The organism is Pollutibacter soli, from assembly GCA_029269725.1.
GTDB lineage: Bacteria > Bacteroidota > Bacteroidia > Chitinophagales > Chitinophagaceae > Pollutibacter > Pollutibacter soli.
Genome location: JARJHS010000014.1, coordinates 1 through 115,343 on the forward strand (window position 1 = coordinate 1; position 115,343 = coordinate 115,343).

Genomic DNA, 115,343 nt, shown 5'->3' on the forward strand with positions numbered 1-115,343 from the left:
ACATCATTTTCAAATCGTTTCCACACCACATTCTCTTCAAATCCAATACAGGCAACAATTTCAAAGAACTATTATCTTCAATAACGCAACGCTAATGGTTCGTTGTTAGTTGTTAGTTGTTAGTTGTTAGTTGTTCGTTGTTCGTTGTTCGTTGTTCGTTGTTCGTTGTTCGTTGTTCGTTGTTCGTTGTTCGTTGTTAGTTGTTAGTTGTTAGTAACAGCCAGTTAGTTGATAGTGATTCACAACAAACAATAATTTTGTGCAGGTGAAGTCAGGAGATTTGATGTCGGTCAAACATATGACCGCGACAAATGGACTCACTGAAAAAACTGGCGTGTACAATATCTCTCGATCCTAATCGCTTCATGCATAAAAACCGTTCGCCCCTTTGTATCATGTAAAATGAGTCTGAAGAAGGAAAAGACTGAGCAATGGCATCCGTAGATTCATCCATGGGGCGCAAGCCTCTTGTTCGAATTTCTACAACTTCCTGACGAACACTTCCTGCTTCGATAAGTCTTCTAACTACATTTCTTGTTGCAATAACATTTCTTTTTTCCATCAATGTTTACTTGATTCAGGTTTGATGATTTTTATCAGTTTAAATTCAAGCGCACTTTTGTCGTTCATAATATTTTGCGGATGAAGAAATAAAAAGTCGTTTGTCCCGGAAATCATGTTTCCCATTCCATGGATTATTTCAATAATATTGATTGAATCTCCAATGTCACATGTAAGAAGATTTTTATCAGTATAAAATCTGATGTCTGTTTTTGACTTATTTTTTTTAGGAATGAACCTATAGACAGAGTCCTGCTTTTCGATACAAATAATTTTTTCTGCATGAAACAAATCATTTGCCTGTACCTTTCCCTGGATTTCTCCGATATAAAGCGGATCGATACCTATGCACTGATTAAACTTGTTATAGCTCGTAGAAAAATAAATTCCAATCGGAGCCTTATTATTCTGTGTAAGTGAAAAAACAAGTAAAAAAAGTCTTTGCGTGTATCCCGTGCCCTCTAAAGATGTTCTAGTCGTCTTTTCCGAAAGATCGTTTACCATCAGGTAATTTGATACACCATTTTGCTCTACCGGGATTTCAGAAAATGATGCTTCAAACACATACACCTCACTGATCCCCTGAACAGCCGTACTACCTCCATCCAGTTTGCTAAGCCATTCATCATTTTTCCATAAGTCAGATGACAGATTTTTTTCGGGGCTGAAGTTCATATGAACACTACTGCAGCCTGAAAGTAAAATCAGGAATATTAATGATGTTAAAGGTTTAAAATCTGACATCTCTGATATTATTATAGGTTCCTCCTAAATACAGTCTGGTCGGGTCATTATTCGGGTGCAAAGAGTTTTTTATTCGGGTATGAATGATGTCCTGTAATCCCCAGAACTTTCCATTATCATCCACCATTGCGCCGGTAATACCAATGTTTAAACCTATGTTCCTGTCGAAATTCACGCGAAGATGATAACTGGCTGTATTATAATTCGGCGGACGTTGCCTCGTGCTATCAGGTTTTATCTCACCATCATACAATGGGACCTTTATGCCGACAAGATTGGATAATTCATATAGCAAAGGTTTATATCCGGTAAACTGATCGAAACCGAATTCAACGGCATTATAGTTTTCCTCAGTATGGAAAAACAAACAAATTCCGCCGGTCCAGTACCTGTCAAATTTGTCAGCCAGCGGAATCCAATCCCATGGCGGGCCTCCATCATTATAGTAGTTTAAAGAGAATTTGTCGACATTCAAATTGACAGATGCAACCATCTGATGTCGGTTGTGATTGTTCAGAATCAGGTTTGTACCAAGCAGGAAAGCACCTCGCCTGTTGATGGATAAATTATAAAAGTCTCCGTTTTGCACAGTCCGCATCAACTTCATATAAGGCAATTCACTTCCCCATAGAAATCCTGCACTGATACTATTTGTAAAATCAATTTGAAAATCTCTTACCAAAGGGTTCAGGCTGGCACCAACGGTTTTGTGATAAACCGAGACCGATCCGCCGTAGTTCGCTATCACATCACCCTTTATCGCAGAAGCATTAAATCCTACATACACTCTGAAGCCTGGAAAATTATTTGACTTGAAAAAACTGTATAAAAAAATCTGACAGCCAAAATTAAACTGACCTCTATACTGCCAGTTCTTCTCCTGTGCACCCAGCTTACTTACATGAATGGTTACAGTAATGATCAATAAAATCCGTAGTAAAATTTTACTTTGGCAACACATCAGAATGAGTAGAATGATCCGTGAATGACAACTAAATTAGATGAGTGAGAAATTGAAACCACCCGTGTTTTCACCTCATTTTCCCGGGAGTTTTGATACATTCCTGTTCAACCGGTTTTAAAGGGGGCATGAATAGAAAAGTTCTCTAAGCACAACTGGTAAGGTTTCGCCACACTTTAATTATGCTGCCGGCAACCCAAACAATAATCGCCGTCCCTCGCCAGTGGTCCGGATTTTGAGGTTATACTATGGCAAATCTATTCTGACGATTTTTTAAAATTAAGGTTATGAAAAATGTACAACCGAAAAGAAAAGAATCAAATCCTCAGTTTAATATGAATAAGCATCGTCCGGAAAATAAAGACGATCTCGATAGTCGCGAGGGTGAAGAACAGTTATTCAAAGGAGATGACACTACACACAATAAGAAGGAAAAGAAAAATTCCAAAACCAGTTATTCCAAATAGCTATTTTTGAATTTTTATCCGGAGATATCCATGATGTCTCCGGATTTTTTTGCCCTTTTCTAAAGAAAACGTAGGCAAACCGACTTTATAAATCGCAATATTGCGATATATTTGCAATAACCAAACCAGCTATATTCACGTTGCTGATATTACATGCAAAAAATGCAAAAAGGAATCATCATCCAACCTTTTATTTCGAAGCAGCGGGAAGAAATAATCAGCCTGTTGCGATCAGAAAAATTGCCAACAAATGATCTTGCGGACGAGCTGACCCATTTTTTTGTTGCGATGGAGGATGACCGGGTAGTCGGAACGATCGGCCTGGAACTTTATGACAACAATGGACTGCTCAGGTCCTTAATGGTGAAACAAGGATACAGAAATTACAACGTTGCTGGTTCATTGATTAATGAGCTGGAAATCCTGAGTAAAAATCTTCGTCTCGAGAAACTCTACCTGCTAACAGAAACAGCAGAGAATTATTTTTCAAAAAAAGGATATGTCCGAATAGAAAGAAAAGACGCACCTGCATCTTTACAAAAATCATCAGAGTTCAGTCATGCGTGTCCTTCAAGTGCAGCGCTAATGGTGAAATCGATTATATAGTTCGCTGATAAGAACATAAATCGTCTTACAAGACTATGAGAGCAAAGAAGATCCTTTTTATGGTATAGAGAACTCCAACCGCAGCCACGTGGCAGAAGCTTTTGCGAGGGGTCCGGGTCAGGTGTAAATGTCAATCCAAAAGCGATTGCTTCGATGGCTGAGCTTAGTTTCGATCTTACAAAACAATTGTCTGAAACTCTCCACGAGGTAAAAACCTTTGCTCCCCCTATTGCTGTGGTAATTATGGGTTGCGGTGATGCCTGTCCATGGATGCCTGCTAATGATCACGACATAACAGAAAATTTATTTCCGCTATCAATGTCGTGCATAACCCAACTTATGATTTACCCACAGATAATTGTTGGTTTTATTCCGAAGTATGAATAGTAATGCGGCTGAAGCTATCAATGAAAAAGGGAAAGCTGATCCAATCCCCAACGGCGCAATTGCTAAAAGAAAAACGATTGCAGCAATGCATCCGAGTTTCAGAATTCTTCCTTTTAATAACATGCTGATCGAGATCATCAACTGAGAGATGGCGATTGTACTGATCACAGCGGTGATATGCCTGCTGAACCAGCCAAGTATAAAATCGCTGTATAATTTTAAGAAACTCATTTCGGCATACTCCAGATAGACGTTGGGATCATTATGTGCAGTTCGCCAATTCACCCATCCTGCCCAGGCAAAAAGTAAAAAGAATAGAAATCTTGATATCCGCGGTGTCTTCCATGCTGTGAGAAGCAACACGATTGCAGCAAGATTTGACACAATGTATGCCATCATGTAGGCGAGATTTTCAAACCCTTTCATGGCGAGGGGAATTTAACAGTTTGCAATATTCACAACAGATAGCGAAGTACATCAGTATTATTACGCTATCGTAATCAAACTTAAAACGAAGAAAAAGCAGATGATATGACGACGATTAGCGGTAAAGATGATATTGATCAATCAGGATTAGGCATGCAATACTTTAATTCTCTGATCCTTGCATCGAAGTTCTGTTTCAGAACCGGCGTTATTGGCTGCTTTATTTTATCCGGGTAAAGATCGCAGTTGAGTAAGGTGGTATTGACAAGAATATCCTCATCGATAATATTTTGTATCCTGATAACAAAATTTGTCGAAACCTTCGAAAGTGAATGCCAGCAACAATGCCAAGAATCCAGACAATGCATTTCCTGAAGCGACGGGAGCTATTTCTTCTTTCGGTTAAGGCAATGAACTCGTTGCGCATCCTGCGTCAGGGCATTATTAAACTATTGCAATCGCAATATCAAAAACAAGACGCTATTGTCCCTAAGCAATCACCCAGCATACACAAACTGCAATTACACTTATTTTGAAACCCAAAATCTTTCTCAAAAAATGTTATTTATGCAGATATTAAACTTTAAACCATAACCGGAACAATTAGGACCAAATCGTTTTGCTCTAGTCGCAAATAAAAAATGGCCTCCTTATGATTGGAGAATGGATAGTCGGAGATCTCAAATTAATAGCACTCCCGCCACAAACTAAAAGGATCCAGACCAGTCTTGAATATAAGTCAAATTTTTTCCAAAACATGGGACGTTAATTCTCCTATATATATATGGTTGTTACTTTCAATTTTAGCATGATCTATTTTGTTGACAATGATCAGAGATATAATAGTAATTATAAACGGAATAAAAGCAAATAAAATTAGCCTTACCCCGGTCTTTCGATCAATATCATTATTGAAGATCGCACGCCTTATAATTGACACTGGGAGAAAAAAAATAATTAATAGAGTATAAGTAAAAATCAAAAACATTCCGCCAAACGAAAGACTATCCTGAATGAAATTTGTATGGTCATCAAGCGCTCCAATGAGAAAGCATATCCATGACCAGCCTAATATCAAAAAAGTTGTAGAAATTTGCGACGTAAAAGTAAAAAAACTAAAATTTGAGAATAATTTTCTTTGACTCTGATTTTTTGAAAAAAACTGGCTCAAAAAATGAACAAAAAATAAGGATGTACATGTAATGGTGAAAATTAAAATCTCCAATTCGAAATCTGATATAGCGTAGTATTTTCTACTTTCTTTTTGAATTAAAACTTCTTGTTCATTGAAATCGACCTGAGGAAGGGTTTTGACAATAAAATAAAAAATGAACAATGTTATGGCTAAAAAACGATATGGATGATGAGTCGGTTTAATTGTATGAGTATTTTTCTCTTTGCTGAAAATCAAATCGCACAAAGCATTCTTGTCAAATCGAAAAAATAATGTCATCACAAAAAAATAGTTTCTTATTTCCGAAACGACAAGATTGAAAGTTTTACTCATAAAAGAAAATTAACTACATTTCCTTTACTGCTTCCAGAATAAATCCATTCTTAAAACCAAAAATTATTTAAATATTTAAGAGCTTGAATTAAATTTATTTACTTTTATTTTTATTGACTAGCTACTTAAATTTAGATACCTACTACTTTCAATTGCTGAGTTATTAAATTTATTTACCTGACTTTTGATATAATCATCCAGTTTTTTAAGAATATTTTTTGTTTGTTCGTCTCTTACTGCGCGAACATAACGGTCATTCACAATATTCGGGTATTGGGAATTGTCCAAGATTTTATCTTTTGCAGTTCGGCTCCTATTTTTTTGGTAATAGTAATTAAGTGCTTTGTTGTAAGAATCAATCACATTAAAGCAAGTTGCTGAAAATTGATTAACTAGAATTTCAATTTCACTTAGTGACGAATCATGATTTGATTGCCGCACAGATTGTAATAAATCATTTCGATCAAGTTCATTGTTCACTCTATTTTTTCTAGTTTGAATGTTCTTAATAATCTGTGACACATCCTCTGCGGAAAAGGATCTAAACCTATAATTGAAGCTACTAAAATCCTCCATCAACATATCTAAAGTTTCATTGATGTGGCCAAGCGTATCACTTAACCGATGAAAAATACCAGCTAAACCATGAGCTGTTTGAATGGAGTCCAAAAGTGAATTCAAATTTTCTTTTTTTAACAAGTTTACCTTAGGTTTGGTGACATAAAAAAATTGATTTGCAGCTTGTATATGAGTTGGATCACTATACTGAAGATCTGTCAATTTGTATATTTGGCTGCTGGCTTCAGTTAGTATTTCAAGTTCGAAAAGGGACCGTTGCCTTATATTTTCCTCAGCTTGTTGCCGATAAAATAAATAGAAAGGTGCCACTAAAGAAAATAATCCTAAAAACTTCACAACATAGTCAGCAACTTCTTTTGGAGAAAATAAAGGAGAAACATGTTCACGAGTGATCTTTTTTAAAATCTCTTCATTGTTCACTATTTCGTATTCTCGCCTCGTTTCGCGCCATTTCATATTCAACTTTTTAATAAGTTAATTTATGGAATTGTATCAATTACTGCAAATAAAATCACATAGTGATGTTTATTATCCTTGAATGTTGATGAAAACTTTTTAAAGAATGAGGCTTGCTGATACGACCGGTAAAGACGAAATATTTCTCCCTTGCCAGGGGTCAAAATAAAAAGACGTTTGGGAGCAAGAATGAAAAGGAAAGATGATTACAACTAATTGCTAAGAAGCTTATAGTCTTTGGTAAGGGGTAGGCTTTTAAAATACCCTTTCCTGGTACTAGGAAGCATTTCTTAGTAATTCTTACCGATAGATTTTTTACAAACGTCAAGAATATCTTCAAACTAGTCTTATTGACTACACTGAAAATACTTTTTAATTTCTGACGACTGATTTTCTGTATGCGTAACAGAGTAGAAGAACTCTTACCTCATTCCAATTCTATACCGAGTCGCCTTTCATTGTCTTTCAGAATTATTTCGCCGTAAACGTTTTTCCGTCCGGCCCTACTCCGGTGATGGTAATACTTTTCCAGTTGGGAGGCAGGGTTGATTTAATTTGTACTATCCCTTTTGGTGTTATTTCCAAACCGCCGAAGCCCATCATCACACTTTGTAAGATGCCGCCTGCGCCTGTAGCGAAATAAGGGTTTGTTCCTCCCTTTGTTTCTGCAATTACCCTGAACGGCGGTTTTATGTTAGGCAGGTATGCATCTTTAAACCAATGCAAAGCTTTCTCTTTGTTGCCCAATCTTGCATGCAACAACGTGAAAATCGCCTGGGTCATTGCAGGAGTTCCTTCATCGGGCACACGGGTTTCATAATATTCAAGATCTTTTTTGGCCTGTGCGGGATCGTTTACTTCTTTCAATGGATAAGCCAGCAGGTTTACATCTGCCTGCTTGATGCCCTCGCCTTTGTACGAAGCATGCTCTCTCGTAACACCATTTTCCATTTTCAGTACCGGGATATTATTCGCAACATTCATCCAATCCGGATTCGCTGTAACATTCAACAGTTTCGCAGCTTCCGTTGCGAATTGAAGATTAGCCCTGGCAGCGGCATTGGTGAATGCATTATTATCGACGTTCTCGGCCCACTCATCCGCGGCGACAACATTTTTAATATCATATTTTCCAGGACCATTTCTCTCCACACGACTTGCCCAGAAATCGGCAGTTGCAGAAAGTATGGGCCAGCCTTTTTCACGCAGCCAGTTTTTATCCTGCGTTACACAATAGTAATTCCATGCGGCGATGGCTACACACGCTGTGATATGATGTTCGAAAGGTCCGCTCAAAGCCCATACCGGAGTTTCCTCTACACCTGTTTCAGCACTTTCCCAGGGGTACATAGCTCCTTTATATCCTTTGCTGAATGCATTTCGTTTCGCTGCTTCCAATCTTTGAAATCGGTACTCAATCATGCTTTTTGCTATTTCAGGATGCAATACCAGCACAGCCGGATACATCCATAATTCCGTATCCCAGAAGACATGCCCGTTGTAACCGAGTCCGCTTAATCCCATCGGTGATGGTGATAAGGCGGTCCCCTCTCTTGTGAATGAATACAGGTGATACATCATGCTGTGTACGTCCTGCTGACTTTGCGGATCACCCTCTATCTGAATATCGCTTTTCCATAAATCATTCCATGCCTTAGTATGAAAATTGATCAGGCGGTCCCTACCCTCCAGTTTTGCAAAAATGGTGGCTCTTTCTGCTTCGTTGAGCGGATCGTCATGGTGTGCGGATGTAATTGATGAACCTGCTATCGTAAAGCGATAAGTTTCGCCGGCTTTGATCTTCCGGCTGAACTTCATCAGGTGCATATTGTTGTCCCACATTTCGTGGATCACTCTTGGTTCATGACCATGCTCTTCACTGAATAAAAAAGTGTTGCTCGCGCACATCAGTAATTTCCCCGTAGGACTTTTTGCGGAGGAGGTCAATAAACTGATCACGACATGAGGTCTGTCAATTTCATTGTAATAGTTCTGTACATCCTTCAACGCATCCGGAGCTTCCATAGCACTTGCACCGGTGATAGTGATATCTTTTTTTGCCGTAATACTGATATCCATCAAGACCGTGTAAGGTAAATGACGCAAAGAATAATAGGTAGAAGTTACTGTTGATTTATCAGCATAATCAAACTGTGTGGTGAAACTGGCTTTCTGCATGTCCAGTTCCTGTTGCATGTTCGTGGCCGACTTATTGTCGATTCGTTTACCATCTATTTCAAGGTACATATTGAGCAGGTTGAAGCTTTTCAGAAAATTGCTCACCCTTCCCCTGCCGTACAGATCATATGCGCCCGCGAGTACAACTTCCTTTACTTTGAATGGCTCCGGCGAAGAAACAATGCCAATCATACCATTGGCAACGGTGATGCCGTAGTAGTCGTTCGGATCAATGCTGGAAGCTTTTATCTTCCAGGGATCCTGAGCGGAGAGAGAATACTGGATACAGAATAGCAGGAACAGACTGGATAGAAGTTTCATAAAATAGTTTTTGAGATAGGCAAATCGATATCATTGATACACTACGTTTTTGATCAACATCTACAATGGTTGTCAAATGGTGATCATCCTGTACATTAAAATAGGGAATGTTTTGATTCCGTGATAAATGTTCAATTGATCGCAGCATTCATTCCCGCATTGTCAGGCACTTCGTGATGCAAAGAGCATTTCTTTTTGTACCTGAACCCCAATCTTTCAAGTTGGATTCGCCTGGCAGTATTATGTGAAGGACAACATTATCAGTATGCGTTATTGAAGGCAAATTCTCTTTATTATTCAATAATAGAATGCTTAATTGAGCCGGTTCCTGCACGAGGCGGCGGTGTTGTTCCCCCGGGTCATATCGCGGGATAATCATCCTGTCGGGGTCTGTCGGAACTGTACAGGATGCTCAGGATTTCTTACTGCGGCGTTGTAATGTAGTAGTTATGATGATAAACAGTACTTTTAGGACTACCATTCCTGCTTCTACATTCGCAAACACATTTTATGTTCAAACCGGATAAAAGGGTTTCGTCAATACCTTGCCATACGCAAAGGATGGGTATGATGGATCTTTTTTTAAGGGTTTTCATTTGCGTGACTGTGGCTATATGCTTATGCATTCTGCCTGCTGAGGGCCAGGTCGATACAGGAGCAACATTAACGGAAATAGGTGCAGACACCACCTTGATAAAGCCCAAAAAGATGCGGAAAGTGATGGAGGATCTCGGTGAAAGGGCAAAAGGAAGAAATATCCAAAAATTTGCAGAAACCAGAAATGCCATACGCCAGTCAGATATTATTGATCAGATAAAACGGATAACCCTTCAGGCAAGTGACTTTGTAAAGACCAGTATCGATACCGCTGCCATATGGAAAGATTATTATAATACAGATTCACTATTTCAATTGGCAGGAGAAGGCATTTTCACGAACACTGAGGAAATACAGACACATAGGAATCTCACGATTTCTTATAAGATCATCAGCGTATTGCTGGCTAAATCAATACAACGAAAGGAGCAGGTTGATAATTACAGGAAACAACTCGCAGATTACAAATACAGGCTTGATTCACTAAGTGCTGATTCCACTCTGTATCAATTCCCTGCAGACTCCGCCACCTTTGCCGAATACCTCAACACACTTTTTCTCGCGGTAGCGGATGTTGCTCCTGCAGACAGTGCCATAATGAAATCTATTGAAAATGTGCATGGCCTGCAGATACAGTTAACATTGCAGGTGAATAGATTTAGCAAGGCGTTGGAACAAATCGATGCCGCCCGTGCAGCCCTTTCTTCCAACATTTCTCAACGCGAATATGTAAATATCTGGACACCTATCCCCTATTTACGACCATTGCCGGAAATCATATATTTCTCGAAACAAAAAAATCAGCTTGCTTTAAATTATTATGCGGAGCGTAACAAGGGTAAAATTATATTCACCGTACTGATGATTTTTTCGCTGAGTATTTTTCTTAGAAGTCTGAAGCGAAAACTCAAAGAAGAAAATGAACTAAAGAAAGATTTTACCGGCCAACTGGTTTTCAGACATCCTGTACATTCAGCTATTTTCATCGGGCTTAATCTCCTTCAATTCCTTTTTAAGGATCCACCGTTTGTATTTGCCATGATTTTCTGGATCATCTCTGCTTTTTGCCTTACTATAGTTTTCCGGGGATATATCACAAGACTGTGGACAGTGTTCTGGCTTACCATGACTTCTCTGTTTTTGCTCTCATGCGCGACCAATCTTATCCTCCAGGCGTCGCGTCAGGAAAGATGGTGGATGTTGTTGCTGGCGATCGTTGGAATAATTGTCGGAATTTATTCCCTGTTAAAAGGGAAGAGAAGCCAACTCAGGGAAAAAGGAATTATTTATTTTACGGGTTTTGTGATATTGCTGGAATTGTTTGCCGTTTTTTTCAATGTTATCGGACGGTATAATTTATCAAAAACGCTACTCACCAGTGGTTTTATAAACGTAATTATCGGTATTGAATTCCTCCGGACTGCCAGGTTAGTACATGAAATGATATTCGTGGCCTCAAAGTATTATGGCGAGTCAGAAAAAAAAGTATCTCTCATAGATATTGAAAGACGCCGATCCGGTTTACCCCCGGTATATTATGTAGTGGTGCTTACTGGTTGGTTCATTTTATTCGCGCGTAATTTTTACGCTTTCCGGTTACTAACGACCCCGCTTGAACGAATGTTGGTGGAAGAACATACCATTGCAAATTATAGCTTCACGCTCTCCAATGTTCTGGTATTTATAGTCATTATCGCGATTTCAACTTTACTCGCCCAGGTTATTTCATTTTTTACCGCTCCCAAACCTGGAACAATCCCTGACAAAAACAGTACCAAATCAAAAATGGGTAGCTGGATATTACTAGTCAGGATTGCCATTATCAGTGGTGGATTATTTTTAGCAGCAGCTGCAGCCGGCATTCCAATGGATCGGATCACACTTTTGTTAGGCGCACTGGGTGTGGGCATCGGCTTTGGCCTCCAGGAGCTTACGAGCAGCCTCATCAGCGGTATTATCATCGCATTTGAAAAGCCCGTAAACGTAGGGGATTTTGTAGAAGTCGATGCACAGTCAGGCATCATGAAATCAATCGGATTCAGAAGCAGCGTGATCACCAGCGAGGATGGCGCTAATGTCATTATACCAAATGCCACATTACTGAGCTCTAATCTCATTAACTGGACTATGAGTAATGAGAAAAGAAGGGTCGATGTGGATGTTCAGATGATGTTTGGTACTGACCTGACAAAAATTAAAACCATTTTACTTGAGCTTCTAGCATCCGATGCGCGTATCTTAAAACAACCTGCACCCGCGGTGGAATTGGTGGAATTTAAAAAAGACACTGTCAGTATCCGCGTTTATTTTTGGGTGGCAAAGGTATTGGAATGGGAATCCGTGCGTAGTGACCTGATCATGGAAATTGACCGCTTGTTTAGAGAGCATGCGTTCCCGATGCCATTGACACAGGGGTAATATCTCCGGATGCAATCATTTTGTACACTGCTCCGTCATCGACTTTGATTTTGTCGTCAAAAACAAAAATGCCTCACCTGCTGAAACGCTTTCTGCATGCTGGTACACGTTTTCACAGCACTGTGAGACAGGACCCGAACCCAATCCGGTATTTATCCTGAAATCAATTTCTTGCAAATAACTTTTAAATTGTATTATACCGGGACATTTTAATAAGGGTAGTAAATTTAACAGATGCAAAACGATTCGGTTGCTTATATAAAAATGAAAAAAGTCAGTATTAACGAAGTGCTTGATGCTGATGATGAACTGGCAATAGAAGAGCCACTGGAGATTAATGTACGATTTGAAAACAAAGGAATTCCGGTACAAAAATGTGTTTCCATTACGATGCGAACACCCGGTAATGATGAAGAATTAGGTGTTGGTTTCTTATTCACTGAGGGCATCATTCAAAAAAGAGAAGATGTTGCTGACGTAAGCAGCGCTCCGGTGGCAGGCAATAAAGTGCTCATCACTTTGAACAAAAATAAACAACCATTGCTTCAGAATGCTGAACGCAATTTCTATACTACTTCCAGTTGCGGGGTTTGCGGAAAGACGGGCATAGATGCCATCAGAACTACATCTGTCTATAAAAATGATACAGATGAAATTTGCTTACCGGCCGATTTATTTTACCATTTAAACGATGTATTAAGAAAAAAACAGGCCGTGTTTGAAAGTACCGGTGGCTTACATGCTTCTGCGTTATTTGATTTGCATGGAAATTTCACAATGCTTCGGGAAGATGTTGGCCGACACAATGCATTGGATAAAGTAATCGGCACTGCTTTTTTAAATGACCAGTTGCCGTTGAACAATTCAATTTTATTATTGAGTGGAAGAGCAAGTTTTGAATTGGTGCAAAAAGCAACAATGGCAGGAATAAAAATAATTGCTGCCATCGGGGCACCATCCAGCTTAGCAGTTCAGCTGGCAGAAGAGACAGGTATAACGTTGATCGGTTTTTTACGCAATCAGCGATTCAACATTTACTCGGGCGAACAAAGGATCAGGTTATAGCTGGTTCGAAATAAATCGATAGCATAAATGACCACTTTATGAAACTACGCATCAAAGGAAATTCAATACGTCTTCGATTGTCAAAACCAGAGGTTGAAAAGCTCGCGGTGGCCAACTATCTCGAAGAGCGTACCCCATTTGGCAACAATAGTTTTCGTTACGCTTTACAGACTACAGATGCTGCTGAAATTTCTGCTGATTTTGATGGCAGCAAAATCACTGTGTTCATCCCTGAAATCTTTATTAAAGACTGGGCGGTAAATGATGTGGTGGGGTTTAATGCAGCAATGCATGTTAGTGATACAGAATCTATATTCATTTTAGTAGAAAAAGATTTTAAATGCCTTGATGAAGCAACTGAAGACCAGTCGAACAACTATGAAAACCCGAATAAAACCTGCTGATCATGAACGATGGATCAAAACAGCCTGGTGCAGAAAATCCTGAATTATTTACCGGGTTGAAACGAAGTAAAATCAGGAAAGCAGCTGCCGGTGTGGGTGCCGTTATGTACGCCGGTAAAATGATTTTCAAAGAAGCGGGCTTTTTTCGTGGACTGAAAGCGTTGTTTCATTTAAATAAAAAGAGCGGGTATATCTGTCCGGGCTGTGCATGGCCCGACCCTGACGATGAGCGATCAGCAATAGCGGAGTATTGTGAAAATGGCGCAAAGGCTGTAGCTGAAGAAACGACTACAAAAAAATTAACTGCATCATTTTTTGCGGAAAATGCAGTAAAAGATTTAGCCCTGCTCAGCGATTATGAGATCGGCAAAAAGGGTCGCATAGCACAACCAATGTATTTGTCAAAAGATAGCACTCACTATAAAGCTATTTCCTGGAAAGATGCCTTTAAGAAAATCGGCGTTGCGTTAAATAATTTGTCATCACCGGATGAAGCTATTTTTTATACATCGGGACGTACGAGCAACGAAGCAGCTTTTTTATACCAGCTTTTTGTAAGGGAGTTTGGAACGAATAATTTACCCGACTGCAGCAATATGTGCCACGAGAGCAGTGGCGTTGCATTAACAGAATCCTTAGGTGTTGGTAAAGGATCAGTAAAGCTGGACGACTTTAATGAAGCAGAAGTAATTATAATCATAGGACAAAATCCGGGCACCAATCATCCCCGAATGCTGATTGCATTGCAAAAAGCAAAAGCGAATGGCGCTACGATCATCTCCATCAATCCCCTTCCTGAAACTGGTTTAATGGGCTTCAGTAACCCTAAGCAGGTTAAAGGATTATTAGGTATCAGTTCGCCATTGACAGATGTTTTTTTACAGGCAAAAATAAATGGCGACATGCCTTTGTTGCAGGCGATAGAAAAACTATTACTGGAAGAAGAGGAAAAAAATCCGGGCTCAGTCTTTGACCGCGATTTTATTGAGCAAAAAACAGATGGCTTTGATGATTTTAAAAAGCATTTGCAGCAGTTGAACATGGATGATCTGGTGAGATCTTCGGGTATTGACCTGGCGCAATTAAAAGAAACGGCGGAAATATTAAAAGATAAAAAGAAAATTATTGCCTGCTGGGCGATGGGCCTTACCCAGCATAGAAATGCTGTTGACACGATAAAGGAAATAGTGAACCTGTTATTATTGAAAGGGAGCATTGGTAAACCAGGTGCCGGCACATGCCCGGTCCGGGGGCATAGTAATGTACAGGGAGATCGTACCATGGGAATCAATGAACGGCCATCAAAAACTTTTTTGAAATCAATAGAAGATCAGTTCCATTTTACTCCACCTCAGCACGAAGGTTATGATGTGGTGAAAAGCATCAACGCTATGCATGAAGGGAAAGCGAAAATATTCTTTGCACTAGGTGGCAATTTTCTTTCTGCGACACCTGACACCAATTATACAGCCGAAGCATTGCGAAAATGCAAACTGACTGTTCATGTTTCCACCAAACTGAATCGAAGCCATTTGATCCATGGCGAAGAAGCATTGATTTTACCCTGTCTTAGCCGCAGTGATAAAGACATTATCAATGGAGTGGAACAATTTGTTTCCTGCGAAAACTCAATGAGTGTGGTGCAATCGTCCAAAGGAGTTCTGAAGCCAGTATCCAGCCAGTTGCTTAGCGAACCTGTGATCGTGTGCAGACTGGCTAAAGCAACTTTAGGTAACCGCAGTAAGTTGAACTGGGATAAATATGAACAACACTACGATGCAATAAGAGATGACATCGAACGCACCATTGCAGGTTTTGAAAACTACAATAAACGTATCAGAGTTGCCGGAGGTTTTTATCTGCCCAATGGTAACCGCGATGGAAATTTCGACACAGCTTTCACAAAAGCACACTTTAATATAGCAACATTTGCAGCGTTTCCAATGAAAGAAGACGAGCTGATGATGATGACCATCAGGAGCCACGATCAGTTCAATACAACCATCTATGGACTAAACGATCGCTACCGTGGTATTTTTAATGAACGACGGGTGGTATTTATGAATCAGCACGACATGAACAGCCGCGGTATAAAAGATGGTGACGTTGTAGACCTGTTTAATAATTATGACGGGATAGCAAGGGAGGCACATAAATTTATAGCAGTTGCATATCCGATTCCTCGTGGTTGCGCAGCCACTTATTTTCCCGAAGCAAATGTACTGGTACCTGTTTCCAGTGTTGCTTATAAAAGCAATACCCCGACTTCAAAACAGGTAGCTGTAATAGTAAAAAAACATACGGATAAAAATAAAGTTGATATCAATAGCAAGGTGCAGACAGAAAGTTGAACCAGTATAAGTCTGACTGCAGTTGCAGGAAAGGCTTTGGAAATTTAGTAATTCTAAACTTTATGTTGCCTGTATTTTTCCGGTCTTTGTCCGGTCAGCATTTCAAGTTCCGATAATACTGATTCAATTTTCAGGCAGATATCCTTTGTTTGTAAAAAACGCGTGCCGTCGCGAATTACATCACTCAGGAGCTGTCGTAAGTCCGCCAATTCTTTGTTTAGTTCAACAACTTTATCATCCGGCATATTGCCACATTAATACTGTTCGGTTTAATATTTTAACACAACAGGAAATTCAAATCCTCACTTCAGCTTTTTTACCAGCTATAAAAAGATGATATGGCTGATTGTGAACATATACTGATTTCCCGGTAAAGCGATTTGGAAAACACCTGATTCAACGAACACCGAATAACGATGAACCTGCCTTTGCCGGCAGGCGAATAACGATCACCAATGCCCGCCAACGGCTCACACTTTATCAGCAATCCCTAAATAAATAATGCGCAGAAATATTGGTCTCCAAAACTGAAATGAAAACTCTTCTTAAAAGACTTTTCTGAACGAGACGATCTTTTTCAGGTCGAAATTTTATAAATCAGTAAAAGTTCTATTCGTACCCCGGCAATTTAGAAAGTGACTGTGAATACTAACACAAGGACCACATTTCTTCGATACAATTGCTCGTTGAAAGGCGATAATTGGTATTCTGAAGTTACCTATTTCCCCGGACCCCCAGTGATTTAGTTTTTGACCAACCGCTTTTCATATCCAACGGCTATGAATGCTAATCATTGGTTTTGCTCTCTTTTAATAATACCCATCGCATGTTATCCTTTTAAAAATGCAATCCGGGGATATGTTCTTTAACCTCGCATGGTTAGTCTCAGTTTTCCCGGCTCGTAAAGAATTCCCATGAATTGGGATTTACAAAATGTGGTTAATGCGAAGAATGACCAACGTCATATGAATATCTGATAGTTCTTTAGTATGAAAGCTGAATTTCGACGTACTTATGCATGTTGAAGATTTAAGCGACAAAGCTTATAGTATTATAAAGTGCAACTTAAATAAATGAAAGCGCTGTTTATAAGTTTGTGTCTCGCGGTTTTACACACCTGTTTACCAGCCCAGGTAAACAGATGGACCGGAGCTGTCGACAATCGTTTCTGGGATTCACCGGGTAACTGGTCTTTGGGCAAGGTACCTGAAGAAGCTCATGATGTTGTATTTGACAATGCATCAGTAGCGCTTGATATTTCAGAGATACCGGGAGATACCGTCAGGATCAACAGTCTTTCTTTCACCAACAGCAGCTCGGTTCTATTTGTATTCGGCGCTGATTTCCTGCTGGGAAAGGAAAGCGATTCAACAGCATTTTATCTCGATCGGACCTCCTACCTGGATTTTACAGGCAAGAGCATTTCTTTTAAAAACCCTCATGTAAAATCTTCGATTGATGGATTTTGTCGTTTGACAAGAAGATACAGTAGCTTTTGTCGATACAATGCCCGGAATTCAATTACCACTATCAGGGGATCAATTTCTGATGATGTAGACACTTACGCAGGTGACGGTAACTATCAATCGTTTATTTCAACAAAAGAAGAACTGCGTTTTCTTGAAGGAGCGAGTTACAGTGGTTTCGTGGGACTGGCCGTTCCTTTAGCCACCTGGGATTCAGGAAGTATTTGCAGCATTACTGCGATTAATGATAATATCCGCAACCTCGATCAGGATTTCTGGGATTTTGGATTGTATTTTCACCAGGATATGCCTGATGACACCGGTCGTATGAACTCGAATATCAATGTAAGACACAACTTCCGCGTAGGAACACCCATTATTTTTTCCGATACCACTTCATTAATCACCATCAATACGGGCAATCTTCTTATTTCAGGACCCGAATCCGCGGTGGGTGTGAGAGGGCCGGGCGATCTCCGGATAAATGTGCTACATGACTACAGCGGTGATCTGGTGCTTAAAGCAGGGCCGGGAAAAGCAAATCTTTTTATTGGAGGAAATTATGTGGCTGGTGCATTAACCGTTGTTACTGTACCGGAAGATTCAGCTATGGTATCTGTTTCAGGAAATCTGTTTGCAGACAAGCCGATTGTTTTCTCGGCTGCGTCAAATGCCGTGGGTGTTATAAAGGTGAAAGGAAATGTTTATCTGGGTTCGGGATTATTGAAAGAGGAAGGACCAGGGAGCAGCAGAGGCATTTTAGAATTTGAAGGAACAAATCCGCAGATGCTGAAATCGTTTAAGCAGCAATACCTGGACTCTGTAGATGTAATCGTTAGGAAGGGTTCCATCCTGCAGTTTGATTCGTCTGCGCACGAAACGGGAGGATCTGGAAAATTTATAGTGGAACCCGGAGCGACACTTGGTATCAGGCATCCTGAAGGCATCAGTAATGCTGCACTAACCGGCGCGATTCATACGTCGGGTATCAGAAGTTTTGCGAAGGATGCCAATTATATTTTTAATGGAAACACCAATCAGAAAACCGGCGATGGCTTTAAAGGTGCCTCCGTTTTAACAGCCGGCATTGACAATGGTAACTCACTTACGTTAACAAACGACAGCATTATTGTTCTTGATACTTTGAAACTGGTAAAAGGCGGCCTGGATGGAAAACAAAAAACAATTTTTGTAAAAAGAAACTGGACCGGTAACACAAAAACTTCAGCAGTGACTATGCCAGCCGTAATCTTTGATGGCGATAGCCCTGGTAGCATCAGTGGATCAGATTCAGCAGTTTTCAACCGTCTCACTGTAAACAAAAATGCTGCCCAGGTGCTCTTATTGACAGAGTGCCATGTGTCGGATAGTTTGGTAATCGGTTCGGTTTTAAAACTGGGCAACCATCATCTTACACTTGCGGACAGCGCCGATATACTCGCATACCACGGAAAAAATTTCGGATCATCTGCAATGATCATTGCCGATAGTACCGGTGAATTGCGTAGAGGATTTAGTTACACAAAAATGTGTTCATCCTGTTTGTTTCCTGTTGGAAGTGAGCAACCTCCCGAATATTCTCCGGTAACATTGGGTTTTGTGAAGCTGACAGCCGGCAATGGATCGATCGGAGTGAGTCTTCGGGGGAGAAAACATCCTCAGAATACCAATCAGACTTCTTATCTGAAAAGATACTGGATACTACATCAGGAAGGACTGGCTGATTTTTTAGTAAATGCGTCCTTCTGCTATACCGATGCGGACGTTACGGGAAATGAAAATGATATCAGGCTTGCCAGATGGGATAGTATATCGCTTTGGACTGTTTATAATAATTCGGTTAAGCCTAACGATAATCTTCTTAAAAAAGATTCGCTGACTTCTTTATCGGACTTTACCGGGATGGCAGAAGCCCATTCAACCCCTTTCGGTTTTAAGTCAGTTAAGGTCAGTATTGATGGAGGAAGTATTGTGCTTGTGGATTTTGAAGTGGTGAATGATGAAGCTGCTTCAAAATATATTATCGAACGATCGCCGGGTAACCAGAATTACATCTCTCTCGCTCAGATCATTCCTTCAGATACAACAGTATATCAATTTACAGATTCAGCTCCTTTACCAGGAACCAATAGTTATCGTGTCAAAGCTGTTTTGAAAAACGGTGATGCTGTTTTAAGTTCCGTTTCGACGATTGATGTATTCCAGGTCAATGGTAAACGTAACATCAACATTTATCCTAATCCGATAAGATCGAATACCGTAAAGTTTACTCTGCAAAATGTTGTTCCCGGGAAATATAAATTAGTTATTTATGGTACTAAAGGGGACGGCGTATATCATAAAGAACTCGAAGTTTTGCCGGGTATATCCGCGCAGGAAATTATTCTTAAATCGTCATTGCCAGCTGGTTTGTATCAAATGGTTCTCCAAAGCGAAAAGAATATTTATGTAGCATCCTTCATAAAGTAACTGCTGTTTGGTGGCTTCAGCAACTGCAGCACCGGCCATCGTACGAAAAATATCATATCCGGGATCCGATAGTGCGCGAAATCAGTCTGAAGCCTGATTCCCGTCATTCCCAGCTATACACGGATAGATTTAATTGCAGGAACAACAATGGACAGAACCCTGTCTGGAATAGCACAAAACATACAGCTATGTTAGGTACAATGACACAGGATCGCATGAAAACGATTCTCGCAAGCCAGGTGCTGGGAAGGCTTGGCTGCGTAGATGGAGGAAAACCCTACATCATTCCGGTGACATATATGTTTGATGGAAAATATATTTACGGTCAGACAAACGAAGGGAAAAAATTATCAGTGCTGAGAAAAAATCCGCATGTATGTTTCGAAGTTGATCTGATGTTAAACATGCGAAACTGGGAAAGTGTGATTGTGTATGGAACATTTGAAGAGCTGAAGGGTGTTTACGCATCCGAAGCCAGAGACTTGCTTTTTGACCGGGTTTATCCCCTCATGGCGAGTACAACAATACATCCTCACGAACATGAAGTAACAACCGTTGTCGATGTTAGTTCAGGAGCGAAATATGTCATGTACAGGATAAAAATCGAAAAAATGACAGGGCGTTTCGAGCGTTGAGAAATTCCGGCACATGAGTATACCTTTAATGATGCGTGCAATGGTTCTCGAAAAAAAAAGCCATTCATTAACGCTGAAACAAATCCCCGTTCCATCTCCTGGTACCGGACAAATTCTGATAAAGGTGAAAGTTTGCGGCGTTTGCCGTACAGACTTACATATCGTTGATGGTGAGCTACCCGATCCGAAACTGCCATTGGTGCCAGGGCATGAAGTTATCGGACAAGTAGTTACCCTCGGGCCAGGCTGTGCAATCTTTTCAGAAGGCGACGTCGTGGGTGTTGCATGGCTTGGATATACATGCAATTCCTGCGAATTCTGTTTACACGGATCGGAGAATCTTTGCGATAAAGCCCTGTTTACCGGCTACACGCTGGATGGAGGTTTTGCTGAATACATTTTGGCAAACGAAGGTTATTGTTATCCGATCCCCACAGGTTATGCAAATGCAGCGGGTGCTCCTTTGATGTGTGCAGGCCTGATTGGATATAGAAGTTATCAAATGATATCTTCATTTTCAGAGACTATTGGTTTTTATGGCTTCGGGGCTGCCGCTCATATTCTCGTGCAGATTGCCGTTGCACAAAAGAAAAAAGTTTTTGCGTTTACCAGGGAAGGTGATAGAAATGCGCAGTCATTTGCACTTGAATCGGGAGCCGTATGGTGCCATGGATCTGAAACCCAGGCACCAGAAAAACTGGATGCCGCTTTGATTTTTGCACCTGCCGGAAATCTTGTGCCAAAGGCATTAACGGATATCAGGAAAGGAGGAACAGTGGTTTGTGGAGGAATACATATGTCTGATATTCCTTCGTTTCCTTATCGGCTCCTATGGGGTGAAAAGACGCTCAGGTCTGTCGCGAATCTGACCAGAAAAGATGGTATCGGATTTTTTGAAACAATAGATTCGATTCCTGTACAAACGGAAACAAAAATCTTCCCGCTGGAGATGGCAAATAGTGCGCTTGAACAATTGCGGTCGGGGGGAATAAGAGGCGCTGCAGTTCTGGAAATCGGATAACTGCAGCCTCATGATATCCCGGAGTTTTACCGGCTTTTGAAAATCAATTTTACAATCCAGAGTCATATTTTCCGAAAATGCCTTTTGAATTTAAATTCCCTTACAATATCGATGGTCAGTATAGCCGGCGTGTAGCTTACTTCAGCATGGAATTCGCCGTGCATCAATGCCTGAAGGTGTATGCAGGTGGTCTTGGATTTCTTGCCGGTTCTCACATGAGAAGTGCCTATGAGCTTAAGCAAAATATTGTCGGTGTCGGAATTTTATGGAAATATGGTTATTATGACCAGATCCGGAATGCGGACGGCAGAATGAATGTTTTGTTTCAGGAAAAGATATATGGCTTTCTCGAAAAAACAGATTTGCGATTTGCTATCCAGGTTTCCGGAAAAAATGTAGTAGTGACAGCCTATTATCTGCCCCCGGAAATTTTCCACACGGCACCCATCTTTTTTTTAAGTACTGATCTTCCGGAAAATGATTACCTCGCACAAACGATTTGTCATAAGCTGTATGATTCAAATCCCGAAACGCGTATCGCAGCGGATATTCTATTGGGCGATGGGGGTGCAACACTTTTGGAAAAACTCCGGTGGTATCCGGACATCTATCATCTTAATGAATCGCATGGTTTGCCACTTGCGCTTCACCTGCTGAAAAAAACTAAAAATATAAATGACGTAAAACAAAAGCTACGCTTTACAAATCATACACCGGAAGCTGGTGGAAACCCACAAACAAACATTTTTCTATTGGAAAGAATGGGGTTTTTCTGTGGAATCCCGTTGAGTGATATTTTTGCGATCACTTCGATAAGTTCCGATACACTTAATCATACTTTACTCGCATTGCAGATGTCAGGAAAAGCAAATGCAGTTTCTAATATGCATTTGCAGACACTCCGGGAGATGTGGAAAGATGCAAAACAGATTTGCGAAATTATTTCTATAACGAATGCTCAAAGTTTTTCCTATTGGGCAGATAAGGAAATGTATACTGCAATGGAAAATGATGATGACAAAGCATTGTCCGACCTAAAGAAAAAAGCAAAAAAAAATCTTTTTGAAGAAGTTGCTGATCAGAATGGAGAGATTTACAGTGAAGACATTCTTACAATTGTATTCGCGAAAAGATTCGGCAATTATAAACGACCGGGGTTGCTTTTACAGAATCCGGAAAGGTTCCGGAAGTTGGTGACGAACCCGAACCAACCAGTACAAATCATCTGGGCCGGCAAACCTTATCCGATGGATTATGATGCAATTGCATTGTTTGATCGGATCGTTAATGTTTGTAAAACCTATTCAAACTGTTCGACTCTTGTGGGTTATGAACTGAAATTGTCCAGACTTCTGAAACAAGGTGCTGATATCTGGCTGAATGTTCCGAGATTAACCCATGAAGCTTCAGGCACCAGTGGAATGACGGCAGCCATGAATGGCGCCATTAATCTTTCAACGAATGATGGATGGTACCCGGAATTTGTATTACACGGCATCAACGGATTTGTTTTGCCGGATACTGATCCGAAACTCCCTGCTCATCAACTGGATGAAACAGATGCTGACTCACTTTATGACGCCCTGGAAAATACGCTCATCCCCATGTATTACAATGCGCCTGATCAATGGATATCAGTAATGAAAAAAAGCATGAAGGATGTTTCTGTCAGATTTGATTCACACCGCATGGCTGATGCGTATTATCAACTGATGTATGTACCCGTTCAGGTTTAGATATCAAATTCAATCCCTTTCCCATCCGATGCTGGATAACCTTGTCCTTTAAATATCTCTCCTGCTCTGATTTCAATCAGCTGATCGGCTGACGAAAGTGCTTGCTTCCAACAGTAGTCCGGTTTTATTTTAGTAGTAACATTTATTCAACCAAAAAATAATATACTATGTCATCAAGCACACTTGCAAGGTTGTCCGACAGGATGCCATCGTTATTCAACGATTTTTTTAAGCCATGGAATGAATTGTATGACAATGATTCCTTTTTCGGACCACTGTCAAAAATTCCCGCTGTAAACATTACAGAACATAAGCACGAATACCTCGTTGCCCTGGCGGCACCAGGAATGAAAAAAGAAGATTTCAAAATCGATATGGATGGGAATATTCTCACCATCAGCTCAGAAAAAGAAGAGACTAAAGAAGAAAAAGAGAAAAAATTTACCCGCAAAGAATACAATTACTCTTCCTTCAGCAGAAGTTTCACAGTTCCGGAAGAAATCATTCGTGAGAAAATTGAAGCCAGATACGAGAACGGGATTCTCAATATATCACTTCCCCGAAAAGATGAACCAAAAAAAGCAGCCAGTAAGCAAATTTCAGTGAAATAGAACTACTGGTCTGTCGACACGGAGTCCAACCCAATTCGCAGGGATTACCTGATCTAAAAATCCGGGTGGTTCAGCCCCGGTACTATGTTGCCGGGGCTTTTTAATGGAAGAATATTTATTGTTTCTAAACAAACCTGAAGAGCCATAAGGTGAATACAAGGTAAATGAGTTAAAGAACATCCTAAAGAACATCCCTTGAAAATCGTAAAATGAAAATCAGCTATGAGCAGATAATTTCCGGGATCATTGCCTGCGAAAGTGAAGTTCAGGCGATGACCGAGGAAAATATAAATAACAAGCTCCTGCTTTCGGCTCTGCTATCAAAAAATATGAATAAAAATAACCTGAACATTGCAGAGGAATTTCAAAATAATTTCATCAGTAATGATGAACTGATCAAAGACTTAAAAACTGATATTACGACATTAACACGGAATACACAGTCGAATCCAGGAAACATCATTGAAAATATTGAAAGACTTGAGCAAATAAAACAAAGAATCAGGATCCTTCAGTTTGATTGCTGGCAGCTGAAGTACAAATTTAAAAATTATTTATCGGGCTATGCAAAATGATGCCAGGCATTTGTTGTTATATCTTTTTTTCCTTTTCAAGTCATTGGACCTTCATCCACAAATCAAACCAGATGAGATACGCCATTACTTTCAGGAAAGACAATCAAATGCTGAACTTTTAGAGATCTCCGGCATTGAAAAGTTCTACTCTTTACTTGATTTCCGGTTCGCATGGATAAATGGTGATAGCAGTCGTTCCTCTCTTGATACTATCTTCCGGCTAATTAAGCGATGTGATGAAGCCGGACTTGATCCCGCTGACTATCAACCCGGCTTTCTTGAAAATTTAATTCAGAAAAGAAACACCCTGCTCTCGAGATATGATTCTGTTTCGGCAGAAATACGTTTGACACAAATTATTTTACAATTCTGCTGTGATCTCGCATTTGGTAATTGTGCTCCGGAATTTCGATTCAATTCCCTGAAATATCAGGCAGACATATTTTTTCCTGCCGCAACATTGTCTCATTGCCTGTCGGCAAAGGTATTGTATAAACTAAAGGCACTGCTAACGCCTCCGGTTGCTGAGATTTTGATAATTGAGGAGCAGATTCAAAAACTGAATGCAATCATTTCATCACCTTTTTTTCATGAAGTAAAGATAATTTCCAGCCGACCAGATACAAGCAATACTGCGTTGATTCAAAAACTCTATCAATTGGGTGTTGTTAACATAATGCACGATTCTGTTTTGTCAGGAAGTTTAGCACAACCGATAAAAACAGCCCAACATAAGTTCAATATTCCGGCGGACGGCATCTTAACATCAATAACGTTAAAGGAATTTAATATTCCAATCCATATCAGGCTGCAACAGCTGAAACTATCTGTAAATTATTATCGCTGGCTTTACCAGATCATCAGAAGTCAATCTGTGATTTTAGTCAACATTCCAGCATGCAATATGAAAGTATATAACGAAGATTCGCTTATAATGGAAATGCGAATGGTCGTTGGTAAAAAATCTACACCTACACCAACTTTAACTTCAAGGATAAAAAATGTTGTTCTTTATCCGTACTGGCATGTTCCACGCAAAATAGTTGTCAATGAACTTTTACCATCATTCAAAAGCAATCCTGCTGCTGTAGAAGCGGGCAATTTTCAAATACTTGATTTATCAGGTAATATCATTAACCCGTCAGGTATAAACTGGAGTAAGGTTAATGCAGATCATTTCCCATATATAGTCCGACAAAGCACAGGTTGCGAAAACGCACTTGGATTGCTGAAGCTTGAATTTTATAATCCTTTCGGTGTGTATTTACATGATACTCCTTTGAAATCGGCATTCATGCTGCGTAGAAGATTTTTCAGTCATGGTTGTATGAGAATGGAAATGCCGAAAGAACTGGGACGGCTTATATTGAAAAATCATGTGGAGGCCATTGATTCACTGGATCAGAAAGGATGTGTCAGAAATCAAGCCCCGATAATCATACCAGCTGATGATGAGATGGCAGTTGTCGTTTGGTATAATCCCGTCGGAATTGATGCAAAAGGAAGATTAATTTTTTTTGAAGATGTCTACCAAAAATTCTCGTGGGGGAAATATCGCGAAGCAGGAAACGCTTATATAATAACCAGGTCTTAGTTAGCCAGGTTTTCCAATTTCTTTTTATTGATTATGCGTATGATTCCGTTTTCAGAATCAATCAGTTTTTCATTCTTGAAATCTGAAAGTGTTCGGATAAGTGATTCGGTAGCGGTTCCTGCAACTGTAGCCAGACTTTCACGACTAATATCTATATCAAAAATTTCATCTTTTCTGTCCTGGTATTTTGACTGTATCATCAACAGGGCGTCTGCCACCTTTCTTCGCAACGAGTTATAAGCCAGTTTTAAAAGATGTTCCTCTTTTTCAGAGATATTTCGTGCCAGTAATTGGATAAATTTTCTTGCCACGTCCGGATTCTTGTCTATCAATTCATCAAAATCTTCTTTTGGAATAATGGCAAGTTCACATTCGTCAAGGGCTTCCGCAGTCTCCTTGTATAAAGAATTTTCGAGAAGTGCCAGATGCCCAACAAAATCGCCCGCATTATATAAGTCAACTACCAGTTCTTTCCCATCATCGTTTGTCTTGTAAGTCCTGACTTTACCTTTTACAAGATAGTAAAGTCTGTTTGGGTGATTACCTTCAGTATAGATGATCTGTTTTCTTTTGTACCGATTCAAATTTCTGCCTTCGACCAAATCTTCCAGTTTTTTCTTGCCCGAATTTGTATTCAATAAAGTTTGCATTCCTTCCAGGCCCTGGGTTAATTCTGTTTTTAATGCGTCTAACTTCTTCAGGCGACGATCAACAGCGTTCAGTAATTCTGTACCATCGAATGGTTTTGCCAGATAGTCATCAGCTCCCAGGTCCATACCTTTTCTGAAGTCCGATCTTTCCGTTCTTGCTGTCACGAAAATAAAAGGAATATTTTTTGTGGACTCATTACGCTGCAAGGCATGCAGAACGCCATATCCGTCCAGTTCAGGCATCATGATATCGCAGATGATCAAATCCGGAATAATTTCCAAAGCCTTCACTACGCCGATTTTACCATTCTCGGCCACCGCAACCTTATAATTTGAAAGCTCAAGAATTTCTGCAGTGTTACTCCTGATGTCTTCATTGTCTTCTATGACAAGGATCTTTTTCATACCAGATGCTCTTTATTAAATGTAATGGTGAATTCAGTCCCATAATCAAGTTCACTTCTGCATTTAACGGTGCCGTTCATTAATTCAGCATATTTGGCAACGAGGTGCAGTCCAAGCCCGGTACCCTGGATATTTGCAACATTTGTTCCACGAAAAAACCGCTCAGTTAAATGTTGCTGATCATTTTTTGAAATACCGATGCCGTTATCTTTAACTGATATGGTTACTGCCGATGTATTTGTCTCTATATTGATATTGATCACACCATCATCCGGCGAAAATTTGCTTGCATTTGAAATTAAATTCAAAATGATATGTTTCAGCAATGAAGCATCCATTTCTACCATTGGTGCTCCGGCATGTACCAGGTTGATCGTCTGCTGTTGTTTGAGGTTGTTTCTGATCTCTTCAATAGTAGTTAGCGCAAACTGATGGATATCGAATGCTGAATTCTTTACAACAATTTTTCCTTCTTCGATTTTCCCGACACAGAGAAAATCATTGAGAATATCAGTAAGCATATTTACCGATGATATAATACGCTTCAGGTGTTTTTCTCTTTTGAAGCGCTGTTCACCAGTGTTATATTGTTCGAGCAGATAAGCAGAGGACAAAATGGTACTTAATGGAGTGCGGAATTCATGCGACGCCATGGAAACAAATCGTGACTTCAGCTCTCCCAGTTCTTTTTCTTTTTCAAGTAACCTCGACAATTCATCTTTTGATTTTTCAAGTTGAGTAATAGCAGTTTTCAACTGTGCGGTTCTTTGGTCAACAGTTTCTTCAAGATCATCGTTTAGCTTTTTGATTTCCAACTCGGATTTTTTTCTTATAGAAATGTCGCTGACAAAAGCAATAATGTTATGGTTTCCATTCCGTTTATAACTGCTCAGACTAACCTCAACCGGAAATTCAGTTCCATTTTTTTTAATAGCATACAGATCTATTCCTACGCCCATCGGACGGCTCTTCGGATTGCGCGCATACTGAGTACGATGGATGACATGATTCGAATGAAATCTGGATGGAATAAGCAATTCGATATTTGCACCGACAAGCTCATTTTTTTTATACTTAAAAAGAGATTCGGCAAACTTATTTACTGCTACAATTTTCCCCTGATCATTTGCTTCAATTATTCCCATACTCGCATGTTCCAAAATAGCCCGATACCTTTTTCTGTCCTGCGAAATTTTTAATTCCGTTTCTTTTATACTATCGATCGGATCTAAAATAAAAAGTAAAAAAGTCTTCCGCTTACTTACAAAAGCCCGAATTGTCAGGTCAACCCAGAAACTTTTTCCTGTTAACGAAATGAATTCGGTCTGTTCTCTGTAAACTCCATGACCTTCTGCTTCGCCTACGCGGAAAAGTAACTCATTATTGCCTAGCGGCGGTTTACGACGAAGCGCAAAATCAGTAATTGAAAGCTTCGACCGGCTGTCGATGCCGAACATACTGCACAACGACGCATTACAAAAAATAACTTCTCCGCTGCTTTTCTCAATAATTGCGGCGCCCTCTTTGATTCCATTGGAAAGCGCAACCAGTAAATCGCTTCCCGGGATGCTTATATCGTGTAGCTTATCGCGCATGCCTGTCTTACAGGTATAGTGCGCTTAATCTACGATTCAAGCATTAATTTCTTCCTATTTTACTGTAATATTTAAGTCATTAGCTTCGACCAGAAGGATGTCTTTTATGATTGAGGGTAAGACATCCTATAAAAAAAATATATTAAGTAGGCGCCAATTCATTTGTGTAAGAAATCTTAGAGATTTGTTCAACATTTGCAAATTCATTTCCAGCCGCTTTATTTATATTGGCAATTCCTTTCAACAAAGAGTCAGGGGTAAAAGAAATACTGTCAATCCCCTGACTGACAAGAAAGGATGCGAATTCAGGCAGATCACTGGGCGCCTGGCCGCATAATCCGATCTTTGAACCGGCTGCTTTCGCCTTGGAAATTACTGAGGAAATCATTTCTTTCACAGCTTCATTTTCTTCGCTGAACAAGTCATTGATTATGGAAGAATCACGATCAACACCCAGTATTAACTGTGTAAGATCATTCGAGCCGATGGAAAAGCCATCAAAAACTTCGGCAAATTTTTCAGCAAGGATGGCATTACTTGGAATTTCCGCCATCACGTACACCTCAAGGTTATTCCGCCCGCGCTCCAATCCGGAATTTTTCATTACTGCAATTACTTTTTTTCCTTCTTCTACAGTCCTGCAGAATGGTATCATCACTTTTACATTGCTCAATCCCATTTCGTCCCTCACCCTTTTGATAGCTTCGCATTCCAGCCTGAACCCTTCGCGATAAAGATCATTATAATACCGGGAGGCGCCGCGAAAACCGAGCATGGGATTTTCTTCTTTGGGTTCAAAATCTCTTCCACCAATCAGCATCGCGTACTCATTTGTTTTGAAATCACTCATTCTGACAATTACATCCTTTGGATAAAATGCAGCGCCGATGGTCGCTATACCCTCTGATAATTTCTCTATGAAATACATGGATTTATTTACATGCCCCGATGTAATGTTGTTTATCTCATTAACCACGTTCAGATCTTTTATCTGGTCAAACTTTACAAGCGCCATCGGATGAATTTTCACAGCATGTGTAATGATAAATTCCATACGGAGCAGCCCGACTCCATCATTCGGATAAAAGGAAAGGCGGAAAGCCTGGTCAGGATCAGCGATAATGAACATGGCCTTTGTTTTTTCCGACTTTCTGATAAGGCTGAGATCCACGGTTTCTTCTCTGAACTTTAATTCTCCCTCATACACATAACCCGTTTTACCTTCTCCGCAGGAAACGGTAATGATTTGGCCATCAACAATACTTTCTGTTGCGTCGCCACATCCAACAATTGCAGGAACACCCAGTTCACGCGCAACAATAGATGCATGACTGGTTCTCCCACCCTTATCAGTAATGATTGCCCCGGCATTCTTCAGTATCGGATCCCAATCCGGACTCGTGAGTTCGGTTATGAGGATTTCACCCGGCGCAAGTTTATCGGCGTCGGATGGCGAATGTAAAATCCTGGCTTTACCGGATTTTATCTGCGCACCCACCGCTTCTCCCTTTGCCAGCATTTTACCACGTTCAAGCAAATGATATTCCCGGACGCGCAAAGGATTCTTCCGGGAATGAACCGTTTCGGGTCTTGCCTGTATGATAAAAAGTTTGCCGCTGATACCGTCTTTCGCCCATTCGATATCCATTGACTTCCCATAATGTTCCTCAATGATCAGGGCCCATTGAGCCAGTTTTACAATTTCAGAATCTGTCAAAACAAATCTCTCCCGCATTTCCTTCTCCGTAGTCGTGTTGACGACCGGCATATCTTCAGTCGTTCCGTAAATCATTGTTTTAGCTTTTTCACCCAGCTTTTTTTGTATGATGGGGAATTTGTTCAGCTTCAACGTCGGCTTGAATACAAAAAACTCATCGGGAATTACGGTTCCCTGAACAATATTTTCGCCCAGACCCCACACACCACTGATATGGATAATATCCCGAAAGCCCGTTTCAGGCTCCAGGGTAAAAATTACACCGGAACAAGCCTGGTCCGACCTGACCATAAGCTGTACACCAACTGACAACGAAACTCCGTCATGAGCAAAGTGATTATCTTCCCGGTATTTTATCGCCCTGTCAGTATATAAAGAGACATAGCATTTTTTGATTGCCTTCAATAAAGATGGTACTCCTTTTATGTTCAGGAAGGATTCATGCTGACCAGCGAAACTGGCCTCAGGTAAATCTTCTGCAGTAGCACTGCTCCTCACTGCTACATCAAGCTGTCTGCTACCGCATAATTCTCTATATGCTTCTGCAATCTGCTTCTCAATATTTCCAGGTATTACTGCTTCTGACAATAGCTTTCGCGCAGCCGCCCCGATTTCTGTAAGATTGCTGAAACTGGTTCTATCCAGCCGGGATGTCAGCTCATGCAATGGAGAGTGTAATCTGTTATACGTAAGAAACTCTTCAAATGCAAAAGCAGTGGTGGCAAAACCGTCGGGTACCTTAATACCCTTGGAAGAAAGGTTAGAAAACATTTCCCCGAGGGACGAGTTTTTGCCTCCCACTGCACTAAGGTCAGCTTTATTGATTTCGGAAAATTTCCTGATGTATTGGTTCATAGACACCATATTACTTATTCGTGAATGGACAATACAGGTATTCTGGAATGAAGGACCAATTTTTTTGATTTGCGCGTATGAAAGATCTGGTCAAGGATATCGTGCCATTTAGGAACAACAATCAGGAGATCGAGGTCATTATATTCAGCGAATGTGGTGATACCTTTTACTAAATCAGGCTCGGTAATGAAATGAAATTTGGGATTCACTTCACCAAGCATGTTCTGAAGAACATCCGCTTCGCTAACAACGCCCTTGTGCAAATGATCGCGTACGATATATAGTACATGCAGTTCTGCTTCAAACTCCTGAACCAGGGAGATAACGTCACTGACATGCACAGCATCTTCCACATGCTCAAAATCGCAGGCCAGGCCAATCTTTTTGAATTTTTTGAAATGTGCATCGCGGGGCACAATGATTAATGGCCAGTGAATTCTTTTTAATGCAGCAACTGTTTTTCCCCCAAATAAGAAACGCTGAACAGCGCCCATGCCTTCCGCTCCCATAACTATGGCGAAAGGTTTTATTTTTTCAGCATATTCGGACAGAACACTTACTATATCACCCGGGAGGATTTCGGTTTGTATAATGATGGTTTCGTCTGTGCGACGGAGTAACCTTTCCTTCAGTTTCTCCATTCGTTGCCCGGCCTCATTGGTTAGCTGTTCAATATCATAAATAGCGACCGGTACCTCATTAACCGGAATTGGAATTGCATATGTATGTATGAGAATGAGCCTGGCACCTATCGCCCGTGCCATGTCTGCCGCATAGTTCACGGTGTCTATCGAAAGTTGAGAAAACTCTGTCGTGGCAATAATCGTTTTCATATAAAATAATTGCTATTAATAATATTTTATGAGTGCTATATGATCAAAATCCTTCAACAGGCCATCTTCAACAAACTCTACATCGCCACCACTCTCAAAAACAAATTGTATGATCTCATCGACCCGGTTTTCAATGGCGGGATATTTTTTTGAATGCCTTTCCTCTATATTATCCATCATCTTCACGTTATTGCTTTCGAAATAATTTGCCTCGACAACCAATAGCTTTCCTTTATGACCAGCGGCACTCTTCCACACATCAGTCATTCCCGATACCAGTTGTTTTCTGTTTGCCGCTTCGTTCAACTGATTCAACAAATTCCTTTGCATTGCCATTTCCCATTCTGCAATCATCGGCTGTATTAATTTGGTGATTTCAGGAAGTGTAGCTTCTTCATAATTTCCATGTATATAATCGATGATTTCTTCGGAATGCTTTGATAGCGATTTAAAATGGCCATAGATCCTTCGGGGAGCAACAATAAACAGAGGAAGCCGATATGTGTTAAGCAACATACCCAGGGTATGATCAATAGCATGAAGAAATTTTTCCAAAACGATATCGTGATGTGCGTGAGGATCTGAAAAATTTGCAACCCGCTCTGGTGTGTCGGCAATTTGTTCGGCAAATGAGTCAATATTGACGGATGATAGTTTTGTGAGAGAATATTTATCGCCAAGTAGAACTCTGGCCTCATTTCCTCCAAAGAGCAACAGAAGAAATTGCTGTGTTCTTTTCTTATTGTAAATGATATCACGAACTTTAAAAGTGTCACCAACAAAAACTTTCTTTTCTATCGGAATGTCCAGATAAATAACCTTTTCGTATGCAGGCGAAACATGCACCACGATGCTTTTTTTACTTGTGCTAAAGTTCAAACCGGCAAAAACAGAGTTCAGTTTTTCACTCATCAGCTGCACAACTACAGGAGAATATTGCTGAGCAAGCTCCTCTTCCACCTGCTTTTTTACATCAGACAATGATTTTAAAATATCTTCTTTTTTTGTTGTTGCAGGTTCGAAATCAGAAAAAATCGAAATAGCCGGATGGTGAAAAGGATTAGAAAACAATTCGGGCATTCCTGGAAGCTTTGCTGTATGCATCTGATAAGTTTTAAACAAATCTATCTACCACCGTTACTTTAAAACCCTGATTTTCGTCACCGGCTGGTTTGATAGTGCTCAGTTACGAGGGTACAAAAAGTATCCCGATCTGTTAACAGGGGGCAAAAAATGATCATTTTAAATACTGAAGGCGTGAAACCGGAAGCGATACACAAAAATGACCACAATCATATTTTTCGCTGAAGACCATCAGTAATTACAGGTGAAGTGTAATCTAGATTCGGGACTTAATTACTGGTTATGAAAAAAATAATCGTCGCTTTTGATGGGGCAAATTATCCCGAAACTGCTCTTCAGTTTTTAGTTGAATTAAATAATAAAAATCCGATACTGGCAGTAGGAGCATTTATGCCTCAGACAACTTTATCCACCTTGTGGATTGAAACGGGTGGAAGTGCAAATGGCCCTGACTTTATCCCCTATGTTGCGGAAGATGTTGGTGATATTATACGAACCAACGTCAGGCATTTTGAAAACTTTTGTACTGATCACAATATTGAATATCGGGTCCACCGCGATTTTTTTGATTTTACCATCCAGGAATTGAAGAAGGAGTCAAGATTTGCAGACCTGGTGATGATATGCAGTGGCACATTCTATGCGCATATGGGAGACGATCCAAATGTCTTCCTTACTGAAGCATTGCGGGAAGTGGAGTGCCCTGTGATAGTCCTTCCTGAAGAGTACAGTTTCCCCACAGCAAATATACTTGCATACGACGGGACCGCATCATCAGTTTATTCAATCAAGATGTTCGCCTATCTTTTTCCGGAGCTGGCAACAAATCCCACAACGATTGTTTATGCAGATCGTGATTTTAATGAGCCGATACCCGATGCACTGAATATTCATGAGCTTGCGGCGAGACATTTCGACAATCTGACGTTGTTTAAACTTCCAGCTGATCCGAAAAAATATTTCGGCACCTGGCTTCTGGAACACAATGCCTCAATAGTTGTTTGCGGTGCTTATGGCGGAAGGGCATTCAGTCGTCTTTTTCATAAAAGCTTCAGCATTGAAATGCTGAAGGAGCAGCGGTTGCCTGTTTTCATTGCGCATAACCGTTAGTTTGCTCCCTGGTTTATAATAAATTGATAACCGACGGACAGCGTAAAGGATCCTGTCTTGTCATTCCCATTCGTTTCCGAATCCTTCCATATATTGGTCAGCCCAATGGTGGTTCGCCCGTCTAGAACGACCCGGCCTTTTCCTGCGGTGAACGTAATGCCGGCACCTCCTTCAATACCAAAGTTGAATTGACTGATTTTCTCATGTATGTTCACCGATTCATCAAATTTCAAAGTTCCACTATAAGGACCAGTTGAGAAGGCCTGTGTCTTCCCATCTGCATCTCCATAAATCAGACTGCTGCCGTTAAGATCTGTTTTAGCACGCACCAGTGTTGAAAGAAATGGACCAAAACAAAAAAAATATTTTAGGCGGGTACCCAGTTCGAGTTTTGCCAATGCACTTAGATTTATGTAATTCAGTCTGAGAGTACTATGAACATCAGCAAACAACTTCTGGTTGCCCGAAACCGGAATATCCGGCCGGAATGCAGATATTTCGAGTATCCCGTCCCGTTGCCCACCTTGTGTTAACCAGGAAATTTCCGGTTGAATATACAGTACATTTCCAACCTGCTGCACGTAAAAGGCAGTCCCATAAAATGACGCGATCGAGTTATAGCCAGGGCTATCCCTGCTGTCACCTGAAATTCCTGATATTGTAATTCCGGAGCGTAACCCGATCGCTTTTTTTTGTGCGACCGCACTGATCATGGTGGGAAAAATAAACAGACTGAAAATAATTTTTTTCACATTTAATTGAGTCTTTTCTGCCAATAAAAAAGCCACCTTTTACAAGGCAGCTTTGCGAATGTAGTCACGACCTAATCTTCGTAGGAAAATTCCGGCTCCTCAATTTCAAGCCTGTCGTCAACCCCCGTTACGCCAGGTGCGCTCCATGCCGCATGTTCGGCATCTTCCCGCTCTGAAGAAGATCGCACGCGACCTTTCAATACAACCTTGTCCCCAACGGTTTCCACTTTGATTTTGTCCGCATCAATGGACGCAGTTCTTTTTAAGGCAGCTACAATTTTTTCATGAACATCCCTGGCAACCACATGAGGTTTAATTTTGATGTAGTTAATTACAGCTTTTACACCTACCAGGTTTTCAATGGCAATTTTCGCACTTGCTCTTTGGTATTCCCAGTCAACTTCACCGTCGAGATATACATTCCCATTCTCAACTTTGATCGTTACTTTTTCGTCAGGTACACTGGAATGCCATTTTAATGCAGCTACCGCGGCTTCCGCTACTTCAGCGTCTGTTTTGGCCAGGAAAGGAGATACACCAAAAGTCATGTCGTCGGCTAATGCCTTTACTCCGGCAATTTTCAACGCATCTTTTTCCGCTGCGATTTTCTTTGCATAGCTATCCACCTGGCCGGAGAGAGTAACAATCCCTCTTTTAACAGCTACACCGATTTCGGCGGAATTCAGCAATGGATCCCATTTTAATTCATCCATAACGTCTTTTTGAATCTGAATATCACTTTTCATGATTGATGATTTTTAGGTAAATAATTTTTAATTCCGGTATGCTTTAAACGATCGAATCTATAAACCTGTATTACCTGAATGCAATGACAGCAGTCAACAGTATCGCTGATTGATCTCATTATCTACCTGAACTCCTTAAAAGAACTTCAACCTGTCTATTCTGTTTTTATCAACTGATAATTGGTCATTTAGTCGAATGATTCCAATTATTATCAATTTCCTGATACACTTTAATGTTAAAAAAAATGACAGCAGAAAAACTTTGCCAGAGTTGTACCTACCCGATTGATAATATCGAGGACCGCGGTACGGAGAAAGATGGCTCGAAGAGCAACCTGTATTGTAAATATTGCTATCAGAATGGCGAATTCACTGATCCGGATATGACCCTGCAGCGAATGATCGGTATTGCTACATCTGAAATGAAGAAACAACATCTGTCTAAAGAGCTGATTTCACAGACTACTGATATGCTCCCGGGTCTTCTGCGCTGGAAAGTAAAAAGCACATAAACGACAGCACAACTTCCTGAATTTATGCTTATCCATTCAGTCGGAATTATTCAATTATTAATATTAATGGATCATCGGCCATGGAGTACCAGACTCTTTCCGGAATGCCATTGGAATCCCTTTTTATACAACTGAATACGTCAACCGACGGGCTAACGTCTGAAGAGGCAACCAATAGATTGAAAAAAAATCCTGTTCCCGGGCACTCTAACAAATTTTATAAAAACCTGCATCTTCTCGTACGCCAGTTCACCAGCCCGTTAACGCTGCTCCTTGTGGTTGCCGTTGTCATTTCCTCGTTGCTGAATGAATACTCAGACAGCCTGATTATTTTGTTGATCCTTCTTGCATCAGGCATGTTAGGATTCTGGCAGGAAGTAAAAGCAGGTAATGCCGCAGACAGATTAAGAAACATGGTGAAGATGAAACACACCGTTTTGCGCGATAAACGGTTTGTTCAAGTCATTTCAGACAAAATTGTACCGGGTGATATGATCATCCTGGATGCCGGCGACATGATTCCGGGCGATTGCAGGATAATTGAGTCTGATGAACTGCATGTCAATGAAACTGCACTGACAGGAGAACCATTGCCTGTCGCAAAAATAGCCGGTCATTACACAGGAACCGATCTGAAACATAAGAACACTAACTGCTTATGGAAAGGAACTAATGTTATAAGCGGAACTGCAAAAGCTTTGGTGGTATATACAGGTTCCGATACCATGCTTGGCAGAATAATTAAAACCATAGATCAATCTTCTGCAACTGCGTTTGAAAAAGACATCAGCAGGTATGGTGTTTTTTTATTGAAAGTCTCTGTTGTATTATCTGCAATAATTTTGATTGTTAACCTGTTATTTCAAAAATCGATTGTAGAATCGCTTTTGTTTTCACTCGCCCTGGCTGTCGGCATGGCACCGGAATTACTTCCCGCAATTATCAGTCTGTCAATGTCCGTAGGTGCAAAAAACCTGATGAAGAAAAAAGTAATCGTTAAAAAACTGACATCTGTCTTCAACCTGGGTGAAGCTACAATTCTTTGTACTGATAAAACAGGAACAATTACTGAAGGAAAAATGAACGTAAAATCATTTGTCGACGCAGCAGGTAATCCCGATGAATCGATCGGCGTGTATGCGTCATTGAATTCGGTATTTCAACAGGGGTACACCAATCCTATTGATCTTGCAATTACTTCGCTTAGCCTGGATATTTCAGGTTACCGCAAAACGGATGAAATACCATTTGATTTCAACAGGAAAAGAATCAGTATTGCTGTTCAACATCTGGACGAACATTTTTTTGTCACGAAAGGGGCTTTCAAAGAGGTGCTGGAAATCTGCAGTGATGTTCAGATATCGCCTGGCGTGTGCAAATCTTTAACTGAGGAATTCAGGGGCACACTACAAAAACAATTCACATCGTGGAGCGGGGAAGGATATCGTATTCTTGGGCTGGCAACAAAGAAGATGTCATCTCTGTCCATTAGCCGGGCGGACGAAAAGGAAATGACTTTCCTGGGATTTATTCTGATGGAAGATCCATTGAAAAAAAATATCCAGGAGTCAATAAAAAACCTGAAATCCCTGAACATAAGTATTAAAATTATTTCAGGCGATAATCGTTTTGCAGCTGGTCATACAGCAAAACAGTTAGGCATCGAAAATCCGGTGATCATTTCCGGTGATGATCTCAGAAATCATGGGCTTTTATCCCTTAACTATATTGATGTATTTGCAGAAGTGGAACCGATGCAGAAAGAGCAGATAGTCAAAGCGCTTCAGAAATCAGGTGCAACCGTGGCTTATATCGGAGATGGAATCAATGACGTGTCAGCCATCAACGCAGCCGATGTAGGAATTTCCACCGACAACGCCGTTGATGTCGCAAAGGATGCGGCTGATTTCATTCTGCTCGAAAAAGACTTATCGGTATTAGCAGATGGAATTTATGAGGGGCGAAAGTGTTTTGCAAATTCTATAAAGTACATTTTAATTACAACGGGTGCAACCTTTGGAAATATGTTTAGTCTGTCGATTACTTCTTTTTTCCTCCGGTTCCTCCCCATGCTTCCCAAACAAATACTCCTGACAAATTTCATTACCGATATGCCTTTCCTGGCGATTGCATCGGATCATGTAGACAGGGAATCAGTTTCAAATCCAGCCATCTGGGATCTTAAAACAGTCAGGAAGTTTATGATTGTGTTTGGGATCCACAGCTCCCTGTTTGACATGGCTACGTTTTTTATTTTTTATTTCTTATTCAGGTTGAATGAACCATTGTTTCAAACGACTTGGTTTCTCGAATCGGTCATTTCAGAAATATTGTTGTTGTTCATAATCAGAACCAAAGGACCTTTGCTCAGCAGCAAACCGGGAACACTCCTGATTATTACGAGCCTGGCTGCTTTATGTTTACTTATCTTATCTGTCCTTATTCCTGCGGCAAATTATCTGATGGGATTTGTGTACCCCGGGAATCTGAATCTTACTATTGTAGCGCTTATTTTATTGGCGTATGTCATCAGCGGAGAAATGTTAAAAAAATGGTTTCTGAAACACACTGGCCAGACCCCGGTCCATCATACGGAAATTTCTGTATCTCCACAAATCGCCGTAAATATTAGTGCTGAATGATTTTTTAACAGCAATGCGGAAAGTGAGCAATGCTCAGGGATTGTCTTACATAAAATAAAAATTCGGCCTCACTAAAAAACAAACCCAATATGTACGATATACCTGAAACCGATGCTGGTGGTTTTCATTACACCGTTCGCATTTAATTCTTTGTCACTTAGTACATAGTTCATTCCTGGAAATTTCTGTGTGAGCATATCCTGCACAGCATCTCTCAGCTGCGCACGTTGTTCTTCCGTCAGATCACTACCAAACTTCGCTTCAATCTTATACGCAGATATTCCAGGACCGATCATCACCAGATCAATAGAAAATCTTTTCCATAATACAAACTGATACCCCAGTTCTCCGCCGATGGTGTGTATGGAAAATTTTGTATCGGAAGAGGCTACCTGTGTGGTACCTCCGGACTTCAGGAAGGTGTACTGATTTTCTCTTTCAAAATTGTTGAATGAATAATAAGGGCCTATGTATAGTCCATGTGGTGCATTGTATTTATTTTCTTTCTGAAGATAAAACCGATAATCCAGTGAAAAATTAAATCCGTTGTTCTTAAGATCCTTTTGCAATTGAAAACTATCTGTTGATATTGTAACCAGTTTCGGCAAAGAGGCCCTTCCGATGTTCATTGACATGCTTTGTCTCTTACTTAATATCCGTTCATAACCAAAAACAACATAACGGTCAACACCGAATAATAACGCACCGGATAAATTATATCTGATTACATTTTTAAATTGCCTTTGCTTAGTGCTGTCCTGTGATTGCGAAAAGCCTGTCATGGAATGGCAGGCAATCATCATACAAAACACAAAGGCGGCTGCCTGTTGAATCTTTTTCATTTTTGTAATATTGTGTCATAAATTTTTTTATCTGGTACAATGATCAGGAAACAGGTACGTGCCTATCACGATGAATTCACCCAGCCGGAAAATTAACCTTGCGGCTGTGAAAGAATAACGGCTTGCTTGTGCAATAATATCCTGCCACAGATGATTAAGACGATTGCCATAAGAGAAACAAGTATCTGTAAAACCGAAAAGATTTTAAAGGTCAGTATTTGAATCAGGATCCACATTACAAGCAATACTCCCTGTACGACCACCATTCTCGGATAATGTCTTGACTTCAGAATTCCGGACGTGGCAATGTATAATCCCCTCAAACCAAACAAGACAAACAGCACCAGGGCAGGAAAAGTATAGTCCGGAAATATCTTTCTGTTAAGCCATCCCGGTTCAAAGTGAATACTTTGACCGCTTGGATCTTTCAATAGGGGAATACTTCCATAAAATGCACCTGCAGCAATTATAACGAGTGTGGTGATACTGGTGTATCGGCAAATGACTTTCGTCATAGTATCCGGTTAATATTATTCTTTTTAAGTGAGCTTAAACCGAATAATGAATACAGCGGGCATGTGCCCACCAAAGCCGTAATGCCCAGTATACCGGCCAATACCAGTATTACCCACTTCACTATTCCTTCAGGAACTTCTAAAAAATAATAGCTGAACAGCAATGCAGAAACTATTATACGAACCAACCTGTCAGTTGTACCAAGGTTCTTTTTCATATGCCTTAAAAGTTTTAAGTTCTGAAATAAATGTCAGGAGTGCCGGTAAGCCGTTTGTTCATCTTTATGACGGATGATTGAGCTTGCGTTAAATAAAAGTGCTGCTTTAATGAATACCTGAAAATGATGAACGTCAACCAGGTTTTTGATTAAAATCAGTGAGGTTCGGATAGTTAAGAGCTGGTGTTACGTGAATCAGGTGCCGGTGACAATTGAATGAGTTTTTTAACTTTCTCTAAAAAACATTTTCTTTTCCTTATTGCGGTGATTACCCTGGCAGATATATGATAGACATTGCATCATAAAATTATACTTCTCTCCCCTCTGAGTCAAGGTCCTTCTGCCGCAGGCGGAGGTTCATATGGAGGCGTAGTCTCCAATTCTTCTTCGGGTGGTGGAATGCTTTCGGGATCATCGGTCCAGACTACCTGCTCACCTGTTTCATCCACCGGCAATCTGTTTTGCGTAAGACTGTCATTCGCCGATATTTCAACGTTTTTATCCTTCTTTTTTGCCCTTGCCATATAGTATCGTTTTATTTTGTTATACGCCGAAAGGATAAGTCTCAGGGGTTAGATTTCCATCAGGTTTCATATGAACGGGGAACAGCGCACTTGTTTCTTCGAGATAGATAAACGCATCATACCGGAGAGGAAGGATGGTGGGAACATAGTTACCGTACTTTTCATATTGCGGATGATATACTACCCCGATTGCTCGGTGGCCTATATGATTCTCCATCATGGAATCATTACGTATAAAATCATCCATCAGCAGCAGTTTGTTTTTCGCTGATGCTTTATGCAGAAAATATTCCCAGCTTCCATCCATTGCTTCAGGCATGGTCATCGTTTGCATGGGTGCACCCCAATTCCGCCCGGCAGTAACTGTACCTTTGTAAGAGCCAAAGCCAACCAACACAACTCCTTTTTCGTGATGCTGTGTACGGGCCAGTTCACCGATATTGATCATGCCTTCATCTGCCATATCAGTAGCCCTGGCGTCTCCTATATGCGTGTTATGCGCCCAAACAACAGCTTTTGAGTTATTTCCATGAAACTTCAGGAGACGTTCGAGTGTATCGGCCATATGCCTGTCACGAACATTCCAGCTATGTGGTCCACCCATAATCATCGCGCGATAATATTTTTCGGCATTCACTGTAACCAATGCATTTTGTTCCGTGCTGAAAACATTTTCGTGATCAGTGTTGTATTGGGGCAGTTTAGTTTGTATCTCTTTGAGCAGTTGAACTACTTCCTGTTGACATGCTTCGGGAACAAGAAGTGTAGCCCGGGCATAGGAATGTCCTTCATCTTTTTTGTAAGGTTCAAAGCAGTGAAAAGCTTCTTCCGCTACTTTCAGAGCCGCAGGATCGGTTTTTTTCAGGTATTGCATAATACTGCTCATACTTTCCCAAAGGCTGTAAACATCCAAACCGTAAAACCCAACTTTATTATTTGCAGACAACTTTTTATTGTGCTGTTGCATCCAGCCGGCAAGTGCCATTATTTCCCGATTTGCCCACATCCATGTGGGCCATCGGTCAAAAGAGTGTAATACATCAAAGATGCCTTTATTATCTGTATCATATCCTTTCACATAACGGTTAAGTCTGTAACAATCCGGCCAATCACCTTCCACCGCAATAAAATTGAAACCTTTTTCCTCCACCAGTTTTCGGGTGATATTTGTCCGCCACTGATAATATTCATGTGTGCCATGTGAGGATTCTCCTAACATCACAATACGCGCATCTGCGATGCGATCAAAAAGAGGATCCAGATCGGCCTTTGACTCCAACGGGTAGCTCCCTTGTTTTATGGCCTCAATTACCTCCTTCATATTCACTGACGCCTGTTTTGTAAAATATCTGCGCATAGAACTTGTCGTATTTGAAGATGATTTTCAAAGCAACTTCATTCGTTATCGAAATACAATGATCGTTGTCAGTAATAATTTTGACTAACCTCATTGTTACGGCCCTTCGACAGCTCCTACATTTAGGAGAATAAAAAAATGTTATGGAAGAGCAATCAGAAACCATATCCACATTATTTCATCTTTTTAAATACAATGCCAGTAAGTGCATGGCCGCTGAAATCCAGCTGAAGCATAGCATGGCAGAGTGGATCACCGGGGCGGGCTCAGTGCAATTGAAAATGGTATTGCAGAAATATTCCGGGTTTGTTGACCAACATGTGCAAAAGCTCGCAGAATTTACGGAAGAAGAAAATCTCAATTCTATTGCTACGACTGACCAGGTGATGAAAGCATTTGTGGATGAAGCAAACCAGAAAAATAAATTGTGTACCGATGCCGAAGTCAGGGATGCCAGCCTGCTTGCCAGTGTACAGCTGATCAATCATTTTAAAATCAGTATGTACGGTACTGCAACAGCTTTTGCTAAGGAGTTGAATCTGGAACAGGCCGCAGCCGTTTTTCATGAAATGGAGATCAATGAAAAACATATAGATGATCGTTTATCTCAATTGGCGGGATTCGAGATAAATAAAAAAGCGCATACGACAATTGTAATCCCGGAGTAAAAATCAGTTGTATGAATAATGACTATCATGAAGACGTGAGAATACCGGTTGAGAATGTCGCCCTGAGTGGCGACCTGTTCATTCCTGCCGCTGCACAGGCCATCATAGTGTTTTCACATGGCAGTGGCAGCAGCCGGTTCAGCAAACGCAATCAGCAGGTAGCTTTATATCTGCGTAAAAGAAATTTTGGAACCTTATTACTTGACCTTCTAACACCGGGAGAGGACAGTCAATACCATAACCGCTTTGACATTACATTACTTACTGCAAGGTTAGCCGGTGCGACTGAATGGCTGAAAAAACAATCCATTTCGAAAAATTGCGCTATAGGTTACTTTGGTGCAAGTACAGGTGCGGCTTCTGCGATACAGGCAGCGGCGAAAATAAAAAATATTGGCGCAATTGTATCGCGTGGTGGCCGGCCAGATCTTGCTTCATCACAAGCCTTAAAAAGCGTGAAAGCACCAGTTCTTCTGATTGTGGGAAGTCTTGACACAGAAGTATTGCAATTAAACAGGAGGGCTTTTGAAGAAATGCTATGTTCTAAAGAACTGGCGATAGTGCATGGCGCATCGCACCTGTTTGAAGAAGAGGGAAAGCTGGATGAGGTGGCCCTGCTGGCAACAGCATGGTTCGAAAAATACCTGAACCCGGTTCATGTTACACGCAGTTTATAAATCAATTTCAGATGTTCAGAGATCGAATAGAAGCGGGATTGCTGCTGGCCGCGAAATTAAAGAAATATAAAAACGACCCCGGAGTAGTCCTGGCAGTGCCGAGAGGAGGAGTGCCCGTAGCTTACGCTGTTGCAAGGGAGTTGGGCTTGCCGATTGAAATTGTACTTACCAAGAAAATCGGGCATCCGATGAATAAGGAATATGCCATTGGTGCAGCAAGTCTTACCGACTATTTCATAGTACCGCACGAATATGTTTCCGAAGAATACATACAGCAGCAACTGAAAGAGATACGTACCAGGCTGAGAGTGATGTACAGACGATTTATGGGAGACCGGGAGCCGGAGAATCTGACAGGAAAAACGGTGATCGTGATTGATGACGGTATGGCTACAGGTAATACTGTACTGGGCACGGTACACGTCCTGAAAAAAAGCAATCCCGGCAAAATTATTATCGGAGTTCCGGTGGCATCTGAAAATGCTGTAAAGTTATTGTCGGAAGAAGTAGATGATGTAGTAACTGTTTTGATACCCGAAGAGTTTTATGGCGTTGGTAGTTTCTATGAAGATTTCCGACAGGTAAGTGATGACGAAGTGATGTTCTATCTTGATAAATTAAAAGAGCTTAGGAAAGCGGGATGACCTTTTTGCCATATGCAGGAAAATCCTATGCAGTCCAGTCAGGAAAATCTGCATGTATTGAAATCAGCTCCAAACCAGAAAACTGCTTTCCCTATACTTATTGAATCCCAAATGATATTCCTTTTCTCCATTATGAGATGATGACATCAATACTGCATTCATCGATGAGAAAGAGTGCAAGCAGACGCGTGATTTTCTCAGGTCTCCGACCCCTTAAAACTCAGGGAAAATATCGGTTAAATATTTACATCCGAAAATCGATCATGCGGCAATTCACGGACAACTGGTGAGTCATGCAACTGATCGTTTTCGTTAAGCAAACGGACGGAAAAAGGTTCATTAAAACTGCTGAGTTTTTCTAAAACAGTCTGCCTGACTCTTTTCTTTCTCTGTACTATTACGTGCTTCATTTCAGCGGCCTGTTTTCTATTTTTCTTACTCCATTTGTGCAGAAAGGGTTTTCCCAGCAACGCCAATGAGGTACATTGATCCTGAATGATCCCCAATTCAACCAGTAACTTTTCCAACATGGGATTAGTCATTACCGCATCATTCCCATTATTTTGTGTCTGTTCGTTTTTTTCATTAGTGAACAGACCGGAATTATTAAACAGATCTTTTAATATTTTTCTCAATGCGTGAAGGTCTTCGTCGTTAAAATCGCTGCGAATGAGAATTGATTTTGTACTGTTCTGGCAGCCCGCAATGTAACGGATGTAATTTTGAAACGAAAACGTATCCGGAAGAATACGGTCCGTTTTTTTCCTGCTTTTTTTTATGGGTTTTCCGGCCAGCATATCTTTCAATTTACGCTGTTGCCTTTGGATTTTTCTTCGTATCGCTTTTAAACAGGAATTGGTCCTTGCTTTATGTCCATTGAGTAATTGCAGGACATCTGTACTTAACAATTGAAGGTCCCTTATAGTACCGGTGATTTTGTATGTGTGCTTCAGGTCCTTCGACATTTGAATTAAATGATAGTGATTATTATCTTCTGATATCATCCGAAGAAAAGCCCTCAATTTTTTATACTCTACGCGGAACTGGTGTATGCTGTAATGATCAAAGCCATTGAAGGAATCCCTTGCATACTCTTTCATCATTCCGTAATGCTCGCCAGCGATACTATGCAATTCAGATCTTTCCATTCGGTTGGAGATTTCGGGTTCTGGCACCATGAGCCTTATGTTACTAAATTATCACACAGAACAATCATAACAAATGAAACATCTCACTACATGTTGTGATTATTGTCAATGATTCAGCGAATTCAATGATGTAATATCAGAACGCGTTGAATACCTTCAGATGCATGGAACGGCGTTGCCGCAAGTCCCATATCAAACAGGTTAAATAATTTATTGTCGACAGTTTAGTTTTGAGTTCCAGGCTTCCCGGGCTCCGAAATTGAATGTCAAACCGGTGATCAAACTTTACTGTTAAAAATCAGCTGTTGTTGGATCATCTTTGCCTTGCACATTACTTGTCAGAGAACTTCAATCAGCCGTGCACGAGGCATGTAAAACCGTAATACGGTGCACGCGTTCCCGCAAAATCTTTTACTGGTATCGGGTGAGTTTATCGGATATTCCGCCAATGGAGATCCGGTAGGGTTATCCAACACCTGGCAACCTGACCATTGTCAGATTTCCATATGACAGAGAACACTTTTTAAAAATCCGGCACAAGCTAGATTTGATCATACAGGTACTTTTTACCCGTCATGGATGAATAGTTTCTTGTTGCCATTGTAAGACGACACCGATGGCCGGGAAACGCTGTATTAGAAACAAATTCAAGTTATTGGTCATGAAAACAATTATTGTTGGTACTGATTTATCATTGAATGGGGCTGTTGCGATCCGCTATGCCGCTGATATGGCGCTCGCAACAGATGCTCATCTGCATATCCTGCATGTACATCAACCAACCTTAAGTTATGTAGAACTTGCACTCCATGTGGACTCCGGGAGCATGGTGTCCGCGGCGGAAAAAGAAATGGAGGAATTGAAAGAATATTTTGAAAAGCTGACGAAAGGAAGGCTTTATATTTCGACAGAGGTGAGAATGGGAGATGTAATAGAGGAACTTCAGCAGGTCTGTAAAAGAATATCCCCCGATTTTGTGGTGATAGGTGCCCAGGGCAAGAGTGCTGCAGCAAGGTTTTTTCTGGGAAGTCATGCGGTGCGTATTATGAGGCAATTGAAGTGGCCGGTGATCGCTGTTCCGAAAGAAGGGCATTTCAGGGTTATAAAAAAGATAGGGCTTGCCTGTGATCTCAATGATGTTGTTGAATCGATTCCAATAGATGAAATCAAATTACTGGTAAAAAGTTTCAATGCCGAACTACACGTCATCAATTCCGGGAAAATGGCCGAATTCTATCCTGAGGAACTGGATCAATCGATCATATTAAGAGAACTGCTGGAAGCTGAAAACCCCACCTTTCACTTTATAGTAAATAAATCGGGGGATAATGCGATTCTTGAATTTGCAGAACAAAATGAAATTGACCTGCTGATTATCATCCCCGGGCACCACAGCGTAATTAAACAATTGGTTACCCGAAGCCATACCAGGAAAATGGTACTTCAAAGTCATGTGCCCGTCATGTCATTGCAGGCTTAGATTTCAACCGGCGCACTGTTTAAAAATTTATGGTAATGAAAAGACTCACGAACAAAACCGCAATTGTAACAGGAGCAGCGGGTGGAATCGGAGCAGCGACCGCAAAATTATTTGTTGAAGAAGGAGCGAATGTATTGGCAACTGACCGGCATATTTCAATCCTGGAAGATTGGGTGAATCCCCTTAAAAAAACAGGTGCAGCGATCGAAGCTCTGGAACATGACGTGGCAGATGTATCTCAATGGGAAAAAGTAATTAATACGGCATTGAAAAAATTTAATCATATAAACATACTTGTAAATAATGCAGGAATATTTCCTGGATTTGTGAATTGCGAGGAAACTTCGTTAGGTGTATGGAACAATGTAATAGCCACCAATCTGACAGGACCTTTTCTCGGATGCCAGGCATGTATTCCACATATGCGGATCAACGGCGGAGGCGCAATTATCAATATTGCTTCAATCGCGGGACTGGTTGGAGGAAACGGTGTTGCTTACTCCGCATCAAAAGGGGGGCTTAGATTATTGTCTAAAGACCTTGCGGTTACACTTGCAAAAGATAAAATCAGGGTGAACACCATTTGCCCGGGCGCGGTATTAACACCTATGACAGCAGAACTGGTCAGCAAAACGATCACTGAGGATATTATTAAAAACGGATCGCCACAGGGCAGAATGGCGAGTGCCCAGGAGATAGCATGGGGCGTACTTTACCTCGCAAGTGATGAATCATCTTTTGTCACTGGTACCGATCTGGTAATAGATGGTGGAGCCGTTGCCAGGTAAATCTGAATTCGTATGCAAAGCAACAGTCAGGTGGAAAATTTGGTTACAGCAGTCAGAGGCTAGGAATGATTAGCTGATTTCTGTAAAAGAGTTGAGTTAAACACTTTAAAGGAGTATACAAAACAGTCGCTGCAGGCATTAATATTTGCCTGCAATGATTAATAAATAGTCACAGGAAAACCCTTTCGTATTGTGTCAGTGTTTATATGGGCGATAAGCTGGTAAAAAACTATTGGTTGATACGTTCTTGCAAAACCTGTGCTATCCCAAATTCCTAATCGCTGGTAATTCTTTTTTAGCGGCAATGGCGAAATTGAATTAAAAGTCAAACGCGCAGTGTTTTATCGCATGCGTCGGCGTCATACTTAATAAAAAGCAAAATTTTAGTTATTGACAATCTCATTAACATGCTTGTAATAAAATCGCAGTGTCATAATTAAGCAATAAGTCTAAAAATCAAAAAGTATTGATGGTAAAGACAAATATGTCACTATTTAATTTTTCAGTTTTACAATACCGCACGTAAGAAATTTTATTTTGCTAAAATGACTATAAAATGAAAAGAAGGATAATTAATTTGCCAGGCAGATTTATTTTTAAGCATGATGGTATGGATTATAAATAACCAAGCTTAACTATTATAAATATTGCCTGAGCAGGTGACGCAAAGGTTTAATACAAAATCGCGGCCAAAATAGTACTCCTAAACTAATATCACTATCCTTCGCTGGTTGACTGGCATAACTGTCTTTCTATTCTACATGTCGTCAGTTGATTTATTTATTAGTCATTTGATAAGCTATCAGCCTCAATGATAGCATCGGCAAAATCCTTTGGGGCCTCCTGGGGCAGATTATGTCCAATACCTTTTAGTAAACGATGAGAATACTTGCCGGTGAATTTTTTTGCATACAACCGGCTGTCGGGATGTGGTGCTCCATTCGCATCACCTTCAAGAGTAATAGAGGGCACACTGATAACAGGGGCTTCTGCAAGTCTTTTTTCAATAATATTATATTGTGTTTCGCCATCAGCTATGCCAAGACGCCAGCGATAATTATGAATCACGATATTAACATGATCCTCATTGTTAAGAGATTCTGCAGTTTGATCAAAAGTAAAATCATCGAAGTCCCATTTTGGTGAAGCGATTTTCCAAATGAGTTTTGCAAACTCATACCTGTATTTTTCATAGCCAACCCTGCCACGTTCAGTTGCAAAATAAAATTGATACCACCACTCAAACTCGGCCCTGGGTAGCAAAGGCATTTTATTATTTTCAGGATTTCCAATCAGGTAACCACTTACAGAAACCATCGCCTTGCACCGCTCCGGCCAGAGGGCAGCAATGATGTTGGAAGTACGTGCACCCCAATCAAAACCAGCAACGATTGCCTTTTTTATTTCTAAGGTATCCATTAGGGCTATAATATCAACCGCTATCGCCGATTGCTGTCCATTGCGAAATGTTTCCTCCGATAAAAATTTTGTAGTACCAAAACCACGCAGGTATGGAATAATTACTCGATAGCCAAAGGCTGTGAGTACATGACTGGCATCGGCAAAGCTGTGTATATCGTAAGGCCAACCATGCAAGAGGATAACTACAGCGCCATCAACAGGGCCATCATCAAGATAGCCAACACTCAAAGCCCCTGCATCGATTTGTTTCAATTGGTCAAATGGTCTATGCATAGTTCCCTTAAGTGTTGCACAGATTTTAGGGGGGTCACTTGGGAATTGATGACTTTCTAATCCCAACATTGCGAGTTCTGCTCCTCCAATATTCAGCAAGGCGTTTTCCAGAAACCTCCTGCGATTGAAGATTTTTTCTGTTGACATCTTTTCTCATTTAGAATTTTATCACATCCTGTAAATTTTAGACTATCCAAAAGTGACTGCAAAAGCTTCTACACCATTATCAAAAAACTCGATTTCAATCTGGCAATCAGAAACAGAATTTGGCTGCCGTATTAATTGGTACAATCGCTGATCGGTAAGCTCACCATTTCCTTGTTCATCAACGTCAATTCCATGTGCAGTTCCCGGCAATTTGCCGTCGATAAGCACACGAAACCGAATTGAAGTTCCTGGTACTGCCGGCCCCATCACCAAATGAAAGTCACGGGCATGAAAACGATATACTATTTTACCCTTTGTATTATTCAGCTTTATGGATTGTTTCTGCACCGTCCAATTACCGGAAAGAGCCCAGTGATTAAGAAGCAAAATCGATGGCGCACCATAAACATGAGGCTTGTCATACTTTAATCCATCGGCAGTAAAATTTTCTGTTCGTTCATAACCGAGGTAGTTTTCCGCTGATTTCAAACTGTTCCAGTCTGCAGCTAGTTCACAACCATCTGCAGTGACCGTCACACCATTGCTCAGACCCGTAGCTCCTGCTTCAACCAGTAATTGCTGGATTATATGTTCAGATTCTTCATATCCTCCTTCACCGAATTGATGATGCCGGATACGTCCCTTAGTATCTATCAAATAACAGGCAGGCCAATACCGGTTATTGAAAGCGTTCCAGATGTCTTGCTGGTTATCTATGGCTACGGGGAAATCAATCTTCATGTCCTTTATCGCTTTTCGAACATTGTCAACGCTTTTTTCAAACGGGAATTCGGGTGTATGCACAGTAATAACCACCAATCCTTTATCCCTATATTTTTCATACCATCCACGTATATAAGGCAATGTGCGTATCCAATTGATACAAGTGTATGTTCCAAATTCGATCAGAACAACTTTTCCCTTCAGGTCTGAAGAAGTAATTGGTTTCGAGTTAATCCATGCATTTGCCCTTTTAAGTGAAGACAATTCGCCATTTGATAATTGCATATTTAATGATTTTGATCGTTTGTGCTGCGTTTTTGAAAAGCCAGCTCCCAATAATCCGGTTGCAACAATGATTATCAATATTGTACTCAAAAAGGAATGTTGTACGTATTTAATTCTCTTTATCATTGCCCTACTTTTATGCTGTTTTCCAATGAAGGATGTAACGTATGATGATCTGGTCATTTGATTATCGTCGGTTATTGTTCGTCAATCCGGAGACTTTGTTCCATTGCATAGCATTGATCCCATATGTAAACATCAAAGCCTGCAAGTTTAGAGGACCACCTCGGAGTTAATGCATTCACACATTGAATGACGACTCGGTCAATATAATTGTCAAAGATTGCCCATGGGTTTTTTGTGTCAGCCGGATCAAGACCTTGACCAGGTTTTGTATTCGCCAATGCCTGTCGTGCTATGTTTTTCAAATCGTTCATGAATTCAAGTTGAAGGGCAACGTCAGCATGTGTGCCTGTTCTTTCTACATGGCCAGATACAAGAATGTCCCATTTCAGTTTATTGATTTCTTCTACTTGAATAAAATACGCAGGTATGTCTTGTGCCAGGGCAAATCTTCTCCAGGGCATCCAACCCGGGAAAATAATATCGGCTACCATTAGCGTTTTTTGCTTTGGCGCATATATGAAGATATTTCCGGGTTCATGTGCATTTCCATGATAGGACAGTTCAAGGATGTTACTTCCAACTTTGAGTATATAATTATCCTTAAACGTAAGTGTTGGTATTGGTCTGTTCATATCATTGGCCCTTTCAAGTAATCGTTTTGTTTCTTCCTGGGCAATAATGATAGTACCCTTATTGGGGTTCAGCGTTTTTGCGCCACCTATATGATCAATATGGGCATGACTATAAATTATGTGGGTGATAGGCTTTTTTGTAATCTCCGCAATTGCTTTTGTGATTCGTGTAGCATAGATTGGAGGTGCATCTACAACAACAACCCCGTTTTCATAAACCATAAACATGGATTGGTAAATGTTATCCGTAATCATATATAACCCTTTACCAAGCTCCTGCAAACGATAACCTTTACCGGCATCAATCGATGGGCCCTTAGCAGATTCATTTACTGTGATGTATTTACCGATTCGTTCGCCGATAGGTGCAATTAATGGCTTATCAGGATAAGGGTTGGAAGCTGAGCGTGATGAATATTGAGCAGATGCAACAACTGCGAAAAGCATAAAGGCGCAAATAAATGTTATGGCTCTTTGTATTTTATTTATCTTTTTCATGAATTTATTTTTTTATATTTTTTATTTTTCATATCGTGTAAGAAATAATAACTGTATATGAAAACTCAAACCGGTTTGAACTCAACATTTACATTATTCCGGATGGCTTTGGAAATACTCTAATTATTTATTGATCAATAAACCTGTTTTGATTTAGTTTACCAGGAACTATTTGACTAACACAACCAGTTGTTTTCCCTTTTCAACGATATAGGTAGCAAGCTCTGCTGCAGTAGTTGAACCGACATTCTTTGCCGCATGTATCGTTCCTGCCGGTATAAACAAGACATCACCTGCCTCAAGCTTCACAGCGGGTTTGCCTTCCACCTCATACTCAAACAATCCCTCCAGAACGTAAATGACTTCTTCTCCCGGATGTGAATGCTTACCAAATGCTGCGCCCGGTTCAAATTCGATTCTTGCCTGCACCGTTTCCTGTCCCGGCGTACTGAGATCGTGCCGCTGAAGCTCGATGCGTTTGATTTTCTCCTGTTGCGATGCGGCTGGTGAAGATTGACAACCGGAGGTTAAACCTGTTGATGCCAGCAATAAAAGCATACTATAGATTGTTAACTGTTTCATTGTTTTGGTTTGCGAGATTAATTCTCTAATTTTTATTTCTTTCTGTCCCATTCCTGAACATTCTATCAACCAGAGCCCTAATGACCGGTCCCATGATCAACACAAAGGGCAGCAGTAGTAAGTATGTTCGGGGAACGAGGATTAGCCAATTGTAAAAGAAATGATCGGTGAAAAAACCCTGTGTCATAATAGTATTTAAAAAAGCGGCATAAGCTGATGTGAAAAAGGCTATGATTATTCCAAATACAATCAGTTTTTTAAATTCTGTTTTCATAACAAGATGTATACAGTATTTGATAAATATTTCCGGAATAGCGTCTCTCACTTGAAATTGTTTTGCTTTTCAAATTCAACTAGCCGTTTACACTGAACTGCAGAAACAACAAAAGGGAGCGCAACGGATGCGCTGCCCCTTTTACCAGACTAGCGCAAAGATTTAAAGGCTGCCCGCATTTCTTCCGTAAATAATTGAGGTTGTTCCCATGCTGCAAAATGTCCGCCTTTATCTACTTCATGGAAATAAATGAGGTTAGGATAGGCACGCCGGGCCCATGATTCAGGGGAAATAAAAACGTCTTCAGGAAATACCGTAATGGCTACTGGCAATTTTATCATATTGGATTTTTGTGCACCGGCACTAACAATTTCAGTGCTTCTGTTCTCCCAGTAAATACGGGCTGCAGATGTGGCCGAATTTGTAAACCAGTACAAAGAAATATTATCCAATACATCATTTATTGTTGGAGACTGTTTCGGATCGGCACCATAGGACCAATTCAAAAAACCGGGGTGTAAAAAAAACCAGGCGGCGAGGCCAACGGGAGAATCCCCAAGGCTATAACCCACACCCTGCGGACGTGATGTCATTGTCGTTTTATAGGTAAATCCTCCTTCCCGGATAGATTTACTGAGATGATTAAAGGCAGCCCGTTCCTGTTCTGTGAATCCCTCTGGAGCAATACCGGTTCCCAATGCCATACCGGCTTCGTTTGGCAGTGTTGCCGGTAGATTGCTGTGGATACCCAATAATCCTGCGGGCGCCTGCAACGCCATCGAATTAACAACACCAGCACCCCAATCACCTCCTTGAGCAACATAGCGTTTGTACCCGATGCGATTCATCAGCACTGCCCATGCTTTTGCGATTCGGTCGAGTCCCCATCCCGCTTCGGTTGGCTTTGCAGAAAAACCAAAACCAGGTAATGATGGAATAACAACATCAAAAGCATCTTCAGCTTTACCACCATAAGCGGTAGGATTGGTTAAAGGGTCAACAATTTTCAGCAATTCAATTACAGAACCGGGCCAGCCATGACTTATGATGATCGGCATTGCATTGGGTTCCTTGGAGCGAACATGAATGAAATGGATGTCAATACCGTCAATGCTAGTAATAAACTGCGGATATGAATTCAGCTTTGCTTCCACTTTTCTCCAATCATAATTTTTATTCCAGTACTCTGCTAATCCTTTTAATTTAGAGAGGTGGGCGCCTTGCGACTGATCAGAAACAGTTTCTTTATCAGGCCATCTTGTTTCCATTACCCGTTTCCGGAGATACTCAATATCTGCCTTTGGGATATTAATTTTAAAAGGGCGGATCGATTCAGCTGATCTTAAATCCGCATGTGATGTACCTTGAGCTTCTGTCATTGTTCCCTGTAGTACCATTGCTCCTCCGATTACCGTACTGGCCAGGATGTGTTTTGTCTTTGTCATTTTTTGAATTTTAAATTGTTTAAAGTTTTTATTGTTGCATGTTATAGATGTGATGAATAGTGATCAATCCATTAATGAATTTGTAACAGCCAGTAAAGAATAAAATCTGCTTCTTCTTTCCATTGGGGGTGTTCAAACAATAAATGATTGCGGCCTTTGAATTTTCGATAACCGGTAATCGAATCTTCAGACTCATATTTTTTATAGTTGATATAATTCATAGATGCTTTGATCATTTTATCTTCTGAACCTGCAATAAAGAGTAAGGGAGTATGAGGTTTTTTAAAATCTATTTTTGTCCGGCATCGGAACACATCCCTGATAATTTTTTTTGATTCGGGTATGGCATATTTATAATACAATTGCTTTTGAAGCTCATATTCCATTCCATTGACAATAGTGTATTTCCATTTAAGGAATGGCATGGTATACGTCTGCTGGCTGGAAGAAAACAACATCATTGTTTCCCATACCACTTTTAAAAATGAAAAACCAAATCTTGGTACACCTTGTGGCGGAAATGAATGGATCGCGATACCTGCAACAGCAAGCTCCCGTTGTAATAATAACTGTACCAAAAGCCCCCCTAAAGAATGACCTATGAGTATAGGCTTCTCGGGCAATGAATTTATAATAGCAGTATAATGATCGGATAATGACGAAATAGAATTTAATGCGATTTCATCAATGGAATCCCTGTTGCGCAATTCTTCCGGTGTCGAATCTTTATATGGCCATGCTGGCGCTATGCACCGGTATCCTTTGCTTTCAAAATATAGCTGCCATTCGTCCCAGCAATTATTACCAATAAATGTTCCTGTAATGAAAACAATTGATCTTGGTAATGCCTTTTCCATTTTTGTACTTGTGACTATATGAAGTCAAACCAAAGGCCACAAGATTAAATCGCTATCAATCAATAGATTGATTAATTGTAAATACCATCACCACCACGTAATATCGTGGAGAAAATAATTTTTCGACGAAATAAAGTAGTAGCTTTAGCATCAACCCACCAAACAGGAAAGTATCCCTGGTTCAGCGACAGCAATTATTTCCTGGTTTTTGCAATTGATATTCAGAACTCATCCGCACTGTTTATTGATATATTTCATTCGAACTAATGCCCTCTAATCAATCTGGCCATTTTATGGTGTATTCATAAAATAAATGAGTATGTGCAAACTTCAAGTCGGCATTATTTTTTGCATAGCAATATGCAATAATGGACTATCGCAATCTTCAACACCACCGGCCATTTCGAATTACGTTTATCATCATCCGTCTGAAGACAAAGAAACCTGGCAACGATTGAATTTGTGGCTGAGTTCTACCTACTTGCTGGTTGTAAATGAAGGTCAGGCCGATCAGGACTTTTGTCTGCTCAAGGCAAGCCATTCATTAGGGTTAAGCCGCCTTCCGATTCTGGCAGAAGGGATCGATGATGCGGAATTAACGCGACAAGCACGATGGATCGATCAGCAAAATCCTGCTGAGGGTATTCGCCTGTTATCGCTGACAAAGGGAAAGCAACATGTTGAATTGCTAATCCTGCTTGGAGCCTATTATGCTTTTCAACCAAACAATTATCGCCTATATAAAGACAGTGTTGAATATTTTCTCAGTCATGCAATTAAAGAAGCTAAATCCTCAAATGAAGTAGAACTGGGGCGACAAGCCAGATGTTTGCTGACGAAAATGTATTTCCAGGCAAACGAGGTTGACAAGGGTGACTCCATTTTCATACCGCTGATTAAAGAATGCCAGATAGATGGTGACAAAGAATCGGAAGCAAGGGCTTTTGCATATCGGGGCATATACGAACCATTTTTACCTGCAATGTTCCAGGGAAAATTGGCGGATATGCAAAGGGCAGCAGAACTGTATCACGAGACGAACGACCTAGAAGGGGAGATCAATGCCCTTACTGACGTTGGGTATTTGCTTGTAATTATGAATCAACTACAACCCGCCTATGATGTTTTGATAAAAGCCATTAAGCTGCAGGATTCTATTAAGTACCCCTATGTTCAATATAACACCGATATCCTAGCCTTTACCACAATAAATATGCGGAGGTTTGGTGAACCATTAAAATACGCTATTCAAACTGTACAAATAGCGGAGGCAACAAGAGATAGCATAGGATGGGGAAGTTTTTATGCACGTCTCGGCTATATGTATAGTTTTACTAACAGGAATACTGAAACATCGAAATGGAAATCCAAAGCTATTAATCGTTTCTTATTCGATCGAAATCCATTGGTGTATACGCTTCTTCCACCAAATTGGAGTCCTTGGGAAGCAAAAGATCACTACTTGACAGCATTGAAACTTATCGAGAATGTATCTAAAAAGATTCCAGCAATTAAACTTACCGATCTGGTTCTATACCATGAAGCAATTTCAGGTTGCTATATAGGACTCAGGGAATATCATTTAGCCGAACAGCACTTAGGAAAAGCTGATTCTATCGAATCAATATTGCAAACTTTAAGGGGGCCGTTAAACAGGTCAAGGCTCGATTTACGCTTCGCTTCACTTCATATTATCAAAGGTGAATTTTCTGCAGCCAGAATATTGTTCGAAAAATATTTCCTGAATCCAAATATTAAGAACGGATTTGGAGAAGATAATCTGGCTTATCAATCTTTGATTTTTTTAGATTCCGTTCAAGGTGATCTGAAAGCAGGAATGGCACACTACAAAAAGTACATGAAGCATCAGGATTCAGCATTTCAGGCATTCACCGTTCGACAAGCAGACGAACTTAAAGTGCTTTATGAAATCGAAGAAAAGGAAAAGGAGATAGCACTGTTAAATCAACAGGCGTTGTTCGAGCAAGCCAACCTGAAACAAGCTACTCTTGTAAAAAATCTGACCATCGGAGGTATCGTTTCGGTGCTGATTATCACTTCCTTACTTTACCGCCAAAACCGCCTGAGAAAAAAGAACAATACCGATATCACGCATAAAAACGAACTACTACAGCATCTCCTGACGGAAAAAGAATGGTTGTTGAAAGAAATACATCATCGTGTAAAAAATAATCTGCAAATCGTAATGAGTTTGCTAAACTCACAATCTGCCTATATTAATAATGCCCCGGCACTCAGTGCCATTCACGACAGCCAGCATCGGGTACATGCTATGTCACTTATTCATCAAAAGCTGTACAATTCAGAAAATCTTTCTTTCATTGACATGTCACTTTATATCCGTGAACTGGTATCTTATTTAAGTGACAGTTTTAATATGGGTCAACGCATACTTTTTGAATTAAGGGTAGACACACTCCAGCTGGATGTAAGCCAGGCTGTCCCTCTTGGGCTGATATTGAATGAAGCCATTACCAATTCGATAAAATATGCATTTCCCAATGACAGGGAAGGGGTAATAAAAATATCCCTTTCAAATACATACGGTAACCAATATTTATTGGAGATCTCAGATAATGGAATTGGCATTCCTTCGCATCTTGAAAATAAAAAAGATGGTTCACTGGGTATAAGTTTGATGGCAGGGCTAAGCGAAGACCTGGATGGTAGTTTTTCGATAGAAAATAGTAATGGCACTGCGATAAGGATAATATTCGTGCATGATATGGGTGTTAAACGAACGAGTCCGCTAATAACTTCATTTGTTAACAGTAACTAAGATAAAGAAGATGAATAAAAAAGTACTCATCGTCGAAGACCAGTTTGTAGAAGCCAACGATCTTCAGCTTATGCTGCGTAAAGCCGGTTATAATGTTTGTGGCATCGCACGATCGGTTCCCATTGCGCAGGAAATGATAAAAAAAAAGAAGCCGGATATTGTGTTGCTTGATATTTTTTTGAAAGGAAAACTAACCGGCATTGATTTAGGCAAACAATTAAGCGAGGAGACTATTCCTTTCGTATATCTATCTGCCAACTCAAATGAAGAAGTACTGCATGCGGCAAAAACTACACAACCGTATGGGTTCCTGGTGAAACCATTCAGGGAAAAAGACCTCTTGATAACCATGGGGATTGCAGATTACCGGCATGAACATAGCGAAGAGGCCAATACCAGAAAGGAAACTATTTTAAAAGATAAATTATTGACCATTGCAAACAGCGCCGGCAGTTGGGAAAATAAAATGTTGACACTTTGCACAACGCTTAAACTTCATATCTCTTTTGATTATATAACTGCAGGATTCAACACGATCCACGATACTTCCAACAGGGCAATAAGCTTTTTAAGGATCGGGTATGAAGAATATCAGAAAATAGGAACACCTGAACTGCTAAAAATATCCGGATTAAAAATAAATGAGCTTTTCCCGCTGGTGAGAAATACGACCTACGATAATATGCCTGCAATCGTGGCAGATAAACTATTTGAACAAAAATGCAGTGAGCCATCATTAACCAAATTATTTTCAGAAATATTTCAAATTAGGTCATTTATCTATTTTCCGTTACATCTGTCAAACGGTGATAATTTTATATTCTGCTTTTATTGCAAGCGGCCCGATACCTACAAGACCGGGCATATTGGTTTAATGAACCGTTTGCAAAAAACGATGGTTAATGCAATTGAAAGTATGTTGAGTTTAACACATAAAAATAGTACAGGCGAAATAAATAGTACTGAAGCGCCTCCTGTTGACAGAAATACTCATGAGATGCCCGGCTTTGAAAGTATTATTGGAAAGAGCCCCCTGCTATTGAATGTATTTGATCTTGTTACCCATGTAGCCTATTCGGATACTTCTGTACTTATATTAGGTGAAAGCGGCACCGGCAAGGAACGGATTGCTGATTGCATTCATAACCTTTCCACACGAAAAGGAAAAGCTTTTGTGAAAGTAAATTGTGCCGCCCTGCCGACCACTTTGATTGAATCTGAATTATTCGGACACGAGAAAGGATCATTTACCGGGGCCACCGATAAAAGAATAGGAAAGTTTAGCCAGGCTAATGGGGGAACGATATTTTTAGATGAAATTGGCGAGATGCCTGTTGATCTGCAGGTAAAACTTCTGCGGGTACTGCAAGAAAAAGAAATAGAACCAATTGGTGGAAAGTCAACTATTAAAATCAATGTTCGTGTTATCGCTGCCACCAACAGAAATTTAGAGAAAGAAGTTGCAGAGGGACGATTCCGTCTTGATTTATATTACAGGCTTAATGTATTCCCGATTGAACTACCGTCATTGCGTGAAAGAACAGAAGATATACCAGCCCTGGCTAACCATTTTATAAACTACTATAACCGCAAAGCAGGAAAAAAAATTGCCGGGCTTTCGGATAAGGTCCTGAAGAACATGACTGCCTATAGCTGGCCAGGAAATATTCGTGAATTGGAAAATTTAATTGAAAGGGGTGTACTGCTTGCTAAAGGAACAATTATTGAAGACATATCAATTCCCATAAGTCAAAAAAAGGAAATTTCAATGGTTATGCAGGATCCTCATATTAAAACAATTCTGGAGAATGAACGGGATTATATTATTACTATTTTGAAAAAATGCGCTGGCAGAATATGGGGTGCTGGCGGTGCTGCCGAAGTATTGAATGTTCCACCGACTACGTTGAAGTCTAAAATGAAGAAACTGGGTATCCATAAAGAGAGTATGGAATAGGCATTTATCCGGTTAGCTGCGCAATTGACTGAATATATAAAAAATGAGGTTTTTAATCTAACTAAACTCCAGAGTAAATTCACAATAGCCCCAAAAACGCTCTTCGTTTTTTTATCCGCCAACTTTACGATTTGAAATTGCCAGGCTCAAATTCAACTTTGTACGCATAAAAGCTTTAGGATTGATTTGAAAATGATGGCGAGCAGGTTTTCTGCAGCATACGCTGAGCTTTAAGAAAATAGACACTGCCCCCCAGAGTGTCCCCCTACTACCCCCTACCAATAAGGTATCAAAGCCTGGAGGAAATTTTTTTAAATTTTAATTATTTAATTCGCTTTATTATCCGTCGACATATCGCTTTTAATCCTTTTACCGAATATTTATGTAAAAGATGATGGGAATTACAAAATCGGAATTATAGTGAAAATATCAACCTGCTATCCAGATTATTGGACGTACTTGAGCATCCTTGTCGTATTACAATTTTTCTTCTGAAAAAGAGAGGGGACACGCTACGGTTGGGCAAATGACAACAGAGATTGGGTTATTTCAATCGACAATTAGTGATCACTTAAACGAGTTAAAAAAATATCCGCCATAGCGGGTACTACTTCTGGAACTTCAATTCAATATCGCCTAAACAATCTAATTTGAACAGAGATAAAAAAATGTAATAGCAAGTTTTGCAGAAGAGTTCTAAGTTTTGTTATAAACAATGCTAATAACCCCGTTTTGGACACCCTTTGGGGCCGAGAAATTTCGTAGTTATAAATCTTGGAAGGATATGGGAATTCGTCTTGGTCGATTTGTTGATTTGACAAAGCAAACAGGAATCGGTCGGCTGTCTCATAAGTTATGTCTGCCGCTTTTGATTATTTAAACCCACAGGTTAATTGTTAAAATTATTCGGAAAAAGGTGGCCTCTAGGTGCACCTCATTCTCAAACACCAATTTAGCCTGGCTTTCAATTCAGTACAATCAATAAAGACTCTATCTCAAAAAATATTTAGTACGGTCGCGCAATGCAAAAAGCCCTCTGGGAGAGGGCTTTTTTTCGCGGACCGGACGGGACTCGAACCCGCGACCTCCGCCGTGACAGGGCGGCATTCTAACCAACTGAACTACCGATCCTTACCAAAAACGCTGTTAGCGATTTTTCAGGACGGCAAAGATAGGCGTTTTAGCTTCTTAACCAATAAAATTTTTAAAAAAACCAGTTTTGCGGGAGAGTGTCTGTGATGCTAAAAATGACCATTCGAACTGACAATCAGCTCATGTCCACGCGCTTTTCGTGGATATCAAATTAACTTAAATGTGATCCCCCTATAATTTTCATCAGGGCCAGTCCGTTTTTCCAATTATCTCAACAAAAAATCACCCTATGAAAAATCTGTTCTTTGCCATTGTTATCATCTTCGGATTTCTGTCGCCTATTAGTAGCACCGCCCAGAAAAAAGCCTTAAGAATTGACTCCAGTATGGTGCCCGCTGATTTTAAAGAATATAAAGATACCTTACTGGTGGTGGACGAAAAATTGCTTATCGGTTACTCCAAATACCTCAGGAAAAATTTCGAAGAACATTACTCAGGACCATACAAAATCATTTCCCGGAAAGAATACCTGTCTTTTCAGGGCGGCGATCATCGGTTTGTGTTTACCGGAGTATACAACTATGAGTTTGCTGGTACAGAATCTAAGAAAGTAATAAAGTATATCCTGATGGACAATAAAACCGGAAAACACTATCAAACAAACGAGACAAAATATTACTCCGAACTAATGATCAATTACATTAAAGAACTTAATGCACAATTGAAAAGTTAGATTCAGTTTAATACAAGATTGGTGTACGCTGGGAACCCAACCAATTAGTTGCGGCTGCTATTACGTACGGTCAGGATTTAATGGCAATAAAGGTGTCGGATTTGAAATTGATGTGATGATTTTCACTCCGCCATTTGCATGTTTTGAAAACTACAAAGTCAAACCAAACCCGGCTACGTATTGAATTCTGATTTCATATCTTAAAAAAATCAAAAATTTGGCTGCAGCAGTAATTTGAAAATCAGTTTTTGAATGTACTGCAATAGATTGCACACCATCAATCGTCCACCGTTGCTATTCAAATCGAATTTCAATTTTAAAAAATTCGATAGGAAAACTCAGGCAACACGTTCCTTATCGAAATGTAACTAACGCTTATGAAAATAACAACGTCTTTTCAGCAGTTGCTGATCTGCCTTTTATTATTGATCACCAACGGAGCCGTATCTGCGCAGAAACAATTCAAACTTATAGTTAATCTTCCCGCTGAAATTGATAAGAGTAATATTGAATTCTATCTGGAAGATGGGAAATCTAATTTTAAGATGAAATCGGTTTCAGCTTCAGGGAATCAATTAACCGCAACGGGTGAATATTTCGGATTATACGCGGCTATCAATATTCAACGACCCCAGGTAGGATCAGCAGAATCTTTCGTAAATACTTTTTTTGTCCAGGAAAAAACCGGTATTATAACTTTCTCTAAAAAAGATCCATCCGATCTTTCACTAAACAATTACTCGCTTGAGAACGTAGAAGATTTCAAGGAAGAAAAACAAAGTCGAAAAAAACACTCATCAAAAGAACTAAAAGATGCAATTGATTTTGAGGCAGTTTATTTAGCTTCCATTATCTATGGTACTGATATGGCAATCACAAATAAACATAACGATTTGCTGAAAGCTTTGGGCAGGAAGGATATTGAATATATCAATGCCCACCTAAATTCCTATTATTCATTTTATTTTTTCAAAAATGATATAAGTGTTTCCTCAAGGCTACCTGGAGATTCATTAATGATGGTGTTCAATAAATTTCCGGAAAAATACAGGCTCAGTGATGAAGGAAATCTTTGCCTTCAGTTCATCGTTGGTAGATCAACTTTTACGGGAAATGAAACACCGATTGAATTTTCGGCCAGGGATATACATGGGAAAAATATCAGACTGGCTGATTACAGAAATAAAAAAATGGTGTTACTGCACTTCTGGGGTACCTGGTGTTCGCCTTGTATTGAAGAATTGCCTGCTTTAAAAAAAATCAGAGAACAGTATCGACCTGATCAACTTGAAATAATTTCCATCACTGTTAGTTCTAAAGACAGTGACTTTTTCCGTATAATAAAAAAGTACGAAATGGATTGGTCGCATATTCATAACAACGACGATCTATATTATATATACGGAGCAATGGGCACACCGAGAATTTGCCTAATCAATAAAGACTTGAAGGTTATTTATGATTCAGTAACACCTGGCAAGGAAGATAATCTTACATTGACAAAATTAAACAAAATGTTGTCGGAGACTTTACATTGAAATTATCACTCCTCTGCAAAATTATTTCCTTCAATCTATCAACCCTTCCAGTTTTAGTTTTTCGATCAGTGTCGTACCCACTGAAGATTTTGATTTATAAAATACTGCAGGCTGCCGTATTGGTGCCGCATCAGAAACAAATTTTCCTTCAGCCTTCGATGTCAATTCGCCCGTCCAGAGATTGAATTTCGTTCCCGAGGGTGATGTGGTTATCCAACAGTAAAGATCCGTCCGACTTCGACGCTCTGCAGAAATTCACAGGTCACAATTCAGCGATTGCTTATTGCGTATTTTTTTTATCCCCGGGAAAGACATTTTTTAACCCTGTTTGTATCAACATCTTCAGAAACTAAAAATGTAAAATCAAGTCTTTTTCCCATTTTGATCTGCTGATCTTCGGCTAGACATCCACGTAGAGAATCAATTCTCATCCGATTTTCCGTCCTTGACAACTGTGACCATCAATAAGAATTGTAGATGTAAATCCACATGTGGATTAGCGATGTCTTTAAAACATTACATTTACCTGTCTAACCTGCACTTCTGCCGCTTTTCATTTTAAAAGGATCCGTTATACAATAATGAACATAATCATTTTTCATGTCTATGTTGCTGGTGCATCTGGTAACGGCAAACAATTGCTGAAACTATATGACGAGGCTTGCAAGGTATGTCTGAAAGAAGGCGGATACCGGATCGAAATCATTGATATTTTGAAAAAGCCTCAACTGGCAGAAAAACACAAGGTACTTGCAACGCCAACGATCAGCCGGACTGACCCCGGGCCTGAAAAACGGATTATTGGAAAGCTCAATAATGAACAGGCAGTAACAGCCATCAAATTTTTAACGGAAGATCTTTTAATTTAATATAAAATGGCAAAAACAAAGGCGCTATTAACGTTGGATAATCCAACATCGCTGATGATACCTAAAGTAAAAACGGGAATCAAAGGGTTCGAGGAAATCAGTTATGGGGGATTACCCAGGGGCCGCACCACATTAATTTCCGGAAGTTCCGGGAGTGGCAAAACCATTTTTTCCTGCCAGTTTCTGGCAGCAGGGATCTTGCAGTTCGATGAACCTGGTGTATTTATCACATTCGAAGAAAGTGTAGAAGATCTGAAAAATAATGTCAAATCCTTCGGATGGGACATTGATAAATTTGAGAAAAATAATAAATGGCTTTTTGTGGATGCGTCAGTTTCGTTCAACAACGAAACGAAGGTCATGGGTGATTATGATCTCAAGGCGTTACTTATACGAATTGAATCGGCGATATCGAAAGTAAAAGCAAAAAGAGTTGTGCTCGATTCCATCGGATCCTTGTTTCATTATTTCCAGGATCCGTCTATCATCCGCCGGGAATTATTTAAAGTCCTCTCTACTCTTAAGAGAAAAAAACTAGTCATACTCATAACCAGTGAAAGATTGGAAGAGTACGGCGTTGTGTCACGGTTTGGAGTTGAGGAATACATTGCAGATAACGTTTTGATCCTGCGAAATGTGCTCGAAAATGAAAAACGACGGAGAACAATTGAAATTTTAAAATACCGTGGCTCACTGCATAGTATGGGTGAACAATCCTTCGTAATCGATCCGCAGAAAGGGATAGAAATTATTCCCCTTACCCGTTTGCAGCTGACACAAAATTCATCTGAAAAGCGCGTGTCTTCCGGTAATCCACCGTTGGATAAAATGTGTGGTGGTGGATTTTTCAAAGACTCAATCATACTTGTTTCAGGAGCCACCGGCACCGGAAAAACTTTAATGGTTACCGAATTCATTAAGGGCGGATTTGAAAATGGCGAGAAAGTCCTATTCGTTGCTTATGAAGAGAGTCGCGAGCAATTGATCCGCAACGCAAAAGGCTGGGGTGTTGATTTTCCTAAAATGGAAAAAGCAGGAAAGCTCCTTATAAAAGCGGTCTATCCAGAATCGGCAAGCCTTGAAGAACATTTGTTACGGATTCAGTTGATGGTGGAAGAATGGAAGCCCACCCGATTCGCATTGGACAGTCTTACAGCAATTGAAAGAGGAAGTTCCAAAAAAAATTTCCGCGAATTCCTGATTGCACTTACTTCTTTTCTGAAGAAGAAAGAAGTATTGGCCATCTTCACATCAACTTCCAGTAATATAGTTGGCGGCACATCGGTTACAGACAGCCATATCTCAACCATTACTGACAGCATTATTTTGTTGCGTTATGCCGAACTATATGGAAATATTCACCGCGTAATCACGGTCTTAAAAATGCGGGGGTCACTCCATACAAAAAATATATTTGAATTTGATATTGACGCCAATGGCATGCATATTGGTCATAAGCAATTTGATCGCATGAGTGGCATCCTTGGCGGATTGCCATTTGTTTCAGATAGAAATGAAGAAGAAAAGGAATAAATGAGTCTATTCGTTTATTAAAATGAAAAGTGAACATGATGCGAATGCAAACACTTTCTGCTCATACCGCCGTCGCCACAGATACCATCCTGGATAGTCTTCTGGATGCCGTACTGGTCGTAGATACTGCTGGTATTATTATTTATGCCAACCGCTCAGCATTTGAATTATTTCAGAAAAATGCCACTGAGTTGATTGATCATCCTTTTGGGTTTCCGGTTGCGCAGTATGAAGTGCAGGAAATTAATGTTATAAAAGATGAAACTCCATTGACAGTACAAATGCTGGCATCACCAATCGAATGGAATGGGAAAAAAGCATCTCTGTTGTCTTTACGCGATATCACTGCGCAGAAAAAATTAATGGTTGAAATTGAAGGACAGAAAGCGCTTCTCGAACGGAAGAATGAAGAAAATGCCCAATATGCCTCCCTGGCCTCTCACGATCTGAAAGAACCAGTCCGCAAGATTTTAATATTCAGTGATCTCCTGTTAAGTCACGATGGGAGGCCTTCGGCCGATACGGAAAAAATCCAAAAAATTCATTCGCTGGCGTCACGAATGATTTTGCTGATTGATGGCATATCACAGCTCTCCAGGGTTTCTCATGTCGAACATTCTTTTAATCTGGTTGATCTCAAACAGGTCGTGGATGAAGTCTGCAATGATCTTGAATTTGCACTCGCAGAAAAAGAGGTCGTGGTAGAAGTCGGATCCTTGCCGGTTATCGACGCAGTTCCGGATAAAATGTACCAGCTCTTCCTGAACCTCATCTCCAATTCGATAAAATATGCACGTAAAAATGTAAAACCGCTGGTCAGAATCACGGCAGAAGACCTGGACGAGGAAGTCATAATCAAACTGCAGGACAATGGCATTGGTTTTAATAATAATTGGGCAAAGCAATTGTTTCAACCATTCCGGCGGTTGCACAATAACGAATACGATGGTGTAGGCATAGGGCTTTCCATCTGCTCCCGTATTGTTGAACTGCACCACGGAGAAATTCATGCATCCGGGATCGAAGGAAAAGGAGCTGAATTCACTATAAGGCTGCCCCGTATACAACAAATGCATATGACCGAAATCTGATTAATCGCTCATCTTTATTGATCAATTCCTCAAAACAATCCAACCAGGGGCCGGACAGGATATTCTTTTGTGTTACGATTCAGTTCAGAAAAATTAGCTTCTGATTACCTCAAATCGGCCTACATTCAGTGATAAAATTTTATCTCGTGAAAAAGTTGTTTGCAATCCTTCCGGTTTTATTTGCTGTGCAGTTATTTGCGCAGTCAGATGCAAAAATGAATGCATTTGTTACAAACCTGATGAGCAAAATGACATTGGAAGAAAAGATCGGTCAGCTAAACCTGGTTACACCCGGTGGAGCTGTCACTGGATCGGTAGTAAGCAAAGGCGTGGATGAAAATCTGAGGAAAGGATTTGTAGGTGGACTGTTTGGAATCACCGGGCCCGAAAAGGTTCGCCAGGCGCAGGACATCGCAGTAAAAAATTCGCGGTTGAAAATTCCTTTATTTTTTGGGTTGGATGTGATCCATGGCCATAAAACATTGTTCCCGATACCACTCGGACTTTCATGCAGCTGGGATATGGCATTGATCGAACGGAGTGCAAGAATTGCAGCTACCGAAGCAACCGCAGATGGTTTGTGCTGGGCATTCAGTCCGATGGTGGACATCGCGCGTGATCCGCGCTGGGGAAGGGTTTCAGAGGGTTCGGGTGAAGACCCATATCTCGGTAGTGAAATCGCAAAAGCAATGGTTCGTGGTTACCAGGGAAAAGATTATTCTTCCACAAATACATTGATGGCCTGTGTGAAACATTTCGCGTTGTATGGTGCTGCGGAAGCTGGTCGCGATTATAATAGTGTCGACATGAGTAAGATCAAAATGTATGAATACTATCTGCCGCCATACAAAGCAGCAGTAGATGCAGGTGTTGGCAGCGTGATGAGTTCATTCAATGATATTGATGCAGTGCCGGCGACTGGTAATAAATGGTTACTCACTGATCTCCTTCGCAGGCAATGGGGATTTAAAGGATTGGTGGTGAGCGATTATACTTCTGTAAACGAAATGGTGAATCACAGCCTGGGTGATCTGCAGACAGTTTCTGCTCTGGCCTTACATGCTGGTCTTGACATGGATATGGTGGGCGAAGGTTTTCTGACGACATTGAAAAAATCATTGAAAGAGGGTAAGGTTACACAAAAACAGATTGATGATGCCTGTCGCAGAATTCTTGAGGCAAAATATAAACTCGGTCTTTTTACAGATCCGTACAGGTATATGGATGAATCCCGACCTGCAAAAGAAATTCTTACGCCTGAGACCCGTAAAGCGGCAAGAGAAATTGCAGCTCGTTCTTTTGTATTACTAAAGAATGATGCACAACTGCTTCCGTTGAAAAAAGATGCATCGATAGCGTTGGTGGGTCCGCTGGCTGACAGTAAAAGAAATATGCTCGGTACCTGGAGTGTAGCAGGTGATTTTACAAAAGCAATTACAGTGATCGAAGGAATAAAAAATGTGGCGCCTGGCGCAAAAATCACTTATGCAAAAGGAGCGAATATTTCAGATGATTCGATGCTGATCAAACGGACCAATGTTTTCCCTCCGGATGAGATTGAAATTGACAAGCGTTCGCCAGCAGAAATGATTGCCGAGGCTGTCGCAGCAGCAAAAAATGCAGATGTGATAGTGGCCGTTGTCGGCGAAGCTGCTGATATGACGGGCGAGGCAAGTAGTCGTTCAGATATCGGCTTGCCTGAGTCTCAGTTGGAACTTTTGAAAGCGCTCGCAAAAACCGGTAAGCCGATGGTAATGGTGCTTTTCAACGGCCGCGCGATGACATTGAACTGGGAATCAAAAAACATGAATTCGATTCTCGATGTGTGGTTTGGCGGAACTGAAGCAGGTAATGCCATAGCAGATGTTCTATTCGGCAATTACAATCCGTCCGGGAAACTGACATCCACTTTTCCAAGAAATGTCGGACAGATTCCGATCATCTATAATCACAAGCATACTGGTCGTCCTTTCAACAATGAAGAATGGGCCAAGTTCAAATCAAATTACCTTGACGTAAGCAATGATCCTTTATATCCCTTTGGATTTGGATTAAGTTATACAACATTCACTTATGGCGATGTAAAGCTGAGCAAAACAGATCTGAAGGGAAATGAAACATTAACCGCCTTGGTAACGCTCACGAATAGTGGCAAAGTTGCCGGAGAAGAAGTTGTGCAAATGTATGTCGCCGATGTTGTAGCGAGCGTAACGCGTTCAGTGAAGGACCTCAAAGGATTTCAGAAGATCCTTTTACAGCCCGGCGAAAGCAAAGAAGTCAGTTTTAAAATTACTACCGAACAATTGAAGTTCTTCAACAGTAACCTGAAATGGGATTGGGAAAGCGGGGATTTTATAATTCATATCGGAACGAATTCCAGTGAAGTAAAGAGCGGGAAGATTAATTGGAAGAAGTGAGTAGTAAGTAATAAGTGGGTTTTGAAGTTGAAAGTGCCACGTTTCAACTGGATATTTCAAAAGCGATTCCTGTCTGCCTGATCATCAACGAAGCCGTCACCAATGCTATCAGGTATGCTTTTCCGGATAACAGGAACGGTGCAATCGAACTAAGTATGGTTTCAATACCTGATGGTGAAATCAACCCCCTGATAAAAAGACAACGGAATCGGGCTTTCCCAGAAAGTCAACGCAATTCACCTGGATTGAAGTTTCACGGGCAAACCTGGCAGGTCTTAAGACCTGGCAGGTGTTATAAACCTGGGAGGTCTTTTAAACCTGGGAGGTCTTAGACCTCCCAGGTTGTATCCCGCTGCGGGCGCTTTGCGACAAAAACTGAGCTATCTCCCCGCTAAAACTGCTTCATCGGATTTCTCGCTCCATGCCGCGCGGTGCAAAGTCAGCTCTTTACGGCCGGTGTCCATACTGATCTCGATCCAGCCGTTATGCCGCTCCCCTGCAATCGTGATCTGCACCGGCAGAAATTTATGCTGCACATCTTTCCAGGGACCCAGCCACGTATTCGGACCGCCTGTGGGCCGGATCTGTTTTGCAAAATTGGTCTGCGATACATTCGCCCACTCGAAATTGACGGGCGCCTGGACGGCAATGACCTGATCTCTATTAAGCGCCTGGCTGAACTCGTTCCAACTCGTTAATGTGTAGGAGTCTTCATAAGTAAACACATAAAATTCCTGGACCATCGCGTTCTCGGCATTACTTGCATATTCCCATTCTGAAAAGCGGAAATCATTTTTTCCATCTTCATTTAAATCCAATACCAGCCTTCCATTTTCACCAACCACCTGGTTATTCAGATCCCTGTATTTCATTGGTGGATTGATCCATAGATCATCATTCTTCCGGCAACTGATCATCAATACAATTCCAAAAATCCAGACTAACGGTTTCATTTTCTTTCAATTTGTACCGTAAAACTGAATCAATACCCATCCGGACAATTCATAAAACGGAATGAATTGTCAATCTTCAGGGATGAAATGCAAAAGAATCTGAAGATTGATTTGCCGGCTTGTTACCATCATATTACATGGTTAACTACAACCTATTGCCAAATATCCTGACCGATTGTAATCATTTTACAGTTACAAATTCGTCGCATGGACCCGTTTATTAGATTTACACAACATCCGCTGAAATGAACGGCGATTTGCTATTGAAATGAGCAAAGTTGTTAATCCGGCATACATCATTAATTACCCGGTGAATCGGCTGAACAAATTTGTTTCAGCTTAATGATTGCAAAAACATGCATTGAATGACGGAACAAATTACGACCAATGCTGCTCAGCCAAAAAAATCACGCACGCTCATTTTTTTTATCGCGTCATTGGCAATCTCTGCCTTGCTCTGTTGGCTATTGTACGTACCGGAATTCACGCGCTCGCAGACTTATGTTTTGTTTCTGCTGTTTTTTTCCGTTTGCCTTTGGATCACCGAAGCCATCCCACCTTTTGCCGTAGCACTTTTCATCTTAGCTTACCTTGTTTTTACACTAGGTAATCCATTTTTTAATGATGCCCCTGTAAAAATTGACCAGTATGTGAATACTTTCTCAAGCAGTACCATATGGCTGATGCTTGGAGGATTTTTTCTTGCGAGGGCCATGACAAAGACAAGATTCGACGAAAGATTATTACGTATGACATTAAAGTTGTCTGGTAACAAACCGGCAAATATTCTTATCGCCGTGATGACCGTAACTACATTTTCATCAATGATCATGTCCAACACGGCAGCAGCTGCAATGCTTGTTGCTTCTCTTTCGCCCTTGCTGAACAACAAAAATAATTCAGGTCTCAGCAAAGCTTTGCTGCTCAGTATCTCCATCGGAACTGCAACGGGCGGAATGGGAACAATTATCGGAACACCTTCCAATGTGCTTACTGCAGGTATCCTGGAACTGAATAACATCCACGTTGATTTCCTGGAATGGATGAAATATGGTGTTCCTGTAACACTTTTACTTTCCGGTATCTGCTGTTTTGTATTACTTCGTCTATACGTTAAAAATAAAACCCCAATAAATACTGTCTTTGAAAGCAATGCAGAATCTTCAGCATTTTCAGCATCAAAAAAAGACAGGGTTGTAGTACTGGTTGTTTTAATCAGTACACTCGTACTCTGGCTCACAAGCTCGGTGCATCATATTTCTGTCTCTGCAGTTTCAGCTGTACCTATTGTAGCATTTACCCTCACAGGAATTATTACTGCTGATGATGTAAAGTCAATGCCATGGGATGTGCTCCTGCTGATTGCCGGTGGAATGTCGCTCGGGCTTGCATTGGAATCAACAGGAATTCTCGCGCATTATGCATTGCAGATGCAATCGTTAACAATAAATCCGTTTGCTTTGATACTGATCTTCGCGATTGCTTCCATGCTTATATCCAACGTTATGAGCAATGCAGCCACCAGTGCGATCTTACTTCCAATGGCATTCGCATTATTACCAGGTTTCGAAAAAGAATCTGCCATTGCCGTAGCACTAGCCAGTTCCGCGGCTATTTTTCTGCCTGTATCAACTCCACCAAATGCAATAGTTTACAGCACCGGCTTATTATCGATTAAAGACTTTCGTTTGGGAGGCTTACTGATAGGTATCCTGGGTCCTGTACTTGCAGCCATCTGGGTAATGATTGTCAGAAACTGGATGTAAAAAACATAAACCAGCAACTTCGCTGCATACTCTTTTTCGTTTTACCGTAAAGTGGTATATTTCCACAGGCAGGTTCTCAAACAATTGTATGTTGCGCTCTTACACCAGCCGTAACTAACCTGTAAAACAAATTAAAAATCTAAAATCTTTATTGATGTCAAATCACGAATGGATGACTCCGAAAGCTAAGGCCATACCTAAAGAAAGCAGCGAATGGGAACAGGGAAGATATGGACCGGTATGGCCAAAAACTCCTGCTTGCTATGGCTTTACGATTATTGCTGATGTTATCCCCGGAAGAGCCGAAACAATCCGCAATTATGGTGTGAAACTGGAAGAAGCATTGAAAGGCTCTCCGGAAATTCTTGCACCACTCAAATTACATTACCTCCGATGGGTGTTGTTTGACAATGATACCAGGTTTATGTACCAGGGAATTTTTGATACGGATTTTGACAAATACACGGAAGATGCAATTCAGTTATTCGGACTTGCAGGTGTTGATACTGTATTCGAGAATCTTGTAGGATTTCCAACCGACTGGAAAACGAATGCGCCTGCATTTATCAAATTTGTACGCGAACACCAATGCAATAGTTTCCTCGAGTATGGGGAATACCCATTTGTATCTGCAGATGAAATTAAAAAAGCGCTGAAATTAAAAGCCGCGTTCTCTGAAATGCTGGATCAGATGCAATAAATTCTTTCCGAATTATAACACTTGCTGATGCTTGAACTGGACGACATTCAACACTACCTGCTGACGCGCCCTCACGCGACTATTGCCGAATACGTATTTGTCACTTTTAAAAATGCAGAAAGCGGAAGAAACTGGATTGCTTCATTACTCGATACCGTTGGGAACGCAAAAACAGTAATGGCAGCCAGCGACACCGACATGCGTTGGGTATCGATGGCATTTACGTTCAATGGTCTTAAAGCACTAGGACTTGATGAAGAATCCCTTTCAACATTTCCTGAACCTTTTCGCCAGGGCATGGCCGCACGCGCTGCAATGCTGGGTGATACGGGAGCGAATCATCCCGATCACTGGGAAGATCATATGGCGAGCCCGGATCTGCATGCTGTAGTCATTCTTTTTGCACGCGATAAAGCTGAAAAAGAAAGATGCATAGCAAAGCACCAGGAATATCTGCATCAGAATCCCGGCGTCCAGGTATTATCAACATTGCATCTTGAAGCGATTCCGCCTTACGATTATGTTCATGAGCATTTCGGTTATCGCGACAGGATTACAACTCCAGTAATTGAAGGCCTGGGTATTGAGCCATCACCAGGTTCGCATCCTCCCAGCAAACCTGGAGAGTTTTTCCTGGGTTATCCTGATGAATCAGGCGCAATAGTCCCCTTGCCCAAACCCGAAGCTTTAACAAAAAACGGAAGCTATATCGCTTACAGAAAAATGCAGGAGCATGTAGGAGCATTTCGCGATTACCTGAAAGCGAATGGCAAAACTGTTGAAGAACAGGAACTGATTGCTGCAAAAATGATGGGACGCTGGCGCAAAAGCGGCGCACCGCTTGTATTGTCTCCGGATAAAGATGATCATGAACTGGGATTTGATGATAGCCGGAACAACATGTTCGATTATGAAAAGATGGATCCTCACGGTTATGCCTGCCCGGTAGGTGCTCATATACGGAGGATGAATGTAAGAGATAATTCTGTTTCACAGATCATGCATCGGAGACTCATTATCAGGCGAGGTGGTACTTACGGTCCACATCTCCCGGATGATGCACCTGAAGATGGTGCGAATCGCGGTATTGCTGTGTTTGCGGGCTGTGCTGACATCTCACGACAGTTTGAATTCCTGATTTCTGTCTGGGCAAATGACACCGGGTTTGAAGAACTGAATGAGCGCGATCCTTTTTGTGGTTTGCAGGATGGCACATTAGATATGGTTATTCCAAAAAGACCCATCAAACGCCGGCTTAAAAATATTCCTGCATTCACTAATGTTCGTGGCGGTGCATATTTTTTTCTGCCCGGCATCAGTGGATTGAAATATCTGGCTACGTTGAACGTAAAACGTTAAACGTCCGACGAAAAACGAACAACGAAAAGCGAACAACGAACAACGAAAAACTTTCACAATGAGCTTATCCAGCGCTTCCCGTCCGAGATTATACAACCAGATGCTTACACCCAGGAAATATGTTCCAGGCCAGCGTCGAATAAGCATATACTGGACATGGAGTTATCCATGGGAAGCAAATCAGGATATCAATAACCTGGACAACAGGTTTTCTACCATGGCGGAAGTACGCCGAACCGGCTGGCCCAATTTTGAATCCATTGAATATTCTGAAAAAATGTTTCTCCAGGGGATTGCAGGGACATTGGAGCTTTTTCATTTGGGTACCATACGTTTTCAACAACTGGCTGAGGATTTCACACACCAACCGGTAGCGATTTATCAACGTATAGACCAGGCAGGGCACCGGCTACCCATTGACGAAAGGATACTGGCTGACACAGATACATTGATGGTTTTCGGATTGGATCATCTTGTCACCGAACAGGAGGCAGCACCTGAAGAGATAAGTGCTATAAAAGAATTCTTAAAACGCGAAGGAACCTGTCTGGTTCTGAGCCCGCACCATGATGTAGGTGCTTCAGAAGATCTTAAACAACGCCAGATGGAGTACAAACATCATGGCGATCCGCTGGTACCACGTCAGCAACGTTTCGGAAAGTACACCCGATCATTAATGAAAGGATTAGGTGTGCCTGTTGAAAACAAATACGGCCTCAGACCAGCAACCCTCGGTGGCACTAATCAACTTGTTCCTTTGTCCATCAACAAAGACTTCGACAAACTCGGAATGCTGAACGGAGTTTCGACTTTTAATTTTCATATGCACCTGCCACATTATGAAGTTACTACCAATGACAGTTCTTTAATATCAGTGCTGGCACGTCAGCCGATCGATATGACCAATCCGCATCCTTTTATTGAAGCAGGCAATACGGAGTTCAATATGTTTCTCTGGATGCCACCGAATGAGGAAAGAGCAGGTCATATCCTCCTCGCGGATTCTACCATTTTCACTACCCTGTTTGGAAGCGATGACAGTCTTGACCGGTTCTGGAAAAATATTGCGACACTTAAATAATTTCCAAAGCCTGTCAATGATCGTATCCATCTTCAAATACAAAAGGCATTTCAAAAAAATGAACGCCTTTTGTATGATGATTTGTTTTTTATGCGGGGCGAATGCGCAGGAAAAGAAAACCAATCTTGAAGTATATGGATTCATAATGACGGACATGGGCTACAACTTCAATAGCATCGATCCTCATTGGTTTGACGTAATGCGTCCGACTAAACTTCCATCTTTCAAAAATGAGTTTGGGACTGATGGAAATTTTTTCTTCAGTGTTCGCCAGACAAGGTTTGGAATAAAATCCACTACCAATACTTCTCTTGGTGAATTAAAAACAGACTTTCTATTTGATTTGATGGGGTTTGGGAAAAATATAGGTCAGACTACATTTCATCTGATCAACGCCTATGGTGAGCTTGGAAAATTTCTTATCGGACAAACAGCTTCTGTTTTTATGGACCAGGATGTTTTTCCCGTCACACTTGATTATTGGGGACCGATGACGAGGATCTTCAATTTTAATATCCAGGTCAGGTATACGCCCATCAGCAACGACAAACACCGTCTTGCTATTGCTATTGAAAGACCAGGCGCAACAGCGGATGGCGGCGATGATGCAACCAGTATTCAACTCGCGAATGTGAAACCTGTTTTCAAAATGCCAAACTTTACTGCACATTACAAAAGAAGGGGATCGTGGGGACATGTGCAGGTAGCTGCGATTGCAAAAATGATGCAATGGAAAGATGTTTCAGGATCCACCACGCAAGACCTGAGCGGAAGTGCCATTGGCTGGGGCTGGACAATCAGCACAGCGCTTAACCTGGGAAAAAGATGTACAGTCAAAGTGCAGACAATACAGGGTCATGGTATAGAGAGTCATATTGCTGATGCGCCTGCAGATGTCGTGCCGGAAACGAATCTTGTCGATCCTGCAAAACCTATCAAAGGAATCGCACAACCTGCCTGGGGCTTTTTCAGTTTTGCAGAAATGAGGTGGAATGACTGGTGCCAAAGCACGATTGGATATTCGCAGGAAAATGTTACTAACGGAGACCTTCAACCGCAAAATGCATTCCGAAAAGGAAGGTATGCCATGGTCAATGTTAGATTTATGCCATGGACGAACATCATGGCCGGACTGGAATACCAGTTTGGAAAGAGAGAAAATTTCAGTGACGGATTTCATTCGGTTGCCAGTAAGTTACAGGTGTCTTTCAAATTCAATTTTTCTACGAAGACGGGATTTTAGTATTTGACTCATCACTTTTAATACTACATATCATGATTGAAATATTTCAACGCGTTTGGGAGAATCTTCTTTCAAGAACAGAAGGTCCGCTCAATCTCAGGTTTTTTATACAACCTACGGTATCGGTCATATTTGCAATTCTTGCTGCAGTCAGAGATTCGAAGGCTGGGACAATGCCTTACCTGGAACGATTTATCCTTTCAAAGCGCAGCGATAAGCGAGACATCGCGAAAGAAGTATGGAAAGATGTTGGAAAAATATTTATTGTAGGAACGATACTGGATATAATTTATCAGCTCGTTGTGATTTTTAGTAAAAAAACTGAAAATTATTTTTACCCACTCGAATCTCTGATCGTTGCATTTATACTGGCAGTAGTTCCTTATTTATTACTTCGTGGTCCGGTGAATAGGGTCATTAAACTTTTCGAAAAAAAAGATAATGAGCATAATTAATTACGAGCTGCTTTTTAAGTAAGAACATGCGGGTTTAACGTTGTACGTATAACGTTAAACGTAGAACAGCCGGCCGCAGACTCAATTCTTCAACCCTTTCTCACCTGAAATGTATTAATCAACGGATGCTGAAACGCATCTGCTTCTATTTCAAAAGAATCACCTTCAGCAACTTCGACGCCATCTGCAAAACTCAATACCGACGTCCCCATAAAATGAATATGTACATCACCCGGCTGTCTGAATAATTCATACTTAAAATGATGGTACTCCAGGTTACTGATATTGTGACTCATATTTGCCTCTCCTGTAAGAAAATCTTTTTCCCATATAATTTTTCCATCTCTTTTGATTCTTGTTTTGCCGGTGATATGTTCCGGAAGTTCTCCGGTTAACAATTCGGGGCCAAATGAACAGGTTCGCAGCTTCGAATGCGCGAGATAGAGATAATTTATTTTCTCCATCTTATGATCAGAAAATTCATTCCCTAAAGCATAACCGACTCTTTTCGGCTCTCCCTTTTTATTGATGATATACACCGCTGCGATTTCAGGCTCCTCTCCCCCATCAAGTGCAAATGATGGAGATGGTATTGCTTCACCCGAAGCAACAACGGACAACCCGTTTCCCTTATAAAACCATTCTGGTTGAACACCGGGCTTTCCTTCAATCATTTTCCCGTTTTCAATTCCCATGCGAAACATCTTAATGGAATCCGTCGGGTTCGGATCTTCTGAAGATTTTTGGTGCATGGCATTTCGAGATGACGCGCTGCCCAGGTGAGTTAATCCTGTACCCGTCACCCAGGTGTGATAGGGATCCGGATGGCTGAGCGGAACCTTCAATCTTTTTTCTTCAACCAGCTTTCTGAAATCAACATGTTCCCCGGAAAGAAAAGTATGTGCCGCTTCTTCCAGTTTAATTCCCTTGTTCTCAGCAAACATGAACAAGGCATATGTTGAATCGGTATTTTCCAGGATTCGGACATCGTTCCCTTCACAAATGCCAACAGAAGACCGGTTATTAACGTCGAGAAACTGGATCAATCTCATATATAATTAGTTTGAATCAAAAAGATCAACAACAATATCCAAATAAATAGCGAGTCTGAGACCAAACAGCTTTTAGAAACCTGTCAGGTCTATGCATTATTTTTCCGTTCAACCCTTACCTTTACACCCGCCCGTCTAAGAACGGTATTAAATTCTGCCTATGCCCGAGCTTGCGAACAGACAGTTTCTGGAGTTTGAAAAACCCGTTAAGGAACTGTATGACCAGATCGAACAATTGAAAGCAACTTCTGAGAAGAATAAACTGGACCTGTCCGACTCTATAAAAGAGCTCGAAGATCGCATCGTTGCTAAAAAACGTGATATCACTGAGCATCTTTCTGCCTGGCAGAAAGTTCAATTGAGCCGTCATCCTGACCGCCCATATACATTGGCCTATATCAATCGCATGTGCACCAATTTTGTGGAGCTGCATGGCGACAGAAATTTCAAAGATGATAAAGCTATTGTTGGCGGGTTTGCCCAGCTGGATGGAGAAACCGTGATGATTATGGGCCAGCAAAAAGGAATTAATACAAAGATGCGCCAGTTGCGCAATTTCGGAATGGCCAACCCTGAAGGCTACCGTAAGGCGCTCCGTCTGATGAAACTGGCTGAGAAGTTCAATAAACCCGTGATCACATTGGTAGATACTCCGGGTGCATTCCCCGGTATCGAAGCAGAAGAACGCGGCCAGGGCGAAGCCATCGCCCGTAATATTTATGAGATGATGCAACTGAAAGTGCCGATCATCTGCGTAATTATAGGCGAAGGCGCCAGCGGCGGAGCATTGGGTATCGGTGTCGGAGACCGCGTATTTATGATGGAAAACACCTGGTACACAGTGATTTCCCCCGAAAGCTGCAGCTCGATCTTATGGAGGAGCTGGGATATGAAAGAAAAGGCCGCCGACGAACTCAAACTTACCCCCGATCATATGCTGAAATTCCGCCTCGTAGACGGAGTTATTCCCGAGCCATTGGGTGGCGCTCACTGGGATTATAATGAAGCAGCCGCCATTCTCAAAAAACACCTGATACCGGTTGTACAGCAGCTAAAGAAGATCGACCCACGAAAGCGGGTGGAAGAAAGAATTGAAAAATTCAGCCGCATGGGATTCTGGGAAGAAAATGCTGTGAATCAGTAAGCAGGAGGATTTAGCACGCAGGAGAAAACAGCCGGAAGTCAGTGTATTACAGTCACAGGAATTCCATTCAGTTCAACTGCAGGCACTCGTTCCGCTAACCCGCCGGCAGGCCGGCTGATAACCGACAACTGACAACTGCCAACTATTCATTAATTTTCCGTTTTACTTTTTTCTGATATGCGATATAATTTTCGGGGCACAGGTGTAGCCATGATCACACCTTTTGATGCGCAGGGCGAAATTGATTTCAATGCATTGGAGAAACTGGTACATTTCCTTACAGAGGGAGGAATTGAATACCTCGTAGTACTAGGTACCACTGGCGAAACTGCCACCCTTGATCATAACGAAAAGCAGAAGATATTTTCATTTGTTGCCGGTGCTAACAATGGAAAACTTCCATTGGTTGCCGGCATTGGAGGAAATGATACAAGAAGTGTGATCAGTGATTTTAAATCTTATGATCTCGACGGATACAGTGCGATTTTATCTGTTTCGCCATATTATAACAAACCCAGCCAGGAAGGATTGTTTCAGCATTATCGCGCGATCAGTGAAGCGTCTCCCCTGCCGATGATGTTATATAATGTTCCCGGACGGACCGGAATGAATGTTTCAGCGGAAACAACTCTAAGAATAGCTGAAGAATGCCGGAATATTTTCGCAACAAAAGAAGCTTCCGGAAATTTCGATCAGATCATGCAGATCATCAAGTACAAGCCTGCCGGTTTTGAAGTGATCAGCGGTGACGATGGAATTACGCTACCGATGATGTCCTGTGGTGCCATCGGTGTTATATCTGTTGTGGCCAATGCATATCCGCGGATTTTCTCTGATATGGTTCGGTTATGCCTTGCCGGTGACTATACCACGGCGCAAAAATTGCATTACCAGTTAACAGATATCATACCTACTCTTTTCTCAGAAGGCAGCCCCGCAGGTGTGAAAGCTTATATGCAGGAGCTGGGACTTTGTGAAGCACATGTTCGTCTGCCGGTGGTTCCGGTGAGTTCGGGCTTGCTGAAAAAGATCAGGTCCCTTGCCGAGATCGTGAAGAAGCAGTATGTATTCTGATGAAGAAACGTCAGTGCTGAACAAATAATAATGTGCCAGGAATTTGCAACAATACCATGAGCAAATTCCTGTTTTATCATAATAGCGTCGCACAATCCTTAATTACCTTAATTGAAATTACTAGATGAAGTATAACATTGTTCCTGCCATCGCTTTTGCCTTGCTGTTGATATCCTGCAAGAGTACACGAACTACAACCGGCACTGCTTCCCGCAGTGTTCCGCAAAAGGAAGTCGGAATCAACATCGATCTGAAAAATGTAAACAATGACCAGGTAAAAGTGACTGTGAATGCGCCTGCTATCACGGGGGCTACAACAGAATTCAAATTTCCACGAATCATTCCCGGAACTTATGCCATAGCCGATTATGGTCGGTATGTCGACAGCTTTTTTGCATACGATAAAGCAGGAAGACAGTTGCCGGTGGTTCGCAAGGATTCAAACACTTTTGAAATCAGTGGCGCTGAGCAACTCGCAAAACTCACTTACGTTGTAAATGATACTTACGATTCTGAGATCGGTGATGTGTTTATGGATGAAAGTTCTACGATATTCTCTCCTGCCGGAACAAATATTCTCGCGGGAAAAAATTTCGTGTTGAATATGGCAGGTTTTGCAGGTTATTTTTCAGGCATGGAGAATATTCCCTACAAACTGGAAATTGCACATCCAGGTGATTTATATGGCGCCACTTCCATGATGGATACGGAAGCCGCAAAAGACAAAGATGTGTTCCTGCAACCACGATATGCAGAATTGATTGATCACCCGGTGATGTATGCTGCACCGGATACCGCAACATTTACGGTTGACGGAATGGAAGTACTGCTGGCTGTTTATTCTCCCAAAAACAAAGCCATCAGTGCACGGGCATTTAAAGCTGATATGCAGAAGATGATGGTTGCACAGAAAGCTTTCCTCGGCAAGATCAACAACACAAAAAAATACGCCATCCTGTTGTACATCACTGAAAACGACAAAACCGACGCAAGAGGCCAGGGCGCCCTTGAACACAACACGTCAACGACTGCAGTTTTCAGCCAATCAATGAAGGCAAAAAGCCTGATCGATGTTATTTCGCATGAATTCTTTCACACACTAACACCTTTGAAAGTGCATTCCCGCGAAATACAGGATTTCAATTTCAGTGAACCGGTGATGAGTCAGAATCTTTGGATGTATGAAGGTGTCACCGAATACTTTGCTCATCTTTTCCAGGTCAACCAGGGTTTGATTACTGAAGATGAATTCCTCAAAACAATGGCTGGTAAGATTGCAGAGTCAGGCTACTATGCTGATACGGTTTCGTTTACCCGTATGAGTAAGAATGTGGTGGAGCCCGAAATGAAGAAGCAATATGCGAATGTGTACCAGAAAGGAGCGCTGCTCGCTATGTGCATCGATATCATCATCAGGGAAAAATCAGGTGGCAAAAAAGGAATTCTCGATGTGATGGGTGAATTGTCCAATATCTATGGACAGGAAAAACCATTCGATGACAACGCTATTTTTGCTGAGTTTACAAAACTTTCTTATCCGGAGGTTGGAGCATTTCTCCAGGAACATATAATCGGCGGAAAACCGGTTGATTACGAAATGTATTTCGCAAAAATGGGTGCAACGCCGATAAATATAAAAGTTCCTGAACCTACAGTTTTTATCATTGGTGAAATGCCCTATATCATGCCGAATGCAAAAAAGCAGATCATTGCATTGGTACCTGATACAAAAAATGAATTCATGAATTCTATGGGCATCAAAAATCGCGATGTACTTCTGGAAATGAATGGTCAATCGCTGGACGCGACCGAAATCATGAAAGTCTTGATGGCGGGAAATGGTCTGGATGAGAATGAAACGGTAACGATGAAAATCGAAAGAAACGGAAGTCCGATGGAGCTGAAGGCAAATGTAAAACTCAATTACAAGGACCAGCAGGGATATAAGTTTACAGATGAGTCAAAAAAGGCGTTGAAAGACGCGTGGATGAAGGGACGTTGAACGTTTAACGTAGAACGTAGAACGTAGAACGTAGAACGTAGAACGTCGGCTCTTGCTGGTGATAGATGCTTCCGTAATTCAGGTAAACGTATAACGTGTAACGTTAAACGTTTGTTCTTGCCGATGATGGATGCCGCGCAAAGCAAATCGTGTAATAAACACAATTATCTTCTTAAAAACAGGTCGAGCCTACGGCTCTTGAATCATTAATAAATTCTTTGCGGCGGATTGAAATCCGCCGCTATAAGATCATCGAGGCTTGCGCCTCTTTTTTTTTGCAAACACCATAATGAATTGATAGTCTTCACTCGGCGTTGACGTTCCTTTAGTAAGCTATGGTCATCGAGGCAACCATCTCTTTTTTACATATACGTTAACTAGCAGATGATGTTCATTGGGGATTGGCGATTTTTTATTGCCGGTAGGTCATCGGGATTAATGCTGCCTGATTTTTATGGAACCATGCGTTCGACAATCTTATAGAGCCGTAGGCTCGGTTTTCTTATAGCCACGGAATTCATTCCGTGGTAAAGGATCAATTAAACAAATAAGAGCCGTAGCTCGACGATTTAACAGAGCCGTAGGCCCGATGATTTTTTAGTCATCAGGCATGGCAATTTATTTTTTCCAACCATCTGCTCCTGTTTAATACCAATACTGCATCCATTAAAACTACCTGGCGGGCACCAGCGACCGCCCTGCTAACGAAGCAACAATCCTGATTTCCTTTTATATCGAAATTATCTCCAGCTTAGGCCAGCATTTTACGTTCAACGTTAACCGTAGAACGTAAAACATGGAACCAATTGATTAAAATCATGCTCCCTCTTAACTATGGTCATCTTTGCTCTTCCCGTCCCGTTGCATTTTTACACCTGTAAAACAAATCAAAATGGAAACTCTTCAACACGCGTACAATCTTGATTTCCCGATAGCAGCAAAAAAAGAATCATTACTCAGTCACTTCATTCACTGGGCCGAGAGCCAGGAAAAGTACAGGTTTGGCTGGGTAGGTGGAATTCTCGCAGCACATGGATGTATCATTACACCGCTGACCTTACTGGCCGTTGTATTCGGTGGAAACAATATCGTGTTCTGGGTAGCAGCCATCGTGGCCATGGGTATTTCCCTGATCGCCAATCTCGCTGCACTTCCAACAAAATATACCATTCCCGTTTTCTTTTTCAGCATCCTGATCGATATCACCGTAGTTGTTTTATCTCTGGCGACAGGCTTTGGGCTGATAAGCTAACTGCTACGAATTGATTTCAGAAAAACAGGTTTAAAATCCTTTCTCGAACAAGCATACTTACTAAACCAATTCAATCAATAACCCGCAAAGGTTTACCATTTGAAGCCGATTTTTCGTTTGGGGCAGGTAGAGATCACCTGCCCTTTTGCATTTGCCATATAGGACATTTCCACATTAATTAGTAAAGCGATTATTCTTCAACAGAAATTCCCTCATGAGACAATTCCAAAGTTTCAACGGCCACTTCGTTACCATCGGCTTTCAGATCGGAAGACTGAACTTTCACAGGGAAAGCATTGTAGATTTTCCACTTCCTTACAATATTACCCTCTTCGTTGAGTAATGAAATAACAACATCCTCTTTCCTTACATTCAAACCTCGCGATGCCATCTTTATCCAATCATCTTTTTTCCCTTTAAATACACCCCTTTTAAGCGTTACTGTTCCATCTTTCCGTCCGGGAATTGAGTTTAAATCGCCCGAAAACCGCGGTTCATTTCCGCGAAAATCAATTAGCTGATGTTCACTTCCTAACCCTGAAATTTCTGTGAAATAAAAATCCTGATCATCAATCCTGGCAATGAAATTAAATTGTGGTTTCCGCGCTTCCGGCACAGTACCTTCTTTTATACGTTCTCCCATGATCTATCATTTTATATGTTGAAAATTTGTTTGAGTGAATGATTACTGCATCTGCTGATGTTGAACCAATTCAAAAGAAATAAATTCACCGGGCCTCAGCATTGCAATCATCACAATAGCCTTCAGCAATCCATTCTGCATATCAGCTGCAGTCATAGACTCCCCTAAGCCGAGCTTGACGTGAAAGGCCTCTTCCGGTTTACTTCCCTGCAATGCTCCCTGCCTCCACAAACCGGTGAGAAAATTCTGCATCATGCCTTTCATCTTCACCCATGTACCTGCATCATTGGGTTCAAATACCCAGGCTTTACACGCAAGGATGAGTGATTGTTCAATCATCATCAAAGTTCTTCTTACACTGATATAACGCCAGTCATTGCTGTTTCCATCCAGCGTTCTTGCACCCCATACGATGATACCACGACCTTCAAACTCACGTATCGCATTTACAGATTTCCCCGCAACAGGATCCACATTCATATTTTCCTGATGACGGCCTGTTATTTTTACCGATGCAGACTGCACGGAAGCAATAGACACATTCGCAGGCGCTTTCCATGGTCCGAGGGTCAGATCAACCGTTGTATATATCCCTGCAATTGCCGCACCAGGCGGAAGCAGGTTCAATCTGCTACTGATGGTTTCCATTATTTGTTTGTAAACTATACTCGATTGAACAAGTGTATTGTGTAATTCCGATAATTTAATCGCTTGTTCTGTCGCGGTATCACACCCGGGAACTGCATTGTATTCATCAAGGGCTTTGAGTGCCGCTTGTTCCGGTAATATTTTTTTGAGATCGGTCGGATAAATATCCAGGTTCGCCAGGCTTACTTGTGTTTGACCCACAACAGATGTATTCAACCATGGATAATATGCCGCGCCATAACTCCTGTTTGATTCACCAATGGCATCTCTGAAATGCTGAATCGTGGCAGCAGAATCTACATCAGTATCATCAGGTATTACATCGAGTATTGCGAAACAGGATTTGGTGTCGGCACAGAATTTCAGCATATCCTGGTAAAGCAGATAACAACTATCACGATGAGAAACAAAATCAGGAGCCAGGATCAATGAGGGGCCGGGTGTCGATGTGAGCTTCTCAAAAACACCAAGCTTTTTAAAATCGTCAGCGTTTATTCTTTGTACAGAGTCATCGCCATCGTATCCCCCCAACGAAAGAATGAAGCAATCGCCTCCACCATTCTGAAAGAAGAGCAGCATACAATGAAAAAGATAAAACCTTTCGTCAGGTCCTGATATCATGGATGGATCAAATACCAGCGGAACGGCAGAATCTGTCACCGGCAAATCAATAGTAAACCGATGCTGACAGGCACCTCCAAAAATTTCTTCGAATTCAATGAATGAAGAAATCCGGATGGGTTCGCCAATAAGACTAATGTCATTTTTCTTCCATTTTTCAGTATACCCGACAAAAACAGGCAAAGCTGTTTCGACAGCGACAACTGACATGGGTAAGGGATTTACCTCCTGCACATATACTCCGGGAGTTTTGTATTCATTTGACATGATCCGTGGTTTTAAAGAGTGATTTACAAAAGATCCTGAGAAATGCTACTAACAGGTACGCGATGGTACCGGCGAAGAAATAACAGCCGCGAAGAATTAAATTACACTGTTAAGTTAGGATAGATTCAGCAACCGGGGATAAACCCTGGTACCCGGGTTCAATGTCAGTATGTAAATACCTCTGTGGATGTGAATGTCAGATAAAAATTTCCGGGCAGATTTGCAGGAAGGCTATTACAGAAGGTATCCCGGGAGATCTGCTGCATAATTTTTTTATCTGAATTAAGCATTATCCTGACAGAAATCATTCTGCTTCAGAATATTTCTAATATCATCTTCGATAGAAAACCTCCCGTTTTCTGGTGAGATTGAGTTGTTCACACAGTATTTAAGCCTGGAACAGGCAGACTTGTAAAGACATTTTATATTTTAATATATACAGAATTTCATTTTCTAAAAAGGGAACATTATTTTTATCGAAGTCGCAGGATCAACTATTTATTTTTATATTGCTTCATAGTAAGTTTCAACGTTATTCAAATTTTATCTAAAAGTCAAAACCTTTCATTAATGAGCGAGAACATTAATAAAAGCGCGCTCTTCAACGGTAGCTGCTTTGCCCTAATTACGACGGCCTTCACGTTTTCTATCCGTGCGGGTATCCTTCCCCAGTTGGGAGAATCATTCGGTCTTACAGCCGAACAACTGGGTTTTATTAATTCCATGTGGTTCCTGGGATTTCCGATCTCCATGATCATCGGAGGCCTGGTGTATCATTCCTTTGGTCCGAAAAACATCATGCTCGTGGCATTCGTTTGTCACACTATCGGAATTCTCACCACAATTTATGCTGGCAGTTACACCACTTTGCTGGTGTCAACGCTGTTTATCGGTATCGGTAACGGTTGTACGGAAGCGGCTTGTAATCCAATGATCGCAGACATGTATTCAGGCGACAAAATGAGTAAGATGCTGAACAGGTTCCATATGTGGTTTCCGGGTGGCATCGTAGTCGGTAGCCTGATTTCAAAATTCATGACTGATGCGAACATGAGCTGGCAGGCGCAGATGTGGGTTACGATGATTCCTACGATCATCTATGCTGTGCTGTTCTTTGGCAAAACATTTCCCAAACCAAAATTCGAAGGTGCTGCCCATATTAGTCAGAACCTGAAAGCGATGGGAACATGGACATACATCTTCATTTTCGTTTGTATGGCACTGACTGCGATCACAGAGTTCGGTCCGCAGCAATGGGTAGGATTGATCATGTCTAAAAGTGGCGCGAGCCCAATGCTGATCCTGGCGCTGGTGACAGGTCTGATGGCCGTGGGCAGATGGTTTGGTGGCCCGGTAACACATGCACTTGGTCAGACCGGTGTTTTATTGGGAGGATCAATCTTTGCGGCAATCGGTATATATCTTTTCAGTACTGTTACAGGTCCGCTGGCTTATGTTGCAGCGATCTTTTTTGCCATTGGTGTTTGCTTTTTCTGGCCCACCATGGTCGGTGCCGTGGCACAGCGTGTACCATTAAGTGGCGCACTCGGCATGTCAATTGTTGGAGGGGTTGGAATGTTTTCCACCGCTATATTCCAGCCTTTCATCGGAAGCTGGATTGATTCAGCCAAAGCTGCAAAAGCTGCCGAAGGCCTTTCAGGAAACGAGCTGGAACTTGCTGCAGGCCAGGCAACCCTTACTAAAATGGTTGCTTTTCCTGCGATACTGATTGTACTGTTCCTGATCTTCTTCTTCTGGCAGAAAAAAGCCAACCCGAGAGTGTCTGGCGCTGTTCCTGCAGGCGCACATTAAGTTTTAGGTTATACGTGTTAAGTTATAAGTTGAAGTCCGCTGTTTAACCAGCGGACTTTTTTTTTATGCGCAGGATATTGAACATTTGAATAATAGTTCGTTGAATTTCCAAATCAGATTTTTTATGACACTGGAACATGTTGCCATCTGGACAGATAATCTGGAAACACTAAAGGATTTTTATATCAAATATTTTGGAGGTATACCGAACGGGAAATACACCAACCAAAGCAATGGATTTGAAAGCTACTTTCTCACATTCAGGTCGGGCGCGCGATTAGAGTTGATGATGAAACCGGGAATTCCTGATAATCTTAATGATACGCAGTCATTGCAGCATAAAGGGATCATTCATCTCGCATTTGGCGTTGATACTATGGCCCAGGTAGACGAGAAAGCTGTTCAAATGAAAAATGAGGGGTACAAGATATTGCGGGGCCCAAGAAAAACAGGTGATGGCTATTACGAATTCGAAACACTTGATCCTGAAGGGAACCGGCTTGAGGTAACAACAAAATACATCGACTGATTTTTGTCAGTAAAAATGATCAGACACAACAATACCTTGCGTACGATTTTTCATTTTGCGACTGCAAAAGTTTAACTCAGCCGGGAATTTTAAAAAATAAATGTGATGGATGTAAAATACATTTCTCCTGAAGAAGCAGTACAGATTGTAAAAAGTGGAGACAGGGTGTTTGTACATGGCAGCGCAGCAACACCGTTGATTCTGCTCAATACATTACTGAAAAGAGCAGGAGAAATTAATCATGTTGAACTGGTATCGGTTAGTACATATGGCGACATCCAATGGAAACAGCCCGGTGTAACCGATAGTTTCTATATGAATTCATTGTTTGTTTCCGCTAATGTCCGTGAGTGGGTAAACAGCAGCAGGGGAAGCTATACTCCGATTTTTCTGAGCGAGATCCCGCAATTGTTTGATCGGAAAATACTTCCTCTTCAGGTGGCATTGATACAGGTTTCACCACCTGACAATCATGGCTATTGTTCACTGGGAACATCTGTTGATGCAGCACTGAGCGCAGTACATAATGCAACTAACGTCATCGCACAGGTGAATCCGCGTATGCCGAGAGTTTTTGGAGATGGCGTAATTCATATCTCGCGATTCCATTCGCTGGTGTATGCGGAAACCGAACTTCCGGAAGTTGATTACAGTATTAAAATTGATCCGGTTTCTGAGCAGATCGGAAAACATGTGGCAGAATTAATCGATGACGGATCCACTCTTCAGCTCGGTATTGGTGCCATTCCTGATGCAGTACTCAAACAATTGACAACCCATAAAGATCTTGGCGTCCATACAGAAATGTTTTCTGATGGTGTTGTTGATCTTGTACATCGTGGCGTTGTAACCAATCGACATAAAGTAATCAAGCCTGGTAAGATTGTAAGCAGCTTTTTGCTGGGTACGAGAAAATTATATGATTTTGTTGATAACAACCCCTTTGTGAGTCTTAAGGATATCAGTTGGGTGAATGACACAGCAATCATCAGGCGCAATCCGAAAATGATTGCGGTCAATAGCGCCATCGAAATTGATATTACTGGTCAGGTGTGCGCCGATTCTATCGGAACTTATCAGTATTCCGGTATTGGCGGACAGATGGATTTTATGCGTGGGGCTGCGTTGTCACCCGGAGGAAAACCGATCATTGCGATTCCTTCGATCACAAAAAAAGGACTCAGCAGAATTGTACCGATGTTGAATCCGGGTGCAGGCGTTGTAACAACGAGAGGACATGTGCATTATGTCGTTACCGAATATGGTGTTGTCAATCTTTATGGAAAAACCATGGAACAACGTGCGAGAATGCTGGTGAGCATCGCGCATCCTGATCATAGGGAAAAGCTTGAGAGAAGTTCCTTCGAAAGATTTTCAAAAAAAAGCTGGAAGGACGAATCGGTAAGTAGTAAGTAGGGACCAGCCGGCTGTTGAGGTGGATACATTTCACCGGATTATCAAAATCCTAATTGGCTCTCTCGTCCGCAGACGCATCTATAAACTTCTCCTCTCCGCGTATATTTCTCCCTCCGCGTTACGGCTGTTCTTCATGCCGCAGGCATTTTTGGTGTTCACCGGCGCAGGCCGTCAAAAAACCGAAAACGTGTCACAACACCTTTATTCCAATATTCCGGAACCTATGTTCGGCCCCTGGCGCCCATAACCGTAAGCCATTCCATTCATTTGCTTTCGGCGAATATAGAGCAGTCCAGTGCGACTGTAATCCGATCATTCCTTCAGTAACACCGGCGATAAAATCATTTTTAGGTTGAACCACATCCCACATCTGTACATCATTTATCCAGAGTGTGATCCGAGGCGTATCTCCTACCATTCTTATTCTGAATGAATTCCAGTCATTCGCTTTCCATACTTTTGAAATCTCCGAAGCCTTTGCTCCTTTACTCACCGGCATACGTTCGCCCAATAAGGCACCGGTTCCTTTTGAATTTTCATCGAGCTCCACCTGGTAAGCAATTCCACTTTCTGAAGAACGAAGAAAAATTCCGCCATTGGTAAAAGAATCAATTTTCACTTCAAGATAGAGTTCAAAATTTTTATACTTTTTATCGGAAAGAATCACTCCACCTTGTCCATAAGGTTTTTGTCTCAGGATCATCATTCCATTTTCCACGCTCACATCCGGCGTCGTTCCCTGGTGACTTGTTCTGCTGATATGCCAGCCTTCCAGGTTTTTCCCGTTGAAAATGGGTATGAATCCCGCAGGTACCTGCGCAAAAGAAGTCTGGCAAAAAAACAGAGATGCAGATAACAGAAAACACAATTTTATTTTCTTCTTTGAAATAAAATGCTCACTAAAAATTGAGATCAATCCACACATAAATTTTGTGTTCAGTTTTCCAAAATCGAATTGGCTGTTTCAACTAAGAACTAAGAACTATGAACTATGAACTATGAACTATGAACTGGCCGTTTTAACGTTCCACTTTCTACGTTCAACCCTACTTCGTTTCCATCACTATCCTCAACCCAATATCATATCCATTCCCCGGGCCGCCGGCATGTGTCATGTAAGTCGCATTTTTTACATCTCCGGTGAATGATGCTCCTTTCAATACATGCTCCTTACCCGAACGCATAGGCGACGGGTCGGCGAATATCTTTTCATTGTAAAAATCAGCCGTCCACTCCCAAACATTTCCCAGCATGTCGTAGATCCCCCACGCATTTGGCTTTTTTGTACCAACCTTCGCAGGCATCGTGCCACCAAGAACTGCAGCAGCATTGATCTCTTTCCAGGGAATATCATCCGTTGCTCCAGCACGTGCAGCATATTCCCACTCAAATTCGGTTGGTAAACGGTAATGATGCTTCTTATCAAGGGAGTTTAATTTTTTTAAGAACTGTTGCGCATCTGTCCATGAGATATTTTCCACTGGTTGATTCGCACTGCTATCATTTTTAAAAATCGAAGGATTTGCTCCCAATACTTTTTGCCACTGTCCTTGCGTAATTTCATATTTACCGATATAGAATGGCTTCTCAATCTTTACTTCGAAACCTTGCATAATATCATTCTTTGCCATTTCTTCAGAAGCTTTTATCATTTTTTCTGGTAATGGCTTTCCATCAAAATCGACTTTACCAACGCTGGGTTGAAATTTTCCAACCACCACCGATCCGGGCTGTATCAGAATGAATTGAATGCCGATGTGATTCCTGAATTCTGGAGGCTGTGCTTTAGTTCCGCAGGAAATCAGAAGAATGAATGAAAATATGCTGATGAATAATTTCATGTATATTATATGTACGATTTATTTCAATAAATCAAATCCAGACATGCTGATATATGTGTGGTTTTTTCCTGTCAACTAATTACTACAAACTCCTGCTTACTACTTACTACTTACCACACACTACTTCTTGTCCCAATTCGTTCTCTCCGCCCTACCCAGCTTAAATATCTCCAGCAACTGTATTGTAAATCCACTACCCATATCTTTCGGTGATTCTGCACGTATCTTTTTTACCTCCGCTTCTGTCACCACCGAAGATTTATTTCCCAGTTCACTGCTGTTACGAATATAGCTCAACACAGATGCGATCCATTTATCATCCTGTGCTTTCATTGCAGGCATCGTATTCGGATAAGTTTTCCCATCAACCGGCCCCTGCAATCCGAGCAATAGCAATTGCGTCAACATAATTTTATCCCCTCTCACTCGCGGCGAACCAACCAATGGCGGAGCCGGCATCGGACCACCACCGATCGTTATTCCTTTTCCATCCGTACCATGACAGGATGAACAGAGTTGTTTGTAAATAACAGCACCATCGGTCACGAGTTTCCGGTCGGCAGGACTTAGATTTCGTGTACGCCTGGCTTCTTCTTCAGCCGTCTTTTTAGCTTCAGCATAAATCGAATTTGAAAACCGGATCATCTGGTTATCCTTATTTTCTGCCAGTAATTCCTGTAAAATCATTTGCGCCTTCGCGTTATTGCTACCACGAAGTGATAAAGATAGCTGAACGCGTACATCGGCACTGGTATCTTCTTTTAGTAACGCAAGAGAGTTAATGATACCCTCATCATTCTTCTTTAAAAAACTTTCACTGATCCATACTGCAGCTTTCCTTACCTGCGGGTCAGTATCAGTCATCGCTTTCTGAAGTGTCGCCTGATCAATCGCATTCAAACCTTCAAGCGTCCATAATGCGTGAATGCGTGCAAGCGCGCTGGCTTTATTTTTCAGCACCGCCTGCTCACCCAAAGCAATCTTTTTGAGATCCGGGACAATCGATTGATCATTTTTTACGATGATGATTTGTTGTGCATTATCGCGCCACCATCCGTTGGGATGATCAAGATATTGTACCAGTTGAGCAGCAGATTCATTTAGCATTTTGGGCCGCTGCGCATCAGGTTTGAAATCATCATGTACCACCCGAAGTATCCGTCCCATGCCTCGATTTTTATATATTTCCTTTTGCGCGATAATTTTCCCGAGATAAGATGCCGAATCCGTCCATTCACTCTCCTGGATAATTCCATGATACATATCAACAATATAAAAACATCCGTCCGGACCAGTGTACGTGTTCACCGGGCGGAAATTGAAATCTGCGGAAGCGAGCCAATCCTTTTCTTTATAAGCATCACGTATATAAATCTTTCCACTGTCATTGATCACTTTCCCCCGCTTGATAATTCTGCCCACCGGTTCAGGAATAAAATAATCACCGATCATATCAGCAGGTAAACGATCTCCACGAAAAATCGTTTGTCCGCAACCGGAAGTAAATTTTTTTAACGTGTTATCTTCGGGTCTTAAAGCTTGCCGGCCGCCTTGCGCATCGAGTGTACCGATGACCGGCCATGGAACAGTGAAAGCTTCATCATACTGATCCTGGAAATTGAGCGAACCATATGCAGGCATTTGCTGAATCTGCACCGCCGGTAAACCAGGTCCGGCTTCAGAATAATACAGCCGGCCGTAATTATCACTGGTCAGCCCCCATTGCCCGATCATATTATCGACCATGGTATCTGCAGATAACATTCCATTACGATATTTATACCTGAGATTGTCCCTCGACGGATAGATCCAGTTATCGATATTCCAGTACAGCGCACCATTCTGATGTTCGAGGTTCCTGACATCGAGCACATCATTTTTAAAAACGATTTTTTCGTCATCGGCCTTGCCATCACCATTGGTGTCGCGATAACTGCGGATATCCTGCACATTGGTTTGCTGCACATACAATTGATCTCCTACACAAAGAATGGCGCGAGGCAAAAGCAGGCTATCAACGAACACCGTGTATTTGTCCATTTTGCCATCGCCATCCGTGTCCTCGAGCAGTTTGATCCTGCTTGTCCGTTCAAACTCACCGGTCGCTTCCGCATCGATCATGTAGGTATTCATTTCCGCAACATACATGCGTCCGTTTCCATCCCAGGCTATTGCAACTGGCTCCTGGACCATTGGTTCACTGGCCACCACTTCTACGCGGTAGCCGGGCGGTAGTTGAATTTTCTGAATACTTTCTTCTGGTGAAAGTGGCGTCACTGGTGGATTTGTATCCACCACAACCCTGACGAACTCTTTCGGTAACGGCGATTTTTTTTCCTGGCTGCAGGAAATAACGAGAGATAAACTAACAATCAACAGAGGTACAAACCATTTCATATGTCAGGCGTTGGGGAGGACAAATTTAGCGAATTGTCAAACCTCGCAGGTCTAAGACCTGCGAGGTCTTCAAAACCTGCCAGGTCTTAAACCTGGGAGGTAAAAGTGCCGGGGATAGTGCATTTTTCGTTGAAATTTATGTACACAATTGTGAAAATCAACCGTATGCATTATGCATGAACCTTGTCAGAACCTTATGTAGAAATTTTGATCCGTCCGACCTGGGAGGTCTTAGACCTGCGAGGTCTTAATTCTTCAAGGTTGGCCAACGGGCCACTATAGGAGTATAGGAAGAGTTGAACGGTAATCTTCTTTTCGAGATCAACGCAAAGCTCCATCCGGGAATTGAAAGGGTGATCTGCAGATACTCCTTAATTCTGGCGAGAATAAATTCTATGCAGCTTAATTCATGATTGAGAACTCGCAAATCTTAGTTTTAAATAGTTTTCCAGTCCTTCTCTGAAACCAGGATGATTACGTGAAGAATCAAATAAAGATTCGATCGTACCCTCAAACAACATTTCCGATATCACAAGGTCGGTTAACACCTTGTTCATTTTTATCCAATTGCCCTGGAGTGTATGTTCCTTGAGATAAGAGATCAGAATTTCAGACTTAAATACCGGAGGCAACCGGTCTGTTCTTTCCTTAATCTTTTTTATTTCGCTTAACACATACGGAAAATTTACCGGATCAAACACCTCACCTTCCTCAATAAAATATTTCTTTGCACTCATTTTTTCTCGATGGGTAGTTCAAAATATCATTTCATTCCTGAATAATGTGGCCAATTCCCTGAGTTATCCTGTTGCTTTTGAATCGCGTCAGCATTTTTTCAACAACAACGATTGACGAAGCTGAATTCTGTCCGGTGATAATGTTTCCATCTGCAACGACATGACTGGTATAATTTTCCTGTTTACTGTAAATCCCACCGAGTGAATGTAACCTGCTTTCCAGCAGGAAAGGTACCGTCGCACATAATCCTACCGACCCTTCTTCACTATTGCTGAAACAGGTGAGTTTTTTACCTTTAATCAACGCCTCACCTTTGACATTTTTTAAGGACATCAGCCCCGCAACACCATGGCATAGGGCTCCGATTACTTTACCCTGGCTATAAAATGATTCCAGCAACAGATTTAAAATGGCATTGTCTGCGAGATCCCACATGGCACCATGACCTCCTGTAACGAGAACAAGATCAAAATCGTTTGCATTGATCTCTTCCAGCTTCCTGGATGCAGACATCAAACTCATGGCCTCATCATCTTTCATAAATTTTTTGGTGCCATAATTGGAAAGTATTACCGATTGACTTTTAGGATCAAGAGGAACACGGCCTCCCCTGGGAGAAGATATTACAATGTCGGCACCTGCATCCCTGAAGGCATAATATGGAATAGAAATTTCTTCAAGCCAGGCACCCGTTTTTACTTTTGTGTCACCAAGGATGTCGTGTGATGTTGCAATGATTAAAGTTCTTATAGCACTCATGGCGTCTGTTTTCATTGATATTAGTTACATAATCCTCGATTTTACTTTCCCCGTCTTCATTGGTTTAATAAATGGAATCTTCGAAGGCTTTGTTACTGCCGTAAATTTGTTTTTACCCCTGCTGTTAATTCTATCAGATAAACGCGCCAGTAAATAACTTACAGTAGACTCAGCTCCCTGATTAAGGTTTACATAATTTCGTTCCAGTCCATCATAAGAGCCGCCGGTGCATGGATTATATATAATCTGGTGAAGATGATTATTCCCTAAAAACCAGTTGAAAGCCACATCCATAAATTCAGCATATTCCTCATCCTTAAAAACTTCATAAAATCTCTCCAGCGCAAGAATCGTATATGCTACATCGATAGCTTGTTCACCACCCTGAGGTAAGGGTTCCAGTGGATCTTTTTTGTATAACCATTTGTTATTAGGAATAACTTTTATCCTGTTTCCGATAAAGATTTTACCAAGGAGAAAATCAAAAGAAAATTTGGCAATTTCTTTATAAATCATATTGCCGCTGATAAGCCATGCGCAAATCATAGCTTCCGGGATCACACTGTTGGCATAGGTAAGGTTGTGTTCAAACCAACACCATTCGTTATTCTTCTCGTTCATGTACAATCCCACGAGCCTGTCCGCGAGTTCCCGAATCAATGTAAGGTCTTCATCACTACATGAAACTGAATTGCGATAGTACAGTCCTTTAATCACAAAGGACATTGCCCTTGTGGAATGAATGGATTGTGCGCATTGAAGCGAGTGCTGAAAAATTAATTCCGCCTCCGAGATTAGTCTTGCAGGGAATATATGTTTCAGGGAAATGAGGTAACCTAATGCCCAGATTGCACGTCCATTGGAATCTTCGAGATTTGTCTGGTAGTTTTGTTCAGTAAACTGATTCTCCTGATTGACATAATTCAGAAAATTTCCACCCGGCTGTTGACAGAATTTTATAAAGTCAAAATAAATGGCAATATACCTCGCATCAGACTCGTCCTTTGTTAATTCAAAATGCCGGCACATCGCGATCAATGCTCTTGCATTATCATCCAAGGTATAACCGGATTCAGGATCGGGGTGATTAATTTTTGCGAACTGAATCATACCCCGGCTTGTAGTCATGCTCCGGAAATGGTTAAGATTTATATCAGGCACATTGTAGTGTAAATGCATTTCGTTATCCCCGATTTTTTCAAACAACACAGCATGTGCGATTGCTGCATTTTCCCAGGCCGTTGATGCCATACGGTGAAGACCGTTTGAAGAAATAGTTCTTCTGAGTTCCTCATTTTCCAACAGGCTGTTGATTGCATCACTTAATTGTACCGAATTTTCAAAATCGAAAATAACACCCGCATTGCCTTCTAATATTTCAAGTGCATGTGGAATTGGAGTTGAGATGATCGGGCATCCTGAACTAACGGCATAAGAAAAGGTGCCACTTACTGCCTGGTTCCGATCCTTCGAAGAAAAAAGATAAATATCTGACAGCTGGAGATACTCCAGAAGGTCTGCAAGAGGCAGAAACTGATTGATAAATTTCACATGTTCCTGAATTTTTAACTCCTTTACCCTTGCTTCCAGTTTTTCCCTGTATTGCTCGCCCTCTTTCTTAATCACAGAAGGATGTGTCTTACCAATCACCAGGAACGTCACGTCCGGATTTTTTTTAATAACAGCTGGCAACGCGTCCAATGTTGTTTCGATGCTTTTTCCTGAGCCAAGCAATCCGAATGTGGAAAGTATTTTTCGGTCTTCCAGTTGATACTTCGCTTTGAGCGATTGAATGTCCAGGTGTGGCACAAGGTGTGTGCCATGAGGGATGACAATTATTTTCTTTGGCTGAACACCATAATCACGATTAAGGATTGTTGCTGAAGTCTTCGTCATCACTATGATTGCTTCAGCAACATCAGAAATGGTCTGCACCTCCTCTTTTAATAAATCATTGGGTTCCGGAAGCACGGTATGAAAACATATTACCACTGGTTTCCTAATACTTTTAATCAGCCCGATAAAATCATTTTTCCTTGATGCAAAAAATCCAAACTCATGCTGCACAAGCACAAGGCTGATTTCAGGGCTATTATTAATCTTTGTTGCCAGCCGTGTAAATCCTGCAGGCTGATCGACATTCAAATGAAAAACGGGTTCGTCGTATACATGATTTTCAAACTCTGATTCAAGTGCGCATATACGAACACGAAAAGAGGTACTGAATTTATTATCCAGCGCTTTTTTCAAATCATGAGAATATGTGGCGATACCGCATTCCCGGGGTGGATAGGAAGATATCATCAAAATCTCCGGCAACCTGTTTTGCAAAATGCTTTCGCTGTTAATCATCTTTTAAATTTTGTTTTAACTCATGAATCAAATCCGAAATACTGAGTGATGCGCAAGCTATTTGTTCATCTGCGGCGCCATAATAGATATACAACGTATCCTCTGACACAACCGCACCTGTGGGGAAACATACATTATTCACCTCCCCTTCCAGTTCCCAATCATATTCCGGAGTAAACAGTGGATATGGCAACCTGGCAATTTCCTTACGTGGATTTTTCAAATCCAGCAAAGAGGCACAAGCGCTATACACATAGCCACGTATCGTGTCATGAACGCCGTGATAGATCACCAGCCATCCAGACGCAGTTTCAATCGGGGGACAACCACCACCCAGGTAACTCACCTCATGTTCGTATTTCGGGCTAATCAGTATATTCCCTGCGAGGTTTAAAAAATATTCTTCCCAGAATTTTTGTGTGAGATCCTCCAATTCATTTACCTCCACGATCTGAATGTCGGGTCGTATGCGATGCAGGAAAAACAGATTTCCATTGATTCTCCTGGGAAAAAAAATCAGATTTTTATCCCATACCAAAACTTTTTTTCCTTCTTCCTTGTGAATTCCGCCGTGAATATTATAGCGGAGATATTTATCATTAATTGCTTCGTGTGATGACGTAAGCCGGCTGAACATGTCGAAATCCATTTCAGGAACGATCAGTCCCAGTTTATCAAAATGCTTAAGGTCTTTGGAAACCGCCAGTGCGCCCATTGCGTTAACGCCATCATATGCTGTATAGGTCAGGTAATACAAACCGTCGATCTTAACGATTCGCGGATCTTCAACACCATGGGATTCATAGCCAAACTCGCGGGAGATCAAAGGCACTGTCATCCGGTATTCAACTTCCAAAGGATTTTTTAACCGACAGTAACCAATGGTTGAATAATTTCCAGGTGCCACTGCACGATAGAACACATGAATACCTTCACCATTCTGAATAACTGCAGGATTCAACACAGCTTCGGACTCAAATTCAATATCCGTCTTTTCTAATAACACGCCTTCTTTCCTGACTTCTACCATACTGTTGCGGAAGTTTTTTGTAAATGATAATTCCAATATGACTCAGTTACAGTATAGTGTAGTTTAATCCGGAGAAATGTAACAACAAAAGGAAGGGACAAAGAATGTTACATCGTTTAATACGCTATGTGTAGTAAGAGTAAAATCTTTAATATCACACAAGGTAGTCTTATTTGTAAGAGCAGCGGATTTTGTTTCACCCTTCAATGTTAAAGTTTGCACTTTCTCTGCTACAGCCTGAATTTCTCCCGTTCAAAGTATCTTAGAGGAACGGATCAACTTCCTTTTAACCAGATTACAAGTGATTCAGAGGTTTAAAACTCAGGAATAATCTGGCTCTGCACAAATGCAAGGTTTATTTATTTTCGACACATGAAGAGTATTTTTATCCTGCCTATTTTATTCCTGACACTATTTGTCAACGCACAAAATCTATCACAGCTTTCCACATGGAAAGAAGACAATGACACTCAGTTTCCTGGAGATTGGCTGCTTACCAATCAAAAGATAAAAGCCGGAATTTATCAGAGGGATGGCCGCGAAATCATTCTTTACAACGGCCTGGTGAAACGAACTTTTCGCACCCAGCCCAACCTGGTTTGTACAGGATACAAAAACATGATCAATGGACAGCAACTCCTGCGCGCCATAATGCCCGAAGCGGAAATTACCATCGATGGCAAGCGATACAATGTTGGTGGATTATACGGTCAAAAGGAAAAAGCATACTTCCTGCCGGAATGGATCGACAGCTTTTCAACCAGCGACCAGGATTTTCAATACACAGGTTTCGAAACAGGACCGCTTCAACCTGACATTAAATGGAACTCAGAAAAATGGTGGGCTTCAAACAAAAAACATCCGACGGGAAAAGAAATCAGTTTTGTTTTTCAAAATAAAAATGAACAATTAAAAAATATCATTGTGAAAGTCCATTACTCAATTTATGATGGACTTCCATTGATTACTAAATGGCTGACAGTTGAAAATAAAAGTAGTCACACCATCAAACTTAATCGTGTTAAAAATGAAATGCTCGCACTCGTCGAAGAAGAAAGTGCCGTCGTAGGTTCAGCGGAAAGAATGAAAAAACAGCAGGGCATCTATATAGAAACCAATTATGCATTCAATAATGCCATGCGATATGATCTCAGCGATCAGACATTGCATTGGACAATCGATTCAAGCTACACCTCACAAGTCAACTACAACTATAACACACCTTGCATTGTTGAAGTCTATCCGGACAAGGCCCCGGGAATCGAACTGGAAACAAATGAAAACTATACTTCGGTAAAAAGCTTTGAATTGCTGATGGATAGTTATGACCGTGAACGTCGCGGTTTAGCTATAAGGCGCATGTATGCTATGATCGCACCATGGACCACAGCCAATCCGATCTTTATGCACCTCGTCAGTAAAAATGATCGTGAAGTAAAGACGGCAATCGATCAATGTGCAGCTACCGGATACGAAGCGCTCATACTGAGTTTTGGCAGTGATCTGAACATGGAGGATTCTTCAAAAAGAAATATTGAAAGGTGGAAATCCTTGGCAGCCTATGCCCACAATAGAGGAATTAAAATCGGCGGATATTCACTGTTTAGCTCAAGAAGAATAAGTGACGAAGATGATGTCATCCATCCCGCCACAGGTAAACCTGGTGGAGCATTCTTTGGAAATGCGCCTTGTTTCGGAAGTGCTTGGGGTCTCGCCTATCGCGATAAGATAAAATACTTTTTCACTGAAACCGGTTTTGATATCTGGGAAAATGATGGACCATATCCCGGAGATGTTTGTGCATCGACCGTTCATCCCGGTCATAAAGGACTCGATGATTCTCAGTGGAGACAAATGGAAATTCAAAAAGAACTCTATCGCTGGCTGAATGAAAAAGGCGTTTACATCAACGCACCCGATTGGTATTTTCTTGATGGAACCCATAAGATTGCCATCGGTTATCGCGAAGTGAATTTTTCATTACCGAGAGAAAACCAAAAAATACTTAACAGACAAAACATTTATGATGGCACCTGGGAAAAAACACCTTCCATGGGATGGGGTTTTGTTCCCCTGACAAAATACCAGGGTGGCGGACCAGAAGCCATACTTGAACCACTGAGTGAACACCTAAACGACTATGAACAATTGATGATGCAGTATTATGGTTCGGGTGTGCAAGCCTGTTATCGCGGGCCGAGATTGTATGATACTGAGCAGACGAAGGAAACAGTGGAAAAAGTAATTCACTGGTACAAAAGATACCGCGACATTCTGAACTCGGACATTATTCATCTTCGCCGCGCTGATGGCCGCGATTGGGATGGGATTTTACATGTAAATCCTGCACTGAAAACAAAGGGATTGCTCATGTTGTACAATCCCACAAAGGAATATTTCCGACGAACAATTACCCTTCCACTTTACTATTCCGGAATCAAAACAACTGCCATGATCCGCGAGAAGGAAGGTGCCGCTGGAAACTATAAAGTCAACGAGAAAGGAGAAGTGAAATTAAATGTATCGCTGCTGCCGGAAAGTTATTCATGGTGGATCATAGAGTAGTTGCTTAATGCTGATCTCACATGAAGCAATGTTAGGTTTTACCCAAGGAAATGCTTTCTGATGCACATTCATTCATACTCTCACATTTAACCGTAAAATATACGACAGTTGTCAAATAAATCCTCCAGGAACGCCTTGTACCATCCTGTATTAGGGTGAATCGACTGAAATCTCTCATGTAGCCGTCAATTCACCGACATTATCGGATTGGAATAGCGGCAAACCTGCATTCGCAAAATGAATCTGCCTGGTATCCGTCTACAGCATTTCGACTTCGCTTTACCGTTAAAACGGCTGTATGTGAACAGTACTGGCAGCAAGGGCTATAAACGATCTATATTTATCAAATAAAATGTAATTGGTTAGCAATAAAGAATATTCGGTTGTTGAAAACTTAAATTTCGATGTATGAAAAAGCTACTATTTTCCCTTTTTGCAGGCAGTGTTGTTCTGAGCTCGTCATGCGTATCCAGCAGTAAATTTAAAAAGGTTGAATCGCAGAATCAACAATTACAGACGGATCTTAGTTCCTGCAATACAAACTTAAGCGCTGCAAATTCCAGTCTTGAAACTATGAACGGGAAAGTGAACACACTCAATGCGCAGGTGAACAATCTCACAGAAGAAAATCATGCATTGGCAAGAGAAGCAGAGGCATACAGAAAGTTGAAGAAAGACCATCAGAAAGATATGGAACGCCTGGAAAGCGGACTTGCTGAACAAGGAACGTCGCTTGAAGAAATCAGGGAGAAACTACATGAAGGATTTACGGAACTCACAGATTCAGGAATTACAGTTTACATAATGGAAGGTTTCATTCATGTAACTTTACCCGAATCAATTTTATTTAAAGAGGGCAGCGCGAGTCTCGGTAAAAATGCTCCAAAGGCCCTTTCATCATTTGCAGCAGTAATGAATAACTATCCCCGTGCAAGCATCTATGTTGTCGGTCACACCGATTCAAAATCAATAAGCAATGCCAGCTTTAAAGACAACTGGTCATTGAGTACGGAAAGAGCTAACAGTATCGTCAGGGTTTTACGTGACAAATACCAGATCGATCCTGTAAGGTTGCTTGCCGCAGGCCGTAGCAAATACAGCCCTGTTGCAACAAATGAAACCAGGGAAGGCCGTGCAACTAATCGCAGGACGGAATTCATCATTGACCCTAATATCAGAACATTGTTTATTGAAAGCATGGTTGAATAAAATCATTTTTGTCGAGCGACTTAGAACACCAACACCTTTGAATTGATAATGGTAAAAGCTTCCGAAATGGAAGCTTTTACTTTTTATGTCTCTACGAACCAGAATTTTCAACTGCTAAAATCTACATTTCATTAAAGAAAAATCACAACCAGTCGGATAGATTTTGTTGAAATGATTCCCTGATGGTAAGTTGAATTCAAATCAGCAGTAAGATGAATTACACTTATCCCCATAAGATCGAAAATTTCCTTGGAGAAAAGATTACAATTCTTGAAAGAAAAAAAGAAACCCACGGCGACAGGCTCATCGTTGAAAGCTATACTGCACCTGGCGTTGGACCTGTAATGCATACACACTGGTTACAGGATGAAAGTCTGACAGTAGTGAAAGGAACCATTGGTTACCAGGTAAAAGGACAGTCAGAAAGATTCGCAAAAGAAGGTGAGACCATTTTGTTCAGCAAAGGAACACCACATCGCTTCTGGAACGCAGGTAAGGAAACCTTGTATTGTCGTGGGTATATCAAGCCTGCACATTCTATTGAATTTTTTCTGACTTCAATATTTGAAGCGCAAAATAAAGCGAGGTCCAAAGAGCCAGAGCCATTCGATGCTGCCTTTCTGCTCACAAAATATTCTTCAGAATTTGATTTAACGGAAATTCCCGTATTTGTAAAAAAAGCAATTCTTCCATTGATGTGTATTTTCGGAAAACTTCTTGGTAAGTACAAGCACTTTAAGAATGCGCCTCCAGCTGTAAAATCAATTTGAGTCTTATTACTGAATAGCGAGATTTTTTTCGCTTGCTTTGTGATGGCATATTTATTTATCACAAAAATAAAAACCCAAAAAATGCCGAATCTTTATATGCTACTGATTGGTTGCTCACCTCCGGGAAGAAATATTGAACAACATGATGTGTATTTTGGGATCGGAGAAAACCTAAGAGATGTCATTCCTTATGCTGTAGATTTCTGGCCTGGCGGCGGCAAAATACATTTTGATGCCTGGCGCAAAGTACATAAGGTCAATGAATTTGAAGTTACTGTTATCACCGGATCACAGCCACAGAACACATACCAGTTATTTTTTCTAAACCTGGGAGGGTACAAACCAGATGAATTCGAAGAATTTCATTACAAAATGATTGTAGCAGCGAAAGATAAATCAGAAGCAATCAGAATAGCGAAACAAACTGCATTCTACAAACACACGGGTTTCAAGGGAGCACCCTCCCATATAGATGATAAATATGGAATTGATGTTGACGATGTATATGCCGTCAGCGACATCCTGGATCCGCATATGAAAGGGCAGTATTTTATTTCCGTACAACCAGCTCCAATCAACTTATATGAGGATGAAATCCACCTGGGATATTTCCGGATTGATAAAGTAAATCAGTGGGCGGCCGAATGATATAAACCCGCATTGAAGACAGTTGCAATTCAGATTTTATTTTCTTCCATTTTCAGAATAGATTTCACTATTGCGGTTGATGCAAAATCGCAAAAATCTAGCCCGGAATAGTCCGGGTTCAATCCTCCGATCAGAGGCACAGCCATCACATAGACTCTGTTATTTTTCACGCCCATATTATCGACTACCTGGAAATCATCGTTGATCATAATGCCTGGTAATTTCAGGTATGCGATTTTTTCTGTTATGACAACATCCTTATTTCCTTCGCGCTTTAATTTTTCTGCATCTTCAATTGACCGAAATCTAATTCGTGCGGGACTTACGGTTCCATATTCAACAAGGCTTCCGAAAGTCAGGTCATCCATCTCCAATAATGGCTGGCCAACACAGTCAATAAACATTCTGAATTTTTTACTTTCTTTTTTACCGTTTTCATCAGTATAGTGATAAGTAATTCCTTCCGCACTGTCCGGTTCAATCTTACTGTCACGATCAACCGCAACAACGGACAACACGCCAGCCTCATGGAGAGCAATTAATTCCTGTGCTGAGTTCTGTGGTACAAATGCTATGATTATTGAGATCAATGGCATCAAAACTTTCTTCAGGCGTAACATATCTTCCGCGGAAAAATACTTAGCCGGATAGTTGATCGTATAATTCAGATCAGCGATTAATTCTTTCCAGGCTATAGCATTATGTTTACGAATGGATTTTTCTGCTTCATCGTATTCTGCACGAAAAAGAGAAAATGGGTCAAGTTTTTCCCGAAAACTCATGATACTTTCTACAAAAGTTTCCAGATCTAAATTTTTGATGTGCTTATAAAATTCAGGATCCTTTTTCTTAAATGATTCTTTGAATTTTTCTTCATATAACCAATCGAGTGGAATAAAGCCTCCATTTTTCTCACGGATACTTAGCATTTCCTCTTTTGACAAATGATTTTTTTTAGAAACCTCCTTTTCATCAACATGCATTCGTATCGTGGGAAGCAAACCATCAATGGAATGCATCACCATTTTAAATCCATTACTTTCTTTGTCAAGTTGATACCCCAATACGTCTTTTTCATCCTTTGTAAATCTGCCATTACACCTTGATAAGGTCCGGATAGCATCAAACGCAGTAAGCGAGGACCCTTTAATCGCCACCGGATAATTTATTTTTTTTGATATTTTCGAAGGAGGGTATGGAGAATCATAATAACCATCGACTTTTCCCTCATATTTCTTCGGCCACTGATGACCCGTGCATAAAACCACATGATCAAAAGAAGTTGCTCCTTCGCCTGTGATCACTTTTACTTTATTTGCTTCGGGATCATCTTTCACATCCTGTACTTCAACATTCAAATGGACCGACACAGGAATGTCCTTATTTTTTGCCTTTTCTAACAAGATTTGGAATTGATCCGCAAGATATTTTCCGAATAACAATCTTGGAATGACTTTTAAATCATGAAATTCATCCTGGTTAAATCCAAATCTCTTAGTTGAACCTTCCGGAAGTTTTGGTAGCCACTCTTCCATCGTTGTCTCCAATTTCGGGATTTCCACATCTGAAATATTCGTAAGATGTTCGGTATTGGCTCCTTCCTCACTATAAGGCATACCCGCACCTAGCATTGACTTCCGCTCATAAATGTGAATTCTTACATCCGTTCTGCCAGATTCTACAATTCTCTTAAACATATATAGCGCGGCGGGCCCACCACCGAGCAGAGCAATCCTTATGGACGGTTTATCGTCATGCATTCCTCAAGTAATTTTGTGATTTCAGTAAATACGTTCCATCTGATAAAGCCTCCAATTCCATGTTTGTCGAACACACTTTCCTGATTTGTTGGGGTTTTTGTTCTTGCAGCTTTTTCTGCTGCTTTTGATCTGACGGAAGGTCTTTTGGTACGAGCTGGTTTTTTTGCTGCGGATGATCGTTCTGCTTTCGTTCTGCTTTTTGCAGCGCTCTTTGCCTGGCGGGACGGTGGAGTATGTTAAACCGAAGTAGTACTCTCATCCTGTAACGCCTTCCGGCTCGTGAACGTGTTGGTGAAATTGATTCATGCCGCTGACCTTTTCTGTATGCAGGTGTAGCACTATGCCTGGTTTTTTCAGACGTTTTTCCTTTTGCCGGCGGCTTAAGATCAACACCTGCCCCTCGCGCTTCTGACAATCCAATTGCAATTGCCTGTTTCTCCGAACGGGCTCCATGCTCACCTTTCCTGATATTTTTTATTCCTTTATGTACAAACTCACCTGCCTGGGTTGACGCAGAGTTGCCTTCTCTTTTATCTTTAATAGCTTTTTTTATAGTCTCCCTTTCCGGCATATCTTTTTTCCAGTATTCAATTGGTATGCCAGCAGAATATTGCTTTTTATGGTACAATCTGATGTGTTTTCGTGAGAATTCAATACCTGCATTGAAATAACCAAAATTTACCTGAAAAGAATGATGATTAATAGATTAGCTGAATACTCCGGTTTGATAACGCTTGTATATTTATACCCAATTACCACAAGCTTATGCGAATAAAATACCTGTTTAATTTTTTATTCTTCTTCATCAGTTTGCAGACAAATGGGCAGGTCAGATTACCCAGGCTGATCCGCGACAGTATGATTCTGCAAAGAGAAACTGCATTAAATATCTGGGGCTGGTCTTCACCCGGGGAAAAAATTTCAATTCAATTCAATGGAAAAAAATACAGCGTAACGGCAGATGGCAAGGGAAAGTGGTCGCGTACGATTCCTGCACAAAAAGCCGGAGGGCCGCATACGATGAAGATTACAGGCAAAAACAGTATTGTGTTAAAAAATATACTTATTGGCGATGTCTGGTTTTGTTCAGGACAATCAAATATGGTGCACCAGATGAGACTGCACAGCGAACGCTATGCAAAAGAAATTGCGGAAGCAAACAATCCGCAGATACGACATTTTTTTATTCCGACGATGACTGATCTCACAGGGCCGCGCACAGATTTTCCAACTGGATTCTGGAAATCGGCCAATCCAAACGATGTTCTCGAGTTTTCTGCTGTCGCCTATTTTTTTGCAAATAACATTTACGAGAAATACAAAATTCCGATCGGGTTGATCAACGCAAGTGTTGGCGGAACACCAATCGAAGCCTGGATCAGCGAAAGCGGGTTCAGATCTTTCCCCAATGAATTGGCGACGATTGAAAAATTAAAAGACACTGCATATGTAAATTCAACCAATCGCGCTGCTTTTGTGGCTGCGAATACAAAAATTGTCGACAAGGGTTTGACATCTCCGGTGAAATGGTATGAAACTTCGTATATGCCTAAAGGTTGGCATTCCATTAATATTCCTGGCTATTGGGAAGACCAGGGTGTAAGGGACCTCAATGGTGTTGTTTGGTACAGAAAGGAAATTGAAGTTCCGCTAGCGATGGCTGGTAAGCCTGGCAAAATTCAAATGGGCAGAATTGTGGATGCTGATATTGTGTATCTGAATGGGCAACAGGTTGGAACTACCAGTTACCAATACCCGCAAAGAAGGTACGCCATACCCCCTGGTTTGCTGAAAGCCGGAAAAAATCTGATGGTGATCCGGGTTACTAATCAGCAGAATAAAGGTGGATTTGTTCCTGACAAACCTTATACAATTATTGTGGGATCGGATACGATCGATCTTAAAGGTGAATGGCAATTCAAGGTGGGAGAGGTGTATCAACCCTTAAATATCAATACTGCTGGCAGGCCAAGAGCGATCGCGGCTCAGAATTCACCGGCTGCCTTGTATAATGCTATGGTCGCTCCCGCCGTTCCATTTAAAGTAAAAGGATTTTTATGGTACCAGGGCGAAGCGAATACTGGTCGCGCGCGTGAGTATGCGCAATTACTACCCGCTCTGGTAAATAACTGGCGGAGTTTGTGGGATGAAAAAAATGCGCCATTCATCTGGGCGCAATTGCCGGGATTTATGGACAGGACTTATCTACCATCGGAAAGTCAGTGGGCGGCATTGCGTGAAGCGCAATTGCAATCGTTGCAGGTTCCCAACACTGCAATGGCCATCACTATAGATCTTGGTGAATGGAACGATATACATCCGGACAATAAAAAAGATGTAGGTGTACGAATGGCTCTTGCAGCAAAAAGAATTGCTTATGGCGATACCGCTGTAGTTTATTCCGGGCCGATCTTTCAGTCATGGTTAATAGAAGGGAATAGGATTGTTCTTGATTTTAAACATACCGGCAGCGGGCTGATTGCAAATGATGATGAAGATCTCAGGCAGTTTGCGATAGCCGGTGCAGATGGAAAATTTGTTTGGGCCAATGCGATAATTGATGGAAACAAAGTGATTGTCTGGAGCGAAGAAATCAAGGACCCGAAATTTGTTCGTTATGCCTGGGCGGACAATCCCGAAGGAGCGAACCTGTACAATAAGGAAGGTCTGCCTGCAAGTCCGTTCAGAACTGATTAAACCTGGCAGGTTTAAAACCTCGCAGGTCTTATAAACCTGGGAGGTCTGAAACCTCCCAGGTTGTACCACCGGGTTGTTAAACCGCGGTGGTTTTGCTTTCGGAATTGGTACCTAAATCGACTCTACCCACTAAACCTGGCAGGTCTTATAAACCTAGGAGGTCTGAAACCTCCCAGGTTGTACCACCGGGTTGTTAAACCGCGGTGGTTTTGCTTTCGGAATTGGTACCAGTAAATCGACTCTACCCACCAAACCTGCCAGGTCTTTTTAGACCTGGCAGGTGTTAAGCCCCGCAGGTTTTATAAACCTGGGAGGTCTCCAAGACCTGGCAGGTGTTAAACCTCGCAGGTCTTAGACCTCCCAGGTTGGGTCTCGCGCCATTTTCATAACTTAATGCTTTCACCCGGATTATTTTTTTTCAACATGCAAAAATTGTTCGTCATTGTTCTGCTCCTGTCAGTCAATTCCGGTACCGGTCAAACACAGATTATCGACAGTAGCAGGTACCCGAAACCCGTGACCTTCACCCAGCAGGAGGATCAGCAACAAATGATGCAACAACTGGGAATTAAAAAACTCCGGCCTGGGCCGAGTGGGAATGAAAATGCTTCCAATCATGCCAATTATGATGAATCGATTGCGAACCCATACCCTATCCTCCCTGAACTCCTCACTTCAAAAAATGGGAAAAAAGTCACGAACGCGGACATGTGGTGGAATCAACGCAGACCGGAAATTATGGAAGACATGGAACGCGAAGTGTATGGTCGATTGCCCAGGAATATTCCGAAAGTGACCTGGACCGTAAAAATTACTGATCGCGAATTTGTGGGACGAACGCCTGTTATCGCGAAACAAGTAATCGGTCACGTTGATAATAGTGAATACCCATTGATCAATGTCGACATCAATATGATTGTTGTGTTGCCGACAAATGTGAAAGGCCCTGTTCCGGTGCTGATCATGTTTGGGTATGGCAAGCCTGCATTTCCGGCACCGACACAACCCTCACCAGACGACATGGAAAAGCTCAACCGTGCGTTCAAGGAAATGATGATCAAAAGTAATCCAGAGATCAAAGACATTTTTGAAAAATACCCTGCCTATACTCCGGTTACAAGACTTCCTGGTCCTAACTTTTTCGCACCACCACCGGCTGGTGATTTACCGCCGACAGAACAGCTACTCGCTGCAGGATGGGGTTATGTCAATCTCGAAACTACCAGTATACAGGCCGATAATGGTGCCGGACTTACGAGGGGAATAATCGGACTTGTTAACAAAGGTCAACCGCGCAAACCTGATGATTGGGGCGCTTTGCGTGCATGGTCATGGGGAGCCGCGCGCGTACTTGATTACCTTGAAACTGACCCGGCTGTTGATGCCAAAAAAGTCGGCATCGAAGGTGTTTCGCGTTTTGGAAAAGCAGCGCTTGTTACACTTGCTTTTGAACAAAGATTTTCAATTGCATTAATTGGCTCATCAGGAAAAGGTGGCGCCACTCTGCATCGCAGATTCTTTGGTGAAGCGGTAGAAAGCCTTAGCGGCGGAGGCTATTACTGGATGGCCGGAAACTACATGAAATATGGAGCAGCAGAAGCGAGCTTCGGTTCAAAAAACGGAGGCGATATCCCTGTTGATTCACATAGCCTGATTGCACTTTGCGCACCGAGGCCCACATTCATCAGTTATGGAATTCCCGAAAAAGGCGATGCGAAATGGCTGGATCAGCAGGGAAGCTATATGGCTACCGTCGCCGCAGGAAGTGTTTATAAATTTCTTGGTGCAAAAGATCTCGGTGTTTCCAATGATTATCAAAAAGAGAAAATGCCACCTGTACTAACGGGCCTGCTTGATGGAGAACTCGCGTGGCGTCAACATGATGGTGGTCATACCGACGCACCCAATATGAAATTCTTTATAACATGGGCCAATAGCAAATTGAAATATACTTCTGCGCCTGCTCAGTGAAAGTTTAACGTTTAAAGTTGAACGTAAAACGTAAGCTCTTGCGCATAGTAAAGGTTATAAGTTGCAGGTTATAATACAACACTTGCGAATGAGGGAAGTTGCTAAATCAAATTATATTATCCTGAACCTTATGGTTAAATAAAAAATAGAAAGATTTTTAGTATCTGTAACTATCGAAATATTTCAACGTGTTTTTCCCGGGGCAATTAATCAGCAAACTAAACAAGCAATCGCCGGGTGTTTCCTACGTACCAGCCTGCCGGCAGGCTATTTATTCTTACTACTCACCCTACCGTCCACCGTCTACTGTCTCAGATTGAAAACCACCTTCGCATTTTTTTCTTCTGAAGAAGAAATAAACACCTCATACTTCTTATCACCTGCCCTCACAATCATTACAGAAGTATTTGGAGGGATGGAGCCCAGGTTCTCCGCTACCATCACAATTTCATGATGCGGTTTATCAGCATCAACATTTATTTTAAAAGATATAGGCTGTTGAGATAATCGTGCCTTTGAGACAATCAGCGTGTTGTTATGATAGATGCTGACGGTATCTCCATCAATCTGCCCATTATCATACAAGTCTACCTGGATTTCACCCGCATCCATTTCAAATTGTTTCACCAGCGGATTTGATCTTGTGGTAAGAATTTTTGGAGCTGGTGGAAGGACTGTGATTTGTTTTTTTGCGGTTACTGATTCTGTATTTCGTGCAGGCGTTTCCGTTTTAGCGATTGGTTTTGATTCCGCCTGCTTTTGAGTTACTGCTGGTGCAGGTTTCTTAGCTGCAGGCTTTGTTGCTGCTGTACTTTTTTGCGTTGTAGTCGGTTTGGGTACAGGAGGTTTTACTGTAGTTGTGGTGGTCGTTGCCGGTTTAGTTGCAGGAGGGTTCGCTTTTGGTTTTGCAGCAACGGTATTTACTTTAATGCATTCACGAAAAGTGATATCATCGATAGCAAAATCATTTCCGCACCCACCCGGATTGGCATTCAGCATGGTGAGCATAATCTCCTGGCCCGTTTCAGGAGTTGTAAAAATTCCGCGATACTGTTTCCATGATGGCGATTCATACCGTTTAATTTCGCCAGTGCCGATTTGCATTACAATCTTCCCTTCTGCATCCTGTAAACGAAGCGTAAGATCAGGAAGCAATGGATAGGGACATTTGTCGCTGGGCAAACATACGTTCATCATCCAGACTCCGAATTCATAAATAGTATTTGGTTTCAACCCTTTGATCGGAGTATTGAAAAATTTTCCTGAACGATAAGAAGCATTAATTACCATCATATTTCCATCAACATCACCAGGCGTATGATCTTCCGGAATGGTCAACCAATCGCCGCCGAAACAATCACTTGTTCTAGAGAGATAACTGTAATGCCCATCCTGGGGACAATAATTCTGTACACGGGTATAATTGTAATTGGTTCCGTTCAGATCCTGTACATTATCCCCTTTCCCAAAATGAATCGTGATAAAAGGCTTGTTGAAGTTGCATTTTACTTGTTGCGCATGAAGCGCAACGGTAGCAAGTGTGAACAGCAAAACAATCAAAGTTTTCACAGCTCTAAATCTCCTTTTCTGAATTTACGTAAAACTTCGATTTGTTGAGTATTAAGCTTATGAACGGTTGAATAAAGGTTGATGCGGTGTACTACATTTGCGCAATGCTCACCCAGTTTTCATCAAAAAATTTTAATCAGTATTGCGACCGTCTGGCTGGCGTGGACCCTGATCTGAAAAAAATCCTCGAAGAATATGGCTATCCGCCCCTGTGGACAAGATCAAACAGTTTTGAGACATTGGTTCATTTTATTCTTGAGCAACAGGTGTCGCTTGCATCCGCACTTGCCGCGTTGAATAAACTCAAAGAGAGATTTGTCGAAATCACTCCGCAAAACCTGCTGACCCTTTCTGATGAAGAAATGAAAGCCTGTTATGTTAGTCGCCAGAAAATTGTGTATACGCGCGCATTAGCGAATGCGGTCCTCGAGAAAAAAATCGACCTTGTTTCATTTGAACAACTTCCTGATGAACATGTAAAGCAGGAACTGGTTAAACTTAAGGGCGTTGGTAACTGGACGGCAGATGTGTACCTGATGTTTGTACTTCGAAGAACTGATATTTTCCCTGTCGGCGATCTTGCCGCCGTGAATGCATTCAAGCAAATTAAACGGCTACCTTCGGACACCACACGAAATGATCTGCTGAATTTAGCTGAACCATGGAAACCATACCGTACCATTGCCACCATGATGCTCTGGCATTTCTACCTGTCCTCCCGCCAGAAAAAAATACCGGAAAAAGAAAAACTGAAAAAAGCTACATCGCCCCTCTATATTACAGGCTGAATGAATATCCGAAGGCATAACTATTGCAGCCTGGTTTCAAAACTATGTTATGATCAGAAAATTGAAATCCGGCGAATACCGGATCTATTCCCGCAAACCTGATCCGAAAACGAAAAAGAGAAAAAACCTCGGAACTTTTTCATCATTGGAGGCTGCTAAAAAACACGAAAAAGAAATTCAATATTTCAAACATCATTGAGGTTGAAATCAACAACCTTTTATTAATTACAGAGGGAATAAAATACCTGCTGCTGTAACGGGCATCAACCTGGCTGCGGGTTTATTGTCGATCATTTCTTTCTGAGCGTCTTTTGATCTTGTAAATTCTCCGGCCTCTGACTTTAATGTCAGAAAACCAACTATTGCAAGGACGAGCATCAGCAAAATAAACCCGCCGGCTATTCTAAATCCTTTCAATGAGTCTGCCATTTTTCCTTTATATAAATTCCTGCCAGGTAATAACCCCTTGGGGGCGGGTTTATGCTGATTGCGTACTGATTCCATTTTTTCCATAAACTGTTCAAATGCCTTCCCGGATGCGGGGCCCTGCGTTTCCGTCATGAGCCACCATTTTTCAAGAACCCGCAGATAATACTCCGCATCCGGGTTTGACTGTAAAATCCTGTTGAGTTCGCTTAATTCCGTTTCTGTTGATTCCCCTGCCAGTTTCTTTGCCATCAGGTTCCAAAGTATCTTATTCTGATCCATGCTGTTCTTCATTTTACAGTGCTGCATCTGGCATTCATATATTGAATCCAATGCCAAAATACAAATTGCTGATTTTCAATATTATGCACGCTACCTATAAAAACAGCCTGTTCGATTTTGATGCATTACAGTGTTACGGATAGGTACAGTCGTGCAGTAAATCTCCTTTTCCCCATCGTCAATACGCCGACGTTGAGCAGTTTAGGATTCGTTAAGATTGATCTGATAACAAGTGCCAGGCCAGTGGCTGCGGTTTTTAACTTACTTTTGACCCCTATCAATACCATTTATGAAACGGTTACCTCTGTTGATTACCCTTATAGCCAGTTTTGTATCGATTTTTTCCTGCCAAAAAGAACTGAGCTACGAAAACCCCGGCGGCGGCGGTACTGGCGCTTCGGCAGGTTCTCTTCAAAAAGATGCAAATGGTGATTGTCTCCCCAAAAATGTAGCGGGCGTTTACGAAGTCGGCACTGCATTGGTGAGCGCTGATAATTTTATTGAAGTACAGGTAAATGTAACGACAGCTGGTACCTACCAGGTAAGTACAAATACTGTTGCTGGAATTTCTTTTGCTGCGTCCGGTAGCTTTTCTGCCACTGGAGTAACTACTGTTCGGTTAACCGGAACCGGTACACCAACAGAAGCGGGAGAAAAAACTTTCGTTGTCAGTTATGGGGGCACCACCTGCGATGTGTTTGTTGATATACTGCCTCAGGGCGGTGGAACTCCCGCTGATATTGAACTCACAGGTGCGCCGAATGTATGCTACTCATTTGTGTTATCCGGTGCCTATGCGTCAGGTATTTTATTAAACTCTCCTGCAAATAAAGTTGAACTGAAAGTAAATGTAAAAACGATCGGTACCTACAATATCACGACTCCCGCAACAAACGGGATCGTTTTCTCCGGTTCAGGTTCTTTAACCACTACCGGACCGGCTGTTATTACGTTGACTGCCTCGGGAACGCCTGGCACAGCAGCAACAGTTGATATCCCTGTTACCGTTGGTACAAGCAGTTGCAGTTTCCCGGTTACGATAACAGGCCCCGCAGCATATACTATCAATTGTGCGTCGGCAATAGTGAATGGAGACTATACCCAGGGAGTTGCTTTAAATGCCACAAACACAATTCAGCTGGAAGTGAATGCCACAGCCGCCGGAGCTTATTCTATTTTCAGCAATGTGAATGGAATGACATTCGCGGGATCTGGTAATTTTTCTGCTGCCGGTACGCAGACAATTACATTGAATGGTACAGGTACCCCAACCAATGCTGGTGATATCAGTGTACCCATCACCGGCGGCACTGCTTCCTGTAATGTTGACCTGACAGTTGAACAAGGCTCAGCTCCATCAGAATATAGTTGGGAGTTAACCCAGGGATCCAACACCATCACCGGGACGGGTATGGCTACGCTGGGTACCGCTTTCGGAGTGGAAACGCTGGGAATTGGCGGCACCTCAGATGCGGGCGATCAGGTTTTATTGATTAACATTATTAAAAGCGGCAGCGCCATCGGTACTGGTAGTTATTCTACAAATTCTGCTGTGCCGAATATGAATTCCTTTTCCTTCAGCACTCCTGCTACACAGGTGATAGATTATACAGCTTCACTTGGAAAAGGCAATCTTACAATCGTAATTTCAAAACTTGACAGGACAAATAAAATAATTGAAGGTACTTTTAGCGGAACTGTGAAAAATCCATCTGGCGGCAATGTGACTATTTCCGGAAAATTCAAATTGGAACTGATGATTATGTAAATAATTGCTCATTATAAGAAAGATCCGGCAACAAGAATTGCCGGATTTTTTTTTCCAGGCATCCCGCTATAGTCAGCCATCTTAAAAATGATCACATAGGACTTATTTCCACGCCTGATCTCCCTGATGATTGTAATGATTATTTTCACATCATGCAGGGCGCAGTTCATCACATCGAGATCTATGTTTCTGATCTCAAGAAATCAGCACGATTCTGGTCGTGGCTATTGACTGAAAAATTCAGCTACAAAATATTTCAACAGTGGGATAAGGGAATCAGTTTCAAATTGAACGAGTCGTATATCGTATTTGTACAAACAGAACCATTGTATATTTCTTCAGGATATAATAGAAAAAATACCGGATTAAATCACCTCGCCTTTCACTGTGATTCTGAAATTTTTATTGACGATCTGACAGAAGAACTAAAAGAAAAAGTCATTCCTGTTTTATACCCGGAGAAGCATCCCTATGCCGGAGGCAAGGATACCTATGCTGTATATTTCGAGGATCCGGACAGGATAAAAGTTGAAGTAGTAAAAACCAATAAGACATAAAAGAGGCCG

Annotated in this window: 97 protein-coding genes and 1 tRNA gene; 53 read left to right on the top strand and 45 right to left on the bottom strand. The window is 41.3% G+C overall.

The window, feature by feature from the left end:
* Positions 1-561: 561 nt before the first annotated feature.
* Positions 562-1,236 carry a hypothetical protein gene (locus P2W82_RS23410; RefSeq protein ID WP_336518388.1) on the bottom strand — a complete coding sequence of 225 codons (675 nt, stop codon included), beginning with the start codon at positions 1,234-1,236 and terminating at the stop codon, positions 562-564.
* Positions 1,237-1,291: 55 nt separating this feature from the next.
* Positions 1,292-2,230, bottom strand: a complete 939-nt coding sequence (locus tag P2W82_RS23415; protein ID WP_336518389.1) for a hypothetical protein — start codon at positions 2,228-2,230, stop codon at positions 1,292-1,294.
* Positions 2,231-2,553: 323 nt separating this feature from the next.
* On the opposite strand from P2W82_RS23415, the gene P2W82_RS23420 reads away from it, so the two are divergent.
* Both P2W82_RS23420 and arsN2 read left to right on the top strand, forming a co-directional pair.
* Positions 2,554-2,733: a hypothetical protein gene (locus P2W82_RS23420; protein ID WP_336518390.1), complete on the top strand. Its 180-nt coding sequence runs from the start codon at positions 2,554-2,556 to the stop codon at positions 2,731-2,733.
* A 162-nt stretch (positions 2,734-2,895) separates the two neighbouring features.
* Positions 2,896-3,339, top strand: coding sequence for an arsenic resistance N-acetyltransferase ArsN2 (arsN2, locus tag P2W82_RS23425; RefSeq protein WP_336518391.1), 444 nt, complete (start codon positions 2,896-2,898; stop codon positions 3,337-3,339).
* Positions 3,340-3,654: 315 nt separating this feature from the next.
* Here the strand turns inward: arsN2 and P2W82_RS23430 are convergent, their stop codons facing one another.
* The 4 genes from P2W82_RS23430 to P2W82_RS23445 form a co-directional block, all read right to left on the bottom strand.
* Positions 3,655-4,152 carry a hypothetical protein gene (locus P2W82_RS23430; RefSeq protein WP_336518392.1) on the bottom strand — a complete coding sequence of 166 codons (498 nt, stop codon included), beginning with the start codon at positions 4,150-4,152 and terminating at the stop codon, positions 3,655-3,657.
* Between the two features lie 739 nt (positions 4,153-4,891).
* A complete protein-coding gene (locus P2W82_RS23435) occupies positions 4,892-5,659 on the bottom strand; it encodes a hypothetical protein (protein WP_336518393.1) in 768 nt (255 codons plus the stop codon).
* A 117-nt stretch (positions 5,660-5,776) separates the two neighbouring features.
* Positions 5,777-6,694: a hypothetical protein gene (locus P2W82_RS23440; RefSeq protein ID WP_336518394.1), complete on the bottom strand. Its 918-nt coding sequence runs from the start codon at positions 6,692-6,694 to the stop codon at positions 5,777-5,779.
* 471 nt (positions 6,695-7,165) lie between these two features.
* Positions 7,166-9,193 carry a kojibiose hydrolase gene (locus tag P2W82_RS23445; protein WP_336518395.1) on the bottom strand — a complete coding sequence of 676 codons (2,028 nt, stop codon included), beginning with the start codon at positions 9,191-9,193 and terminating at the stop codon, positions 7,166-7,168.
* Positions 9,194-9,703: 510 nt separating this feature from the next.
* Here P2W82_RS23445 and P2W82_RS23450 point away from each other — a divergent pair.
* The 4 genes from P2W82_RS23450 to P2W82_RS23465 all read left to right on the top strand — a co-directional run bounded on the left by P2W82_RS23450 (position 9,704) and on the right by P2W82_RS23465 (position 16,028).
* Entirely contained in the window at positions 9,704-12,208 is a 2,505-nt protein-coding gene (locus tag P2W82_RS23450; protein WP_336518396.1) for a mechanosensitive ion channel family protein, read from the top strand.
* 234 nt (positions 12,209-12,442) lie between these two features.
* Positions 12,443-13,273: a formate dehydrogenase accessory sulfurtransferase FdhD gene (gene fdhD / locus P2W82_RS23455; protein WP_336518397.1), complete on the top strand. Its 831-nt coding sequence runs from the start codon at positions 12,443-12,445 to the stop codon at positions 13,271-13,273.
* A gap of 38 nt (positions 13,274-13,311) precedes the next feature.
* Positions 13,312-13,677, top strand: a complete 366-nt coding sequence (locus P2W82_RS23460) for a DUF7009 family protein (protein ID WP_336518398.1) — start codon at positions 13,312-13,314, stop codon at positions 13,675-13,677.
* Positions 13,678-13,679: 2 nt separating this feature from the next.
* Positions 13,680-16,028 carry an FdhF/YdeP family oxidoreductase gene (locus tag P2W82_RS23465; protein ID WP_336518399.1) on the top strand — a complete coding sequence of 783 codons (2,349 nt, stop codon included), beginning with the start codon at positions 13,680-13,682 and terminating at the stop codon, positions 16,026-16,028.
* A 53-nt stretch (positions 16,029-16,081) separates the two neighbouring features.
* On the opposite strand, the gene P2W82_RS23470 is transcribed toward P2W82_RS23465, so the two are convergent.
* A complete protein-coding gene (locus P2W82_RS23470) occupies positions 16,082-16,273 on the bottom strand; it encodes a hypothetical protein (protein WP_336518400.1) in 192 nt (63 codons plus the stop codon).
* An 828-nt stretch (positions 16,274-17,101) separates the two neighbouring features.
* On the opposite strand from P2W82_RS23470, the gene P2W82_RS23475 reads away from it, so the two are divergent.
* From P2W82_RS23475 to P2W82_RS23505, 7 genes are all read left to right on the top strand, one after another.
* On the top strand, positions 17,102-19,963 hold the full coding sequence (locus tag P2W82_RS23475; RefSeq protein ID WP_336518401.1) for a T9SS type A sorting domain-containing protein: 2,862 nt from the start codon (positions 17,102-17,104) through the stop codon (positions 19,961-19,963).
* A 188-nt stretch (positions 19,964-20,151) separates the two neighbouring features.
* Positions 20,152-20,598 carry a pyridoxamine 5'-phosphate oxidase family protein gene (locus P2W82_RS23480; protein ID WP_336518402.1) on the top strand — a complete coding sequence of 149 codons (447 nt, stop codon included), beginning with the start codon at positions 20,152-20,154 and terminating at the stop codon, positions 20,596-20,598.
* A gap of 13 nt (positions 20,599-20,611) precedes the next feature.
* Positions 20,612-21,619: a zinc-dependent alcohol dehydrogenase family protein gene (locus P2W82_RS23485; RefSeq protein WP_336518403.1), complete on the top strand. Its 1,008-nt coding sequence runs from the start codon at positions 20,612-20,614 to the stop codon at positions 21,617-21,619.
* Between the two features lie 77 nt (positions 21,620-21,696).
* Entirely contained in the window at positions 21,697-23,355 is a 1,659-nt protein-coding gene (gene glgP / locus P2W82_RS23490; RefSeq protein ID WP_336518404.1) for an alpha-glucan family phosphorylase, read from the top strand.
* A gap of 167 nt (positions 23,356-23,522) precedes the next feature.
* Positions 23,523-23,966: an Hsp20/alpha crystallin family protein gene (locus P2W82_RS23495; protein ID WP_336518405.1), complete on the top strand. Its 444-nt coding sequence runs from the start codon at positions 23,523-23,525 to the stop codon at positions 23,964-23,966.
* Between the two features lie 209 nt (positions 23,967-24,175).
* Complete coding sequence (locus P2W82_RS23500; RefSeq protein WP_336518406.1) at positions 24,176-24,541, top strand: hypothetical protein; 366 nt, start codon at positions 24,176-24,178, stop codon at positions 24,539-24,541.
* Positions 24,531-26,135, top strand: a complete 1,605-nt coding sequence (locus P2W82_RS23505; protein ID WP_336518407.1) for a L,D-transpeptidase family protein — start codon at positions 24,531-24,533, stop codon at positions 26,133-26,135. The genes P2W82_RS23500 and P2W82_RS23505 overlap by 11 nt, the downstream gene beginning before the upstream one ends.
* On the opposite strand, the gene P2W82_RS23510 is transcribed toward P2W82_RS23505, so the two are convergent.
* The 5 genes from P2W82_RS23510 to P2W82_RS23530 all read right to left on the bottom strand — a co-directional run bounded on the left by P2W82_RS23510 (position 26,132) and on the right by P2W82_RS23530 (position 33,294).
* A complete protein-coding gene (locus P2W82_RS23510) occupies positions 26,132-27,190 on the bottom strand; it encodes a response regulator (protein ID WP_336518408.1) in 1,059 nt (352 codons plus the stop codon). The two genes, P2W82_RS23505 and P2W82_RS23510, sit on opposite strands and share 4 nt — an antisense overlap.
* The gene (locus P2W82_RS23515) at positions 27,187-28,785 is read right to left on the bottom strand and encodes a sensor histidine kinase (RefSeq protein WP_336518409.1); all 1,599 of its coding nucleotides are present in this window, start codon (positions 28,783-28,785) and stop codon (positions 27,187-27,189) included. The genes P2W82_RS23510 and P2W82_RS23515 overlap by 4 nt, the downstream gene beginning before the upstream one ends.
* Positions 28,786-28,927: 142 nt before the next feature.
* The gene (gene ppsA / locus P2W82_RS23520) at positions 28,928-31,357 is read right to left on the bottom strand and encodes a phosphoenolpyruvate synthase (protein ID WP_336518410.1); all 2,430 of its coding nucleotides are present in this window, start codon (positions 31,355-31,357) and stop codon (positions 28,928-28,930) included.
* A 14-nt stretch (positions 31,358-31,371) separates the two neighbouring features.
* Positions 31,372-32,190 carry a universal stress protein gene (locus tag P2W82_RS23525; protein ID WP_336518411.1) on the bottom strand — a complete coding sequence of 273 codons (819 nt, stop codon included), beginning with the start codon at positions 32,188-32,190 and terminating at the stop codon, positions 31,372-31,374.
* 15 nt (positions 32,191-32,205) lie between these two features.
* The gene (locus tag P2W82_RS23530) at positions 32,206-33,294 is read right to left on the bottom strand and encodes a baeRF3 domain-containing protein (RefSeq protein WP_336518412.1); all 1,089 of its coding nucleotides are present in this window, start codon (positions 33,292-33,294) and stop codon (positions 32,206-32,208) included.
* Positions 33,295-33,555: 261 nt separating this feature from the next.
* Here P2W82_RS23530 and P2W82_RS23535 point away from each other — a divergent pair, with 261 nt between their 5' ends.
* Positions 33,556-34,383 carry a hypothetical protein gene (locus P2W82_RS23535; RefSeq protein WP_336518413.1) on the top strand — a complete coding sequence of 276 codons (828 nt, stop codon included), beginning with the start codon at positions 33,556-33,558 and terminating at the stop codon, positions 34,381-34,383.
* Here the strand turns inward: P2W82_RS23535 and P2W82_RS23540 are convergent.
* Both P2W82_RS23540 and P2W82_RS23545 read right to left on the bottom strand, forming a co-directional pair.
* Positions 34,380-35,135: an outer membrane beta-barrel protein gene (locus tag P2W82_RS23540; RefSeq protein WP_336518414.1), complete on the bottom strand. Its 756-nt coding sequence runs from the start codon at positions 35,133-35,135 to the stop codon at positions 34,380-34,382. The genes P2W82_RS23535 and P2W82_RS23540 overlap by 4 nt on opposite strands.
* Before the next feature lie 71 nt (positions 35,136-35,206).
* Complete coding sequence (locus tag P2W82_RS23545) at positions 35,207-35,881, bottom strand: BON domain-containing protein (protein ID WP_336518415.1); 675 nt, start codon at positions 35,879-35,881, stop codon at positions 35,207-35,209.
* A gap of 245 nt (positions 35,882-36,126) precedes the next feature.
* Between P2W82_RS23545 and P2W82_RS23550 the strand changes: the two genes are divergently transcribed.
* Both P2W82_RS23550 and mgtA read left to right on the top strand, forming a co-directional pair.
* Positions 36,127-36,393 (top strand): zinc ribbon domain-containing protein, encoded by a 267-nt coding sequence (locus P2W82_RS23550; RefSeq protein WP_336518416.1) that lies wholly within the window; start codon positions 36,127-36,129, stop codon positions 36,391-36,393.
* An 80-nt stretch (positions 36,394-36,473) separates the two neighbouring features.
* Positions 36,474-39,035 (top strand): magnesium-translocating P-type ATPase, encoded by a 2,562-nt coding sequence (mgtA, locus tag P2W82_RS23555; RefSeq protein WP_336518417.1) that lies wholly within the window; start codon positions 36,474-36,476, stop codon positions 39,033-39,035.
* Positions 39,036-39,106: 71 nt separating this feature from the next.
* Here the strand turns inward: mgtA and P2W82_RS23560 are convergent, their stop codons facing one another.
* The 5 genes from P2W82_RS23560 to P2W82_RS23580 form a co-directional block, all read right to left on the bottom strand.
* Complete coding sequence (locus tag P2W82_RS23560; RefSeq protein ID WP_336518418.1) at positions 39,107-39,877, bottom strand: hypothetical protein; 771 nt, start codon at positions 39,875-39,877, stop codon at positions 39,107-39,109.
* 92 nt (positions 39,878-39,969) lie between these two features.
* A complete protein-coding gene (locus P2W82_RS23565) occupies positions 39,970-40,392 on the bottom strand; it encodes a hypothetical protein (RefSeq protein ID WP_336518419.1) in 423 nt (140 codons plus the stop codon).
* Positions 40,389-40,610 carry a YgaP family membrane protein gene (locus P2W82_RS23570; protein ID WP_336518420.1) on the bottom strand — a complete coding sequence of 74 codons (222 nt, stop codon included), beginning with the start codon at positions 40,608-40,610 and terminating at the stop codon, positions 40,389-40,391. Before P2W82_RS23570 ends, P2W82_RS23565 begins: the two co-directional genes overlap by 4 nt.
* 329 nt (positions 40,611-40,939) lie before the next feature.
* A complete protein-coding gene (locus P2W82_RS23575; protein ID WP_336518421.1) occupies positions 40,940-41,134 on the bottom strand; it encodes a hypothetical protein in 195 nt (64 codons plus the stop codon).
* A gap of 19 nt (positions 41,135-41,153) precedes the next feature.
* Complete coding sequence (locus P2W82_RS23580; protein WP_336518422.1) at positions 41,154-42,491, bottom strand: erythromycin esterase family protein; 1,338 nt, start codon at positions 42,489-42,491, stop codon at positions 41,154-41,156.
* Positions 42,492-42,634: 143 nt separating this feature from the next.
* On the opposite strand from P2W82_RS23580, the gene P2W82_RS23585 reads away from it, so the two are divergent.
* The 3 genes from P2W82_RS23585 to P2W82_RS23595 are packed head-to-tail and all read left to right on the top strand — an operon-like array spanning position 42,635 to position 44,480.
* Positions 42,635-43,159, top strand: coding sequence for a YciE/YciF ferroxidase family protein (locus P2W82_RS23585; RefSeq protein ID WP_336518423.1), 525 nt, complete (start codon positions 42,635-42,637; stop codon positions 43,157-43,159).
* Between the two features lie 11 nt (positions 43,160-43,170).
* Positions 43,171-43,836 (top strand): dienelactone hydrolase family protein, encoded by a 666-nt coding sequence (locus tag P2W82_RS23590; RefSeq protein WP_336518424.1) that lies wholly within the window; start codon positions 43,171-43,173, stop codon positions 43,834-43,836.
* 11 nt (positions 43,837-43,847) lie between these two features.
* Entirely contained in the window at positions 43,848-44,480 is a 633-nt protein-coding gene (locus P2W82_RS23595; RefSeq protein ID WP_336518425.1) for a phosphoribosyltransferase, read from the top strand.
* Between the two features lie 236 nt (positions 44,481-44,716).
* On the opposite strand, the gene P2W82_RS23600 is transcribed toward P2W82_RS23595, so the two are convergent.
* Entirely contained in the window at positions 44,717-45,628 is a 912-nt protein-coding gene (locus tag P2W82_RS23600) for a CHAD domain-containing protein (protein ID WP_336518426.1), read from the bottom strand.
* A 661-nt stretch (positions 45,629-46,289) separates the two neighbouring features.
* Here P2W82_RS23600 and P2W82_RS23605 point away from each other — a divergent pair.
* Positions 46,290-47,108, top strand: a complete 819-nt coding sequence (locus tag P2W82_RS23605; RefSeq protein WP_336518427.1) for a universal stress protein — start codon at positions 46,290-46,292, stop codon at positions 47,106-47,108.
* Between the two features lie 35 nt (positions 47,109-47,143).
* The gene (locus P2W82_RS23610) at positions 47,144-47,896 is read left to right on the top strand and encodes an SDR family NAD(P)-dependent oxidoreductase (protein WP_336518428.1); all 753 of its coding nucleotides are present in this window, start codon (positions 47,144-47,146) and stop codon (positions 47,894-47,896) included.
* A 783-nt stretch (positions 47,897-48,679) separates the two neighbouring features.
* Here P2W82_RS23610 and P2W82_RS23615 read toward each other — a convergent pair.
* The 7 genes from P2W82_RS23615 to P2W82_RS23640 all read right to left on the bottom strand — a co-directional run bounded on the left by P2W82_RS23615 (position 48,680) and on the right by P2W82_RS23640 (position 55,160).
* Positions 48,680-49,738, bottom strand: a complete 1,059-nt coding sequence (locus tag P2W82_RS23615) for an alpha/beta fold hydrolase (protein ID WP_336518429.1) — start codon at positions 49,736-49,738, stop codon at positions 48,680-48,682.
* A 42-nt stretch (positions 49,739-49,780) separates the two neighbouring features.
* Positions 49,781-50,746 carry a redoxin domain-containing protein gene (locus P2W82_RS23620; protein WP_336518430.1) on the bottom strand — a complete coding sequence of 322 codons (966 nt, stop codon included), beginning with the start codon at positions 50,744-50,746 and terminating at the stop codon, positions 49,781-49,783.
* 197 nt (positions 50,747-50,943) lie between these two features.
* Positions 50,944-52,002, bottom strand: a complete 1,059-nt coding sequence (locus P2W82_RS23625; RefSeq protein WP_336518431.1) for an MBL fold metallo-hydrolase — start codon at positions 52,000-52,002, stop codon at positions 50,944-50,946.
* Between the two features lie 168 nt (positions 52,003-52,170).
* The gene (locus P2W82_RS23630) at positions 52,171-52,584 is read right to left on the bottom strand and encodes a cupin domain-containing protein (protein ID WP_336518432.1); all 414 of its coding nucleotides are present in this window, start codon (positions 52,582-52,584) and stop codon (positions 52,171-52,173) included.
* A gap of 25 nt (positions 52,585-52,609) precedes the next feature.
* A complete protein-coding gene (locus P2W82_RS24850; RefSeq protein WP_419555731.1) occupies positions 52,610-52,858 on the bottom strand; it encodes a DUF2798 domain-containing protein in 249 nt (82 codons plus the stop codon).
* Positions 52,859-53,007: 149 nt separating this feature from the next.
* The gene (locus P2W82_RS23635) at positions 53,008-54,303 is read right to left on the bottom strand and encodes an epoxide hydrolase family protein (RefSeq protein ID WP_336518433.1); all 1,296 of its coding nucleotides are present in this window, start codon (positions 54,301-54,303) and stop codon (positions 53,008-53,010) included.
* A 71-nt stretch (positions 54,304-54,374) separates the two neighbouring features.
* The gene (locus P2W82_RS23640; RefSeq protein ID WP_336518434.1) at positions 54,375-55,160 is read right to left on the bottom strand and encodes an alpha/beta fold hydrolase; all 786 of its coding nucleotides are present in this window, start codon (positions 55,158-55,160) and stop codon (positions 54,375-54,377) included.
* A gap of 319 nt (positions 55,161-55,479) precedes the next feature.
* On the opposite strand from P2W82_RS23640, the gene P2W82_RS23645 reads away from it, so the two are divergent.
* The 3 genes from P2W82_RS23645 (at position 55,480) to P2W82_RS24855 (ending at position 60,518) form a co-directional block, all read left to right on the top strand.
* Complete coding sequence (locus tag P2W82_RS23645; protein ID WP_336518435.1) at positions 55,480-57,960, top strand: sensor histidine kinase; 2,481 nt, start codon at positions 55,480-55,482, stop codon at positions 57,958-57,960.
* Positions 57,961-57,970: 10 nt separating this feature from the next.
* Positions 57,971-59,917, top strand: a complete 1,947-nt coding sequence (locus P2W82_RS23650; RefSeq protein ID WP_336518436.1) for a sigma 54-interacting response regulator — start codon at positions 57,971-57,973, stop codon at positions 59,915-59,917.
* Positions 59,918-60,386: 469 nt separating this feature from the next.
* Positions 60,387-60,518 (top strand): ArsR family transcriptional regulator, encoded by a 132-nt coding sequence (locus tag P2W82_RS24855; RefSeq protein WP_419555732.1) that lies wholly within the window; start codon positions 60,387-60,389, stop codon positions 60,516-60,518.
* A 456-nt stretch (positions 60,519-60,974) separates the two neighbouring features.
* Here P2W82_RS24855 and P2W82_RS23655 read toward each other — a convergent pair.
* A tRNA-Asp gene (locus P2W82_RS23655) sits at positions 60,975-61,048 on the bottom strand.
* A 250-nt stretch (positions 61,049-61,298) separates the two neighbouring features.
* Here P2W82_RS23655 and P2W82_RS23660 point away from each other — a divergent pair.
* The 6 genes from P2W82_RS23660 to bglX all read left to right on the top strand — a co-directional run bounded on the left by P2W82_RS23660 (position 61,299) and on the right by bglX (position 69,190).
* Entirely contained in the window at positions 61,299-61,742 is a 444-nt protein-coding gene (locus P2W82_RS23660; RefSeq protein ID WP_336518437.1) for a hypothetical protein, read from the top strand.
* A gap of 377 nt (positions 61,743-62,119) precedes the next feature.
* Positions 62,120-63,280 carry a TlpA family protein disulfide reductase gene (locus tag P2W82_RS23665; protein ID WP_336518438.1) on the top strand — a complete coding sequence of 387 codons (1,161 nt, stop codon included), beginning with the start codon at positions 62,120-62,122 and terminating at the stop codon, positions 63,278-63,280.
* Positions 63,281-63,861: 581 nt separating this feature from the next.
* Positions 63,862-64,149 (top strand): circadian clock KaiB family protein, encoded by a 288-nt coding sequence (locus tag P2W82_RS23670; protein ID WP_336518439.1) that lies wholly within the window; start codon positions 63,862-63,864, stop codon positions 64,147-64,149.
* Between the two features lie 6 nt (positions 64,150-64,155).
* Positions 64,156-65,682 carry a circadian clock protein KaiC gene (gene kaiC, locus P2W82_RS23675; protein ID WP_336518440.1) on the top strand — a complete coding sequence of 509 codons (1,527 nt, stop codon included), beginning with the start codon at positions 64,156-64,158 and terminating at the stop codon, positions 65,680-65,682.
* A gap of 35 nt (positions 65,683-65,717) precedes the next feature.
* Positions 65,718-66,773, top strand: coding sequence for an ATP-binding protein (locus P2W82_RS23680; RefSeq protein WP_336518441.1), 1,056 nt, complete (start codon positions 65,718-65,720; stop codon positions 66,771-66,773).
* Between the two features lie 146 nt (positions 66,774-66,919).
* Complete coding sequence (bglX, locus tag P2W82_RS23685) at positions 66,920-69,190, top strand: beta-glucosidase BglX (protein WP_336518442.1); 2,271 nt, start codon at positions 66,920-66,922, stop codon at positions 69,188-69,190.
* Between the two features lie 43 nt (positions 69,191-69,233).
* On the opposite strand, the gene P2W82_RS23690 is transcribed toward bglX, so the two are convergent.
* Entirely contained in the window at positions 69,234-69,374 is a 141-nt protein-coding gene (locus tag P2W82_RS23690; RefSeq protein ID WP_336518443.1) for a hypothetical protein, read from the bottom strand.
* A 196-nt stretch (positions 69,375-69,570) separates the two neighbouring features.
* Positions 69,571-70,143, bottom strand: coding sequence for a hypothetical protein (locus P2W82_RS23695; protein ID WP_336518444.1), 573 nt, complete (start codon positions 70,141-70,143; stop codon positions 69,571-69,573).
* Between the two features lie 365 nt (positions 70,144-70,508).
* Here P2W82_RS23695 and P2W82_RS23700 point away from each other — a divergent pair, with 365 nt between their 5' ends.
* The 6 genes from P2W82_RS23700 to P2W82_RS23725 all read left to right on the top strand — a co-directional run bounded on the left by P2W82_RS23700 (position 70,509) and on the right by P2W82_RS23725 (position 76,747).
* Positions 70,509-71,909, top strand: a complete 1,401-nt coding sequence (locus P2W82_RS23700) for an SLC13 family permease (RefSeq protein ID WP_336518445.1) — start codon at positions 70,509-70,511, stop codon at positions 71,907-71,909.
* A 154-nt stretch (positions 71,910-72,063) separates the two neighbouring features.
* Positions 72,064-72,609, top strand: a complete 546-nt coding sequence (locus tag P2W82_RS23705) for a hypothetical protein (protein WP_336518446.1) — start codon at positions 72,064-72,066, stop codon at positions 72,607-72,609.
* A 27-nt stretch (positions 72,610-72,636) separates the two neighbouring features.
* Positions 72,637-73,968: a Dyp-type peroxidase gene (locus P2W82_RS23710; RefSeq protein WP_336518447.1), complete on the top strand. Its 1,332-nt coding sequence runs from the start codon at positions 72,637-72,639 to the stop codon at positions 73,966-73,968.
* A 58-nt stretch (positions 73,969-74,026) separates the two neighbouring features.
* The gene (locus P2W82_RS23715; protein ID WP_336518448.1) at positions 74,027-75,049 is read left to right on the top strand and encodes a hypothetical protein; all 1,023 of its coding nucleotides are present in this window, start codon (positions 74,027-74,029) and stop codon (positions 75,047-75,049) included.
* Between the two features lie 73 nt (positions 75,050-75,122).
* Positions 75,123-76,292, top strand: coding sequence for a DcaP family trimeric outer membrane transporter (locus tag P2W82_RS23720; RefSeq protein ID WP_336518449.1), 1,170 nt, complete (start codon positions 75,123-75,125; stop codon positions 76,290-76,292).
* Positions 76,293-76,324: 32 nt separating this feature from the next.
* Positions 76,325-76,747: a hypothetical protein gene (locus tag P2W82_RS23725; protein WP_336518450.1), complete on the top strand. Its 423-nt coding sequence runs from the start codon at positions 76,325-76,327 to the stop codon at positions 76,745-76,747.
* A gap of 89 nt (positions 76,748-76,836) precedes the next feature.
* Here the strand turns inward: P2W82_RS23725 and araD1 are convergent, their stop codons facing one another.
* Complete coding sequence (araD1, locus tag P2W82_RS23730; RefSeq protein WP_336518451.1) at positions 76,837-77,799, bottom strand: AraD1 family protein; 963 nt, start codon at positions 77,797-77,799, stop codon at positions 76,837-76,839.
* Between the two features lie 160 nt (positions 77,800-77,959).
* Here araD1 and P2W82_RS23735 point away from each other — a divergent pair, with 160 nt between their 5' ends.
* The 4 genes from P2W82_RS23735 to P2W82_RS23750 all read left to right on the top strand — a co-directional run bounded on the left by P2W82_RS23735 (position 77,960) and on the right by P2W82_RS23750 (position 83,271).
* Positions 77,960-78,943 carry an acetyl-CoA carboxylase carboxyltransferase subunit alpha gene (locus tag P2W82_RS23735; protein WP_336518452.1) on the top strand — a complete coding sequence of 328 codons (984 nt, stop codon included), beginning with the start codon at positions 77,960-77,962 and terminating at the stop codon, positions 78,941-78,943.
* A 177-nt stretch (positions 78,944-79,120) separates the two neighbouring features.
* The gene (gene dapA, locus P2W82_RS23740) at positions 79,121-80,017 is read left to right on the top strand and encodes a 4-hydroxy-tetrahydrodipicolinate synthase (RefSeq protein ID WP_336518453.1); all 897 of its coding nucleotides are present in this window, start codon (positions 79,121-79,123) and stop codon (positions 80,015-80,017) included.
* A gap of 124 nt (positions 80,018-80,141) precedes the next feature.
* Positions 80,142-82,019, top strand: a complete 1,878-nt coding sequence (locus P2W82_RS23745; RefSeq protein WP_336518454.1) for a M61 family metallopeptidase — start codon at positions 80,142-80,144, stop codon at positions 82,017-82,019.
* A gap of 892 nt (positions 82,020-82,911) precedes the next feature.
* Complete coding sequence (locus P2W82_RS23750) at positions 82,912-83,271, top strand: hypothetical protein (RefSeq protein WP_336518455.1); 360 nt, start codon at positions 82,912-82,914, stop codon at positions 83,269-83,271.
* A 190-nt stretch (positions 83,272-83,461) separates the two neighbouring features.
* Here the strand turns inward: P2W82_RS23750 and P2W82_RS23755 are convergent, their stop codons facing one another.
* Positions 83,462-83,914: a phage tail protein gene (locus P2W82_RS23755; protein ID WP_336518456.1), complete on the bottom strand. Its 453-nt coding sequence runs from the start codon at positions 83,912-83,914 to the stop codon at positions 83,462-83,464.
* A gap of 42 nt (positions 83,915-83,956) precedes the next feature.
* On the bottom strand, positions 83,957-85,450 hold the full coding sequence (locus tag P2W82_RS23760) for a phage tail sheath family protein (protein WP_336518457.1): 1,494 nt from the start codon (positions 85,448-85,450) through the stop codon (positions 83,957-83,959).
* Between the two features lie 570 nt (positions 85,451-86,020).
* Between P2W82_RS23760 and P2W82_RS23765 the strand changes: the two genes are divergently transcribed.
* From P2W82_RS23765 to P2W82_RS23775, 3 genes are all read left to right on the top strand, one after another.
* On the top strand, positions 86,021-87,262 hold the full coding sequence (locus P2W82_RS23765; protein ID WP_336518458.1) for an MFS transporter: 1,242 nt from the start codon (positions 86,021-86,023) through the stop codon (positions 87,260-87,262).
* Between the two features lie 124 nt (positions 87,263-87,386).
* On the top strand, positions 87,387-87,791 hold the full coding sequence (locus tag P2W82_RS23770) for a VOC family protein (RefSeq protein WP_336518459.1): 405 nt from the start codon (positions 87,387-87,389) through the stop codon (positions 87,789-87,791).
* 105 nt (positions 87,792-87,896) lie between these two features.
* Positions 87,897-89,207: an acetyl-CoA hydrolase/transferase family protein gene (locus tag P2W82_RS23775; RefSeq protein ID WP_336518460.1), complete on the top strand. Its 1,311-nt coding sequence runs from the start codon at positions 87,897-87,899 to the stop codon at positions 89,205-89,207.
* Between the two features lie 190 nt (positions 89,208-89,397).
* Here the strand turns inward: P2W82_RS23775 and P2W82_RS23780 are convergent, their stop codons facing one another.
* The 7 genes from P2W82_RS23780 to P2W82_RS23810 form a co-directional block, all read right to left on the bottom strand.
* Complete coding sequence (locus P2W82_RS23780; protein WP_336518461.1) at positions 89,398-90,123, bottom strand: 3-keto-disaccharide hydrolase; 726 nt, start codon at positions 90,121-90,123, stop codon at positions 89,398-89,400.
* A 130-nt stretch (positions 90,124-90,253) separates the two neighbouring features.
* Positions 90,254-91,048 carry a formylglycine-generating enzyme family protein gene (locus P2W82_RS23785; RefSeq protein WP_336518462.1) on the bottom strand — a complete coding sequence of 265 codons (795 nt, stop codon included), beginning with the start codon at positions 91,046-91,048 and terminating at the stop codon, positions 90,254-90,256.
* A gap of 120 nt (positions 91,049-91,168) precedes the next feature.
* Positions 91,169-93,445: a DUF7133 domain-containing protein gene (locus P2W82_RS23790; RefSeq protein WP_336518463.1), complete on the bottom strand. Its 2,277-nt coding sequence runs from the start codon at positions 93,443-93,445 to the stop codon at positions 91,169-91,171.
* Between the two features lie 407 nt (positions 93,446-93,852).
* On the bottom strand, positions 93,853-94,182 hold the full coding sequence (locus tag P2W82_RS23795; RefSeq protein ID WP_336518464.1) for a hypothetical protein: 330 nt from the start codon (positions 94,180-94,182) through the stop codon (positions 93,853-93,855).
* 31 nt (positions 94,183-94,213) lie between these two features.
* Positions 94,214-94,942 (bottom strand): type 1 glutamine amidotransferase domain-containing protein, encoded by a 729-nt coding sequence (locus tag P2W82_RS23800; protein WP_336518465.1) that lies wholly within the window; start codon positions 94,940-94,942, stop codon positions 94,214-94,216.
* A 24-nt stretch (positions 94,943-94,966) separates the two neighbouring features.
* A complete protein-coding gene (locus P2W82_RS23805) occupies positions 94,967-97,294 on the bottom strand; it encodes a glycosyltransferase (RefSeq protein WP_336518466.1) in 2,328 nt (775 codons plus the stop codon).
* The gene (locus P2W82_RS23810; RefSeq protein WP_336518467.1) at positions 97,287-98,324 is read right to left on the bottom strand and encodes a glycoside hydrolase family 130 protein; all 1,038 of its coding nucleotides are present in this window, start codon (positions 98,322-98,324) and stop codon (positions 97,287-97,289) included. Before P2W82_RS23810 ends, P2W82_RS23805 begins: the two co-directional genes overlap by 8 nt.
* A gap of 372 nt (positions 98,325-98,696) precedes the next feature.
* Here P2W82_RS23810 and P2W82_RS23815 point away from each other — a divergent pair, with 372 nt between their 5' ends.
* From P2W82_RS23815 to P2W82_RS23830, 4 genes are all read left to right on the top strand, one after another.
* Positions 98,697-100,889, top strand: coding sequence for an alpha-galactosidase (locus P2W82_RS23815; RefSeq protein ID WP_336518468.1), 2,193 nt, complete (start codon positions 98,697-98,699; stop codon positions 100,887-100,889).
* 408 nt (positions 100,890-101,297) lie between these two features.
* Positions 101,298-102,098 carry an OmpA/MotB family protein gene (locus tag P2W82_RS23820; RefSeq protein ID WP_336518469.1) on the top strand — a complete coding sequence of 267 codons (801 nt, stop codon included), beginning with the start codon at positions 101,298-101,300 and terminating at the stop codon, positions 102,096-102,098.
* Between the two features lie 212 nt (positions 102,099-102,310).
* The gene (locus tag P2W82_RS23825) at positions 102,311-102,868 is read left to right on the top strand and encodes a cupin domain-containing protein (protein ID WP_336518470.1); all 558 of its coding nucleotides are present in this window, start codon (positions 102,311-102,313) and stop codon (positions 102,866-102,868) included.
* Positions 102,869-102,949: 81 nt separating this feature from the next.
* Complete coding sequence (locus P2W82_RS23830) at positions 102,950-103,516, top strand: DUF1543 domain-containing protein (RefSeq protein ID WP_336518471.1); 567 nt, start codon at positions 102,950-102,952, stop codon at positions 103,514-103,516.
* 29 nt (positions 103,517-103,545) lie between these two features.
* On the opposite strand, the gene P2W82_RS23835 is transcribed toward P2W82_RS23830, so the two are convergent.
* Both P2W82_RS23835 and P2W82_RS23840 read right to left on the bottom strand, forming a co-directional pair.
* Positions 103,546-105,276 carry an FAD/NAD(P)-binding protein gene (locus P2W82_RS23835; protein ID WP_336518472.1) on the bottom strand — a complete coding sequence of 577 codons (1,731 nt, stop codon included), beginning with the start codon at positions 105,274-105,276 and terminating at the stop codon, positions 103,546-103,548.
* Entirely contained in the window at positions 105,269-105,904 is a 636-nt protein-coding gene (locus tag P2W82_RS23840; protein ID WP_336518473.1) for a hypothetical protein, read from the bottom strand. The genes P2W82_RS23835 and P2W82_RS23840 overlap by 8 nt, the downstream gene beginning before the upstream one ends.
* Positions 105,905-106,041: 137 nt before the next feature.
* Between P2W82_RS23840 and P2W82_RS23845 the strand changes: the two genes are divergently transcribed.
* Together P2W82_RS23845 and P2W82_RS23850 are read left to right on the top strand one after the other, a co-directional pair.
* Entirely contained in the window at positions 106,042-107,973 is a 1,932-nt protein-coding gene (locus P2W82_RS23845) for a sialate O-acetylesterase (protein WP_336518474.1), read from the top strand.
* A gap of 423 nt (positions 107,974-108,396) precedes the next feature.
* A complete protein-coding gene (locus tag P2W82_RS23850) occupies positions 108,397-109,944 on the top strand; it encodes a glucuronyl esterase domain-containing protein (RefSeq protein WP_336518475.1) in 1,548 nt (515 codons plus the stop codon).
* Positions 109,945-110,247: 303 nt separating this feature from the next.
* On the opposite strand, the gene P2W82_RS23855 is transcribed toward P2W82_RS23850, so the two are convergent.
* Complete coding sequence (locus tag P2W82_RS23855; protein ID WP_336518476.1) at positions 110,248-111,504, bottom strand: hypothetical protein; 1,257 nt, start codon at positions 111,502-111,504, stop codon at positions 110,248-110,250.
* A 113-nt stretch (positions 111,505-111,617) separates the two neighbouring features.
* On the opposite strand from P2W82_RS23855, the gene P2W82_RS23860 reads away from it, so the two are divergent.
* Positions 111,618-112,301 (top strand): DNA-3-methyladenine glycosylase family protein, encoded by a 684-nt coding sequence (locus tag P2W82_RS23860; RefSeq protein WP_336518477.1) that lies wholly within the window; start codon positions 111,618-111,620, stop codon positions 112,299-112,301.
* 49 nt (positions 112,302-112,350) lie between these two features.
* Positions 112,351-112,500, top strand: a complete 150-nt coding sequence (locus P2W82_RS23865; RefSeq protein ID WP_336518478.1) for a hypothetical protein — start codon at positions 112,351-112,353, stop codon at positions 112,498-112,500.
* 26 nt (positions 112,501-112,526) lie between these two features.
* On the opposite strand, the gene P2W82_RS23870 is transcribed toward P2W82_RS23865, so the two are convergent.
* Positions 112,527-113,009, bottom strand: coding sequence for a hypothetical protein (locus P2W82_RS23870; protein WP_336518479.1), 483 nt, complete (start codon positions 113,007-113,009; stop codon positions 112,527-112,529).
* A 289-nt stretch (positions 113,010-113,298) separates the two neighbouring features.
* Between P2W82_RS23870 and P2W82_RS23875 the strand changes: the two genes are divergently transcribed.
* Positions 113,299-114,777, top strand: a complete 1,479-nt coding sequence (locus P2W82_RS23875) for a hypothetical protein (RefSeq protein ID WP_336518480.1) — start codon at positions 113,299-113,301, stop codon at positions 114,775-114,777.
* Positions 114,778-114,788: 11 nt separating this feature from the next.
* Here the strand turns inward: P2W82_RS23875 and P2W82_RS23880 are convergent, their stop codons facing one another.
* The gene (locus P2W82_RS23880; protein WP_336518481.1) at positions 114,789-114,926 is read right to left on the bottom strand and encodes a hypothetical protein; all 138 of its coding nucleotides are present in this window, start codon (positions 114,924-114,926) and stop codon (positions 114,789-114,791) included.
* A 3-nt stretch (positions 114,927-114,929) separates the two neighbouring features.
* On the opposite strand from P2W82_RS23880, the gene P2W82_RS23885 reads away from it, so the two are divergent.
* Positions 114,930-115,334, top strand: a complete 405-nt coding sequence (locus tag P2W82_RS23885) for a VOC family protein (RefSeq protein WP_336518482.1) — start codon at positions 114,930-114,932, stop codon at positions 115,332-115,334.
* The last annotated feature ends 9 nt before the right edge of the window (positions 115,335-115,343 follow it).

What these genes read in the sequence shown, in the direction of transcription:
- P2W82_RS23440 (WP_336518394.1), bottom strand. Translation starts at nt 6,694, where the DNA reads ATGAAATGGCGCGAAACGAGGCGAGAATACGAAATAGTGAACAATGAA.
- P2W82_RS23575 (WP_336518421.1), bottom strand. Translation starts at nt 41,134, where the DNA reads ATGGCAAGGGCAAAAAAGAAGGATAAAAACGTTGAAATATCGGCGAAT.
- P2W82_RS23795 (WP_336518464.1), bottom strand. Translation starts at nt 94,182, where the DNA reads ATGAGTGCAAAGAAATATTTTATTGAGGAAGGTGAGGTGTTTGATCCG.
- P2W82_RS23645 (WP_336518435.1), top strand. Translation starts at nt 55,480, where the DNA reads ATGTGCAAACTTCAAGTCGGCATTATTTTTTGCATAGCAATATGCAAT.
- P2W82_RS23755 (WP_336518456.1), bottom strand. Translation starts at nt 83,914, where the DNA reads ATGGGAGAACGTATAAAAGAAGGTACTGTGCCGGAAGCGCGGAAACCA.
- P2W82_RS23560 (WP_336518418.1), bottom strand. Translation starts at nt 39,877, where the DNA reads ATGAAAAAGATTCAACAGGCAGCCGCCTTTGTGTTTTGTATGATGATT.
- P2W82_RS23695 (WP_336518444.1), bottom strand. Translation starts at nt 70,143, where the DNA reads ATGAAACCGTTAGTCTGGATTTTTGGAATTGTATTGATGATCAGTTGC.
- P2W82_RS23715 (WP_336518448.1), top strand. Translation starts at nt 74,027, where the DNA reads ATGAGCTTATCCAGCGCTTCCCGTCCGAGATTATACAACCAGATGCTT.
- P2W82_RS23825 (WP_336518470.1), top strand. Translation starts at nt 102,311, where the DNA reads ATGAATTACACTTATCCCCATAAGATCGAAAATTTCCTTGGAGAAAAG.
- P2W82_RS24850 (WP_419555731.1), bottom strand. Translation starts at nt 52,858, where the DNA reads ATGAAAACAGAATTTAAAAAACTGATTGTATTTGGAATAATCATAGCC.
- P2W82_RS23785 (WP_336518462.1), bottom strand. Translation starts at nt 91,048, where the DNA reads ATGAAATTATTCATCAGCATATTTTCATTCATTCTTCTGATTTCCTGC.
- P2W82_RS23610 (WP_336518428.1), top strand. Translation starts at nt 47,144, where the DNA reads ATGAAAAGACTCACGAACAAAACCGCAATTGTAACAGGAGCAGCGGGT.
- P2W82_RS23565 (WP_336518419.1), bottom strand. Translation starts at nt 40,392, where the DNA reads ATGACGAAAGTCATTTGCCGATACACCAGTATCACCACACTCGTTATA.
- P2W82_RS23650 (WP_336518436.1), top strand. Translation starts at nt 57,971, where the DNA reads ATGAATAAAAAAGTACTCATCGTCGAAGACCAGTTTGTAGAAGCCAAC.
- P2W82_RS23525 (WP_336518411.1), bottom strand. Translation starts at nt 32,190, where the DNA reads ATGAAAACGATTATTGCCACGACAGAGTTTTCTCAACTTTCGATAGAC.
- P2W82_RS23615 (WP_336518429.1), bottom strand. Translation starts at nt 49,738, where the DNA reads ATGTCAACAGAAAAAATCTTCAATCGCAGGAGGTTTCTGGAAAACGCC.
- araD1 (WP_336518451.1), bottom strand. Translation starts at nt 77,799, where the DNA reads ATGAGATTGATCCAGTTTCTCGACGTTAATAACCGGTCTTCTGTTGGC.
- P2W82_RS23460 (WP_336518398.1), top strand. Translation starts at nt 13,312, where the DNA reads ATGAAACTACGCATCAAAGGAAATTCAATACGTCTTCGATTGTCAAAA.
- P2W82_RS23510 (WP_336518408.1), bottom strand. Translation starts at nt 27,190, where the DNA reads ATGAAAAAGATCCTTGTCATAGAAGACAATGAAGACATCAGGAGTAAC.
- P2W82_RS23500 (WP_336518406.1), top strand. Translation starts at nt 24,176, where the DNA reads ATGAAAATCAGCTATGAGCAGATAATTTCCGGGATCATTGCCTGCGAA.
- P2W82_RS23585 (WP_336518423.1), top strand. Translation starts at nt 42,635, where the DNA reads ATGGAAGAGCAATCAGAAACCATATCCACATTATTTCATCTTTTTAAA.
- dapA (WP_336518453.1), top strand. Translation starts at nt 79,121, where the DNA reads ATGCGATATAATTTTCGGGGCACAGGTGTAGCCATGATCACACCTTTT.
- P2W82_RS23515 (WP_336518409.1), bottom strand. Translation starts at nt 28,785, where the DNA reads ATGCGCGATAAGCTACACGATATAAGCATCCCGGGAAGCGATTTACTG.
- P2W82_RS23845 (WP_336518474.1), top strand. Translation starts at nt 106,042, where the DNA reads ATGCGAATAAAATACCTGTTTAATTTTTTATTCTTCTTCATCAGTTTG.
- P2W82_RS23745 (WP_336518454.1), top strand. Translation starts at nt 80,142, where the DNA reads ATGAAGTATAACATTGTTCCTGCCATCGCTTTTGCCTTGCTGTTGATA.
- P2W82_RS23815 (WP_336518468.1), top strand. Translation starts at nt 98,697, where the DNA reads ATGAAGAGTATTTTTATCCTGCCTATTTTATTCCTGACACTATTTGTC.
- P2W82_RS23435 (WP_336518393.1), bottom strand. Translation starts at nt 5,659, where the DNA reads ATGAGTAAAACTTTCAATCTTGTCGTTTCGGAAATAAGAAACTATTTT.
- P2W82_RS23570 (WP_336518420.1), bottom strand. Translation starts at nt 40,610, where the DNA reads ATGAAAAAGAACCTTGGTACAACTGACAGGTTGGTTCGTATAATAGTT.
- P2W82_RS23850 (WP_336518475.1), top strand. Translation starts at nt 108,397, where the DNA reads ATGCAAAAATTGTTCGTCATTGTTCTGCTCCTGTCAGTCAATTCCGGT.
- P2W82_RS23605 (WP_336518427.1), top strand. Translation starts at nt 46,290, where the DNA reads ATGAAAACAATTATTGTTGGTACTGATTTATCATTGAATGGGGCTGTT.
- P2W82_RS23505 (WP_336518407.1), top strand. Translation starts at nt 24,531, where the DNA reads ATGCAAAATGATGCCAGGCATTTGTTGTTATATCTTTTTTTCCTTTTC.
- P2W82_RS23580 (WP_336518422.1), bottom strand. Translation starts at nt 42,491, where the DNA reads ATGCGCAGATATTTTACAAAACAGGCGTCAGTGAATATGAAGGAGGTA.
- P2W82_RS23835 (WP_336518472.1), bottom strand. Translation starts at nt 105,276, where the DNA reads ATGCATGACGATAAACCGTCCATAAGGATTGCTCTGCTCGGTGGTGGG.
- P2W82_RS23445 (WP_336518395.1), bottom strand. Translation starts at nt 9,193, where the DNA reads ATGAAACTTCTATCCAGTCTGTTCCTGCTATTCTGTATCCAGTATTCT.
- fdhD (WP_336518397.1), top strand. Translation starts at nt 12,443, where the DNA reads ATGCAAAACGATTCGGTTGCTTATATAAAAATGAAAAAAGTCAGTATT.
- ppsA (WP_336518410.1), bottom strand. Translation starts at nt 31,357, where the DNA reads ATGAACCAATACATCAGGAAATTTTCCGAAATCAATAAAGCTGACCTT.
- P2W82_RS23620 (WP_336518430.1), bottom strand. Translation starts at nt 50,746, where the DNA reads ATGCAATTATCAAATGGCGAATTGTCTTCACTTAAAAGGGCAAATGCA.
- P2W82_RS23485 (WP_336518403.1), top strand. Translation starts at nt 20,612, where the DNA reads ATGAGTATACCTTTAATGATGCGTGCAATGGTTCTCGAAAAAAAAAGC.
- P2W82_RS23765 (WP_336518458.1), top strand. Translation starts at nt 86,021, where the DNA reads ATGAGCGAGAACATTAATAAAAGCGCGCTCTTCAACGGTAGCTGCTTT.
- P2W82_RS23800 (WP_336518465.1), bottom strand. Translation starts at nt 94,942, where the DNA reads ATGAGTGCTATAAGAACTTTAATCATTGCAACATCACACGACATCCTT.
- P2W82_RS23760 (WP_336518457.1), bottom strand. Translation starts at nt 85,450, where the DNA reads ATGTCAAATGAATACAAAACTCCCGGAGTATATGTGCAGGAGGTAAAT.
- arsN2 (WP_336518391.1), top strand. Translation starts at nt 2,896, where the DNA reads ATGCAAAAAGGAATCATCATCCAACCTTTTATTTCGAAGCAGCGGGAA.
- P2W82_RS23775 (WP_336518460.1), top strand. Translation starts at nt 87,897, where the DNA reads ATGGATGTAAAATACATTTCTCCTGAAGAAGCAGTACAGATTGTAAAA.
- P2W82_RS23750 (WP_336518455.1), top strand. Translation starts at nt 82,912, where the DNA reads ATGGAAACTCTTCAACACGCGTACAATCTTGATTTCCCGATAGCAGCA.
- P2W82_RS23810 (WP_336518467.1), bottom strand. Translation starts at nt 98,324, where the DNA reads ATGGTAGAAGTCAGGAAAGAAGGCGTGTTATTAGAAAAGACGGATATT.
- P2W82_RS23625 (WP_336518431.1), bottom strand. Translation starts at nt 52,002, where the DNA reads ATGAAAAAGATAAATAAAATACAAAGAGCCATAACATTTATTTGCGCC.
- P2W82_RS23465 (WP_336518399.1), top strand. Translation starts at nt 13,680, where the DNA reads ATGAACGATGGATCAAAACAGCCTGGTGCAGAAAATCCTGAATTATTT.
- P2W82_RS23475 (WP_336518401.1), top strand. Translation starts at nt 17,102, where the DNA reads ATGAAAGCGCTGTTTATAAGTTTGTGTCTCGCGGTTTTACACACCTGT.
- P2W82_RS23665 (WP_336518438.1), top strand. Translation starts at nt 62,120, where the DNA reads ATGAAAATAACAACGTCTTTTCAGCAGTTGCTGATCTGCCTTTTATTA.
- P2W82_RS23790 (WP_336518463.1), bottom strand. Translation starts at nt 93,445, where the DNA reads ATGAAATGGTTTGTACCTCTGTTGATTGTTAGTTTATCTCTCGTTATT.
- mgtA (WP_336518417.1), top strand. Translation starts at nt 36,474, where the DNA reads ATGGAGTACCAGACTCTTTCCGGAATGCCATTGGAATCCCTTTTTATA.
- P2W82_RS23680 (WP_336518441.1), top strand. Translation starts at nt 65,718, where the DNA reads ATGATGCGAATGCAAACACTTTCTGCTCATACCGCCGTCGCCACAGAT.
- P2W82_RS23875 (WP_336518480.1), top strand. Translation starts at nt 113,299, where the DNA reads ATGAAACGGTTACCTCTGTTGATTACCCTTATAGCCAGTTTTGTATCG.
- P2W82_RS23600 (WP_336518426.1), bottom strand. Translation starts at nt 45,628, where the DNA reads ATGGAAAGATCTGAATTGCATAGTATCGCTGGCGAGCATTACGGAATG.
- P2W82_RS23735 (WP_336518452.1), top strand. Translation starts at nt 77,960, where the DNA reads ATGCCCGAGCTTGCGAACAGACAGTTTCTGGAGTTTGAAAAACCCGTT.
- P2W82_RS23495 (WP_336518405.1), top strand. Translation starts at nt 23,523, where the DNA reads ATGTCATCAAGCACACTTGCAAGGTTGTCCGACAGGATGCCATCGTTA.
- P2W82_RS23590 (WP_336518424.1), top strand. Translation starts at nt 43,171, where the DNA reads ATGAATAATGACTATCATGAAGACGTGAGAATACCGGTTGAGAATGTC.
- P2W82_RS23670 (WP_336518439.1), top strand. Translation starts at nt 63,862, where the DNA reads ATGAACATAATCATTTTTCATGTCTATGTTGCTGGTGCATCTGGTAAC.
- P2W82_RS23820 (WP_336518469.1), top strand. Translation starts at nt 101,298, where the DNA reads ATGAAAAAGCTACTATTTTCCCTTTTTGCAGGCAGTGTTGTTCTGAGC.
- P2W82_RS23720 (WP_336518449.1), top strand. Translation starts at nt 75,123, where the DNA reads ATGATGATTTGTTTTTTATGCGGGGCGAATGCGCAGGAAAAGAAAACC.
- P2W82_RS23545 (WP_336518415.1), bottom strand. Translation starts at nt 35,881, where the DNA reads ATGAAAAGTGATATTCAGATTCAAAAAGACGTTATGGATGAATTAAAA.
- P2W82_RS23550 (WP_336518416.1), top strand. Translation starts at nt 36,127, where the DNA reads ATGACAGCAGAAAAACTTTGCCAGAGTTGTACCTACCCGATTGATAAT.
- P2W82_RS23410 (WP_336518388.1), bottom strand. Translation starts at nt 1,236, where the DNA reads ATGAACTTCAGCCCCGAAAAAAATCTGTCATCTGACTTATGGAAAAAT.
- kaiC (WP_336518440.1), top strand. Translation starts at nt 64,156, where the DNA reads ATGGCAAAAACAAAGGCGCTATTAACGTTGGATAATCCAACATCGCTG.
- P2W82_RS23420 (WP_336518390.1), top strand. Translation starts at nt 2,554, where the DNA reads ATGAAAAATGTACAACCGAAAAGAAAAGAATCAAATCCTCAGTTTAAT.
- P2W82_RS23480 (WP_336518402.1), top strand. Translation starts at nt 20,152, where the DNA reads ATGTTAGGTACAATGACACAGGATCGCATGAAAACGATTCTCGCAAGC.
- glgP (WP_336518404.1), top strand. Translation starts at nt 21,697, where the DNA reads ATGCCTTTTGAATTTAAATTCCCTTACAATATCGATGGTCAGTATAGC.
- P2W82_RS23660 (WP_336518437.1), top strand. Translation starts at nt 61,299, where the DNA reads ATGAAAAATCTGTTCTTTGCCATTGTTATCATCTTCGGATTTCTGTCG.
- P2W82_RS23635 (WP_336518433.1), bottom strand. Translation starts at nt 54,303, where the DNA reads ATGACAAAGACAAAACACATCCTGGCCAGTACGGTAATCGGAGGAGCA.
- P2W82_RS23640 (WP_336518434.1), bottom strand. Translation starts at nt 55,160, where the DNA reads ATGGAAAAGGCATTACCAAGATCAATTGTTTTCATTACAGGAACATTT.
- P2W82_RS23770 (WP_336518459.1), top strand. Translation starts at nt 87,387, where the DNA reads ATGACACTGGAACATGTTGCCATCTGGACAGATAATCTGGAAACACTA.
- P2W82_RS23805 (WP_336518466.1), bottom strand. Translation starts at nt 97,294, where the DNA reads ATGATTAACAGCGAAAGCATTTTGCAAAACAGGTTGCCGGAGATTTTG.
- P2W82_RS23865 (WP_336518478.1), top strand. Translation starts at nt 112,351, where the DNA reads ATGATCAGAAAATTGAAATCCGGCGAATACCGGATCTATTCCCGCAAA.
- P2W82_RS23595 (WP_336518425.1), top strand. Translation starts at nt 43,848, where the DNA reads ATGTTCAGAGATCGAATAGAAGCGGGATTGCTGCTGGCCGCGAAATTA.
- P2W82_RS23830 (WP_336518471.1), top strand. Translation starts at nt 102,950, where the DNA reads ATGCCGAATCTTTATATGCTACTGATTGGTTGCTCACCTCCGGGAAGA.
- P2W82_RS23700 (WP_336518445.1), top strand. Translation starts at nt 70,509, where the DNA reads ATGACGGAACAAATTACGACCAATGCTGCTCAGCCAAAAAAATCACGC.
- P2W82_RS23450 (WP_336518396.1), top strand. Translation starts at nt 9,704, where the DNA reads ATGTTCAAACCGGATAAAAGGGTTTCGTCAATACCTTGCCATACGCAA.
- P2W82_RS23860 (WP_336518477.1), top strand. Translation starts at nt 111,618, where the DNA reads ATGCTCACCCAGTTTTCATCAAAAAATTTTAATCAGTATTGCGACCGT.
- P2W82_RS23870 (WP_336518479.1), bottom strand. Translation starts at nt 113,009, where the DNA reads ATGGATCAGAATAAGATACTTTGGAACCTGATGGCAAAGAAACTGGCA.
- P2W82_RS23885 (WP_336518482.1), top strand. Translation starts at nt 114,930, where the DNA reads ATGCAGGGCGCAGTTCATCACATCGAGATCTATGTTTCTGATCTCAAG.
- P2W82_RS23630 (WP_336518432.1), bottom strand. Translation starts at nt 52,584, where the DNA reads ATGAAACAGTTAACAATCTATAGTATGCTTTTATTGCTGGCATCAACA.
- P2W82_RS23725 (WP_336518450.1), top strand. Translation starts at nt 76,325, where the DNA reads ATGATTGAAATATTTCAACGCGTTTGGGAGAATCTTCTTTCAAGAACA.
- P2W82_RS23430 (WP_336518392.1), bottom strand. Translation starts at nt 4,152, where the DNA reads ATGAAAGGGTTTGAAAATCTCGCCTACATGATGGCATACATTGTGTCA.
- P2W82_RS23530 (WP_336518412.1), bottom strand. Translation starts at nt 33,294, where the DNA reads ATGCATACAGCAAAGCTTCCAGGAATGCCCGAATTGTTTTCTAATCCT.
- P2W82_RS23705 (WP_336518446.1), top strand. Translation starts at nt 72,064, where the DNA reads ATGTCAAATCACGAATGGATGACTCCGAAAGCTAAGGCCATACCTAAA.
- P2W82_RS23535 (WP_336518413.1), top strand. Translation starts at nt 33,556, where the DNA reads ATGAAAAAAATAATCGTCGCTTTTGATGGGGCAAATTATCCCGAAACT.
- P2W82_RS23470 (WP_336518400.1), bottom strand. Translation starts at nt 16,273, where the DNA reads ATGCCGGATGATAAAGTTGTTGAACTAAACAAAGAATTGGCGGACTTA.
- P2W82_RS23710 (WP_336518447.1), top strand. Translation starts at nt 72,637, where the DNA reads ATGCTTGAACTGGACGACATTCAACACTACCTGCTGACGCGCCCTCAC.